The sequence below is a fragment of the Mycobacterium intracellulare ATCC 13950 genome (assembly GCF_000277125.1).
Taxonomy (GTDB): domain Bacteria; phylum Actinomycetota; class Actinomycetes; order Mycobacteriales; family Mycobacteriaceae; genus Mycobacterium; species Mycobacterium intracellulare.
This window is the reverse complement of record NC_016946.1, coordinates 57,672-169,389: the sequence shown is the minus strand read 5'-3', so window position 1 is coordinate 169,389 and position 111,718 is coordinate 57,672. Positions and strand designations below refer to the sequence as shown.

General features: G+C 67.2%; 116 protein-coding genes and 1 pseudogene (1 of these 117 running past the window's edge). 49 read left to right on the top strand and 68 right to left on the bottom strand.

Annotated features, from left to right (window positions below; genetic code table 11):
- Window positions 1-415: the beginning of an RNA polymerase sigma factor SigI gene (sigI, locus tag OCU_RS25845; protein WP_009955998.1), read on the bottom strand. 464 nt of this gene lie to the left of the window's left edge; the window shows 415 of its 879 coding nt (coding positions 1-415); the start codon lies at window positions 413-415; its stop codon lies beyond the left edge, outside the window.
- Between the two features lie 110 nt (window positions 416-525).
- Here sigI and OCU_RS25840 point away from each other — a divergent pair, with 110 nt between their 5' ends.
- Both OCU_RS25840 and OCU_RS25835 read left to right on the top strand, forming a co-directional pair.
- Window positions 526-1,377, top strand: a complete 852-nt coding sequence (locus tag OCU_RS25840) for an NAD(P)H-binding protein (protein ID WP_014378834.1) — start codon at window positions 526-528, stop codon at window positions 1,375-1,377.
- A 1-nt stretch (window position 1,378) separates the two neighbouring features.
- A complete protein-coding gene (locus OCU_RS25835; protein ID WP_014378833.1) occupies window positions 1,379-1,819 on the top strand; it encodes a nitroreductase family deazaflavin-dependent oxidoreductase in 441 nt (146 codons plus the stop codon).
- Window positions 1,820-1,828: 9 nt separating this feature from the next.
- Here OCU_RS25835 and eccA2 read toward each other — a convergent pair whose 3' ends face one another.
- The 11 genes and pseudogenes from eccA2 to OCU_RS25780 all read right to left on the bottom strand — a co-directional run bounded on the left by eccA2 (window position 1,829) and on the right by OCU_RS25780 (window position 14,673).
- Entirely contained in the window at window positions 1,829-3,679 is a 1,851-nt protein-coding gene (gene eccA2 / locus OCU_RS25830; RefSeq protein WP_170320649.1) for a type VII secretion system ESX-2 AAA family ATPase EccA2, read from the bottom strand.
- 112 nt (window positions 3,680-3,791) lie between these two features.
- On the bottom strand, window positions 3,792-5,414 hold the full coding sequence (gene eccE, locus OCU_RS25825; RefSeq protein ID WP_014378832.1) for a type VII secretion protein EccE: 1,623 nt from the start codon (window positions 5,412-5,414) through the stop codon (window positions 3,792-3,794).
- The gene (gene mycP2, locus OCU_RS25820) at window positions 5,411-7,069 is read right to left on the bottom strand and encodes a type VII secretion system ESX-2 serine protease mycosin MycP2 (RefSeq protein ID WP_014378831.1); all 1,659 of its coding nucleotides are present in this window, start codon (window positions 7,067-7,069) and stop codon (window positions 5,411-5,413) included. Before mycP2 ends, eccE begins: the two co-directional genes overlap by 4 nt.
- A complete protein-coding gene (gene eccD / locus OCU_RS25815) occupies window positions 7,054-8,583 on the bottom strand; it encodes a type VII secretion integral membrane protein EccD (RefSeq protein WP_080587905.1) in 1,530 nt (509 codons plus the stop codon). Before eccD ends, mycP2 begins: the two co-directional genes overlap by 16 nt.
- Window positions 8,580-9,605: a MinD/ParA family ATP-binding protein gene (locus tag OCU_RS25810; protein ID WP_008262890.1), complete on the bottom strand. Its 1,026-nt coding sequence runs from the start codon at window positions 9,603-9,605 to the stop codon at window positions 8,580-8,582. Before OCU_RS25810 ends, eccD begins: the two co-directional genes overlap by 4 nt.
- Before the next feature lie 124 nt (window positions 9,606-9,729).
- A complete protein-coding gene (locus OCU_RS25805) occupies window positions 9,730-10,560 on the bottom strand; it encodes an ESX secretion-associated protein EspG (protein WP_009955255.1) in 831 nt (276 codons plus the stop codon).
- A 115-nt stretch (window positions 10,561-10,675) separates the two neighbouring features.
- Window positions 10,676-10,963 carry a WXG100 family type VII secretion target gene (locus OCU_RS25800; protein WP_008262888.1) on the bottom strand — a complete coding sequence of 96 codons (288 nt, stop codon included), beginning with the start codon at window positions 10,961-10,963 and terminating at the stop codon, window positions 10,676-10,678.
- Between the two features lie 51 nt (window positions 10,964-11,014).
- The gene (locus OCU_RS25795) at window positions 11,015-11,305 is read right to left on the bottom strand and encodes a WXG100 family type VII secretion target (protein ID WP_136244239.1); all 291 of its coding nucleotides are present in this window, start codon (window positions 11,303-11,305) and stop codon (window positions 11,015-11,017) included.
- A 126-nt stretch (window positions 11,306-11,431) separates the two neighbouring features.
- Window positions 11,432-12,604, bottom strand: coding sequence for a PPE family protein (locus OCU_RS25790; protein ID WP_014381602.1), 1,173 nt, complete (start codon window positions 12,602-12,604; stop codon window positions 11,432-11,434).
- A 106-nt stretch (window positions 12,605-12,710) separates the two neighbouring features.
- Window positions 12,711-12,941: pseudogene (locus OCU_RS25785) on the bottom strand (PE domain-containing protein); the annotation flags it as partial.
- A gap of 403 nt (window positions 12,942-13,344) precedes the next feature.
- On the bottom strand, window positions 13,345-14,673 hold the full coding sequence (locus OCU_RS25780) for a sensor histidine kinase (protein ID WP_009956853.1): 1,329 nt from the start codon (window positions 14,671-14,673) through the stop codon (window positions 13,345-13,347).
- A gap of 220 nt (window positions 14,674-14,893) precedes the next feature.
- On the opposite strand from OCU_RS25780, the gene OCU_RS25775 reads away from it, so the two are divergent.
- From OCU_RS25775 to OCU_RS25760, 4 genes are all read left to right on the top strand, one after another.
- A complete protein-coding gene (locus tag OCU_RS25775; RefSeq protein ID WP_014378827.1) occupies window positions 14,894-15,544 on the top strand; it encodes a TetR/AcrR family transcriptional regulator in 651 nt (216 codons plus the stop codon).
- Window positions 15,541-16,752, top strand: a complete 1,212-nt coding sequence (locus OCU_RS25770) for an acyl-CoA dehydrogenase family protein (RefSeq protein WP_014378826.1) — start codon at window positions 15,541-15,543, stop codon at window positions 16,750-16,752. Before OCU_RS25775 ends, OCU_RS25770 begins: the two co-directional genes overlap by 4 nt.
- 66 nt (window positions 16,753-16,818) lie before the next feature.
- Complete coding sequence (locus OCU_RS25765; protein WP_014378825.1) at window positions 16,819-18,036, top strand: GNAT family N-acetyltransferase; 1,218 nt, start codon at window positions 16,819-16,821, stop codon at window positions 18,034-18,036.
- A 17-nt stretch (window positions 18,037-18,053) separates the two neighbouring features.
- A complete protein-coding gene (locus tag OCU_RS25760; protein ID WP_026071079.1) occupies window positions 18,054-19,001 on the top strand; it encodes an NAD(P)/FAD-dependent oxidoreductase in 948 nt (315 codons plus the stop codon).
- A 50-nt stretch (window positions 19,002-19,051) separates the two neighbouring features.
- Here OCU_RS25760 and OCU_RS25755 read toward each other — a convergent pair whose 3' ends face one another.
- Window positions 19,052-19,330, bottom strand: a complete 279-nt coding sequence (locus tag OCU_RS25755; RefSeq protein WP_008262877.1) for a hypothetical protein — start codon at window positions 19,328-19,330, stop codon at window positions 19,052-19,054.
- A gap of 178 nt (window positions 19,331-19,508) precedes the next feature.
- Here OCU_RS25755 and OCU_RS25750 point away from each other — a divergent pair, with 178 nt between their 5' ends.
- Entirely contained in the window at window positions 19,509-20,723 is a 1,215-nt protein-coding gene (locus OCU_RS25750; protein WP_014378823.1) for an MFS transporter, read from the top strand.
- Between the two features lie 19 nt (window positions 20,724-20,742).
- Here OCU_RS25750 and OCU_RS25745 read toward each other — a convergent pair whose 3' ends face one another.
- Together OCU_RS25745 and OCU_RS25740 are read right to left on the bottom strand one after the other, a co-directional pair.
- Window positions 20,743-21,780, bottom strand: coding sequence for an LLM class F420-dependent oxidoreductase (locus tag OCU_RS25745; RefSeq protein ID WP_014378822.1), 1,038 nt, complete (start codon window positions 21,778-21,780; stop codon window positions 20,743-20,745).
- 11 nt (window positions 21,781-21,791) lie between these two features.
- Complete coding sequence (locus OCU_RS25740) at window positions 21,792-22,214, bottom strand: nuclear transport factor 2 family protein (protein WP_014378821.1); 423 nt, start codon at window positions 22,212-22,214, stop codon at window positions 21,792-21,794.
- A gap of 120 nt (window positions 22,215-22,334) precedes the next feature.
- Here OCU_RS25740 and OCU_RS25735 point away from each other — a divergent pair, with 120 nt between their 5' ends.
- Window positions 22,335-22,907, top strand: a complete 573-nt coding sequence (locus tag OCU_RS25735; RefSeq protein WP_009956861.1) for a PadR family transcriptional regulator — start codon at window positions 22,335-22,337, stop codon at window positions 22,905-22,907.
- On the opposite strand, the gene OCU_RS25730 is transcribed toward OCU_RS25735, so the two are convergent.
- Window positions 22,867-23,775, bottom strand: coding sequence for an SAM-dependent methyltransferase (locus OCU_RS25730; protein ID WP_014381601.1), 909 nt, complete (start codon window positions 23,773-23,775; stop codon window positions 22,867-22,869). The two genes, OCU_RS25735 and OCU_RS25730, sit on opposite strands and share 41 nt — an antisense overlap.
- Before the next feature lie 119 nt (window positions 23,776-23,894).
- Between OCU_RS25730 and OCU_RS25725 the strand changes: the two genes are divergently transcribed.
- Window positions 23,895-24,650, top strand: a complete 756-nt coding sequence (locus OCU_RS25725) for a haloacid dehalogenase type II (protein ID WP_014378819.1) — start codon at window positions 23,895-23,897, stop codon at window positions 24,648-24,650.
- 32 nt (window positions 24,651-24,682) lie between these two features.
- Here OCU_RS25725 and OCU_RS25720 read toward each other — a convergent pair whose 3' ends face one another.
- Complete coding sequence (locus tag OCU_RS25720; protein WP_014378818.1) at window positions 24,683-25,402, bottom strand: NUDIX hydrolase; 720 nt, start codon at window positions 25,400-25,402, stop codon at window positions 24,683-24,685.
- A gap of 72 nt (window positions 25,403-25,474) precedes the next feature.
- Between OCU_RS25720 and OCU_RS25715 the strand changes: the two genes are divergently transcribed.
- Together OCU_RS25715 and OCU_RS25710 are read left to right on the top strand one after the other, a co-directional pair.
- Window positions 25,475-26,368: an SCO6745 family protein gene (locus OCU_RS25715; RefSeq protein WP_009956865.1), complete on the top strand. Its 894-nt coding sequence runs from the start codon at window positions 25,475-25,477 to the stop codon at window positions 26,366-26,368.
- Window positions 26,365-26,640, top strand: a complete 276-nt coding sequence (locus OCU_RS25710; protein ID WP_041786997.1) for a YdeI/OmpD-associated family protein — start codon at window positions 26,365-26,367, stop codon at window positions 26,638-26,640. Before OCU_RS25715 ends, OCU_RS25710 begins: the two co-directional genes overlap by 4 nt.
- On the opposite strand, the gene OCU_RS25705 is transcribed toward OCU_RS25710, so the two are convergent.
- From OCU_RS25705 to OCU_RS25695, 3 genes are all read right to left on the bottom strand, one after another.
- Window positions 26,637-26,990 carry a VOC family protein gene (locus OCU_RS25705; protein ID WP_014378816.1) on the bottom strand — a complete coding sequence of 118 codons (354 nt, stop codon included), beginning with the start codon at window positions 26,988-26,990 and terminating at the stop codon, window positions 26,637-26,639. The two genes, OCU_RS25710 and OCU_RS25705, sit on opposite strands and share 4 nt — an antisense overlap.
- A 70-nt stretch (window positions 26,991-27,060) precedes the next feature.
- A complete protein-coding gene (locus OCU_RS25700; protein ID WP_009956871.1) occupies window positions 27,061-27,615 on the bottom strand; it encodes a hypothetical protein in 555 nt (184 codons plus the stop codon).
- A gap of 84 nt (window positions 27,616-27,699) precedes the next feature.
- A complete protein-coding gene (locus OCU_RS25695) occupies window positions 27,700-28,584 on the bottom strand; it encodes a cyclopropane mycolic acid synthase family methyltransferase (RefSeq protein ID WP_009956872.1) in 885 nt (294 codons plus the stop codon).
- A 341-nt stretch (window positions 28,585-28,925) separates the two neighbouring features.
- On the opposite strand from OCU_RS25695, the gene OCU_RS25690 reads away from it, so the two are divergent.
- The 3 genes from OCU_RS25690 (at window position 28,926) to OCU_RS25680 (ending at window position 32,581) form a co-directional block, all read left to right on the top strand.
- Window positions 28,926-29,498 (top strand): hemerythrin domain-containing protein, encoded by a 573-nt coding sequence (locus OCU_RS25690; RefSeq protein WP_014378815.1) that lies wholly within the window; start codon window positions 28,926-28,928, stop codon window positions 29,496-29,498.
- Window positions 29,499-29,787: 289 nt separating this feature from the next.
- On the top strand, window positions 29,788-31,116 hold the full coding sequence (locus OCU_RS25685) for an MFS transporter (RefSeq protein ID WP_009956874.1): 1,329 nt from the start codon (window positions 29,788-29,790) through the stop codon (window positions 31,114-31,116).
- Window positions 31,117-31,225: 109 nt separating this feature from the next.
- Window positions 31,226-32,581 carry a WS/DGAT/MGAT family O-acyltransferase gene (locus tag OCU_RS25680; protein WP_009956875.1) on the top strand — a complete coding sequence of 452 codons (1,356 nt, stop codon included), beginning with the start codon at window positions 31,226-31,228 and terminating at the stop codon, window positions 32,579-32,581.
- A gap of 35 nt (window positions 32,582-32,616) precedes the next feature.
- On the opposite strand, the gene OCU_RS25675 is transcribed toward OCU_RS25680, so the two are convergent.
- Window positions 32,617-33,219, bottom strand: coding sequence for a TetR/AcrR family transcriptional regulator (locus OCU_RS25675; RefSeq protein WP_008262849.1), 603 nt, complete (start codon window positions 33,217-33,219; stop codon window positions 32,617-32,619).
- A gap of 104 nt (window positions 33,220-33,323) precedes the next feature.
- Here OCU_RS25675 and OCU_RS25670 point away from each other — a divergent pair, with 104 nt between their 5' ends.
- The 4 genes from OCU_RS25670 (at window position 33,324) to OCU_RS25655 (ending at window position 38,287) form a co-directional block, all read left to right on the top strand.
- Window positions 33,324-34,502 carry a spirocyclase AveC family protein gene (locus tag OCU_RS25670; RefSeq protein ID WP_157742375.1) on the top strand — a complete coding sequence of 393 codons (1,179 nt, stop codon included), beginning with the start codon at window positions 33,324-33,326 and terminating at the stop codon, window positions 34,500-34,502.
- Window positions 34,503-35,321, top strand: coding sequence for a CbbQ/NirQ/NorQ/GpvN family protein (locus OCU_RS25665; RefSeq protein WP_014378812.1), 819 nt, complete (start codon window positions 34,503-34,505; stop codon window positions 35,319-35,321). It abuts the gene before it with no gap.
- Window positions 35,321-36,991, top strand: a complete 1,671-nt coding sequence (locus OCU_RS25660; RefSeq protein WP_036389585.1) for a nitric oxide reductase activation protein NorD — start codon at window positions 35,321-35,323, stop codon at window positions 36,989-36,991. Before OCU_RS25665 ends, OCU_RS25660 begins: the two co-directional genes overlap by 1 nt.
- 78 nt (window positions 36,992-37,069) lie before the next feature.
- Entirely contained in the window at window positions 37,070-38,287 is a 1,218-nt protein-coding gene (locus tag OCU_RS25655; RefSeq protein ID WP_014378810.1) for a cytochrome P450, read from the top strand.
- Between the two features lie 20 nt (window positions 38,288-38,307).
- On the opposite strand, the gene OCU_RS25650 is transcribed toward OCU_RS25655, so the two are convergent.
- Both OCU_RS25650 and OCU_RS25645 read right to left on the bottom strand, forming a co-directional pair.
- Window positions 38,308-38,727 carry an ATP-binding protein gene (locus OCU_RS25650; RefSeq protein WP_026071080.1) on the bottom strand — a complete coding sequence of 140 codons (420 nt, stop codon included), beginning with the start codon at window positions 38,725-38,727 and terminating at the stop codon, window positions 38,308-38,310.
- Window positions 38,728-38,868: 141 nt separating this feature from the next.
- Window positions 38,869-39,840, bottom strand: coding sequence for a 2-hydroxyacid dehydrogenase (locus OCU_RS25645; RefSeq protein ID WP_014378808.1), 972 nt, complete (start codon window positions 39,838-39,840; stop codon window positions 38,869-38,871).
- An 84-nt stretch (window positions 39,841-39,924) separates the two neighbouring features.
- Here OCU_RS25645 and OCU_RS25640 point away from each other — a divergent pair, with 84 nt between their 5' ends.
- Window positions 39,925-40,782: an LLM class F420-dependent oxidoreductase gene (locus OCU_RS25640; protein ID WP_014378807.1), complete on the top strand. Its 858-nt coding sequence runs from the start codon at window positions 39,925-39,927 to the stop codon at window positions 40,780-40,782.
- A gap of 9 nt (window positions 40,783-40,791) precedes the next feature.
- Here OCU_RS25640 and OCU_RS25635 read toward each other — a convergent pair whose 3' ends face one another.
- Window positions 40,792-42,339 (bottom strand): SulP family inorganic anion transporter, encoded by a 1,548-nt coding sequence (locus tag OCU_RS25635; protein WP_014378806.1) that lies wholly within the window; start codon window positions 42,337-42,339, stop codon window positions 40,792-40,794.
- 279 nt (window positions 42,340-42,618) lie between these two features.
- Window positions 42,619-43,041, bottom strand: a complete 423-nt coding sequence (locus OCU_RS25630; RefSeq protein ID WP_014378805.1) for a nitroreductase family deazaflavin-dependent oxidoreductase — start codon at window positions 43,039-43,041, stop codon at window positions 42,619-42,621.
- Window positions 43,042-43,144: 103 nt separating this feature from the next.
- Between OCU_RS25630 and OCU_RS25625 the strand changes: the two genes are divergently transcribed.
- The gene (locus OCU_RS25625; RefSeq protein ID WP_014378804.1) at window positions 43,145-44,044 is read left to right on the top strand and encodes a class I SAM-dependent methyltransferase; all 900 of its coding nucleotides are present in this window, start codon (window positions 43,145-43,147) and stop codon (window positions 44,042-44,044) included.
- 83 nt (window positions 44,045-44,127) lie between these two features.
- Window positions 44,128-44,817, top strand: coding sequence for a class I SAM-dependent methyltransferase (locus OCU_RS25620; RefSeq protein WP_014378803.1), 690 nt, complete (start codon window positions 44,128-44,130; stop codon window positions 44,815-44,817).
- Between the two features lie 9 nt (window positions 44,818-44,826).
- On the opposite strand, the gene OCU_RS25615 is transcribed toward OCU_RS25620, so the two are convergent.
- The 3 genes from OCU_RS25615 to OCU_RS25605 are packed head-to-tail and all read right to left on the bottom strand — an operon-like array spanning window position 44,827 to window position 47,299.
- The gene (locus tag OCU_RS25615) at window positions 44,827-46,446 is read right to left on the bottom strand and encodes a PPE family protein (RefSeq protein WP_225331989.1); all 1,620 of its coding nucleotides are present in this window, start codon (window positions 46,444-46,446) and stop codon (window positions 44,827-44,829) included.
- Between the two features lie 2 nt (window positions 46,447-46,448).
- Window positions 46,449-46,757 carry a PE family protein gene (locus tag OCU_RS25610; RefSeq protein ID WP_009955621.1) on the bottom strand — a complete coding sequence of 103 codons (309 nt, stop codon included), beginning with the start codon at window positions 46,755-46,757 and terminating at the stop codon, window positions 46,449-46,451.
- Window positions 46,754-47,299: a hypothetical protein gene (locus OCU_RS25605; RefSeq protein ID WP_009955622.1), complete on the bottom strand. Its 546-nt coding sequence runs from the start codon at window positions 47,297-47,299 to the stop codon at window positions 46,754-46,756. The genes OCU_RS25610 and OCU_RS25605 overlap by 4 nt, the downstream gene beginning before the upstream one ends.
- A 71-nt stretch (window positions 47,300-47,370) precedes the next feature.
- Between OCU_RS25605 and OCU_RS25600 the strand changes: the two genes are divergently transcribed.
- The 3 genes from OCU_RS25600 to OCU_RS51350 all read left to right on the top strand — a co-directional run bounded on the left by OCU_RS25600 (window position 47,371) and on the right by OCU_RS51350 (window position 48,813).
- Window positions 47,371-47,796: a hypothetical protein gene (locus tag OCU_RS25600; protein ID WP_009955624.1), complete on the top strand. Its 426-nt coding sequence runs from the start codon at window positions 47,371-47,373 to the stop codon at window positions 47,794-47,796.
- Window positions 47,793-48,578, top strand: coding sequence for a hypothetical protein (locus OCU_RS25595; protein WP_009955625.1), 786 nt, complete (start codon window positions 47,793-47,795; stop codon window positions 48,576-48,578). Before OCU_RS25600 ends, OCU_RS25595 begins: the two co-directional genes overlap by 4 nt.
- A 67-nt stretch (window positions 48,579-48,645) precedes the next feature.
- Complete coding sequence (locus OCU_RS51350) at window positions 48,646-48,813, top strand: hypothetical protein (protein ID WP_009955626.1); 168 nt, start codon at window positions 48,646-48,648, stop codon at window positions 48,811-48,813.
- 53 nt (window positions 48,814-48,866) lie between these two features.
- Here the strand turns inward: OCU_RS51350 and OCU_RS25590 are convergent, their stop codons facing one another.
- The 13 genes from OCU_RS25590 to OCU_RS25530 form a co-directional block, all read right to left on the bottom strand.
- Window positions 48,867-49,238 (bottom strand): hypothetical protein, encoded by a 372-nt coding sequence (locus OCU_RS25590; protein ID WP_009955627.1) that lies wholly within the window; start codon window positions 49,236-49,238, stop codon window positions 48,867-48,869.
- A gap of 12 nt (window positions 49,239-49,250) precedes the next feature.
- Window positions 49,251-49,475, bottom strand: coding sequence for a hypothetical protein (locus OCU_RS25585; RefSeq protein ID WP_014710781.1), 225 nt, complete (start codon window positions 49,473-49,475; stop codon window positions 49,251-49,253).
- Between the two features lie 271 nt (window positions 49,476-49,746).
- Window positions 49,747-51,006, bottom strand: coding sequence for a TetR/AcrR family transcriptional regulator (locus tag OCU_RS25580; RefSeq protein WP_009955629.1), 1,260 nt, complete (start codon window positions 51,004-51,006; stop codon window positions 49,747-49,749).
- Between the two features lie 129 nt (window positions 51,007-51,135).
- Entirely contained in the window at window positions 51,136-51,933 is a 798-nt protein-coding gene (locus OCU_RS25575; RefSeq protein WP_014378799.1) for a mannan-binding family protein, read from the bottom strand.
- Between the two features lie 12 nt (window positions 51,934-51,945).
- Entirely contained in the window at window positions 51,946-52,539 is a 594-nt protein-coding gene (locus OCU_RS25570; RefSeq protein WP_014378798.1) for a hypothetical protein, read from the bottom strand.
- A 31-nt stretch (window positions 52,540-52,570) separates the two neighbouring features.
- Complete coding sequence (locus OCU_RS25565; RefSeq protein ID WP_014378797.1) at window positions 52,571-53,821, bottom strand: MlaD family protein; 1,251 nt, start codon at window positions 53,819-53,821, stop codon at window positions 52,571-52,573.
- Window positions 53,818-55,050 (bottom strand): MlaD family protein, encoded by a 1,233-nt coding sequence (locus OCU_RS25560; protein WP_014378796.1) that lies wholly within the window; start codon window positions 55,048-55,050, stop codon window positions 53,818-53,820. Before OCU_RS25560 ends, OCU_RS25565 begins: the two co-directional genes overlap by 4 nt.
- A gap of 2 nt (window positions 55,051-55,052) precedes the next feature.
- A complete protein-coding gene (locus OCU_RS25555) occupies window positions 55,053-56,168 on the bottom strand; it encodes an MCE family protein (RefSeq protein WP_014378795.1) in 1,116 nt (371 codons plus the stop codon).
- The gene (locus OCU_RS25550) at window positions 56,165-57,211 is read right to left on the bottom strand and encodes an MCE family protein (protein WP_009955638.1); all 1,047 of its coding nucleotides are present in this window, start codon (window positions 57,209-57,211) and stop codon (window positions 56,165-56,167) included. Before OCU_RS25550 ends, OCU_RS25555 begins: the two co-directional genes overlap by 4 nt.
- Window positions 57,204-58,283 (bottom strand): MlaD family protein, encoded by a 1,080-nt coding sequence (locus OCU_RS25545; RefSeq protein ID WP_014378794.1) that lies wholly within the window; start codon window positions 58,281-58,283, stop codon window positions 57,204-57,206. The genes OCU_RS25550 and OCU_RS25545 overlap by 8 nt, the downstream gene beginning before the upstream one ends.
- Window positions 58,280-59,851, bottom strand: coding sequence for an MlaD family protein (locus OCU_RS25540; RefSeq protein WP_014378793.1), 1,572 nt, complete (start codon window positions 59,849-59,851; stop codon window positions 58,280-58,282). Before OCU_RS25540 ends, OCU_RS25545 begins: the two co-directional genes overlap by 4 nt.
- Window positions 59,852-60,709, bottom strand: coding sequence for an ABC transporter permease (locus tag OCU_RS25535; RefSeq protein WP_009952080.1), 858 nt, complete (start codon window positions 60,707-60,709; stop codon window positions 59,852-59,854).
- A 1-nt stretch (window position 60,710) separates the two neighbouring features.
- Window positions 60,711-61,580, bottom strand: a complete 870-nt coding sequence (locus tag OCU_RS25530; protein ID WP_008262772.1) for an MlaE family ABC transporter permease — start codon at window positions 61,578-61,580, stop codon at window positions 60,711-60,713.
- Between the two features lie 328 nt (window positions 61,581-61,908).
- Between OCU_RS25530 and OCU_RS25525 the strand changes: the two genes are divergently transcribed.
- Window positions 61,909-62,520, top strand: a complete 612-nt coding sequence (locus tag OCU_RS25525; protein WP_009952082.1) for a hypothetical protein — start codon at window positions 61,909-61,911, stop codon at window positions 62,518-62,520.
- Complete coding sequence (locus OCU_RS25520) at window positions 62,520-63,221, top strand: hypothetical protein (protein ID WP_026071081.1); 702 nt, start codon at window positions 62,520-62,522, stop codon at window positions 63,219-63,221. Before OCU_RS25525 ends, OCU_RS25520 begins: the two co-directional genes overlap by 1 nt.
- Window positions 63,222-63,242: 21 nt before the next feature.
- On the opposite strand, the gene OCU_RS25515 is transcribed toward OCU_RS25520, so the two are convergent.
- The 4 genes from OCU_RS25515 to OCU_RS25500 are packed head-to-tail and all read right to left on the bottom strand — an operon-like array spanning window position 63,243 to window position 66,652.
- Window positions 63,243-64,199: a dipeptidase gene (locus OCU_RS25515; protein ID WP_009952086.1), complete on the bottom strand. Its 957-nt coding sequence runs from the start codon at window positions 64,197-64,199 to the stop codon at window positions 63,243-63,245.
- Window positions 64,196-64,780 carry an arsinothricin resistance N-acetyltransferase ArsN1 family B gene (locus OCU_RS25510; protein ID WP_014378790.1) on the bottom strand — a complete coding sequence of 195 codons (585 nt, stop codon included), beginning with the start codon at window positions 64,778-64,780 and terminating at the stop codon, window positions 64,196-64,198. The genes OCU_RS25515 and OCU_RS25510 overlap by 4 nt, the downstream gene beginning before the upstream one ends.
- Window positions 64,781-64,835: 55 nt before the next feature.
- Complete coding sequence (locus OCU_RS25505; RefSeq protein WP_009952089.1) at window positions 64,836-65,267, bottom strand: SgcJ/EcaC family oxidoreductase; 432 nt, start codon at window positions 65,265-65,267, stop codon at window positions 64,836-64,838.
- The gene (locus OCU_RS25500) at window positions 65,264-66,652 is read right to left on the bottom strand and encodes an FAD-dependent oxidoreductase (protein WP_009952091.1); all 1,389 of its coding nucleotides are present in this window, start codon (window positions 66,650-66,652) and stop codon (window positions 65,264-65,266) included. The genes OCU_RS25505 and OCU_RS25500 overlap by 4 nt, the downstream gene beginning before the upstream one ends.
- A 368-nt stretch (window positions 66,653-67,020) precedes the next feature.
- On the opposite strand from OCU_RS25500, the gene OCU_RS25495 reads away from it, so the two are divergent.
- Entirely contained in the window at window positions 67,021-67,917 is an 897-nt protein-coding gene (locus OCU_RS25495; protein ID WP_162832309.1) for an alpha/beta fold hydrolase, read from the top strand.
- On the opposite strand, the gene OCU_RS25490 is transcribed toward OCU_RS25495, so the two are convergent.
- The 7 genes from OCU_RS25490 to OCU_RS25465 form a co-directional block, all read right to left on the bottom strand.
- Window positions 67,914-68,591, bottom strand: coding sequence for a Crp/Fnr family transcriptional regulator (locus tag OCU_RS25490; protein WP_009952093.1), 678 nt, complete (start codon window positions 68,589-68,591; stop codon window positions 67,914-67,916). The genes OCU_RS25495 and OCU_RS25490 overlap by 4 nt on opposite strands.
- A 128-nt stretch (window positions 68,592-68,719) precedes the next feature.
- Window positions 68,720-68,848 carry a hypothetical protein gene (locus OCU_RS51760; protein ID WP_014378789.1) on the bottom strand — a complete coding sequence of 43 codons (129 nt, stop codon included), beginning with the start codon at window positions 68,846-68,848 and terminating at the stop codon, window positions 68,720-68,722.
- A 126-nt stretch (window positions 68,849-68,974) separates the two neighbouring features.
- Entirely contained in the window at window positions 68,975-70,408 is a 1,434-nt protein-coding gene (locus tag OCU_RS25485; protein ID WP_009952095.1) for an FAD-binding oxidoreductase, read from the bottom strand.
- A 99-nt stretch (window positions 70,409-70,507) separates the two neighbouring features.
- Entirely contained in the window at window positions 70,508-71,248 is a 741-nt protein-coding gene (locus OCU_RS25480; protein WP_014378787.1) for an SDR family NAD(P)-dependent oxidoreductase, read from the bottom strand.
- Window positions 71,249-71,305: 57 nt separating this feature from the next.
- Window positions 71,306-71,581, bottom strand: coding sequence for a hypothetical protein (locus OCU_RS25475; RefSeq protein WP_009952097.1), 276 nt, complete (start codon window positions 71,579-71,581; stop codon window positions 71,306-71,308).
- A gap of 132 nt (window positions 71,582-71,713) precedes the next feature.
- On the bottom strand, window positions 71,714-71,911 hold the full coding sequence (locus OCU_RS25470; protein WP_014378785.1) for a hypothetical protein: 198 nt from the start codon (window positions 71,909-71,911) through the stop codon (window positions 71,714-71,716).
- 572 nt (window positions 71,912-72,483) lie between these two features.
- Complete coding sequence (locus tag OCU_RS25465) at window positions 72,484-72,906, bottom strand: Hsp20/alpha crystallin family protein (protein ID WP_014378784.1); 423 nt, start codon at window positions 72,904-72,906, stop codon at window positions 72,484-72,486.
- Here OCU_RS25465 and OCU_RS50035 point away from each other — a divergent pair.
- Both OCU_RS50035 and OCU_RS25460 read left to right on the top strand, forming a co-directional pair.
- Window positions 72,905-73,087, top strand: a complete 183-nt coding sequence (locus OCU_RS50035) for a hypothetical protein (RefSeq protein ID WP_014378783.1) — start codon at window positions 72,905-72,907, stop codon at window positions 73,085-73,087. The two genes, OCU_RS25465 and OCU_RS50035, sit on opposite strands and share 2 nt — an antisense overlap.
- Before the next feature lie 126 nt (window positions 73,088-73,213).
- The gene (locus OCU_RS25460) at window positions 73,214-73,843 is read left to right on the top strand and encodes a TetR/AcrR family transcriptional regulator (RefSeq protein ID WP_008262744.1); all 630 of its coding nucleotides are present in this window, start codon (window positions 73,214-73,216) and stop codon (window positions 73,841-73,843) included.
- A gap of 83 nt (window positions 73,844-73,926) precedes the next feature.
- Here OCU_RS25460 and OCU_RS25455 read toward each other — a convergent pair whose 3' ends face one another.
- From OCU_RS25455 to OCU_RS25445, 3 genes are read right to left on the bottom strand one after another with little or no spacing between them, the layout of a single operon-like run.
- The gene (locus OCU_RS25455) at window positions 73,927-74,790 is read right to left on the bottom strand and encodes an SDR family NAD(P)-dependent oxidoreductase (RefSeq protein WP_009952103.1); all 864 of its coding nucleotides are present in this window, start codon (window positions 74,788-74,790) and stop codon (window positions 73,927-73,929) included.
- Window positions 74,791-74,812: 22 nt separating this feature from the next.
- Complete coding sequence (locus tag OCU_RS25450) at window positions 74,813-76,000, bottom strand: cytochrome P450 (RefSeq protein WP_014378781.1); 1,188 nt, start codon at window positions 75,998-76,000, stop codon at window positions 74,813-74,815.
- Between the two features lie 51 nt (window positions 76,001-76,051).
- Window positions 76,052-76,795, bottom strand: a complete 744-nt coding sequence (locus OCU_RS25445; RefSeq protein WP_009952105.1) for an SDR family NAD(P)-dependent oxidoreductase — start codon at window positions 76,793-76,795, stop codon at window positions 76,052-76,054.
- Between the two features lie 149 nt (window positions 76,796-76,944).
- Between OCU_RS25445 and OCU_RS25440 the strand changes: the two genes are divergently transcribed.
- On the top strand, window positions 76,945-77,715 hold the full coding sequence (locus OCU_RS25440) for an SDR family NAD(P)-dependent oxidoreductase (RefSeq protein ID WP_009952106.1): 771 nt from the start codon (window positions 76,945-76,947) through the stop codon (window positions 77,713-77,715).
- Between the two features lie 82 nt (window positions 77,716-77,797).
- Here OCU_RS25440 and OCU_RS25435 read toward each other — a convergent pair whose 3' ends face one another.
- Window positions 77,798-78,355 (bottom strand): nuclear transport factor 2 family protein, encoded by a 558-nt coding sequence (locus tag OCU_RS25435; protein ID WP_009952107.1) that lies wholly within the window; start codon window positions 78,353-78,355, stop codon window positions 77,798-77,800.
- A 292-nt stretch (window positions 78,356-78,647) separates the two neighbouring features.
- Here OCU_RS25435 and OCU_RS25430 point away from each other — a divergent pair, with 292 nt between their 5' ends.
- Together OCU_RS25430 and OCU_RS25425 are read left to right on the top strand one after the other, a co-directional pair.
- Window positions 78,648-79,562 carry an MBL fold metallo-hydrolase gene (locus OCU_RS25430; protein ID WP_009952109.1) on the top strand — a complete coding sequence of 305 codons (915 nt, stop codon included), beginning with the start codon at window positions 78,648-78,650 and terminating at the stop codon, window positions 79,560-79,562.
- 84 nt (window positions 79,563-79,646) lie between these two features.
- Window positions 79,647-80,276 carry a hypothetical protein gene (locus tag OCU_RS25425; RefSeq protein WP_008262709.1) on the top strand — a complete coding sequence of 210 codons (630 nt, stop codon included), beginning with the start codon at window positions 79,647-79,649 and terminating at the stop codon, window positions 80,274-80,276.
- A 354-nt stretch (window positions 80,277-80,630) separates the two neighbouring features.
- On the opposite strand, the gene OCU_RS25420 is transcribed toward OCU_RS25425, so the two are convergent.
- Window positions 80,631-80,834, bottom strand: a complete 204-nt coding sequence (locus OCU_RS25420; protein ID WP_009952110.1) for a cold-shock protein — start codon at window positions 80,832-80,834, stop codon at window positions 80,631-80,633.
- Between the two features lie 450 nt (window positions 80,835-81,284).
- Between OCU_RS25420 and OCU_RS25415 the strand changes: the two genes are divergently transcribed.
- Genes OCU_RS25415 through OCU_RS25405 form a run of 3 tightly spaced genes read left to right on the top strand, consistent with a single transcriptional unit; the run spans window position 81,285 to window position 85,284 of the window.
- On the top strand, window positions 81,285-81,707 hold the full coding sequence (locus OCU_RS25415) for an MmpS family transport accessory protein (RefSeq protein WP_009952111.1): 423 nt from the start codon (window positions 81,285-81,287) through the stop codon (window positions 81,705-81,707).
- Window positions 81,704-84,589 carry an MMPL/RND family transporter gene (locus tag OCU_RS25410; protein WP_009952112.1) on the top strand — a complete coding sequence of 962 codons (2,886 nt, stop codon included), beginning with the start codon at window positions 81,704-81,706 and terminating at the stop codon, window positions 84,587-84,589. The genes OCU_RS25415 and OCU_RS25410 overlap by 4 nt, the downstream gene beginning before the upstream one ends.
- Before the next feature lie 5 nt (window positions 84,590-84,594).
- Window positions 84,595-85,284, top strand: coding sequence for a TetR/AcrR family transcriptional regulator (locus tag OCU_RS25405; protein WP_009952113.1), 690 nt, complete (start codon window positions 84,595-84,597; stop codon window positions 85,282-85,284).
- 148 nt (window positions 85,285-85,432) lie between these two features.
- Here OCU_RS25405 and OCU_RS25400 read toward each other — a convergent pair whose 3' ends face one another.
- Window positions 85,433-86,005, bottom strand: coding sequence for a TetR/AcrR family transcriptional regulator (locus tag OCU_RS25400; protein WP_029383922.1), 573 nt, complete (start codon window positions 86,003-86,005; stop codon window positions 85,433-85,435).
- Between the two features lie 85 nt (window positions 86,006-86,090).
- Between OCU_RS25400 and OCU_RS25395 the strand changes: the two genes are divergently transcribed.
- The 3 genes from OCU_RS25395 (at window position 86,091) to OCU_RS25385 (ending at window position 90,531) form a co-directional block, all read left to right on the top strand.
- Window positions 86,091-87,122: an NAD(P)/FAD-dependent oxidoreductase gene (locus tag OCU_RS25395; RefSeq protein WP_009952117.1), complete on the top strand. Its 1,032-nt coding sequence runs from the start codon at window positions 86,091-86,093 to the stop codon at window positions 87,120-87,122.
- A 71-nt stretch (window positions 87,123-87,193) separates the two neighbouring features.
- Window positions 87,194-87,622, top strand: a complete 429-nt coding sequence (locus OCU_RS25390) for an MmpS family transport accessory protein (RefSeq protein WP_009952118.1) — start codon at window positions 87,194-87,196, stop codon at window positions 87,620-87,622.
- Window positions 87,619-90,531: an MMPL/RND family transporter gene (locus OCU_RS25385; protein ID WP_014378778.1), complete on the top strand. Its 2,913-nt coding sequence runs from the start codon at window positions 87,619-87,621 to the stop codon at window positions 90,529-90,531. The genes OCU_RS25390 and OCU_RS25385 overlap by 4 nt, the downstream gene beginning before the upstream one ends.
- A 130-nt stretch (window positions 90,532-90,661) precedes the next feature.
- On the opposite strand, the gene dnaB is transcribed toward OCU_RS25385, so the two are convergent.
- From dnaB to OCU_RS25340, 9 genes are all read right to left on the bottom strand, one after another.
- Complete coding sequence (gene dnaB, locus OCU_RS25380) at window positions 90,662-92,038, bottom strand: replicative DNA helicase (protein ID WP_009952120.1); 1,377 nt, start codon at window positions 92,036-92,038, stop codon at window positions 90,662-90,664.
- 529 nt (window positions 92,039-92,567) lie between these two features.
- Window positions 92,568-93,026, bottom strand: coding sequence for a 50S ribosomal protein L9 (gene rplI, locus OCU_RS25375; RefSeq protein ID WP_008262694.1), 459 nt, complete (start codon window positions 93,024-93,026; stop codon window positions 92,568-92,570).
- 30 nt (window positions 93,027-93,056) lie between these two features.
- Window positions 93,057-93,311: a 30S ribosomal protein S18 gene (gene rpsR, locus OCU_RS25370; RefSeq protein ID WP_003874730.1), complete on the bottom strand. Its 255-nt coding sequence runs from the start codon at window positions 93,309-93,311 to the stop codon at window positions 93,057-93,059.
- Between the two features lie 36 nt (window positions 93,312-93,347).
- Window positions 93,348-93,866 (bottom strand): single-stranded DNA-binding protein, encoded by a 519-nt coding sequence (locus OCU_RS25365; RefSeq protein ID WP_008262692.1) that lies wholly within the window; start codon window positions 93,864-93,866, stop codon window positions 93,348-93,350.
- A 117-nt stretch (window positions 93,867-93,983) separates the two neighbouring features.
- Window positions 93,984-94,274 carry a 30S ribosomal protein S6 gene (rpsF, locus tag OCU_RS25360; protein ID WP_007771721.1) on the bottom strand — a complete coding sequence of 97 codons (291 nt, stop codon included), beginning with the start codon at window positions 94,272-94,274 and terminating at the stop codon, window positions 93,984-93,986.
- A gap of 133 nt (window positions 94,275-94,407) precedes the next feature.
- The gene (locus OCU_RS25355; protein ID WP_009952125.1) at window positions 94,408-95,049 is read right to left on the bottom strand and encodes a DJ-1/PfpI family protein; all 642 of its coding nucleotides are present in this window, start codon (window positions 95,047-95,049) and stop codon (window positions 94,408-94,410) included.
- 1 nt (window position 95,050) lies between these two features.
- A complete protein-coding gene (locus OCU_RS25350; protein ID WP_014378776.1) occupies window positions 95,051-96,697 on the bottom strand; it encodes a glycosyltransferase family 87 protein in 1,647 nt (548 codons plus the stop codon).
- Window positions 96,694-99,285 carry a transglycosylase domain-containing protein gene (locus OCU_RS25345; RefSeq protein WP_136245353.1) on the bottom strand — a complete coding sequence of 864 codons (2,592 nt, stop codon included), beginning with the start codon at window positions 99,283-99,285 and terminating at the stop codon, window positions 96,694-96,696. Before OCU_RS25345 ends, OCU_RS25350 begins: the two co-directional genes overlap by 4 nt.
- Window positions 99,282-99,716, bottom strand: coding sequence for a DUF5318 family protein (locus OCU_RS25340; protein WP_036396835.1), 435 nt, complete (start codon window positions 99,714-99,716; stop codon window positions 99,282-99,284). The genes OCU_RS25345 and OCU_RS25340 overlap by 4 nt, the downstream gene beginning before the upstream one ends.
- A gap of 120 nt (window positions 99,717-99,836) precedes the next feature.
- Between OCU_RS25340 and OCU_RS25335 the strand changes: the two genes are divergently transcribed.
- From OCU_RS25335 to OCU_RS25295, 9 genes are all read left to right on the top strand, one after another.
- A complete protein-coding gene (locus tag OCU_RS25335) occupies window positions 99,837-100,715 on the top strand; it encodes a DUF1707 SHOCT-like domain-containing protein (RefSeq protein WP_009954186.1) in 879 nt (292 codons plus the stop codon).
- Window positions 100,716-100,875: 160 nt separating this feature from the next.
- Complete coding sequence (locus tag OCU_RS25330; protein WP_003874738.1) at window positions 100,876-101,418, top strand: PadR family transcriptional regulator; 543 nt, start codon at window positions 100,876-100,878, stop codon at window positions 101,416-101,418.
- 55 nt (window positions 101,419-101,473) lie between these two features.
- Window positions 101,474-102,568: an inositol-3-phosphate synthase gene (locus OCU_RS25325; protein ID WP_008262662.1), complete on the top strand. Its 1,095-nt coding sequence runs from the start codon at window positions 101,474-101,476 to the stop codon at window positions 102,566-102,568.
- Window positions 102,569-102,758: 190 nt separating this feature from the next.
- Window positions 102,759-103,886 carry an LLM class flavin-dependent oxidoreductase gene (locus tag OCU_RS25320; RefSeq protein WP_009954182.1) on the top strand — a complete coding sequence of 376 codons (1,128 nt, stop codon included), beginning with the start codon at window positions 102,759-102,761 and terminating at the stop codon, window positions 103,884-103,886.
- Complete coding sequence (locus tag OCU_RS25315; RefSeq protein ID WP_014378772.1) at window positions 103,883-105,052, top strand: sulfotransferase family protein; 1,170 nt, start codon at window positions 103,883-103,885, stop codon at window positions 105,050-105,052. Before OCU_RS25320 ends, OCU_RS25315 begins: the two co-directional genes overlap by 4 nt.
- Before the next feature lies 1 nt (window position 105,053).
- Window positions 105,054-105,857, top strand: coding sequence for a sugar phosphate isomerase/epimerase family protein (locus OCU_RS25310; protein ID WP_014378771.1), 804 nt, complete (start codon window positions 105,054-105,056; stop codon window positions 105,855-105,857).
- Between the two features lie 2 nt (window positions 105,858-105,859).
- Window positions 105,860-107,068, top strand: a complete 1,209-nt coding sequence (locus tag OCU_RS25305) for a DUF1214 domain-containing protein (RefSeq protein WP_009954178.1) — start codon at window positions 105,860-105,862, stop codon at window positions 107,066-107,068.
- A gap of 15 nt (window positions 107,069-107,083) precedes the next feature.
- Window positions 107,084-108,004, top strand: coding sequence for an alpha/beta fold hydrolase (locus OCU_RS25300; protein WP_014378770.1), 921 nt, complete (start codon window positions 107,084-107,086; stop codon window positions 108,002-108,004).
- 6 nt (window positions 108,005-108,010) lie between these two features.
- A complete protein-coding gene (locus OCU_RS25295; RefSeq protein ID WP_009954176.1) occupies window positions 108,011-108,616 on the top strand; it encodes a TetR/AcrR family transcriptional regulator in 606 nt (201 codons plus the stop codon).
- Here OCU_RS25295 and OCU_RS25290 read toward each other — a convergent pair.
- Window positions 108,557-109,570, bottom strand: a complete 1,014-nt coding sequence (locus tag OCU_RS25290) for an NAD-dependent epimerase/dehydratase family protein (protein WP_009954175.1) — start codon at window positions 109,568-109,570, stop codon at window positions 108,557-108,559. The genes OCU_RS25295 and OCU_RS25290 overlap by 60 nt on opposite strands.
- A gap of 50 nt (window positions 109,571-109,620) precedes the next feature.
- On the opposite strand from OCU_RS25290, the gene OCU_RS25285 reads away from it, so the two are divergent.
- Entirely contained in the window at window positions 109,621-110,811 is a 1,191-nt protein-coding gene (locus tag OCU_RS25285) for an NADH:flavin oxidoreductase (protein ID WP_036457855.1), read from the top strand.
- A gap of 19 nt (window positions 110,812-110,830) precedes the next feature.
- Window positions 110,831-111,616, top strand: coding sequence for an LLM class F420-dependent oxidoreductase (locus OCU_RS25280; protein WP_014378767.1), 786 nt, complete (start codon window positions 110,831-110,833; stop codon window positions 111,614-111,616).
- Window positions 111,617-111,718 lie beyond the last annotated feature (102 nt).

Here is a 111,718-nt window from a genome sequence, read left to right as displayed (position 1 = left end):
AGTCGAAGGGAACGCCGAACACGTCGTGCAGCACGAAGCTCACCCGCTCACCGGGGCTGAGCCTCCGCAGGACCTCCAACAGCGCGCTGCGGATCTCGTCGTCGAGGGTGATCCGGTCGGCCGGGTCGGACCGGCGTGGTGCCGGCCGCTCCTCGACGTCGCCGGGGCGTTCGTAACGGGCGCGCGCGGAGCGCACCTGGTCGAGGCAGAGCCGGCTCGCGACCACGGTCAGCCAGCCCCGGACATCCTTGATGTCGCCGACCTCGGCGCGTGAGAGCCGCAGGAATGCCTCCTGCGCAACGTCTTCCGCGTCGCCGATGTCGCCCAGCATCTGGTAGGCCAGGTTGACCAGATACGGGCGGTGACGGCGCCAGGCCTCGGCGACCTGGTCGCCCGTTGACTGCGACTGGTTCATGACTCTTCGACGATCCGCCGCCCCGAAAAGTTACAGGTTCTGTCGTGTAACTTTCCCACCTTTTGCCCCGTCCTTGCAGCAGTGCACAAATCCACGAAAGGAACCGTCCCATGACAATCGTCGTCACCGGTGCGACCGGTAACGTCGGGCGCCCACTCGTCGCGGACCTGCTTGCCGCAGGCGCGCGCGTGCGCGCGATCACCCGACAGCCGGGGCCGGCCGGATTTCCCCCCGAGGTCGAGGTGTTCGCTTCGGCCACCGAGGCGCTGCCGGGCGCGTCGGCGGTCTTCCTGAACTCCCGCGCGCTGCGCGGGCAGCTCGAAGAAGTGGTGGTCGAATGCGGGCGCGCCGGCGTCGGGAAACTGGTCGCCCTGTCGGCGATCAACGCTGACGACGACTTGTCCCGCCAGCCGTCCCGATTTCGCGGCGACCGCAACAGGGAGGTCGAACGGCTCGCCGTCGACTCCGGGCTGGCCTGGGTGAGCCTGCGGCCCAGCGTGTTCGCGTCGAACTTCGCCGGCATGTGGTCCGCGCAGCTCCGCGCCGGCGACGTGGTCGCGGGGCCGTACGCCGCGGCGTCGACGGCGCCGATCGTCGAGACGGACATCGCGGCGGTGGGGGCGCGCGCGTTGCTCACCGACGAGCTTGCCGGACAGCGCATTCCGTTGACGGGCCCACAGGCTTTCACCAACTCGGAGCTGGTGCAGGTCATCGGCGCCGTGCTGGGCCGGCCGCTCCAATACCTGGAGGTTCCCACAGACGCTGTGCGGCAACGCTTCCTGGGCTTGGGATTCAGCGCCGGATTCGCCGACGCCTACATCGCCATGCTCGCCGAATCGCTCGACAAGCCCGCGCTGGTCACCCACGACGTCGAGAAGATCCTCGGCCGCCCGGCCCTTCCGTTCGGCCACTGGGTCGCCGAGCACCGCGACGTCTTCACCAACGAGAACCACGGAGCCTGACATGACCGAACCGCGTCCCCCGCGCTACCTCAAGCCCATGAACAAGTTCATGATGGCGGTGCAACGACTGGGCATCCCGACCGGGCCGGCCATGGTGCTCACCGTGCCCGGGCGCAAGACGGGTCAACCGCGCAGCACGCCGATGACGCCGTTCGACTTCCCGGGCGGCCTCTATGTGGTGGCCGGCTATCCCGGGGCCGACTGGGCGGCAAACGCCCGGGCGGCGGGCACCGGCACGTTGCGCCGCGGCCGTCGCTCACGCCGGGTCCGGATCGTCGAACTGTCCGCCGGCGAGGCCCGGCCGGTGCTGCGGGAGTTCCCCGCCAAAGTGCCGGTCGGCGTGGCGTTCGCGAAACGTTCCGGGATGGTGCGCGACGGGACCGCGGACGAATTCGAAGCCCTGGCGGGCCGACTCGCCGTCTTCCGCTTCGAACCGGCGTGACGCGCCGGGTCACCAGACGATGGCGGCCATGTCGCGGTTGTCCGAACACACGCTGCGCACCGCCGCCTCGATATCGTCGGCGGAGATGATCTGCAGGTCCTCGACCGTCACCGGTTGGCCCGCCCGCTTTTGCGCGACCACCCGGGTGTCGCGGAAGCCCTCGGCACGTTCGACGACATTGCGGGCGAACCGGCCGTTCTGCATGGCGTCGATGCCGTGGCGCCCACCGGGAGTGGTGTAGTTACGGATGGTCGTGGCCGCGTCCAGGAACTTCTCGCGCGCGGCGTCGTCGAGCAGGCTGGCGCGCGGCGTCGCGTAACGGTGCGCGATCTCGACGATCTCCGCCGGTGAGTAGGACTCGAAGCGCAGCTTGCGGTTGAACCGGCCGGCCAAACCCGGGTTCACGGTGAGGAATTGGTCCACCTGGTCTTCGTAGCCCGCGCCGATGAAACAGAAATCGAAGCGGTGCGTTTCCAGCGCGACGAGGAGCTGGTTGACGGCCTCCATGCCGATCATGTCGGGCGTGCCGTCCTGGTGGCGCTCGATCAGGGAGTAGAACTCGTCCATGAAAATGATTCGGCCGAGCGACTTTTCGATCAGTTCGTTGGTCTTGGGTCCCGACTCCCCGATGAAGTGACCGCAGAAATCCGAACGGCGCACCTCCCGGATCTCGGGGTGGCGCACGATCCCCATGCCCGCGTAGATCTTGCCCAGCGCTTCGGCGGTGGTCGTCTTACCGGTACCCGGCGGACCGACCAGCAGCATGTGGTTGGTCTGCCCTTCCACCGGCAGGCCGTGCTCGAGACGCATCATCCGAACCTCGAGCTGGTCTTCCAGCGCCGCGACGGCCTGCTTGACGGCGGCCAGCCCCACCTGCTTGGCCAGCAGCTTGCGCCCCTCGGCCAGCAGCTCGGCCCGCCGGTCGGCGGTGGCGTCGTCGTCGAGTTCGTCGCGGCTCTTGGCCGTCGAGGCGTCCCAACGGTCGGTGCGGCTGTCGATGGTCTCTTCGTCGGTGACCACCAGGTGCAGGTTCGGGTCGGCCAGCGCTTCTTTGGCCGCCGCGGTCAGGACCCCGTTGATGGTGGCCTTGGACAGCCAGATCTGGGCCTTGTCCTCCTCACGCAGCTGGCGGTGCACCATCCCGCGCACGTACGCCAGATCCGCCACGAGCAGCGGAATGTCGGCCGGGCCGATCGACGCGGTCAGCACGTCGGCGTCGAAACGGGACGACGACTGGGTGTGCCCGATCACGTCGACGCGGTCCAGCCAGTCGAGGGCGACCCGGCCCTGCCCTAGGTGGGCGGCGGCGTGCGCGGCCAACGCGCAGATCGACGCCGTCACCGCCGACATCACGATCGCCTGCGGGGGCAACTCCTCGGCGGCGGCGAGCAGGACGTCGGGCCAGCGTTGCGTCCGGTACATCAGGAAGGTGCGGGCCAGCTGGTGCCACTGGTAGTTGGTCCATGAGTCCAGCAGGTCGCGGTTGGCCAGCAGCCGGTCGGCCTCGGCGTACTCCCCGGCGATCGTCAACGCGGACGAGAGCGCCAGCCCGACCTGCGATGCGTCGGTGACGGTGATGCCGATGTAGGGGCCCAGCTGGATCTCCGCGGCCAGCGTCTGCCCGATCCGCGTGGTCTCCCGGTGCAGCCATTCGCTGGTGGCATAGAGACGCCGCAACGAGTCCAGGTCGCTGTCGCCGCAGGCGATGCGCCCCAGCCACGCATCGGCCATCGACGCGTCGGCGTCGGTCGCGGCGACGAACTCCGGCAGGGCCGCCGCCCGGCCCTGGCGGCCCATGATCCCCATGGCCCGGTCGAAATGCCTTCGGGCCGTTTGTAAATCACCCATCACATCCCCCATCGCGAGCGCCGCGACCGTGGTCATCGGGGTTGCGGGTAGCCGCCCTTGGCCGGAGCGAGCTGCCGCCGCGTGCGCTCATCAAACTATGCCTCAAACTCGCGTTGCCGAACTTCTACGTGCCGACCGACATGGTGACCGGATCCAGGCTGACGTAGCGGTGCTCGGCGCGGAACATGTCCATCTCGGCAAGCCAATTCTTCCCCGCGGCACTGACATTCACCACCGAGGGCCCTACTTGCTCGATGATCACCTCGAACCCGTGGCGCTGCCCCTCGGAGAGCCTGACGCCCGCGGGCGCGATGGTGATCACCGTCGCCGGCCGGGGGGTGGGCGAGATCGCGGCGTCCCGAATGTCGGTGCCCCCGCCGTCGGGGGCACCGTTGCCGTCCCTACCCCGCCGCGCGGCGTATTCCACCACACTGACGGTGGTGCGCGGTGCCGGGCGCGAGCCGTTGACGACGCTGATCTCCGGCATCCGCACGCTGACCCAGCGCGCCATGTCACGGGTGTGCACGCAGACTCGTTCCCCGGCCCCCGCGGTGCGGATCACGATCCGCTTGGCGATCGGGTCGTCGGCGGCGACGAATACGCGCGACAGTTCACCGGCGTCGGTGACCGGCACCAGCAGCCGGTCGCCGTTGCTGAGTTTCCCGATCAGCACGCCCGAGGGCCCGATCTCGGTGACCAGCTCGGCGGGCAGCGGGCTGCGCCGGATTCCGCGCAGGTGCGGCCGGGGTCCGCACATGTTGGCCGACGCCGCCGCGGCCTGCTCGCCGTTGAGCCGGCGCAGGATCACGCTGGGCGGGGTGGGCGCGGGTGTCGGCGTGCGCACCGTGATGGTCGCGGTGCACTGCCCGTCGGGATACACCGTGATGTTCTGGATGACCTCGTCGGCGCGCAGCGTCCACGCCTGCGACAGGTGGCGCGACGTGATCGCCTCGGGCGGATACGCATAGGTGGTCAGCCAGCCCGCTTCCCCGCGGATGGCTTTCCATCGCTGCGCCGGTCCCGACACCGCGTCCCAGCCGAGCCGGCGATCGAGCTCGATCAAATCGGTGGCGTTGGCCACCTTGGCCCGCAGGCCTTCACAGCGCAGCAGGCCCGCGATGCGCTGCGCGACCGAAATCGCCGCCGCGCCAACGGTCGTGCGCCACACCAACGCGTGCGCGTTGTCGAGCACCGCCAGCCGCATGATCAGCCACGTTTCGCGCCGGCCCGCGTACGGCGGGGTGCCGATCTCGGAGTCGTACACCCGCGGATAGTCGCCGACGGTGCCGTGCCGGGAACCGATGCTGACGACGCTGATCGAGTCGAGCTGCAGGCCGAGGGCCTGGCGCAGCATCGGCACCAGTTCGACGACGTCGAGCACGTTTTCGGTCTCGACGGTCACCGACCCGGTCACCATGGTGGCCCGATGCGCTCTGCCCAGCAGCTGCACCGCGACCACGGCGACGCCGTCCTGCACGCGCACGCCGCCACCGGATCGGTTGTTGGCCACGGTGATTGGGGCCGACCAGTCGATCGGGCGCCGGCCGCGCCGCCACAGCACGGCCCACGACCACGCCGGCTGGCCCCACCAGCGCACGAACACCAGCGCGATGCCCACCACCACGGCGACCGCGGCGCCGATGTAGCCGGCCAGCAGCCAACTCGCGAGCGCGAGCACGAACACCACCCACACCCCGACGACCCGGCGATTGCTGCCGCGGCTGAACCCGGTGAGGTTGGGCCTCATCGCGCCCTCCGCAACCGCGCGGCGATCGCGAACACGAGCACGCCGGCGGCCACCACCCCCAGGAATCCGATGGCGATGTTGCGCGCCCGGTGGTCCGGCGGTGGGGGCGGCGCCGCCGGGGTGATGACCCGGCTCTGCGCGCCCGGCGGCATCCGGTCACCCGGCGGGATGTTGAAGGTCAACGCGGCGACCGGGTCCACCAGCCCGTAGCCGACCTTGTTGTCGACCCCGGCGGGCGGATTGTGGGCCGACTGCACGATCCGGTTGATCACCTGGTGCGCGGACAGGTCGGGGTACTTCGCGCGCACCAGCGCCGCGACGCCGCTGACGTAGGCCGCCGAGAAGCTGGTTCCCCAGAATGGCATGTTCTTCTCGCCCGGCCTCGACGGCGGGTAGGCGTTGACCGGCCCGCCGCCCTGGGGCGAGAGACCCATGATGTGCGTCCCCGGGGCGGCGACGCCGACCCACGGCCCCGACATGCTCTTGTCCAGGGCGGCGCCACTGGCATCGACGGCGCCCACCGACAGGACGTAATCGGAGAACCACGACGGCGCCGAGACGACCTTGACCTGATGCCAGTCCCGCGGATCCGACGGGTCCAGCGGGTCGTACATCGGGTTGTTGTTGCAACCGGCTTCCCCGTCGTTGCCGGCCGCCGCCACGATCACCGCGTCCTTCGCTGTGGCCGCGTACCACAGCGCCGCGCCCAGGGCCCGTTGATCGGCCGGGGCCGCCGCGGGCAGGCACGCAGTGACCGAGATGTTGATCACCTTCGCACCCATGTTGGCGGCATGAACCACCGCGCGCGCAACCGAATTCAGCGTGCCGGCCTTGACCTTCTCGTCGGAGTTGGGATCCCCCGGCGGCGGGTTGACCGGTTCGAAGGCCCGCGAGGATTGCCGGATCGAGATGATCGTCGCGTGCGGGGCCACACCCACCACCCCGTCGGGCGCCCCCGGGGGAAGCGGCGGCACCGCGGGTTCTTCCTCGGTCTGCGGATCGGGTGGCCCGTTCGATGCGGCGGTGGCGCCGCCGCCCTCCGGCGGCGGGGGCGGCGGTGGCGGCGGCGGAAGAACCTGGGTGATCGTCACCGGCGGCGGCGGGGCCGGCGGCGCCATCGGGGGCGGCACCTCGACCGGTGGCGGAGGCGCCCCGGCGACCGGTGGCGGCCCGGCCGGCGGCGGGAACGCGGGAGTGGCCGGCATGGGCCGCGGCATCGGCAAAATCCCTTGCGGCGCAGCGCCGATGATCGAGCTGACAATGGTGCCATGGGCGTCGCAGTCCATCAGGCCGTCCTCGCCCATGATGTAGTCGCCACCGGGCACCACCGGCAGCCGCGGGTTCGGCGTCACCCCGGTGTCGATCACCGCGACGGGCACCCCGTTGCCGGTGCTGTATTGCCACGCCTTGGCGATGTTGAGCAGGTTGAACCCCGGAGCCAGCTGCGCCACGTCGGGGTTTCGCACGACGATCGGCGACGAACAGCTGTTGGCCCGGCGCATCGGCTGTTCGGGCCGCGGCGGTCCGTCGGGGGGCACCATCCCCGGATCCACCGAGGGCGGTGTGATCGCTTGGGCGGCAGGGATATTGGCGGATAACGCGACCAGGGTCAGGGCGGCGGTCAGCGCCGCAACGGTTCTCAGTGGCGAATCCACGTGAAGAGCCCTCCCAGGGCCGCCGCCGCCGGCAGCAGAACGATGAATGCGAGCACTTCCACCCATTCCACGGTCAACCGGATGAACGGTCTGAACCGCATGGCCGGCACCAAAAGCGCTGCGGCCAAACCCAGTCCGGCGAATGTCGCCACCGCCACCACCGGCCACAGCAATCCCGCCATGGCGTCGTGGGCCCCGGCGACGGCGTATTTGACCACCCCCGCGCACACCGCGGCCGACGCCCCGCACACCAGCGCGACGGCCTGGTATTTGGCGGCGAATCCGCGGCCCTGGGTGATGAAGATCCCCACCACCAGGCCGGCGACCACCAGCGCCAACCACGCCCACGGGCGGCCCGGCGTCAAGACCCCCCAGACCGCGGCGGGCAGCACGATCGAGACCCCGACGCACAGTCCCACCTGGACCGCGTTGACCAGGCGCGCCGAGGCGGCGATCGCGGCGCCGCGCGCGGTGATGTCGGTGAGTTCGTTGTCCTCGTCCTCGGATTCGTCCTCGCTGACCGGGGACACGGTGTCGACCGGCATCCCCTCGCGCCGCGCGAACAGGTCCCGTCCGGTGATCGACCCGAAGTGCGGCGGCCTGACCCGGGCCACCCACAACGCGATCAGCGGGGTCATCCGGACGAGGACCAGCAATCCGACCAACACGCACACCGCCAATACCTGCGCCGAGGCGGGGCGGAACATCCGGACGGCGGCAACGACGGCCAGGACGCCGCACACCGTCACCACGGCGGTGACCACCGCGGTCTGCCACCCGTTGCGTGCCGTCACCCCGATGGCGACGGCACCCAGGATCACCACCACGGCGCCGATCAGCCCGTGCGCCGCGCCCAGCACACCCGGCGGCGCGCAGGCGCCGGCGGTGGCCAGCGAGACCACCGCGAGCCAGGCGAACCCGCTGAACAGATCGCGCCGCTCCCGCCATCCGGTTCGCACCACCAGGGTCGCGATGACCAACAGGACGCCGACCCCGCCGGCCACCGCCGCCGGGATCGGGCCGTCGGTGAAGGTCCGTGCCCGCAGCGTCAGGGCCACCACCACCGAGACCGCCATCGCGATGACCGCGACCGCCGTGTGCGCGGCCGTCAGCGGCGTCACCGGCGCGAACATCCGATCCCCGCCGTCGCGGCCCAGCCACTTGCCCATCGCGGCCAGGCCCGTCGACAGGGACTCGTACTGCGGTTCGAACGACTCCCCGTCGACCCTGGGCACCAGCACCAGGGTGTCGCCGTCCTGGACGCCGAGCTCGTCGAGGCTCTTATTGATATCGAGCCGGACCCCATTGATCTTGTGGAGTTCGTAGCTGCCGGCCGGCAACGAAATGCCGTCAAAACCTTTGCGCTTCAGGTCCGCGTCGAACAGCTCGACCATTCCCTCGAAGAATCCCTCCATCGGAATTCCGGCGGGGAAGACTTGGGAACACAGATGCTTCTCGTAAGAAATGTTGACCGCACAACGCGCCGGAAAAGCGACCTTATGCGGCGAGGTCACGGTACCGCCCGCTCGGCGTCTGGAATGTATTTGTCGGCCAACCCCGCGGTGATTTCAAAGAGGCGCAACCGCGTCTTTTTCTTCAACTCGTGAACCGTATCGATGATGCCGCCTTTGGCAAGATGCGGATCAAACGGCAGCGCCTCGACGGTCGCGCCGACCTTGGTGAACCGCTCGGTCAGGTACGCCAGCGCGTCCTTGTCGGTGATCTGGTCGGTGTGGTTCACGATCACGGTGCTGCGCGAGACCAACTCGTGGTAGCCCTGCGACCGCAGGTAATCCACCGCCCGCAGCACCGGACGCGAGCGGTCCGCGGTGATCCCCGAAACGAACACGAGGGTGTCGGTGTTCTCCAATACCGGCTTCATCACTTCGTGTTCGAGATCGGGGGAGGTGTCGACGATCATCACCGTGTGGGTGCGCCGCAGCCGCGACAGCACCCCGGAGAACATCGCCGGCACCAGCGGCCTGGGTTGGTCCGAGGTCCGGTTGCCGGCCAGCACGTCGAGCCCGATTGCGTTCTGCCCCAGATGTTCTCGGATATCAGCGTAGCCCTGGACATCGGTGTCGTTGATGATCGCGGTGTAGTCGCCAGGCGGGGAGTCGTCGATGCGGTCGGCCAGGGTGCCGAATCCGGGGACGGCGTCGATCGCAATCACGTTCTGCGGGCGGCATTCCCGGAACACGCCACCGAGGCAGGCCGTGAGCGTCGTGACCCCGACGCCGCCCTTGCCGGAGACCACGGTGATCACATACTGCCGTCGAATATGCCGGCGGATGCGGTTTTGTAAGTCACGGTAGTGCCGTTCTCGGGGCGATTCACCGAGATTTATTTGTCGAAATGAGATGGCGTAAATGAATTTACGCCATCCGGACCCCGGTGGAATCTTTCGTGGTGCGGCCAGATCGGTAATTCGCATCGTGTCGGATACCGAATCCGGGAAGTTGCTGCCCCCTGACGGATCCCCCCGTCTGAGCGCTCCTTCGTCCGACATATTCGGGTCATTCCAAGGGCTCGTCACGACGAGATGCTAACACGGTTCGCGATACCGCGTTTACCCGTTGAGAAACCACCCATCAAGCGCGACAGGCGTTGTTATTACAAGACTTTGGTTAGCTAAGTTACTTCGGCATCCGATAACACCGTCACACCACCCGCCGATACGAGTGCCACTCGTCGCCGGCGGGCAGCCGACGGATGAGCCGTTGCACCGCTCCGCCGATGTCGCTGCGCGAGCCGGGCGAAAGAATCTGGTAGCGGCGCTGCCCCGAGATGACGCTTTCGATGCACACGCGGCCCCCGGGGGTGTCGACGATCGACACCGTCGCATCGCCGACGGCCACGCGCGCCAGTTCGTCGGGCCCGACGCCCGCCTGCAGCGCGACGATGTTCGCGTGCGCCGAGCGCGCGGGATCGGCGGCGGTGAGAACCACCTGAAGCTGGTCGGCGTCGAGGCGCTGTTCGAGCAGGAATGCGCGCAGGCTGGCGGTGTCGCGCACCGAGTTCAGCAATTGCTCGGTGTCCAGGGTGATCGGCCGCAGCGGCGCCGCCTCGGCCACGCCGCACAGCCGCTCGATCTGACCCACCACGAGCTCGCTGGCCGAGGATTCGTTGCTGGCCGTGCCGGCGGGGTACAGACGCACCATCTCACCGTGCCGCTCCAAGACCACCCACCAGGTGGCGAAGCGGTTGATCGACGCGCGCGTGGGCTCGCGACCCGGCACGCCCATCATCACGACCAGACCCAGGTCGCGCCGCAGCAGGACGGTGAGCCATTCGCGGATCATCGGGTCGACGTTGCCGGCCTCATCGAGGGCGCCGGCGGCGATCAGGTCGGCGGCCGCGGGGTGGCCCAGCGCGCGTTCGGGGGTGTCCAGCCGCGGCAGCATCGGCCGCAACCCCAGCTCAGGGCACGTTTGCTCGACACCGGTGATCGCCTGCAACACCCATAGGCCATCGACCGTCGTCGTCAGCATGTCGCCCCGCCCTTAATCAGCGACTCCCTCGAATCGGCGTAGCAGAGACCGAAGGTGGGGCACATACGCTCGGCGCATCTGCCCCACCTTCGCTGGTCCCGGTGGTCGAGCGGGCTCAGAACAGGCCGGCGATGTGCTGGTCGGTGCTGAGCGCGCTGTCGAGCACGTGCGAGGTCGTCTGGCCGTGCTGGCGGATGGTGTCGATGAGGCCCTGCAACCCCGACAGCATCTGCGCCTGCGCCTCGAAGAAGCCCGACGCGCCGTGGCCGGCGAAGAATTCCTGCAGCGCGTGCGTCCGGTTGGAGGTGTCGTCGAAAATGGACTGCAACTGGCCGGCGCGGGAGGCGACGTCGGTGGCGAAGTCGGCTACGGCACCCGGGTTGTAAGTGATCGGGTCGGACATGGTGAATTTCCTTTCAAAAGACCTTTATGAATTGACGAATGGGTGGGCGGGTCAGGAGCCGTGGCCGCCGAATAGGGCGGTAAAGGCGTGCGAGGAATCCGCCTCGTGGCCTTCCATCAGTGCCGCCGCCTTCGTGAGGCCCTCGGCCAGGCGGGTGCCGCCGGTCAACACTTTGTTCAAGTCGTTTTGAACCTCGATGGCCGTCGCGTGCGACGCGGCGACCGCGTCACCGGACCAGGTGGCCGGGTTCATCACATTTTCCTGATTTGCGACGTATCCCTGACCGATCCCGATCGCATGTTCCATGTTTGCCTGAATCGCGTTTGAAGTATCGCGAAGCATTTGCGGGGTCACCTTGATTGTCACGGAATTCTCCTTCTGCGGTTGGCCGCCCCCCGTAAGGGCATGAAGCGAAGTGTATGGCGGCTATTCGGACCTGTCGATTCACCTTTCACCAGGGGGTGTGCTTCAGACTCTGGCGTCGACAACCCGCACGGTCGCCGGCTGTTCGGCTTTGTCACGGGATCCGCGGTCGCCTCCCGCCGCATGCCCCACGGGCATGCCGCCCATCGGGGCGCCGCCCGTCGTCGTGGTCTGCGGTCGCATGGCCTCGGCGCCCAACGCACCGGCCGGGCGCAACCCCACCGGCCGGCCACTGGTGGCGGGCTCGAATGCGCTGACCGGACGGGTGAAAGTGCTCGCGGGGACGCCCGCACTGCCCAGGGACGCGCCCCCGCCGGCCTCCGCCGCCGAAAGCCCGGTGGCCGAGACCGCGGAAACCGCGGGCGTCGCCCCGCCCATGCCCATGGCGCCGGGATTGGCGAACATGCCCATCAGCGGCTGCATCATCTGCATCGGGGCCTGCATCGCCTGCATGGGAGCCTGCATCATCTGCGGGGCCGCCCCCATCATCTGCTGCACGGGCTGCATGAACGTGCCGGCCTGACCCATGAAGTCCTGGGCGCCCGAGGTCGCCTGCCCCGCGCCCTGCGTACCGGTCTGGGCGCCCTGCATGGCGGCGCGCATGCCGTCGCCCGCGCCCATTTGCGCTGCGGACTCCCCCACCGCCGCCGCGGCCTGCGCCGGCGCCGCCGGCGAGGCGCCCATGGTCGCGATCGGCGGCGGAATGGTCAGGCTCGAGGACAAGGCCGTGAGGATCGATCCGTAGCTGGCCCCGACCGCGGAGTTGTTCGGCCACATCGACCCGAAGTACTCGAGCTCCAGCGACGTGATCCGTGGGGTGAGCGCGCCGAGCACCAGCGGGTTGATGCCGTAGTCGGTGGCGGTCTCGGTGCGGTTTTCGATGCATTCGGGCGCGGGGCGCATCGAGCCGTACGCCATCTGATACGCCGAGACCGCCGTCGAAACCACCGCCGGCTTCACGTCGACCCAGCCGGCGAGCCCGTGCAGCGACGCGTTGAGCGCGGTGGCGTTGGCCGCCGAGGCCAACGAACCGGCGCCGGTCCAGCTGGCCGACGTCGCGACGGTGTTGATCGTCGAGGCGATGCTGGAGCCGTGATGGGTGGCCGCCAGCGCGGTCCAGGCTGCCTGGTTGGCCAGATGAGTGACGACGCCCGCGCCGGCCTTGAGCAGCAGGTCGTTTTCCTCAGGCGTACGCGCAGCCCACCCAGGATCGGCCATGCGCACTTCCCCCTTTAAACGTTGCTAGCGACTAAGCGCCAATAGCCAGCGTCAGGCTGCGCATGAGCTCGGTGACCACATAGGTCCCCGAGGCGAGGGTCTGCGTGCCGGAGAACAAGCCGCGTTGGGCGGCGTGCTCGGAAACCACGCCCAGGTAGCTCGCGCCGCACGCGTTCAGCGCCGCCGCGAACATCGCCGAGTCGGGGTCGCCGCCCATCGGCAGCACTCCCAGCAGGACCGGCGACGCCGCCGAGGCCGCGGCCTCGGTCTCCGCGCTGATCGCCGACTCGGCGGCTGCAGACGCCAGCACCGCCTCCGACTGCACCGAAACAACCATGATTCCCTCCGAACCCTCAACGCCAAAGCCACGTGCTCGGGGCCTTCTTGGGGCCTTAGTGTAGTGCGGATTGGTTGATCTTGTATTCACTGCCTATCGGCCGGATGCGTGGCCCCTGATTTCGGTAATTCAGGCTGGTCCCAAGCGCGAAACTGGTGATTTCCCACAAAGAGTCGTTAATAAACCTCAATCGCCACTCGAGACTCGGCAGTCACAAAATCCCCGTCTTTTCTCGCCGGGGGGTCGAGTTTGATGCCGAATGGCAGGTTCCGAACGGCGGCGTAATGGTGTCGGGGATATTTGCGGGAAATGGCGGGCGGGTGAGTGCGCGCCGGCTGTCAAGGTTATCGGAGGAAACATTTCGCGGCGCGTTAAGAACGGTTCCGTTGGTCCAGGCAGGCGGCTAGGCCGGGCCACGCCCGTCGCCGGCGAGCCGCAACAGAAGTCGCGTGCCACCGAGTGGGCTGGTCTGCAATGCCGCTGTGCCGCCGTGCAATTCGGCCTGCTGGGCGACCAGCGCCAGGCCCAGCCCCGATCCCGAACGTGAGGCCGTCGATCCGCGGGCGAAGCGCTCGAACACCGTGGCACGTTCGGATTCCGGGACGCCGGTGCCGTCGTCGTCGATCGCGATCTCCACGCCCTCGCCGGAACTGCTGACGGTCAGCTGGATCTTGCCGGCGTTGCCGTGCTTGACGGCGTTGGCGATCGCGTTGTCGATCACCAGCCGCAGGCCGGTGGGCAGCCCGACCATCAGCACCGTCGGCGAGGGCACCAGGGAGACCTCGACGGCGGGGTAGCTGCGCAGCGCGTCGTGCGCGGCGCGGTCCAGCAGCTCGGTGATGTCGAAGGGGACGAAATCGTCGACGGTGGTCAGTTCGCCCTGCGCCAGCCGCTCCAGCGCTGTGAGCGTCCCTTCGATGCGGCTCTGGGTGCGGATGACGTCGCCGATGACCTCGTGCCGCTGCTCGGGCGGCAGGTCCAGGGTGGACAACACCTCGAGATTGGTGCGCATGGCCGTCAACGGCGTGCGCAGCTCGTGGGAGGCGACCGCCGCGAAGTCGCGCGCCGACTCGAGCGCCGCCTTGGTGCGCTGCTGTTCCTTGCCGATGCGGGCCAGCATCCCCTCCACCGCCTCGGCGATCTCCACCGCCTCGCGCACGCCGCGCACCTGGACCTCGTCCGGGCTGGACTGGGCGTTGATCGCACGGGCCTGCTGGGCCAGCAGCAGGAAGGGATTGACCATGATCAACGAGATCACCCAGCCCACCACGACCGTGCCGCCGATCACGCTGGCGCAGATCAGCAACACCCGAAGGTGTAGTTCGTTGATCCGGTGCTGGGCCTCGGCCAGCGGCGCGGCCAACGCTATCGAGGCGGGACCCGCGGTGAAGGTGCGAACACGGTACTGCACCCCGTTGATGGTCGTGTTGGCGTAGCCGTCCGGGAGTTGGGGCAACACGATGCTGCTGGGCGCCGACACGGTCACCCCGCCGATGCGCGCGGTGCGCACCAGGTTGCCGTCCGGCATGTGCCGGTCGGGGGTGGCGGGCGGCGCGGTGTTGAGCAGGCTGCTGATGTCGCCCAGGCTGCTGACCGAATCGAGCCGGCGATCGAGCTGGCTGTACTGGTCGTTGGTGACGCCCACCCACACCCAGGTGCCCAGCAGGACGACCAGCGTCATCACCGAGATGGCGGCGACGATGAGGATGGTGCGCAGCGACAGCACCCGCATCGGCAGCTGTACACGCGGGAAGACGCGGATGTCGGGCTCCTTTGTGGGTTCGTGACGACCAGCCTGAGTACAACCCTCACAGCCGCGGGGGTTCGGCACGTTCAAGCGCGATGGCGTTTCGCAAGAATTTACCGTCAACCGCGCCGCACCCGTGCCCGCCGCCGGCCGGGGACCCGGACGCCGTTTGCTCGCCCGCATGGTGAGTGAGTACTCTCTCACCATGCTCACCGGGCCCGGCCGCGGACGTGACCGCCTGCTTTCCGCGGCGTTACGCCTGTTCGCCGCGAAGGGGTACGCGGCCACGTCGGTGGCCGACATCCAGCGCGAATCGGGCCTGGCGCCCGGCTCGGGCGCGCTCTACAAGCACTTCGGTTCCAAACGCGAGTTGCTCGAGGCCGCGGTCGCGCACCGGATCGACAGCATCGTGGCGGCCCGCGAGCAGTACGACGCGGGACAACCGGGCAGCGTCGAGCACGCGGTGCGCACCGCCGGGCAGCTGATCTGGAGCAACCTCAAACACAGCGAGGATCTGCTCAAGGTCATGCTGCGCGAGCCCGACGAGCTCGGCGATCTCGACGAGAAGACGTGGCAGGTCATCACCGACAACGCCTACCAACGCTTCGCCGACGAACTGGCCGCGTCGAATCGCTCCGGGCGCACCAGCATTCCCGACCCCGAAGCGGCCGCGGCGGTCGCGATCGGCTCGCTGTCCTACGCCGCGACCCTGCAAGCGCTCACCGGCCGCCTGCCCGGCAACACCGACGAAGAACGGTATTTCGAGGCGTGGGTCAACCAGACCGTCAGCGTCCTGGCCCAGTACGCGAATCCCCGAAACCCTTTGAACACCAACAATTCAGGAGACCAGCAGTGACGTTTTCACTACAACTGTCCGATGACGTGATCGAAGTCCGCGACTGGGTGCACAAATTCGCGGCCGACGTCGTGCGGCCCGCCGCCGCGGAATGGGACGAGCGCGAGGAAACACCGTGGCCGGTGATCCAGGAGGCCGCGAAGGTGGGGCTGTACTCCCCCGACCTGTTCGCCCAGCAGGCGGCCGAGCCGACGGGCCTGGGCATGCTGACGGTGTTCGAGGAATTGTTCTGGGGCGACGCGGGTATCGCGCTGTCCATCATGGGGACGGGACTCGCCGCGGCGGCGCTGGCGGGCAACGGAACCCCCGAACAGCTGGGCCGCTGGCTGCCCGAGATGTTCGGCACCGCCGACGAACCCAAGCTGGGCGCGTTCTGCTCGTCGGAGCCCGACGCGGGTTCCGACGTCGGCGCCATCCGCACCCGCGCGCGCTGGGACGAGGCGACCTCCGAGTGGGTCCTCAACGGCACCAAGACGTGGGCGACCAACGGCGGCATCGCCAACGTGCACATCGTGGTGGCGTCGGTCTACCCAGAGCTCGGCACGCGCGGCCAGGCGACGTTCGTCATCCCGGCGGGCGTCAAGGGCCTGGCGCAGGGCCAGAAATTCAAAAAGCACGGGATCCGCGCCTCCCACACCGCCGAGGTGGTGCTCGACGACGTCCGGCTGCCCGAGGACCACATCCTCGGGGGCCGGGAGAAGTTCGAGGCGCGCATCGCCCGCGTCAAGTCCGGGGCCTCCGCGCGCGGGCAGGCCGCGATGAAGACCTTCGAGCGCACCCGGCCCACCGTCGGCGCGATGGCCGTCGGCGTGGCCCGGGCCGCCTACGAGTACGCGCTCGACTATGCCTGCCAGCGTGAGCAATTCGGCCGCAAGATCGGCGAATTTCAGGCGGTGGCCTTCAAACTGGCGGACATGAAGTGCCGCATCGACGCCGCCCGCCTGCTGGTGTGGCGCGCGGGATGGATGGCCCGCAACAACCAATCCTTCGACTCCGCGGAGGGGTCGATGGCCAAGCTGGTGGCCAGCGAAACCGCGGTCTATGTCACCGACGAGGCGATCCAGATCCTGGGCGGCAACGGGTACACCCGCGACTACCCCGTCGAGCGGATGCACCGCGACGCGAAGATCTTCACGATCTTCGAGGGCACCAGCGAGATCCAGCGCCTGGTGGTCTCCCGGGCGCTGACGGGTTTGCCTATCCGGTGACGATCGCCGCTTGACGCGTCGCGCGGCCCGCGGCCCGCCGGCCGGGGAACGCGACATGATGGCGGGATGGCTACCGAGATCCGGGTGCTCGACAGCGAGGACGATCTGATCGCCGCCGCGAACGTGTTTCGCACTGCCATGGTCGGGTTTCCGCCGCTTACGGGGCTCGCCCCCGGCCAGATCACGACGCTGCTCGAGCCGGGGCGGACCGTGGGGGCATTCGCCGACGGTCGACTCGTCGGCACCGCCGACGCCGTGACGAGCCGGTTGACGCTGCCCGGCCCCGCGATCGTGGGTCACGCCGCCGTGACCCACATCGGGGTGCTGCCGTCGTTCACCCGGCGAGGCATCGCCACCGAGCTGATCCGTCACCAGCTGCGCGACTTCGCCGCACGCGGTGAGGTGGTGGCGACGCTGCGGGCCTCGGAGGCGACGATCTACGGGCGCTACGGCTACGGCGTCGCGAGCTCGTCGCAATCCGTCGAGGTCCACACCGCGCGGGCGGGGCTGCGGCGCGACGTCGGGACCGGCGGTCGGGTGCGCCTGCTCGACACCGCGCAGGCGTGGGAGTTGCTGCCGCGCATCTATGCCGAGAACCGTCCCGCCCGCCCGGGCACCATCGACCGCCCACAGTCGTGGTGGCAGGGCGTGCGGCTGCGCGCCGAATCCGACCCGGGGGCCGCCTATGTCGCCGTGCACGGCGAGCCGGGATCCGAATCCGGCTTCGTCCGATACCGCCCGATCGACACCGAGCGGTGGTTCGTCAGCGACCAGCGCACCATCGTGGTCGAGGATTTCTTCGCGCCCACCGCCGAGGCCTATCTGGGGTTGCTGCGCTTTCTGCTCGCACTGGATCTTGTTGACCGCGTGCTGTTTTGGATGCTGCCGCTCGACGATCCGCTGCCCTGGCTGGTTGCCGACCGGCGCGCCGTGCGGGTCACCGCCGTGCACGACGAAACCTGGCTGCGCATCATCGATGTGGCGGCGGCGCTGTCCGCCCGCGGCTACGGTGGCGACGGTGCCGTCACCATCGCGGTCAATGACCCTGCGTTGCCGGCCAATTCGGCACGGTTCGCCATCGCGGCCGACGGCGTCACGGTCACCGACCGGCGACCCGACGTCACCGTCGACGTCGAGGGGCTGGGCGCCGTCCTGTTGGGCGGCACCACGTGGCGCGATCTCGCCGTGGCCGGGCTGGCCCGTGCCGACGATCCCGAAGCGCTAACGGCGGCCGATCGATTGTTCGCCGTGCCCGAGGCGCCCCACGCCGGGTTTTACTTCTGAGGGCGGGGGTGATGCGGATGATCGTCGTCATCGGCGCGGGAATATGTGGCCTCGCGGCGGCCTACGAGCTTTCGCGGCGCGGCCACGACGTCGTCGTGCTGGAGCGCGGGCGGCCATTCGGGGAGCAATCCGCCGGGCTGGCGCGGATATTCCGGGTCGCGCATCGGCGCCCGGCGCTGTGCCGGTTGGCGCTGACGGCGCGAACGGGCTGGCAACGGTGGGAATCCGAGTTCGGCGCGGGGCGACTGCTGGGCTCCGAGGGCTTCATCGCCGCCGGCGTCTGCGACGACGTCGCGGCGGCCATGAGCTCCGCCGGCGCGCAGTTCTCCCGGCTCGGGCGTTCCGAAATCGCGGCACGGATTCCGTTCGCGGTCGTGCCTTGGGAGACAGGAGTTTTCGATCCCCTCGGCGGCAGCCTGCGCATCCGCCGCGCCCTGAGCGCGTTGGCGCGCCGCGTCGCCATCCGCAACGCACACGTGCTGTCGGTGGCAGACGACGGCGCGACGACGCTCGCCGACGGCACCGTGCTGCGCGGCGACCGCGTGCTGATCTGTGCGGGTGCGCACACCCCAGACCTGTTCGGTCCGCTCGGGGTTGACTTCGTTCCGCACACCCGCTTCACCTACCGCGGCGCGGACGCGGTCGGCGCGCCGTGCCTGTCCGCGCCCGAGGGCTACGGATTGCCGCTCGGCAGTACCGGCCGGTGGGCGTTCGGCCAGGAGGTGGCGGACCCCGCGACCGTGCGCACGCTGTTCCCAGCACTTTCGCCGGTGGACCAGGTGGACTGCGTCAGTGTCCGCGCCCCGTGGCTCGATCCGGGCGGCGACGGCTGGACGGTGGCGCAGCGTGGGCGCGTGCTGGCGTTCGTCGGTAGCAATCTCATGAAATTCGGGCCGCTGCTCGGTGAACTGCTGGCGCGGGCCGTGCTGGACGACGAGGTGCCCGCGCAGTTGCTCCTGGACTAGGCGCTAAACCGCAAGGGCGGCAACGTAACCCACGTCACCGACCGAGTGCGTCAGCCGTGCGGCGCCTCGGAGATCTTCGTGTCCGGCTTTCCGAGCGTCTGGCAGTACGTCGTCACCGAGAGCCGCGTCGCCGAGATCTCGACGTTGCTCGGGTCTGCGCCGCTCTTGTCCTTGAGCATCTTGCTGACTTCGTCGTTCTGCTTCTTCTCGTCCTGCGTGGTGAAGTCTTTGCACTTTGTGTCGCCGCCGGTGTTGATGACCTGTGAGGCCGAACACGCGCTGGACAACAAGACGGAGATCGCGATCGTGGCTGCCGCAATGTACTTCATCGTGTGCCTTCCTGGGTGCGAGTAGTGGTATCAGTACACCAAATCCGCTGATTTCAAACCCCTTCACACCGCGAAGTCCGCGCCCGCAGCGGCGGCGCGATCACGTCCACGGGAATAACCACCCGGGTGGCGTCGCGTTCTACGATCGTCGGCCGCGCGTTGGAGGGGGAGAAGACCAGTGATCTCGTCGAGCGTGCGCAGCGGCCGCAACCGCCGAGCGCGTAACGGCCGGGCCGCCACCCGGGCCCTGTTCGTCAGCGTGCTGGCGTTGCTGCTGGCGACGGGATGGGTCGCCAACCACTTCGTCGCGTTGATGCCGGTGATCAGCGGCCGCGAACACCTCAGCACCGCGACCCTCGATGGCATCTTCGGCATCTACGCGCTCGGGCTGCTCCCCGGGTTGCTGATCGGCGGCCGCGCGTCGGACGCGTTGGGCCGGCGGCCAATGGCGCTGGCGGGCGCGGCCGCCACCGTGGCGGGGACGGTGGCGATGCTGCTGTCCCAGCACACCGGCGCGCTGCTGGTGGGCCGCCTCGTCGTCGGGGTCGGTGTGGGCCTTGCCATCAGCTCCGGCACCGCGTGGGCGTCCGACCTGAGGGGCCCGGCCGGCGCCGCGACCGCCGGCGCGGTACTCACCGCCGGCTTCGCCATCGGGCCGTTCGCCGGCGGGGGATTCGCGTGGGCCGGGCAGTCCGGCATCCAGGTGTCGTTCGCCGTCGCCGCCGCGATCGTCGTGCTGGCATCGCTTGCCGTCGCCGTCGCGGCCACACCCGGCGCACACGTGGCCCGGCCGGCGCCGCCCCCCGACGCGGGCCCGACGGGACCGGCGGCACAGGGAGTGTCGCGGGCCCTGAGTTGGGCCATGCCGCTCGCACCGTGGGTATACGCCTCGGCGACACTGGGTTTCGTCACCATCCCCACGCGGTTGCACACCGCGCTGGCGGCCCCGATCGCGGCGGGCACGGCCACCCTGATCGTCAACGGGGTCAGCGGTGTCGTTCAGGTCCTGGCCCGCACGCGCCGGTGGGGGCCACAGACCGGGACCGCCGGCGCGGCTTTGGCCGCGGTCGGCTACGTGGTGGCCGCGACGACGCCACCGGCCCTGACGCCCGCGGTCGGGATACCGCTGTTGTTGATCCTGGGCTGCGCTTCGGGCCTGTGCCTGCGGGAGGGCTTGATCGATCTGGAGGCCGCGGCGCCGCAACACCTGCGGGGCGCTCTGACCGGGGTGTTCTACGTCGTCACGTACATCGGCTTCGCGCTGCCACTGTTGTTGGCGACCGCCGAGCCTGGCGTCTCGGCGGCGATCCTGTCGGCCATGGCGGCGCTGGCGTCGGTGAGCGCGGTCGGCAGGGCGATGCGGCTACGACGAGATAGTCACCGCCAGAACTGATTTGGCTCCACAGCGGCCGTCACACCAGTTCGCGCAGCGTTTCGATGAGCTTGATCCGCTCGGCCGTGGTCGACGCGATGGGCGCCACGTTCAGCGTGGTTACCCCCGCCTCGCGGTAGGCCGCCAGACGTTCCTTGACGAACGCTCGGGAGCCGATCAGGTTGACGTCGCGCACCAGATCGTCGGGCACCACCTTGGCGGCGCCGTCCTTGTCGCCGGCAAGGTAGAGCTCCTGGATCCGGTCGGCCTGCGGGCCGTACCCGTACTTGGTGGCCAGGGTGTGGTAGAAGTTCTTGCCCTTGGCGCCCATCCCGCCGATGTAGAGCGCCAGGTGCGGTTTGACGAATTCCCTTAGCGGCTCGACGTTTTCGCCGATGGCCAGGACGGGTCCGGCGTAGACGTCGAGCTCGCCCAGCGCGGGGTCCCGCTTGGCCCGCCCGGTGGCCAGCGCCTCCCCCCAGACGTCCTGCGCCTTTTCGGGCAGGTAGAAGATCGGTTGCCAACCCTCGGCGATCTCGGCCGCCAGTTCGACGTTCTTCGGCCCCAGCGCGGCTACCAGTATCGGGATGCGTTCACGCACTGGGGAATTGATGAGCTTGAGGGGCTTACCCAGCCCGGTCCCCCGGTCGGGCGGCAGCGGGATCGTGTAGTGCTTGCCCTGGTGGCGCACGGTCTCGCGCCGCCACACCTGGCGGCAGATGTCGATGACTTCACGCGTCCGGCCGATCGGGGCGTCGTAGGGCACACCGTGGAAGCCCTCGATGACCTGCGGGCCGGACGCGCCCAGGCCGAGGGTGAACCGGCCGTCGGAGACGTAATCCAGGCCCGCCGCGGTCATCGCGGTCAGGGTGGGCGTGCGGGTGTAGAGCTGCAGGATGCCCGACGCCAGCCCGACCCGCTGTGTGCTTGCCGCCAGGTAGCCGAGCGCGCTCACCGCGTCGAACGAATACGCCTCGGGGACAAAAACAATATCCAACCCGGCGCGTTCCAGGTCGGCCACTTCGGCGGCCACGTCCTTGAAACCGCCCGCATAATTGACGCTCAAACCAATCCGCATGGTCCCTACTTCTACGCGGTGCCGGATTGATTGGCCAACTCCAGCGCCTCCCGCTGGATGCGGTCGAACTGGGCGCCCATCGCCTCCGACAATGCCGTCGCGCCCGACAGCGGCCGCACCATCACCACGAAGTCGTCGATCAGCCCGTCGTCGTCGAAATGCAAGAAGTCGCAGCCGGTGATCTTCAACCCGGGCGCCCCGACGATCCCGGTCTCGAAAACGAAGGCGTGGTCGCGGCCGCCTGCGTCGTGAATCTCCCGGATGTAGCGGAAGTCCTCGAAGACGCGCAACACACCGCGCAGGATGGCCGCGGTGATCGGCTTGCCGACATACGGCTTGAACGCCACCGGGCTGGTGAACACCACCGTGTCGGCCAGCATCGCCTGGATGGCCTGTTCATCGCGCTCTTCGACGGCCGTGCGGAACGGGTGCATCAGCGACCTCGCATAGTCAACTTGTTGAGTAATGAGGTCGACGCTAAGGCCGCCGTCGGGAATTGTCCAGGGTGCGGTTGGTCACTTTGTTGACTAGTCGCATCGCTGTACGATCGGCCGGTGTCGCTGCGTGACGCGGTGTTGGCGGCCCTCCTCGAGGGCGAGTCGTCGGGATACGACCTGGCCAAGGGTTTCGACGCCTCGGTCGCGAACTTCTGGCCGGCCACCCCGCAGCAGCTGTATCGCGAACTGGATCGACTGGCCGAGCAGGGCCTCATCCGGGCACGGGTCGTGCGTCAAGAACGGCGGCCCAACAAGCGGATGTTCTCGCTGACCGAGGCCGGGCGCGAGGCGATCCGGCAGTTCACCGCGAAGGCGCCGAAACCCTCGGTGATCCGCGACGAGCTGTTGGTCAAGGTCCAGGCCGCCGACGCCGGCGACATGCCGGCTGTGCGCGAGTCCATCCTCGAGCGGATGCAATGGGCGCGGGCCAAACTGCAACGCTACGAACGGTTGCGGGCGCGCATGATGGACGGTCGCACCGAGAAGGAGTACCTGGCCCACACCGACCGGGTCGGCCCCTACCTGACGTTGGTCCGCGGAATCTCGTTCGAGGAGGAGAACATTCGATGGGCCGAGCAAGCCCTGGCTGTCATCGAACGACGCCTGTCGGCGATTCGCGGACCGCGGTGAAGAACTTGGTGCGCATCAACCGGTCGAAGACCGCCGGCAATTCGTGGAAGGGCCGACCATACTCGGTGGCCGCCTTGTCGACCAGGTTCACGGCCGTGACACGCCAATGCCGCTGGGCCAGAAACTCTTTGGTGTCGATGCGCGCATCGTCGTACCACAGCTCGGCCACCGGAGGCTGACCGGTGTCTTGGCTGATCGTGGGGACATTGTCGGCGAATTCGCGCACTTCGCCCGGGGCGGGACCGAGTTCGGCGGCAATATGGCTACCGGTCGCCGACAACTCGTGCAGCCTTTCGAACAGCGCATCCTGGGCCGGCCCGGGCAAATACGGCAGCAGTCCCTCGAGCGCCCACGCCGTCGGCCGGTCGGGGTCGAAGCCGGCCGCGATCAGCGCGCCGGCCCAGTCATCCCGTAAATCCGTGGCGACGGTGATGCGCCTCGTCGAGGGCACGGCGCCCTGCCGGTCGAGGACCTGTTGCTTGAACGCGAGCACCCGAGGCTGATCCACTTCGTAAACCGTGTGGCCCGCGGGCCAGTCCAGCCGGTACGCCCGCGAATCCAATCCGGCCGCCAAGATGACCGCCTGGCGCGTCCCCGATCGGGTGGCATCAGCGAAAAACTCGTCGAAGAATCGCGTCCGCACCCCTACCCACTGCGCGTTGAAGGCCGCGGCACTGCTCATGTCGGCGTTGTCCACGGCCGCAATCAGATTCGGTTCACCGGCGGCGGCGACGAAGCCGGCGGCGAAGTCGTCGTTCGCCAACGGCGGCTGCAGACCCGCGTCGAGGGCCCGCGCCGCACACACCGCCAAGGCGGTGAAGCCGACGCTCGTCACGATATCCCAGGTATCGCCGGCGCTTCGGGCCACAACGGCCTCCCTTCGGTCATCAATCGGGAAGTCAAAGATTCGTTCGCACAGCTAACGATAGCGTACGCCGTGCACCGCCGGGCGCATCGCAGGTGACGAGCGCAGCGTTAGCCTGAGGCATGACCGACTACCGCTCACCGTCGACCGGTCGGGTAGTGCGTGCAGTTCTGTTCGATACGTTCGGAACGGTCGTCGACTGGCGCTCGGGGATCGCCGCCTCGGTACGGCGTTTCGCGCAGCGCCAACACATCGACGTCGACCCCGACGCGTTCGCGCTGGAGTGGCGCAGTCGATACCTGCCCTCCATGTCCGAGATTCGCTCGGGCCGACGGGAATTCGTGTCGCTGGACGTTCTGCATCGAGAGAACCTCGTCGCATCGCTCGCGAAGTTCGGCGTCAGTGCCGACGCGCTGCCCTGCGACGAGGTGCAGGCACTCGCCCGGTCGTGGCGCTGGCTGCCACCGTGGCCGGACAGCGTCGACGGCATCGCGGTCATGAAGCGGCACGTCATCGTCGGGCCCTTGTCCAACGGCAACACCGGGCTGCTGGTCGAGATGGCGAAGTACGCGGGCCTGCCCTGGGATGTGGTCCTGGGTTCCGACGTCAGTCAGGCCTACAAGCCCGACCCGCGGGCCTACCAGACTCCCGCGCGATTGCTGGGCCTGGAGCCCGGTGAGGTGATGCTGGTGGCGGCGCACACCGCCGACCTCGAGGCGGCCCGCGATAGCGGCCTGGCGACCGGTTTCGTCGCGCGCCCGCAGGAGTACGGGCCGGACCCGGTGCCCGCCCCCGCGCCCCCGGGCCCCTGGGACGTCTCAGGCACCTCACTGGTCGAACTGGCGGGCTCACTGTTCGGTGCGCAGGGCCGACCTTGAGTGCCCCGACTTTCGAAGAGGTTGCGCGAAAGCTACTTCCAGGCGAAAACGGGTTGTTCCAGCCCGTCGACCGGGTCGTGGCGGCCTTCCAGTCCCAGCCACCGCAGCTGCAGGAGCACCGCCCCGGTGGGCGCGTGGATCAGGTCGCCCCCCAACGGAATCTGGACAACCGGTCGCGGGCTCTCCGGGATGGCGATGAATCGCGGCGAATCGTCACGTTGCAGTTGGTGCAGGCCCACCCGGTACACCGCGACGACCTCGTCGGGCGATGGGCGCGGATCCAGGCGGCCGCCTCCCCAAATCACCACCGGCGTAATGACATATCCGGACCGGGTCGGGTAATCGTCGAGCAGTCCCAGCACGGTCGCCTCGGGGAGTTCGATGCCGACCTCCTCGCGCAATTCCCGCAGCGCGGCCTCGACGGCGGTCTCGCCCGGGTCGAGGCGGCCACCGGGTAACGCCCACTGCGCGGCGTGCGAAGTGAGTCGAGAAGCCCTGCGGCACAGCAGGAAAGCCGCCCCGCCCGACACGTCGACCATGCGCCCGTCGAGGCCGGCCGCGGGCAGCCCTCGATCGACGTTCCAGTCGTCCACCGGCGCCGGATCCACCCGGTCCTCCCCGACATCGGAGTCGACGAGCACCACCGCCACGGCGGCGTGCCGCTTGGCCGGATCGGCCACGCTTCGACGCTCGTGGCCGGCGAGATTGCTCCGGATCCGCTCGTGTAGTACCTGGTCATAGGGGATGGTCACCGCTCGAGCCTAGGCGGGGTCGTCCGGGCCGCGTGCTTGGTCCCCACCCGTCACCGGTGGTTAACTGCCAGCATGCGACGACAACCCGAGTTGGCCCGACGCTTCTTCGATCGCTACGAGCCGGTGCACGCGGTGACGTATTTCGCGCCCGAGGCCCGGGCGGCGTTGGACGCGTTGGGTTACCGGGGTTTCTGGATGGGCTATTTCGCGGCCCGCTCCGCGCCGCTGGGCATGGTGCCGCGGGAGGTCGTGACCTCGGTCTTCTACAACTTCGCGCCCGAACGGGTTGCCAAGGCGTTGCCGGCGGCGTGGGAGATCGCGGGTCCGGAGGCCGCATTGCGGGCGCGCCAGGAGTCCGCGGTGGCGGCGCTGCGCCGCTACGGCCTCGGGTCGGACGAAAACGTCCGCGTGGCAGCCGAACTCGCCGGGAAGGCGGCGCGCCACGCGCCGCTCGATGCCCGCCCGCTGTTCGCCGCTAATCTGGCCCTGCCCTGGCCCGACGATCCCCTGGCCGCGCTGTGGCACGCCACGACGCTGCTGCGCGAACAGCGCGGTGACGGGCACGTGGCGGTGCTGGCGGCGGCGGGCATCTCCGGACGTGAATCCAACGTCTTACACGCCGCGGCGGGCAACGTCGGGCGCGACTACATCGCCCGCACCCGCGATTACGACGAGGCGGCATGGCGCCATCACGAACAGCGCCTCGCCGAGCGCGGGTTGCTACGCGATGACGGGACGCTGACCGCCGCGGGGCGCGAACTGAAGGACCACATCGAGTCGAGCACCGACGCCCTTTCCCTGTCGGCGCTCGACGCGCTCAGCGACGACGAGGTCGAAACGCTGTTTCGGGCGCTGTCCCCCATCACGCGCGCCGTGGTCGCCGCCGGCGATGTCCCCGCCGCGACCCCCATGGCGTTACGCCGCGACGAATTGCAGGATGACAACGCACATTTGGTGGACCGATGAGCGCCCGGCGAGTGCCCGGCGGGGTGGTGCACAAGCTGCCCGCCGACCTGCGCGAGTCGTTGCTCGCCAACCCCACGGCCCTGGCCGCCTGGAACGACATCACGCCGTTGGCCCGAAACGAGTTCATCTGCTGGGTGGAGGATGCCAAGCAGGAGGCCACCCGGGCGCGCCGCATCCGCCGCACCGAGGAGGAGCTGGAGGAAGGCAAACGCAGGCCGTGCTGCTGGCCGGGCTGCAAACACCGCGAACGCACCGGAAGGGAGGCGCCCTAGCGTCCCAGCGGTTTGTAGAAGACCAGGCCGTTGCCCTTGTTGTCATAGACCACGGCGCGTCGTTCGTGGGCGTCGTCGTAGGGGCCCTTGACGATGCCACCACCGCTGGCCTCGACAGCCTTCGCCGCGGCGTCGACGTCCGCGGTCTTGATGCCGACGACGACCTGGCCGGGGATGGGATGGTCCACGGCGGTTGCCAGCGCCAACTTGACCGGGCCGGCATCCAGGGCCGCGAAGTGCGCCCCGTCGCGAAACTTCAACGGCATGCCCAGGGTCTCGCTGTAGAACCGGATCGACTCGTCCAGGTCGTCGGTGGACAGGATGATCATCTTTGCTTCGTGCTCGCTCATGGCGCCTCCGTGTGGCTGGATCGCTATCAGCCTAGGCGGACGGGCATCCCGGGGAGAGCCGGGGAGCGGCTCAGGCGGCGTCGGTCGGAACCGGTTGCCCCTCAAGGTAATCCATCGGCGGCGCCTCCCCATGTCCCGCGCCGCGGTAGGCCACCGCGGTTGCCAGCGCCGAGCCACCTTCGATGGTGCCCACCACAACCACCCGGTCGTTGACGGTGAATTGCGGTGCCGCGACGGCGGGTTGGCTGCCGCGATGGGTGATGACGGTGGTGTCCGGGGTGAAGCGATAGGTCTGGGTGTACCCGTCGGGGCTGCGCATGGTGACCGAGTCCACCGTCACGGCGATCACGGTGCCCTCCTGCTTCACCGGCTGCGAAACGGAAGGCGGACTGACCTCGGCGGTCACGGTTCGTTTGTCGGCGCGAACACCGTTGAGCACCAACGCCGTCAGGCACGCCGCGCATATCAGGGCAGCACAGACGATCTCGCACACCTTCGCCGCACCGGACAGACGCTGACCTCGATCGGTCGGCGTCTGGGTTTGCTCCAGCGACTCCGGCATGCGGTGTTTGGCGGCCACGATCCGTCCTTCCTGCGGCTTGCGCCGAAGGACATCGACACCCACCGAATCAGGTTGTTGCCGTGGAATTACCCGCCGTGTTATGCCGGTAAACCGGGCGCCCCCCGGGATGGGGGCACAGGACGGGCGTCAGCCTTTGGTCAGGGTGAACTGCGCGACGTCGGTGTAGCCCTCACGGAACAGGTCCGCGCAGCCGGTCAGGTACTTCATGTACCGGTCGTAGACCTCTTCGGACTGAATCTCGATGGCCTCGTCGCGGCGCGCCTCGAGTGCGGCCGCCCAGGTGTCGAGGGTGCGCGCGTAGTGCAGGCGCAGCGGCTGCACCAGCTTCACCCCGAATCCGGCACGCTGGGCATGCTCCACGACGCCCTTGGCCTGGGGTAGATCCCCGCCCGGGAAGATCTCGTCCATGATGAATTTCATGAAGCGCAGCTTGGTCATGGTGATGGGCAGCCCGCGCTCGGCGAACTCCTCGTCGCTGGGCTTGATGATCGTGTGCAGCATCATCACGCCGTCCGCCGGAAGAGCCTCATAGGCGGTCTTGAAGAAATCGTCGTAGCGGTCACGCCCGAAGTGCTCGAAGGCGCCGATCGACACGATGCGGTCGACCTTGTCGTCGAACTGCTCCCAGCCCTGCAGCAGCACCCGCTTGGACCGCGCGGACGGATGCGCGTCGAGGCGGCGCTGCACGTGCGCCTGCTGATTGCGGCTCAGCGTGAGCCCGACGACGTTGACGTCATAGCGCTCGAGCGCGCGGACGATCGTGGTGCCCCAGCCGCACCCGACGTCGAGCAACGTCATGCCCGGCTGCAATCCCAGCTTGCCCAGCGAGAGGTCGACCTTGGCGATCTGCGCCTCTTCCAGCGTCATGTCCTCGCGCTCGAAATACGCGCAGCTGTAGGTCCGCGTCGGATCCAGGAAAAGCGCGAAGAACTCGTCGGACAGGTCGTAGTGCGCTTGTACGTCCTCGAAATGCGGTTCCAAGCTGACGGCATCGCCGGGATTTTCGGACAAGGCACAACCTCTGACTTATTCATATCGGGTTCAACGGCGCGATCGAATCGATCGCCGCACGGACGCCCCAGTGTATCCGGCCGGCACACCGTGCCCCTCCGCCGAGTTCCCGACCAGCCTAGTGCCGCCGAAATGGCTCTCAGCCTGCCAGAACACTTACGTCGGCGCAAATTTGCTAATCCCCTGCGGCGCAGAGCAACTCGGGCACGCACATCCAGGCGGTGCCGGCGGGGTCGTTACATCGACCCCGCAAGCGGGTAAGACGAGGCTGGCGTTCGTCAATGATGCCGAACGCGATAACCCAGCCGGCTGACCGGCGTCACAGGGGCGGAGGCGCACCGATGGCCGACATCACCATGTTGATCCTCGCCGACCACGATTGGTTCCGCGAACAGTTCGCCCAGCTGGATTACCTCCAGGCAAAGCAGCCGGCCGACCACACCGGGCTCGGACGGGTGTGGCGGCCGCTCGCCGACAAGCTCGACGTGCACGCCTACATCGAGGAAAAGATCTTCTACCCCCAACTGCTCAAACGGGGTGGCGAGGACGCCGAGGGCGAAACCCTCGACGCCATCGGTGACCACAACGACATCCGCGACGGGGTCCGCGACGCCGACGCGGCCGAACTCGGCAGCGAGCAGTGGTGGGCGGCGGTCGGGCGCACCCGCGAGGCCAACGACGATCACATGGGCGAGGAGGAACGCGAAGGGCTCTCGGACTTCCGCCGCAACGCCCCGATCGGCCTTCGCGAAGCGCTCGGGCGCCAATACAGCGAGTTCATGGCCGAGCACCCCACCACCGAGGGGCTGCCCATCACGGACCGGGACCCGCGTCGCTATGTCGAGCAGGTGGAGGCCCCCCGCCCCGAGCCCGCGGACTTCTCGTTGCGCATCGGCAGCCTGAAAGGCCAGTGACGCGCGCCCGTGACTGGGCGAACGTGACAGGGATAACCGCGCGTCGGCTCCGGTGGCGCAGCGATGCCGCCGACGTCAATGCCGGCGACCCGTTCTAGCTGGCGTTTGTCGCACGCGATCGTGGCCGAGCGGGATCGCGGCGATCGCCGCCGGTCGTCCCACGTCAGGCCCGTGAAGCCCACCCCGCCGGTTGTCCCTGAGAAAGTTGTGGGTAAGTCTTGATTCGATGGTTATTCGACGCCGCCGGAGGAAATGGGCACGTAGAGAAATCAGGGTCGCCGACCCCGCGATGCGCCGAACCATCATGGGCACCGCGATCGGGAACTTCATGGAGTGGTACGACTTCGGGGTCTACGGGTACATCGCGACCACGATCGCCCAGGTGTTCTATCCCGGCAAGAACGTCAGCGGAGTCCACCTCATCGCGACCTTCGGAACGCTCGCGGCGGCGTTCGTCGTGCGTCCGCTCGGCGGGTTCATCTTCGGTCCGCTGGGCGACCGGATCGGGCGCCACCGCGTCCTGGTGGTCACCATCCTGATGATGACGGTGAGCACGACCGTGACCGGCCTGCTGCCCACCTACAGCACCATCGGCATCTGGGCGCCGATCCTGCTCGTCCTCGCGCGAATATTCCAGGGCCTGTCGACCGGTGGTGAATACGTCGGCGCCATGACCTATCTCGTCGAGCAGGCCCCCGATCACAAACGCGGCATGATGGTCGGGTTCCTGCCGATGGGCAATCTAGTGGGGTTCGTCCTGGCGGGGTTGCTGGTGACCGGGCTGCAGACCTGGCTGCCCGAGGACGCCATGCTGACCTACGGCTGGCGGATTCCGCTGCTGTTGGGCTTGCCTTTCGGGCTGGTCGCGCTGTTCCTGCGGCTGCGGCTCGAGGAGTCCTCGGCCTACCAGAGCGCCCACGACGACGCGCACGCGGGCGACCAGGGCCGTCAACAGATTCACCGCACCATCGTCGAGCAGTGGCGACCCATGCTGATCTGCGCGGCGCTGGTGCTGACCTCCCAGGTCGCCGACTTCATGCTCACCGGATACCTGCCGACGTACCTGCGGCTGTTCGTGCGCGTGGGCCACACCGCCGGACTCGTCATGATCGTGACCACGTTGGCGATCCTGATGGGCACGGTGGTGCTAGTCGCGGCCTTGTCCGATCGCATCGGCGTCAAACCCATCATGTGGACGGGGTGCGGCCTGCTGATCGTCGCCTCCATCCCGGCGTTCCTGCTCATCCGCTTCGGCGGCATCTACCCGGTGATCTTCATCGGCGTGCTGCTGATCGGCCTGATGGAGCTGTGCTTCGACAGCACCGGGCCGGCCATGCTGCCGGCGCTGTTCCCCACCAACGTGCGCTACGGCGCGCTGGCCATCTCCTACAACATCTCGATTTCACTCGTCGGCGGCATCACGCCGCTGATCGCCCAGGCTCTGGTTTCGGGCACCGGCAACGTGATGGTGCCGGCCTACATGCTGATCTTCGGGGGCGTGGTGGGCGCGATCACGCTCCTGTTCACCCCCGAGGTCGCCGGCAAGCCGTTGCCGGGCTCCGGGCCCGCGGTCGAAACCGAGCGGGAGGCTCGCGCGCTCGCCGACGACGTCCGCTAGCGACCGTCCCGCGGCGGATGGCCGTTTGGGCCGCCACCCGCTGTGGCTATTAGGAGGTAGGCCGTCCCTCCGGTGGGCGGCGCGACGGCAACAGTTGGGGGCGACACGCATGGAACCGATATCACCGACGGATGCGCTGTTCCTCATCGGCGAATCACGCGAACATCCGATGCACGTGGGCGCGCTACAGCTCTTCGAGCCGCCCGAGGATGCCGGCCCGCATTTCGTCCGCGAGTCCTATCAGGCGATGCTCGAATGCACCGACGTGCAACCGGCCTTCAGCAAGCGTCCGGCCTTCTTCGGCGGCGTCACCAACGTCGCGTGGTCCTTCGACAAGGAGGTCGAGCTCGACTACCACCTTCGCCGTTCCGCGCTTCCGGAACCGGGACGGGTGCGAGACCTCCTGGAGCTGGTTTCCCGGCTGCACGGCAGCCTGCTCGACCGGCACCGCCCGATGTGGGAGGCGCATTTGGTCGAGGGCCTGCAGGACGGGCGGTACGCCGTGTACACGAAGTACCACCACTCCCTGATGGACGGCGTCTCGGCGCTTCGCCTGATGCAGCGGGCCTTCACCTCCGATCCCGACGACGACGAGGTGCGGGTCCCGTGGAGCATGGCGCCGCGCAAGCGCGGCGGACGCAGAAGTCCGTCCCTGTTCGGGCGGGTGGGCCGCACCGCGGGGTCGGCGCTGGCGCTGGCGCCGTCCACGCTGAAGCTCGCGCGGGCCGCGCTGCTCGAACAACAACTCACGCTCCCGTTCCAGGCGCCGCGGTCGATGTTCAACGTCCGGATCGGCGGTGCGCGGCGGGTGGCGGCCCAGTCCTGGGCGTTGGAGCGCATCAACGCGGTCAAGGCGGCCGCCGGCGTCACGGTCAACGACGTCATTCTCGCCATGTCGGCCGGGGCCCTGCGCGCTTACCTGCTGGATCAGAACGCGCTGCCGGACGCCCCACTGACCGCGATGGTCCCGGTGAATCTGCGCAAGGACGACGACGACCGCGGCGGGAACATGGTCGGTACCTTCCTGTGCAACCTCGCCACCGATCTCGACGATTCGGCGAGACGGCTCGAGGTCATCAGCGCATCCATTCGCGACACCAAAGAGGTGTTCTGGCAGCTGCCGCCGGTTCAGCAGTTGGCCCTGTCCGCCTTCAACATCGGGGGCCTGTTCCTCGGGTTGGTCCCCGGCTACCTTTCCGCGGCCTCGCCGCCGTTCAACATCGTCATCTCGAACGTGTCGACGGGTCGCTCGGAGCAGCTGTACTGGCGCGGGGCCCGCCTGGACGGAAACTATCCGCTGTCCATTCCCCTCGACGGCCAGGCGGTCAACATCACGGTGACCAACAACGCCGACAACCTCGACTTCGGCCTGGTCGGCTGCCGGCGCAGCGTCCCGCACCTGCAGCGGATGCTCGGTCATCTAGAGGAGTCGTTGAAGGACCTGGAGATCGCCACGGGTGCCTGAGATGCCGTGCGCCACAGCCCTTTTCGGATCGGCGGTCAGGGCAGCTTGATCACCGACACGTACATCTCGACGATCGGGCGGAAGAGGTCCACGTCATCGAGTTGACTGCCCAACACCACCGAGTCGCTGGTGGCGACGAGGACCTGGGCGAACGTCGACGCGGGGATCAGCAACGTCCCGCCGAGCCGGTCGATGCCCGCCACGATGAACTTGGCCAGCGCCTCGACGGCCTCTGATCGCTTGGCGGCCACGCGTTCCCGCGCCTCGGGGTTGCGCAGCAGGTACAGCATGAACTCGTGACCCAGCGCGGCGTGCTCCGCCCCCCGATCGCGGCTGAGCTGACTCCAGCGCTTGGCGATCTCGTCGAGTTCGCGCGCACCGACCTGCGTCGCCGGCGCCATCACCTCGGTGAAGTTGACGAAGTACCGGCGCCAGTAGCGGTCGCTGACCGCCAGAAACAGGTCTTCCTTCGTCGAGAAGTGTTTGTAGATGGCGCCTTTCGTGTACCCGGCGGCGTGGGCGATATCGTCGAGCGTCGCGGCGACGAACCCCTTTTCGCCGAAGACTTCCTCGGCGGCGTCGACCAATAGCGAGCGAGTGTGCTCGAGGCGGCGCTCTCGCGTCCAACGCTCAACCATGCGCCAGATTCTGCCAGAGCTTGCGAGAAGCTATTCCGTTTCTCAGATACTCGTGAGTATATTGCTCGGAGCGTGGAATGCCGACCCCGGAGGACACCAGCGTCATGAGCGATCTCGCGAACAGGAACCAGCCGTCGTCCGTCACCGAGCCACTGCCCGGCGCGGGCGAACTCGGCGCGCAGGCCGCGTCGCCGGTGCGACCGATCAAGATTTGGGCCGCCGCCGGTGGCGCGCTGCTGGTGCTCCAGCTCTACGTGTGGATCCGGTGGATCACCGGCCCGTATTTCGAACGGGTGCCGTCGGGGCCGAGCGAGCCGCCGATGTACATGAAGGTGCCGCTGATGGCGAACGCGGTGGTGTTGTGGATCGCGCTGCCGGTCGTCGTGTGGTGGTTCTTCATCAGGCCGTGGCGGCGCGAGCGGCGGATCACGTTGGACGGCATGCTCGTGCTGTCGATGGGCCTGATGTTCTTCCAGGATCCGCTGCTGAACTACTTCAACACGTGGTGCACCTACAACACCTGGCTGTTCAACCGCGGCTCCTGGTCGTCGAACATTCCGGGTTGGGTCTCCCCGGAGGAGCCGGGCCGTCAGGTGTCCGAGCCGTTGTTGACCAACGCTCCGGGTTACGCCTACGGCGTCCTGCTGATCACGATCGTCGGGTGTTGGATCATGCGCAAAATCAAGACGCGCTGGCCGAACCTCAGCAATCTTCGCTTGGTCCTCGTCACCTACGCGCTCGCGTTTGTCTTCGATTTCGTCATGGAGGGTCTGGTCCTGCTACCGATCGGCTTCTACACCTACCCCGGCGCCATCAGGTCCGTGTCGATCAATGCCGACACCTACTACCAATGGCCGGTCTACGAAGGCCTGATGTGGGGTGGTGTGCAGGCCGCGCTGTGCTGTCTGCGCTTCTTCACCGACGATCGCGGCCGCACCGTGGTCGAACGCGGATTGGACCACGTGCGAGGCGGATTCGCCAGACAGCAGTTCACGCGCTTCCTGGCGATCTTCGCCGGCGTCAGCTCGTGCTTCTTTTTCTTCTACAACGTGCCCGCGCAATGGATCGGGATGCACTCCGACCCGTGGCCCCAAGACCACCAGAAGCGTTCGTACTTCAACGGCGGCATCTGCGGCGACGGGACGGACACGCCATGCCCGAATCCCGCTCTGCCCATACCCACCAAGCGTTCCGGGTACGTCGACGTGCACGGCCATCTCGTCCTCCCGCCGGGCGGCCAGCTGCCGGAGGTCGTCCCCTTCGAGCGCGCGCGAGGGCGCTAGGTGCTGACGAATTCCCAGACCACCGTGCGCCCGGCGTCGGAGGCGCCGTTCTATCGGCCCGCCGGCGATGAGGTGGAGGTGTTCCGCGCCGCCGCCCGCCGCGGCCTGCCGGTGCTGCTGAAGGGCCCGACGGGATGTGGGAAGACCCGGTTCGTGGAGGCGATGGCCCACGCGCTCGGCCGCAACCTGATCACCGTCGCGGCGCACGAAGACATGACGTCGGCCGACTTGGTCGGGCGTTTCCTTCTCAAAGGGGGAGAAACGGTCTGGGTGGACGGGCCGTTGACGCGGGCCGTTCGCGAGGGCGCGATCTGCTACCTGGACGAGATCGTCGAGGCGCGCCAGGACACCACGGTGGTCATCCATCCGCTCGCCGATCATCGCCGCGAACTTCTGGTCGACCGCCTGGGAACGACGGTGCCCGCGGCACCGGGATTTCAACTGGTCATTTCCTACAATCCCGGCTACCAGAGCGTGCTGAAGAACATCAAAGAGTCGACCCGGCAGCGATTCGTGGCCATCGAACTCGACTTCCCGCCCGTCGAGGCCGAGACGGAAGTCGTTGCCCACGAAGCGGGAATCGACGATGCGACGGCGCGCGCCCTTGTCACCGTGGGCAACGCGATCCGAAAGCTCGATGGCTCACCGCTGCGCGAAGTGTCATCCACCCGCACGCTGATCCTGGCCGGCAGCCTGGTCGCCGAAGGACTCAGCCTGCGCAGCGCCGTCCAGGCGGCGATCGTGCGGATCCTCTCCGATGACCGGGAGGTCGTCACGGCGCTCGGCGAGCTCGTCGATTCCCTGCTGCCGCCAAGGTGATGAAAACCGTTGGCACGCAACGGTATCGGTTCCTCTCCGCCCACCTGGCCGGCCGGGCCGTCGACGTCGCCCAGGCGGCGCCCGGCCAGGACGCCTACACGAACGGCGACGTCATCTTCGTCCCGGCCGCCGACTCCGGGCAGCAGCGCCGGCAGGTGCTGGTCCAGGCCGCGCTGCTCGGCGCGGGCAGCCTGGATCGGCGGCTGGTGAAGCGGCTGCGGGGCCGGCCGGCGATCGCGCGCCGCTACCTCGCGCTGGAAGGCCACCGGGTGCTCGCCGAACTCGCCCCCACCGTTGCGCTGGCGGCGGCACTTCGCCCCGACGGTGACCCCCGCACCACGACCGCGGACGGGTCCCTCGAAATGGCCAGGGGCAGAAGCCGAATCGCGGACCCTCCGGCGTGGTTCGGTGTCATCCGGCCGGCCCAACTCCTGGCGTCGTCCGACAGCGGGGCCGCGCCGGCCACGGATACGAACCTGCGGACGGCGATCGAGCTCGTCGCCGAGCGGGAGCCCGACGACGAGGACGACGCCGCCTCCGAGGAAAGCAAGGTCCTCAAGCTGTTCGAGAACCCGCTGTTCAGTTCGCGGGCACTGATGGACTTTCTGCGAAAGCTGTTGGGCGAGGCGCCGTCGCGCGGCGACGACCCGTCGGGCGGGGAGTTTGAGGCGCGCTCGATTCGGCCGGCACGAGCGGTCGGCGCGTCAGCCCGTCCACTTCCGACGCGCATCAATTTCGTCGGCGACCGGCCCGGCGCTGCGCTGGGAATCGGCGGTGCACTGCATCCGGAATGGGACGTCTTCAACAACCGCTATCGGGCGGACTGGTGCCGCGTCATCGATTTTCCGCTCACCGAGCCCACCCACATCTCGGCCGCGCACGTCTCGCACGACGACGAGCTGCGGCGGCGATTGGCGCGCGTCGGTCTCGGCCCCAAGCTCCTACGCGCGCGCCCCGACGGTGACGAGATCGACATCGAGGCGCTCGTCGATCTCTTCGTCGACCTGCGCTCCGGTTGTTCACCCACGGACGCCATCTACACCCAGCGCCGCAACGTCGTTCGGAACCTCGGCGTCCTCATCCTGCTCGACGCGTCCGGATCGGCCACCGACGCCGACCAGCGGGGGAACAGGGTCCACGACCACCAGCGGCGCGCGGCGGCAACCGTGGCGATGACCCTGGAGGAACTCGGCGACCGCGCGGCCATCTACGCGTTTCGGTCCCACGGGCGGCACGCCGTGCACCTGCCGGCGATCAAAACGTTCGGACAGCGCTTTGGCGCCCCGCAACGCGCGCGGCTCAATCAGCTTGAGCCGTCGGGGTATACGCGCCTGGGTGCGGCGATCCGCGGCGCGGGGGAGATACTCAACACCGAAGCCGGCGCACCCAACCGGCTGCTTCTTGTCCTGTCCGACGGGTGCCCCTACGACGACGGCTACGACGGTCGTTACGCGGAGGCCGACGCGAACAAGGCGCTCGAGGAACTCCGTGGCGACGGCGTGGCCTGCCTGTGCCTGTCCATCGGGAGCGCCACCGCCGCCGAAGAGCTCGAGCGCGTTTTCGGCTCCGCGCGCTACGTCAGCGCCGCGACCCTGGCCGAGGTGAGTCCGCGGATGGACGAGATGTTCCTGGCGGCGCTACGCGAGCGCGCCGCACCGGGGCCGGCGTGAGGGTGGGATCGCTACCACGGCACCTACTGTAAGGTCCACGGTAAGACCGAGCATGCCCGCTTCGGGGAAGGGTGAGCCATGCCAAGCACTGTTGACGCGCGAAATCGGCCACGGCCCGACGTCGATCTGACCGACGGCGCCTTCTACGCGGGCGACTCGCGCCCGGTCTATCGGTGGATGCGCGAGAACGAGCCGGTCTTTCGGGACCGCAACGGGTTGGCCGCCGCGGCGACGTATCAGGCCGTGATCGACGCCGAGCGGGCGCCCGAGCTGTTCTCCAACGCCGGCGGTATCCGGCCGGACCAGGACGCGCCGCCCATGATGATCGCGATGGATGACCCCGCCCACCTGTTGCGGCGCAAACTCGTCAACGCGGGCTTCACCCGGAAACGCGTCAAGGACCGGGAGGCCTCGATCGGCGCGCTGTGCGACGCCCTGATCGACAACGTCTGCGAACGCGGCGAGTGCGACTTCGTCTGGGACCTTGCGGCCCCGCTGCCCATGGCGGTCATCGGCGACATGCTCGGGGTGCTGCCCGAGGAGCGGCAGATGTTTCTGCGCTGGTCTGACGACATGGTCACCATGCTCAGCAGCACGACCGCGCAAGAGGACTTCCAGGTCTCCATCGACGCCTTCGCCGCCTACACCGAATACATGACGAGCATGATCGCGGCGCGCAAGGCCGAGCCGACCGATGACTTGGTCAGCGTGCTGGTGCACGCGGAGGTCGACGGCGAGAAGCTCGCCGACCACGAGATCGTGACCGAGGTGTTGTTGTTGCTCATCGGCGGCGACGAGACCACCCGGCACACGCTGTCCGGCGGCACCGCGCAGATCCTGCGCCACCCGCGACAGCACCGGCAACTGGTCGACGACATGGCGCTGCTGCCCAACGCGATCGAAGAGATGCTCAGGTGGACCGCGCCGGTCAAGAACATGGCCCGCACCATGACCGCCGATCTCGAGTTCCACGGCACCCAGCTCGCGCGGGGCGAGAAGATCATCCTGCTCTTCGAATCGGCGAACTTCGACGAAGCCGTGTTCGGGGATCCCGAGAGCTTCCGGATCGACCGCTACCCCAACAACCATCTGGCGTTCGGCTTCGGAACCCATTTCTGCCTGGGCAACCAGCTGGCGCGTCTGGAGCTCTCGATGATGCTCGAGCGACTACTCAAACGCCTGCCCGACATGGAGCTGGCGTCTCAGGACCCGCTGCCGCTGCGGCCGGCCAACTTCGTCAGCGGCCTCGAGCGCATGCCGGTCACGTTCACGCCCTCGGCGCCCTCGGGCGGCTGAGCTGGAACCCAGCGTGAAAGTTATTGTTGGACAGCGTTATCCGCGTCGGTTGTGTAGTCCAAGTAGACGCTGGTGCCGTTGGGGCGGGCGTGGATCGTGCAGTGATCGGCGAGGCGGTGCATCAGCGTGATGCCACGCGAGGCGCGGGGATCGGTGGTCTGCCTCGACGATGGCTTGCGCCAACTTCCGCGATCGCTGACGCATACCCGGATTGACTCGGCGCCGGGATCGTAGCTGGCCTGCAATTTCATTGCGCCGGCCTCGCGACGGGAGCGGTAGGCGTGCTCGACGCAATTGGCCAACGCCTCGTTCACCCCCAGAACGACGTCCTCACGAATGTCCTCCGGCGCGCGCACCTCGTGCCGCAGCCAGTGTTGCAAAACATGGCGCCACTTCGCCGCCGTATCGGGGCGCGCTGTGCCGGCGAGCGTCAAGCGCACCGGCGCGGCTGTCTCCTGCAGTAGCGGACTCATGAGAGCCGGATACCCAGATGCAGTTGCGGCGATAACCTTCTCGCGGTATCGCTTCGGCCACAGACCGGTTTCCATCCAGGATCGCCTGGTCACGGCGCCGGGAGGCGGTCAGCGCCGACGGCGCGGCGTCAGCACCGGCGTCACGAGTTCGCCGGTGTCGAGGTAGCTGTCGAGGTTGCGGATCGCCAGCAGCGCCATCGCCCGGCGGGTCCGGGCCGTGGCGCTACCGATGTGCGGGAGAAGGACCACGTTGTCCAGGTCGCACAGTTCGGCCGGCACATGCGGCTCGTCGGCGTAGACGTCCAGGCCGGCCCCCGCCAGCCCGCCGCCGACGAGCAGCTCCACCAGCGCGTCCTGATCGACGACGCTGCCCCGGGCGATGTTGATCAGATACCCCTCGGGACCCAAGGCCGCCAGCACGGAGCGGTCGACCAGCTTGTGGGACTCGTGGTCGCCCGTGGTGGCGACGACCAGCACGTCGACCGACTCGGCGAGCTCCACAGCCGACGCGGCGTAGCGGTAGGGCGACCCGTCGATGCGACGCCGGTTGTGATACGCGATGGCGCAATCGAATCCGAGCAGCCGGGTGGCGATCGCCGAACCGATGCGGCCCAGGCCGAGGATGCCCACCTGGAGGCCGCTGACGTCCCTGGCGTACGGGAACCGGCCCTCGCGCGCCCAGCGGCCCGCCCGCACGTAGCGGTCGGCGGCGCCGAAGCGGCGCAGGGTCATCAGCATCAGGCCCAGCGCCGTGTCGGCGACCGTGTCCGACAGCACGTCCGGGGTGTTGCTCACGCCGATGCCGCGGCGCTTCGCCGCCGCCAGGTCGATCAGGTCCACCCCGGCCCCGTCGTTGACGATGGCCTCGAGGTTGGGCAGCGCGGCGATGGTGTCGGCGTCGACGCCCGGCGGTCCCCACGTCAGCAGCACGCGCACGTCGGCTCCGTGCTCGGCCAGGAATCGGGCTCGCGCCGGGCCGTCGGGAAGCTTCGCAATGTCGTAGCGCGCCGCCAGTTCTGCTGCCAGCGTCGGCTCCAGCTCGCCGACCCTCAGCACGCCGCTCAGTTCCTTGGCCGTCACGTCCCCATCATGCGTGAAGCCCGCGCGGTATCCAGCGACGGGCCGCGTGGGAAGCAATCGCGATGCGGGACGGTTGAACCGCGAATGCGCATCGGAGTCGTCTTTCCGCAGACCGAGCTCGGACCGGACCCCGCCGTCCTACGCGCCTACGCCGAGCGCGTCGAAGAACTCGGGTTCGCCCACATCCTGGCCTACGACCATGTCGTCGGCGCCGACACGACCGTGCACCGGGGCTTCGAGGGCCCCTACGACATCGACTCGACGTTTCACGAGCCGTTCGTCATGATGGGCTACCTGGCCGCGGTCACCAGCCTGGAACTCGTCACGGGCGTCATCATTTTGCCGCAGCGGCAGTCGGTGCTGGTGGCCAAGCAGGCCGCCGAGGTCGACCTGCTCACCGGCGGGCGCTTGCGGCTCGGTGTCGGATTGGGCTGGAACGCCGTGGAGTACGAAGCGCTCGGGGAGACGTTCACCAACCGCGGAAAACGTTCCGAAGAACAGGTCGAGCTCATGCGCATGCTGTGGACGCAGCGATCGGTCACCTTCAAGGGCAAGTACCACACCGTGACCGGCGCGGGCCTGGCCCCCCTGCCCACCCAGCGGCCGATCCCGGTGTGGTTCGGGGCGGCCTCCGATCGGGCCTACGAACGCGCCGGTCGCCTCGGCGACGGGTGGTTTCCGATGACCGCGCCGGGCCCCGACCTGGACCACGCGCTCGCGCAGGTGAACCGGGCGGCCGAGGCGGCGGGCCGGGACCCGCGGAGCATCGGCATGGAAGGCCGGGTCAGCTGGACCGGTGACCCCGACAAGCTCGCCGCCGACATCGCCGCGTGGAAAGCCGCCGGGGCCAGCCATCTGTCGGTGAACACCATGAAGGCCGGCTTCGCGCACGTCGACGACCACCTCGCCGCATTGGAACGAGTGGCCGCCGACCTGAGCTAGCGTCCCGCGTCAGGCGCGCGCGTCCGCGGAGAGCTGAGCGACCAGGCTCAGGTGCGCGTTGCGGCGGTGGGGTTTTGACGGCTTGCCCTCGTCCCCAACGGATTCCGTCTCGAACGTTTCGCGGAGATGAACCTCCCCGCCCATGGCGGTATGCCGCCGCTCCCAGTCGCTGATCGCCTGATGGGCCGCATGGTCGAGATAGGTCGTGAGCAGGTGCAGCGTCACCGACGTGCGTTCCGGGATGGACGCCAGGACACCGGTCAGCCTCGGCAACGACAGGAACGTGCACGCCCCCTCGACGACGACGTGCCATCCATCCCCCACGGGCTTGGCCTCGATCCGGGCGCGCACCACCCGCCAACCGGTCACGATGACGGCCAAGGCGAGTCCGATCATGACGCCGTGCAGCAGGTTGAGAAAGACGACGCTGGTGATGGTCACCAGGTAGACGGCGAGATCACCGTTGCGCAAGGCGGTTTCGATGTGCGCCGGTTTGAGCAGTTCGATCCCGATGACGATGAGTAGGCCGGCAAGCGCAGCGGTCGGGATCTTTTCGACCAGCCCGGCGAAGGGCACGGCGAAGAGCAGGATCCAGAACCCGTGCATGATCGTCGAGGCACGCGTTCTCGCACCGACGTTCACGTTGGCCGCACTGCGCACGATGACACCGGCGATGGGCAGCCCACCGATCGCCCCCGATGCGATGTTCGCGGCGCCCTGCCCGATCAGCTCGCGGTTGAAGTCGGTTCGCGGTCCGTTGTGCATGCGATCGATCGATACCGCAGTCAGCAGGCTCTGAACGCTGGTGATCAGGGTGACCGTGATGACGGCGATCACGACGGCGCCCCAATTCCCGTGCGGCAGCGTCGGTAATTGCAGCGCGTCGAGCACCGAGCCGTTCAGCACGATCCGGGATACGTGGAAGGGGAACACCACCGAGATCGCCGTGACCACCACGATGGCGACCAGTGGCCCGGGGATGCCGGCCACCCGCGCCGGAGCCCAGCGCCAGGCGACGAGGATGGCGATCACCAGCAGCCCCAGCACCAGCCCCGGCCGGTGGGCGCCGACGATCTGCGCGGGCAGCCCGGTGACATTGCTCCATGCCGAGCTTTCCGAGGCGCCGCCCAGCAGCACGTGCACTTGCTGTAGCGCAATCGTGATCCCGATGCCGGCCAGCATGGCGTGCACGACGACCGGCGAGATCGCCAGTGCGGCGCGTGCAATTCGGCTGAATCCCAACACAACTTGCAGGATTCCGGCGACGACCGTGATGAAACATGTGATGCCCCAGCCGAACTGATGGACGACATCGGCGACGATGACGGTCAGTCCGGCGGCGGGCCCACTGACCTGCAGCGGCGATCCGCCGATCCATCCTCCGACGATGCCCCCGACGATCGCCGCGATCAAGCCGGCGAGAACGGGCGCATCCGAAGCGATTGCGATCCCGAGGGACAACGGGAGCGCCACCAGGAAAACCACCAGCGATGCGGGCAGGTCGTATTGGGCGATCTCGCGGAACCGGTCAATGCGGGACGATACGCCCTGCTCCACGCCTTGCCGACCCGACGATTCAGCGTGTTGCAAGAGCTTCTCCTGAATTCGTCAATGACGGTGGACTTTTGGGGTATCCATCCGACAACGGCAACCGGAACACTTCGTAAAGCCGTGCGGCCCAGGCGATTCAAATTCACTGAACATCATTGTTCAGCGGGGCGTGCCTGGCCTCTGCGTACGAAAGTAGGTGGGCAACCAAGACCGGTCAACCGGACGGGCCGGGCGCATATCGAATGCAAATGTTTGCGCGGGCCCGTCAGCGGTGCCGCAAATCTCTCATTCCAGAACGAAGACCGGGATCTGTCGTGCCGTCTTGGTTTGGTATTCCGCGTAGGGAGGAAAGGCCTCAACGGCCCGCTGCCACCACTCGTCGCGCTCGGGCCCCTCGAGTTCGCGAGCCGTGAGCGTGGCGACCTTGTCGCCGTCTTGCAGCGTCACCGTCGGGTTCGCCTTGACGTTGGCGTACCACGCGGGATGCTCGGGGGCGCCACCGTGGGACGCGACGATGACGTAGCGGCCGTCCTTCTCGACCCGCATCAGCGGTACATAACGCCGTTTGCCGGACTTCGCCCCCGTGACGGTCAGCAGGACGATGGGCCGGTCGAAGACCTCGACCCCGTCGGTGGTGCCGCGGCCCAGGATTTGTTCGGTCTGCTCGCGGACCCAGCCCCTGGGGCTCAGCTCGATGTGGTCGCCCATAACGACAGTGAACACCACCGCCTGCTCCGGCGGAGCGGGTACAGTCGAGTCGACACTTACATAAGCTAACTAATCAGGCGTTCGTGGCCGAGAGGAGATTGGCGTGGCCCGCACCGAGAACGACACGTGGGATCTGGCGTCCAGCGTCGGAGTCACCGCGACAGCGGTCGCCGCACAGCGCGCGATCGCCTCCCAAGGCCCGGACGCCCTGCTGAACGACCCCTGGGCCGACCCGCTCGTGCGCGCCGTCGGCACCGAGACCTTCATCAAGCTCCTCGACAGCCCGCTCGACCGCAGCGACGATCCGCTGCTGAACCGCCAGGCCGTCAAGGAACAGATCACGGTGCGCACCCGGTTCTTCGACGACTTCTTCCTGCAAGCGACGGGCTCGGGCATCCGGCAAGCCGTCATCCTGGCGTCCGGACTGGACACCAGGGCCTACCGGCTGGCCTGGCCCGCGGGCACGATCGTCTACGAGATCGACCAACCCGAGGTCATCGAGTTCAAGACGCGGACGCTGGCCGGCCTGGGTGCCGCGCCGGGCGCGGAGCGGCGGACGGTTCCGATCGACCTGCGAGACGATTGGCCGGCGGCGCTCGCGGATGCCGGATTCGACGCCGCACAACCGACCGCCTGGAGCGCCGAGGGCCTGCTCGTCTACTTGCCGCCCGAGGCGCAAGACCGCCTGTTCGACAACATCGCCGCCGCGTCGGCGACCGGCAGCCGGATCGCCACAGAACACTTGGACCTGCGCAAGATTCCGTCGGATTGGGCACAGAAGCTGACCGAGCGGTCACGGCGCATCGGGTCCAGCATCAATCTGGCCGAGCTTTTCTACACCGGCGAGCGCAACACCGCGGCCGAATACCTCGCCGCGCGCGGGTGGCAGACCGACATCTGGACCACCGAGCAGGCCTTCGCCGCCCAGGGGTTCGGCGTGCCCAACGATGAGCTGGCCTCGTTCGGCGACGCGTCGGGCTACCTGACCGCGACACTTCGGTAGCGGCCACCACGGGCATCGCCGGGCCGATCCCCGCTATATCAACTTTGTTGACACATATCAGGTTGGTTGATATCAATGGTGGTATGACTCAGCCAACGCAAGAGATGTTCGAAGCTGCTTACCGGGGCGAGGCCCCCGAGATGGGCGAGGGCAACCGGCCGCCATGGAGCATCGGTGAGCCGCAGCCCGAGATCGCGGCCCTCATCGAGGCCGGCAAGTTCCACGGCGACGTGCTCGACGCCGGTTGCGGTGAGGCGGCGGTGTCGCTGTACCTCGCCGAACGCGGTTTCACCACGGTGGGCCTGGACCAGTCGCCCACCGCCATCGAGTTGGCGCGCGAGAAGGCCGCCCGGCGCGGCCTGACCAGCGCCAGCTTCGACGTCGCGGACATCAGTGCCTTCACCGGGTACGACGGCCGCTTCGGAACCATCGTCGACAGCACCCTGTTCCACTCGATGCCCGTCGAGCTGCGCGACGGCTATCAGCAGTCGATCGTGCGGGCCGCCGCGCCCGGAGCGTCGTACTTCGTGCTGGTCTTTGACCGCGCCGCCATGCCGGCCGATGGCCCGGTCAACGCGGTCACCGAAGACGAACTGCGCGACGCGGTCTCCAAGTACTGGGTGATCGACGAGATCCGCCCGGCACGTATCCACGCCAACGTGCCGGAGAGCTTTCTGGAAGGCTTCCAGGCCTTCGCCGGTGCCGACATCCGTGACGAGGGCAACGGCCGCAAGTCCGTAGGGGCCTGGTTACTGTCCGCGCATCTCGGTTAGCGGCGCGACCTACGGGCCGTCCCAGCTCTCCGGCAGCATCGGCAGACGGGCGCCGTCGCCGGGCTGATCGCCGGCCAACGTGATCAGGCCTCCCGCCCGCACGCCGGGCTTGGGCAGCGTCCCGGTGAAACCCTCGATCGCACCAGGGGAGTCCGACGCCAGGGCGCGGACGGGCTGGGACGGGCTCACCGCGCCGGAATCGTCGTCGGCCTCGATGAATTCGTACCGGTAGCCGGGGTCGATGACCGAACGCGGGCGGCGCCGCGACCGTGCCTGCTCCCGTTCCGGTGCGCTCACGCGCGCCGGCGCCGCGGCGCCCTGCGCGGCCGGTAGCTCGGTTCTGGTGCGGCTCTGCGCTTTCGAACCCATGCCGAGGCCGAGGCCGCCCACCATGTAGCCGAAGCCCTCGGCGCCGGTCACCGGAGCGGGGGGCGTGGGGGGCGCCGCGGGCGGCGCGACGGTGGAGACCGTGGTCGCCGGGGCCGACGCCACCGACGTGACCGGCGCCGCCGGTGAGGCCGGGGCCATCGGAGCCATCGCCGGCGCAACCGACACCAGCGGCGGCTGCATCCCCACCACGGCGGGTTGCGGGGCGGCGACGGGCGCCGGGGCCGGCGCAGCCACCCCGGCCAGCCCCGCCAGACCCGCCAGTCCGGCGAGTCCTCCCAGGCTGGTGATGGACAGGCTCAAGCCGACCTGCAACAGCAGCGGCAGCTCCTGGAGGATGAACCGCAGCGTCCTGATCGTCCAGTTGATGATCCGGAAGGTCTGCCAGGCGATGAAATAATTCATCAGCGCCGGGAATGTGGACGGGTTGAGCAGACCTGACGCGTTCTGCTGAAGCCACGCCAGCGCCTGGGCGTTTCCGTTGAAGAAGTTCCCCAGATTCTGCAGATACTCCGACGGGCTCCAGTTCGGCTGTCCCTGGCCGGGGATCTTTTCGCCGTCGGGCCCGAAGAGCATCTCCCAGATCTCTTCGGGTGTGGGCAATTGGAACGACCCCTGCCCGCCGCCGCCGCCTGACCCAGTTCCGGTCCCGCCGCCCGCCCCAGTTCCGGTCCCGGTGCCGGTCCCCGCGCCGGCCCCGGTTCCAGTGCCGGTCCCCTTGCCACCGCCCGACCCGGCGCCGCTGGTCAATTGCACGGCTTCGGTCGTGACCTGATAGGTGCTCATCGTGGTGGCCGCCTGGGTCCACATCCGCGCGTAGTCGGCCTCGTTGAGCGCAATCGGAATCGTATTGACCCCAAAGAAATTCGTTGCCACCAAGGCGGCGTGCATGGCATGGTTGGCGGCCAACTCGGGCAGCGTCGGCATCGCGGCCAGGGCGGCCGTGTAAGCGGTGGCCACCCCCTGATGTTGGGCGGCCGCCTCGGCGCTCAGCGTGCCGGCCAGCTCCAGCCAGGCCAGGTACGGCATGTGCGCGGCGACATAAGTTTCCGCGGTCGGGCCATCCCACACCCCGGCCGATCCGGTCAGTACCGCCGTCAATTCCGTTGCCGCCGACTGGTATTGGGAGCTCAGGGCGGCCCAGGTGCCCGCCGCGGCGAGCAGCGGGCCCGGCCCGGGACCACTGCTCAGCAACGTCGAATGCACCTCGGGGGGCAGCGCCATCCATACCGGAGCGGTCATCGTCAGCCGCCTGCCCCCAGGTACGTCGCCGCGTCCGCCGCGTCCTGGGCGGCGTAACCGACGCCCGCGAGGCTCACACCCAGCCCGGCCCGGCCCAACACCTCGACGCCCTTGGCCGCCGCGGCCGTATGCTGGCTGCCCCTGCCGCTGAAAACCGCGGCGGCTCCGAGCGATACCGGATCGGCCGCCGGTGGAACCACCGCCGAGACCACCGGGGCGGCGGCCGCGTGTGCGGCCGCGAGCTGGGCGGTGATGGCCTCCACCGCCGCGCTCGTCGCGGCCAGGCCCTCGGGAAGGACTCGTAGCGTCATAGCGGCCACTCCTCACATCGGTTTCTGCCCATGAACATCGCCGCCACCCAGGCGAGCAGACCGGCTGACAATCCGAAAACCAGATGCCAGCCGGCCTTTTCGAGCAGCCCGCTCGACACCCAGGTCGACACATGACCGCCGGCGCGCAGGCCGAACACCGAACTGGCCAGTGCGACAAGATGAATCGGGGCGGCGGCTGGCGCCAACAACCATCGCCGCACCCGCACCGCCGGCAGCGCGGCGGCGGTGTACAGCAACGCCGCCGCGGCCACATAGCGACTACTCCACAACGGGTCGCCCCACCCGTGCATCGGCAACGTCGCCACCGTGGAGGCCGCCCCGACCACGAGTACCGTCTCGCGCCGGACGGTTACCAGCGCCACCGCCACCAAGAGGGTCAGCCAGACCAATCCACGGTGCCCGGGCAGGCCCAGCGGGATCCGGACATCGGTGGAGGCGACGATCGTGGCGGCGGCAAGCAGGGGGAACACCGCCTCGCGGGCGGCCATGAAGCCGGCCGCGGGGCGTTGCATCACGGTCATCCGGAAAGCATAAATTGCGAGCAGCTACCCTGACCCTCATTTGCGGCGTATTCACAGGATAGGATCCGAAAATGCGCAGCTATACGCCGTCGCTTCGGGCAGTCGCGGTCCTGGCCGTCAGCGCTGGGATCGCGGCGTGCGGCCCCTCCGGGACCGACAACCGGCTCGTCGTCCAGGACAACCACCGCGTCCTCGACCAGTTCACCATCGCGCAGCTGCAGCAGCTCCCCCAGGTGGAGATCACCACGCCGCAATCGCACGGAGCACAGGCCCAGAAGGGGCCCAGCGTGCGCTCGATTCTCAACGCGGCGGGCGCGGCCGACGCCACCCGGGTCCGGGTCGAGGGGCGTGACCCGGCCCAGACGCTGATCGCCGCCGCGCTCGACGATCAGACCATCCTCAGCTTCACCAAACGCAACACGCTCAAGCTGACGGGCGCGCGGCTCAGCCGCGATCAATGGGTTCGCGATGTCACCGCCCTGGTGGTCAACCCATGACCGAAGCTGTCGCGCTCGCCGGTGTGGACCTGCTCGTCGGCATCGACGACACCGACAACGCCTACACACCCGGCACCGGTCGGCGCGCCCGCGCGCTGCTTCGCGAGTTGGCGGCGGCGGGCCTCGGCGCCCCCGCCGGCGCCACCCGTCACCAGCTGCTCGTCGACGACCGGATCCCCTATACGTCCCACAATTCGAGCGCCTGCCTGGCCTGGCGCAGCGCCGACGGCGACCCCCACGGGGCACGAGGCGAAATCATCGAACTCGCCGGGCGATTCCTGGAACGGGTCTGCCCACCCGACGCCGACCCCGGCCTCGCCGTCGTCATTCCGGGGGATCTCGACGACGCAGCGCCACTCATCGAGTTCGGTCGCCGCGCCAAACGAGAGGTGTTGCATCCCAGCGAAGCCCGCGAACTCGGCCCGGCGCTCGGGGTGCATCTGTCGGGACACGGCGGCACCCATGAGGGCATGACCGGCGCGCTGGCGGCGATCGGACTGCACCTGTCCGGCAACGACGGCCTGTTCATCACCCTGCCCGGCATCCGCAAGCTGCCCCATCACGCCACGCTCGACACCGTCCGCACCCTGACACCGATCGATCTCGCCCGCGACGACCTGCACCGCCAGCCGACACCCGGCGAGGTGATCGAACTGGGCGACTGGGTGCGCCCGGTGCTGCTCGACGGACTGGCCGTCCTGCTTCTCGAGCCGCCGCGCGGTCGGGACGGGGGCGGCAGAACCTGGCGAACCGCCCCGCGCGCCGTGGTCAAACGGTATTGAGTGTTTCGACGCGTGCGATTCGGGCGACCCTGACAGGAGCCATCGCAGACGTTCGGAGGAGATCCCGGTGGATCAGGAAGTCAACGCCGACTCGCCCGCTGCGCCCCAGGACGCGCGGAAGACAACCGAGGAACAACGCAAACTGCAGGAACAGCTCGAGCACCAGCACGAAGACCCCAACGCGCCGGGTTTGCACCAGTCGCGGCATGACACCCCCGACGAGAGCACGCGATAGGCTCACCGACAACTGTTGATTACCAAGCGTTTTCGGATCCCGATTATTGTCGATCAGCCTTCGCTGTGCTCGATGCGGGCTCGACGATCGTGGGCGAGCGCCGCGGCCGCCACCCAGGTCAGGGTCAGGCCCCCGAGGGCGGCCGCGGGGATCGCCCACGCGCGCCGGGCCATCAGCGCGTTATTGCACTGGCGCACGTAGTTGTTGCCCGCCGCGTGCGGCGCACCGGCGCTTGCCTTTTGGCCGGGCGGCTTCTTCTCCGCATTGGAGGCCTGGGTCAGATCGGTGGTAAAACCGCTGCCGCATTTGACTTGCCAACCGAACTGGTCGTAGGCCTCGATGAAAACCGGGAACCGGAGCGCGAAAAGTCCGCCGGCCAAGAACACCACCGCCGCGAAGACAATGAGCGGTCCGCGGGTGACCATCCCCCTGAGCCCCTAGGTCATGCACACGTTGGCGAAAAGCAGCACCGGCCAGGACACGATCGAGCCGAGGAACGACACCACCAAATCGACGCCGTGCATGTCGTGCAGATGCGCCGTGTGGGTGCTCGACCAGATCACGCCGACGATCAGGTACGGCGTACCCAGCAGGATGCCCAGTCCCAGCAGTTCGGCGATGCTCAACTGATACTCGAGGAGCTTGCGGAGTCTGGCGAGCATGAGCGTCCCTTTCGCGCGGGCGCCGCCGGAATTGCCGCCGGCCCACACCAAGCGATGAGGACCACCACATTCCGGCGCGCGGACTAGACGCTGAATATGTTAATCCCTATTCGCACGTTTTGGTAGTGCAGGGGAACGGCCGGCGGTGATCGGCATGGCGACTTTACGCGGAGATATGCTGCTGCAACAGCACGTTCAGTACCACCGACTCGTCGGTCGCTGCGCACGCATCACAGCAAGTGCAGCGCGGTTCTTCGGAGTGAATTGTCTTTCAGCGACGTTGTCGGATCTCGCCGACCGCGTCGGGCGACGCGGCCGGCCGCCCCAGCACCGTCACTTCCATCAGGCGACGAACCGTGAGTGTGGCGGACTGACTGGTGTCGGGGTACACGAGTCGCCCGATGTCCACCGCGAGCGCGAACGCGGCGTGCACGGCGTACCGCGCGCGTCCCAGGGTGAGTTCCGGTCTTGCCGCGACGGCCAACCGGGCCCAGGATTCGACGGTCGAGCGCTGAATGTTGTAGAGCAGCACCGCATCTGACTCGGGCAGGTTGTGACGCTCGGTGTAATAGACGCACGCGAGCTCGGGGTTGGCGAAGGACCGGGTCACATAGGCGTCGATGAGCCGGGCGAGTGCCTGCTCCGGATCGTCGCTGGTGGCCAGGATGCTGGACAGGTCGCCGGAGAGTTGGTCGGCGGCGCGCCGGTAGTAGACCGCCAAGATGGCGGCCTTCCCCGGAAAGTATTGGTAGATGCTGGCAACCGGTATGCCCACCGCGGCGGCGATGTCCTCCATCCCGGTCTCGCGGTAACCGCGCTCGTTGAACAGGCGCATCGACTCATGGAGCAGCAGCTCGTAGCTGCCCGCGGCGCTGGTCAGCGTCGACGTCCGCAGCGGTTCGGAGCCGCGTGGGTGCTGCGCCGGCAACTCGGCGTGCAACACCGCGGTCGCGATATCGGTGAGCGCTGCCCGGATCTCCGCGTTGCCGAGGCGGGACCGATGGTCGGTGATACTGCCGATGACGCTCAACGTGGCCGCCGACAGCAACCAGCGTTGCCGCGATGTGAGTTTGGGGCGCAGCCTGACCAACGGCCGCTGCAGGCGCCGGTTGATCCGCTTGATCTGCTCCGCCGAAGCGCGTTGGTCGTCCCCGCGCAGATAGCGGCCTTCCCACCGATACAGCCCGCCGGTGGTGCGGTTGACGATGGTGGTGTCGATCAGCGCACGGGTGAGCGCGCTGAGGACCTTTTCGGGATCGGCGTCGGCGGGCACGTCGTCGGCGAACGCCGTCGCGTCGACCAGTTGCTGGCCCAGCGCCAAGACGACATCGCGGAACAGGTCGTATTTGCCTTGCGAATGCCGGTACAGCGCGGCCGCGGAAATCCCGACCCTCGCCGCGATGTTCTCCATGCTGACGGCGTGGTAGCCGAGCTCGCTGAAGGCATCGGTGGCGGCGCGGGCGATCTGGATCTTGCGGTCCTTCGGGCGCCGCTTGACGTGATCCGCAGACGAGCGGCTAGCCGATGGCATACAGATCACCGTAGCCGCAGCGGCGGCTGATCGGGCGATCGGTGGACCGCCGGTTTTGTGGGGACGGCAAGGTGGGGCCGCCCGGCCGGGCGCAGCGTCGTACGCGAGGTCATTGGACGTCTAACCCCGTTACGCCCCGCCGAATTCCGGCCGCAGCACCGGGCTGAGCGCGCTGAGCGGGATGTGTGGCTCAACGGTGCCTCCGTCCATAAACCATTGCTGGGACTGCCCGTACTGGATCGGGGAGTCGTGCCCGACCGGGTAGTCCGGCATGTAGAGAATCAGCTCGTCGGGCGTGAGCGCCCACGCCTTGTAGCCCCCGGAGAACACGTTGTCCGGTGTCCAGCGGTCGACGGTGAACGGATATGTCCCCGGGGTGTGTTGCCACGCGGCGCGGTCGAGCGCCTCCTGAATGAAGGGTTCGGCCAACGGAGGGATAGCGGTCAGCGGGGCGACACCGGGTTTGGTGATGTCAGCCAGCTGCAGCGGCCGTCCGGACGCCATGTCGAAGGTGAACGTGCGATAGGCGTTGTTGAACGACGGCCCGTCGGCGTGGTAGTCCTCGTGGAAGGCCACGCTGAGCGCGCGCCCATGCGAGAAGACTTGGAAGTTCTCCTCGCCCCAGCTGTCTTGGACCATCGAGGCGCCCTTCGCGCGCCAGTTGTTCATCAGGGTGTGCAGGTACTCGCGGATCGCGGGGCCGCTGGTCGGGTTTTCGACCAGATCGCCCGGCAGGGCCATCTTGATGTCGCGCACGGCTTTTCGCTCGGATGTCACCGAGGCGTGGCAGTACTGTCCGTCCCAGTCGCCGCCGAGGTCGCCGCAAAACGACTGCGCCGACGCCGACGCCGGCGGCGCGGTCAACACCGCCGTGGCCACCGCCGCGGCCACCGCCGCGACACTGGCCGAGAGCCGGATAATCCGCATGACCGAAACGCCCTAGGGGAGTTCGACTTTGCTGGCCAGCCAATGGCCGCCGACATTGTCCATCGTGATCTTCATCCGACTCCGGTCGACGCGGCCGTCGGGACGCACGGCATTGCTGACCGTCTGGTCGACCATCAACAACACCACCACCCTGGTTTTGCTCAGGGATTCGATCGCGGAGTCGACGACCGTGCCGTGCGCGGTGGCCTTGTTGTCGACCAGCAGCTGCCGAAGCTGCACGCTGGCCTTGGTGTAGGTGTCCTTGAATTCCCCTGTGGCGCCGTCGAGTACGGCGGAGAAGTTCTGGTCGACCTGGTTGGAGTCGATGCTGGTCAGCACCTGGGCATAATCGATCGCGGTTCGCTGGGCCGCCTGCCCGGCCTGAGTCACCGTGTGCTCATCCCACAGCTTCCAGCCCAGCCCGCCCGCAAGGCCGAATGCGCCCAGGTAGACGGCGGCCACCACGGCGACGCCGGCGTACCTTTTCCACTGGCGCGCCGCGGTTTTCGGGCCCTTCTCCCCGGCATCCGACGCGTCTTCGCCGTCGTCGGGCGGCTTCTCGATGTCCTCGGTGGTGTCGCATTCTTGGTCGGCGGTCACGGTCACGGTTTCTCCTCGAGGTCTGGGCGTCGGTAGGTCAGTGGGGTGGTTCGATCGGCAGCACCGGTCCGCCGTACGGCGTGGGAATGGTGAACCGGCCCTTGGGCGTTGGATCCGCGGTTTGGCCGAGGTCGGCGCCGGCCGGGGGGCCCGCGGTGTCGTCGCCGCCCGGCCGGGGGGCGTTCTTGGCGCCGCGGATCAACACCTGGGGATCGTCGTCGCGGCAATAGGTGTACAGGAACGGTTCGGGGTAGTCCGCCGACGACGACGGCCGGCGCGGGGTGCCGTAGTCACAGGTGTAGCGCGGGTAGATGTCGGCGGTCGCCCACAGCCCGTGCTCGTGCATGGTCGTCATCAGGGCCTCGAGCGTGGACCCCCGGTAGTTCGGGAAGACCGCGTTCAAGGCAGGAACCCGGACATAGATGATCCGCGCGGTGGTCACCAGGTTGGCCAGCAGCCCGACCATGGTGTCGGAGTTGTCGTCGAACAGGTTGTCCACCGACGACATCGCGTGCGGTGTCTGGTCGACGAATTTGCGATAGCCGCGGTCCATTTTGTTCACACCGGTCATGAGGTCGCCGACATTGCGTGCGGCGACCGCGAGCCCGGCATTCTTGTCGGAGAGGGTGGTCAGGACGACGCGACTGGTCTTGAGCATGCTGACGGTCTGCGGCAGCACCGGGTCCATCGTGGAGAGCAGGAACGTCGAACCGTCGATGATGTCGGTGAGCTTTTGCGGGCCCTCCTTGCTCAAACTCAGTTCGCGCTTCACGATTTCGAGCTTCTTCGGGTCGGCTTGGGCGAGCATCCCATCGGCGTCGGCCAGCACCTGGGACAGCGGGATGGGAGTCGTGGTCCGCTGTGGGCCGATCACGCTGCCGTTCGACAGGAACGGTCCGCTGTTGGAGGCGGGCTCGAAATCGATGTACTGTTCGCCGGCGGGCGAGAGTCCGGACACCCGCACCGGGCTGACAGCGGGAATCTTGTTGTTCGCGTTGATGTTTGCGATCACCTCGACACCGGTGGGTGTGGGTCGCAGCGACTGAATCCGCCCGACCCGGATCCCGCGGACGGAGACGTCCTGGTTGGCCAGCAACCCGCCGGATTCGGGCAGCCGGATCGTGACCTGGAAGGTGGAGTCCAGCGGATTGATGCGCAGTGCGCCGATCGCCAGGTAGGCCAGGCCGACCACGAGGGTGAGCACCAAGGCGAGGCCGGACAGCCAGGCGCGCTGGCGGTGGCCGGCTCGGACCGCGGCGACGATGATTCGAGCGAGGGTGTCGATCATCGCGGTGGCTCCGGGTTGATGGGATCGGGCGGCGCTTCTCCCCCGGGCGCCGGGGGGAGGGGCGGACCGCTCGGCGTCCACGGGGTCTGGCCCATCGGCGTTTGCGGCCCGCGACCCACGACGCGTTCCTGCAGGCGCCACAGCACGTACTTGATGGAGCCGATCATGTAGTTCCAGTCGCGGCGCATGGGTCCGTGAAATGCCGGGTCGCCCTTGAACCCCCCGGTCTCCGCCCCGGTACCGGGTCGCGATCCCATGACCAGCCGGTCGAAGCTTCCGCGTACCGAAATGGCGTCGCTGGACGTGGTTTTCACGAACGGCGGGATCAGCCGGTTCAGCGCGGCGAGGCTGGTATCGGGGCTCAGCACCACGTCGTTCCAGGCGGCGGCGATGGTGTTGGCGTCCTTGATGACGCTGCGGCCTGTCTTGTCGGTGCCGGCGATGGAGGGGAATTTGGAGAGCTGCCGGGTCGTGGCGCCGAGTTCGTCGACCACGTCGGCGATTTCATCGGCGTTGCTGGACAACACGTTCGTGGCCGGGCCGACGGCCTGCAAGACCTCGGTGATCGCCTGGTTCTTCTCATCCAGGCGATCGGCCAGGCCCGCCGTCTCGGTCACCGCCGCGTCGATCTGCTCCGATCGGGCGTTGAGCTTGCCCAGCAATAGATTGGTCCGGTTGATCAGGTCGCCGAACGCGCGTCCCTGGTCGCCTGTCGCCTTCCCGGCGCCGTTGACGATGTTGGTGAAGTTGCGGACCGCACCGCCGTTGACGAGCAGCGCGGCCGAGCTGAGCACGCTCTCGACGGTGGCGGCGGCGCGGGTGGCCGGCAGCCCGATGGTTTCGCCGCCCTTGAGCAGCGGCGCATTCGGGTCCACCGGGGTCGGTGGCTTGATGGCGACGAACACGTCGCCGAGCGGTGTCGCGGATCGCAGCTCCGCGGTGCTGCCGACGGGGATGCGCACGCCGTCCATGATGCGCAGGGTGGTCACCGCGGTGTAGTTGCGCGCGACCATCTTCTCGAGTTGCCCGACGTCGGCTCCGGCGAGTTTGACCTTGGCATGGGCGGGCAGATTCAGGGCGTTGGAGAACACGGCGTTGAGCAAATATCCACCGCCGCCGATTCCCGGTGCCGGCAGCGGCAAACTGGCCAGGCCGTTGGTGGCACAGCCCGCACTGACCATCACCGCGCTCAGCGCCGCCGCCGCTGCCTTGTGCTTGCCCCAGGTCATCGCTACTGCCCCATCGCCGAGAGGCCGTCGAGGATGTAGGTCAGCCCGAAGTCCGGGCCGTAATCCTGGAGCGTCCCTGTGCTGCAGCCCAATTGGCGCAGGTGCATCAGATTGCACAGCTCCTTGGCCGACTGGCTGTCGGTGAGCGCCTTGTCGAGCAGGCCGTGCACACGGATCGCGCCATTGGTGCGGTCGACGGTGTTGTACAGGTTTTCCAGTGTCAGCGGGAGCACGTCCAGCATCTCGGCCACGACGCGCTGATCCGCGACAACCGTCTTGGCGACCGTGTCCCCGTTGCGGACGGCCTGCTTGAGGTTGTCGCGATTGTTCTCGATCAGCGTGGTGACTTCTTCGAGTATCCGGTTGATGGTCCGCCCGGTGGCGCCGGTGCCGAACTTCTCGTCCGCCAGGATCTGGCTGAGCTGCCGTGTGGTGGAACCGAACTCGCGTACCTTGGCGTCGTTGCGCGCGGCCGCCTCGGTGATCGAGCTGAGGTCGGTGATGATGGTGGTCAGTTGCTCGCGGGTGGTGACGCCACGCTCGGAGCTGAGGCGCAGCGCTTTGGAAAGCTCGTCGAGGGCGGCCAGGATCTTCTTGCCGTTCCCATCGGTGATGGCGACCGCCGCGTCGCTCAGGTCGGCGACCGGGCCGCCGCCTTTCCCGTCGCCCTTGAGCGATTTGGAGACTTTGTCGAGCATGTCGAGCACGCGGTCGAACGCCACGGGCGTCTTCGTCCTGGTCAGTCCGATGGTGTCGTGGTTCTTGAGCACCGGTCCGCTCCGGTATGGCGGGGTCAATTCAACCTGGCGGTCGGTGAGTATCGAGGTGGTGATCGTGACGGCACGGACCGCGGCGGGGATCTTGACCTTCTTGTCCAGCGTCAGCTCGGCCTCGACGTAACTGCCTTTGGACGTGACCTTGCTGACCTTCCCCACCGGCATGCCGAGCACCGCTACCACGTTTCCCTCGTAAAGGCCGGCGGCGCTGTCGAATTGAGCGATCACGGTCATCGTGTCTAGTCGGGATTTGACATAGTGCCCTACCAAGCCGATGGCGACGGCCGCCGCCGCGGCTGCCACGGCCGCGACGGCGATGAGCCTGCGCCGACCGGAAATCATTTGCAGTCCTTGAAGTACTGGATCATCTTGAATTCCTTCGCGCGCCCACTGATGGCGCACATCCACGAGTCGATGGCGAGCCCGTTGGGCAGGTTGAATTCGACGACCGGACCGTAGCCGGTGGCGTTCGTCAAGCCCCGCAGCGCCACCGGGGCGACCTGCAGCGTGTTGCGCACCAAGTCGTCGTGCTGGCCGATCATGTTCGTCAGGTCATGCAGGTTGACGAACAATTCGTCGAGCATGGGGCGGTTGGTGACGACGACCTTGTCGAGCTGATCGACCAGCTCGGTCAGCGCCGCGAACATGGCGTGGAAGGTGGCCTGGCGGGCCACCAGGTGGCCGAGCAGGTCCTGCCCTTGATCCATCAGATGCCCGATGTTGGTCTGCTGGCGCCGCAGCGTATTGACCACTCGCTGAGTGCTTTTCAGCAGCGTGCCGAGCTGTCCCCGGCGGTCGGCGGTGATCGTCGACAACGTCTGCAGGTTCGCGACCGCCTGCGGAACCAGCGGGGGCACCCCGCCCAGTTGCTTGCCCAGCACGGCGAGCGACTGCGCGAACTGGTCGGAATCGACCTGCTCGAATGTGGTGGTGGCGTCTTCGAGCAGAGACTGCAGGTCGTAGGGCACCGCCGTGTGGGACAGGGTGATCGTCTTGCCCGGAATCGATCCCGGGCCGTCGGGCACCAGCTCCAGATAGCGCGATCCAAGGATGGTCATCACCTTGATGACCGCCCGGGTGTCCTTGCCCAGCGCGACGTTGTCCCGCACGCTCAAGCCCGCTTCGACGTGATCGCCGTCGAGTTTCATGCTGGTGACGTGCCCGACCTCGATCCCGGCGATGGTGATGGGGTTTCCGGGCCGCAGCGTGGCGGCTTGCAGGAATTCGGCGGTGTAATGGGTGTAACCGACGCCGAGAAGCTTGATCCCCAGCGACACCGCGACGAGGACCGCGACCACCGCCAGCCCGCCCAGCCCGAGCCAGGTCCTGTTGTAGGACTCGAGCGGTCGCCAGCGCAGCCATCGGGTTCTCAGTGCGTCAGCCATTGGCCATGTTCCTGCATCGCGGGGTGTGCCACCCCATGTTCTTCGTGGTGATCGGATACGCGTTTCCGGGCGTGGCCGCGTTGACGATGAACGTGGTGATGTCGTTGAGCCCGGGGAAGAAGCCCGTCGCGTTCAGGTCACACGCGTAGGCGTTGCCGTAGGAACCCTCGCTGAGCGCCCGCGCGAAACCCTTGAGCAATAGGGGGAGGTTGTCACCGGTGAACGCCAGCTGGGGCTCGATTCCGGCCAGGTGCTTGCTGAATCCCGGCTCCCGGGTGATCAGCTGGTTCAATGACGGGTCGACGTCGTCGGCGATCGCCGCGAGGCGGCGGGTAACCCGGGCGATCGAACCCACCGAGTCCTGCAGCGCCGGGCGGCGGGCATCGAAATTGGCTACCGCGGAGCGGGTTTGATCGAGGGCGTGGTCGAGGTCGTCGTTTTGCCGCGCGACGGTGTCGGTGACCTTGGTGAGATTGCTGATGAGGTCGCCCAACGACTGGTCGCGCGCCGACAGCGTCCGCGTGATCGTCGAGGTCTGCTGCACCAGCAGCGGAATGGACGCCTGGTCGCCTTGCAGCGACTGCAGGACCCCCTTGGTCAGGTCGTCGGCGTCTTTGGGGTTGAGCAGGGTGAACAGCGGCTCGAAACCGTTGAGCAGCTTGCCGACGTCAAAGGAGGGGTCGGTCTGCTGCACCGGTATCACGCTGCCCGCCGAAAGCGTTCCCCTGCTGCCGGTTTCGCCGAGCGACAACCCCAGATACCGCTGCCCGATGATGTTCTGGTAGGTCACCGATGCGACCGTGTTGCCGTACAGGTGCTGGTCGTTCTCGACGATGAACGAGGCCTTCGCCAATTTGCCGGCCAGTTCGATGTTTTCGACGCGGCCCACCCGCACGCCGGCCATGCGGACGTCGTCACCGATGCGTAGTCCATACACGTCGGTGAACATCGCCGCGTACCGCGTGGTCGGCCCAGCCACGTCGCGCCGCAGGGTGGCGTACACCATCCACGTCACGGCGATGGCGATCGCCATGAACAGCGACAGCCCGATCAGCGGTCCGCGTACCTTCATTTCGGCTCACCACCCGGCGCCGGCTGCGGTTGCCGTGGTTTCAGGGAGACCGTGGCGCCGCGCGCCACCGGGCCCAGCAGCAGTTGCGTCGCCACCGACGCCGGACGACCCTGGCCGGTGATCGCGCCGAGTTGGTCACGTTCGTGTTGGCTGCCCACCGGGCCGACGTTGCCGCCGTAGGCCGCCGGCGCGGCCGCGTCGGGCGGGCCCGGACTCGGGGGAGGCGGTCCCGGCGCCGGTGCCGGCGGCGCGTCGTCGGGGTCGGCGGTCCCCGGGACGCGGGGTGTCGGGCCGATCTGCCACGGCCACCACGGCAACGGCGGGTTGGGGTCTTCCAGGCTGGGATTCGGGTTGAACAGGGGCGGGCCCACCGCGGTGAGGTTGCCATCGGGTCCGATCTGCGTGCCCGGGGGCGGCGCCAAATCCGCTGGCGCGTGGTAGTTCTGCGGCAACAACACCTCGGGCAGGTCCGGGCGCACCGCGATGGTCGGGGCGGTGTAGCAGCTCGGCCCGAGCAACTGACCATACCGCGGGCAATCGGCGCGGGTGTAGGTGTAGGTCGGGGTGAGCGCCAGATTGACTCGCATGTTCCCGGTGTCCATTTCCGGGTCCCACACCTCTTCGAAGAACTTGTCGGACAGCCGGTTCAGCCGAGTGAAGATGGGGACGAATTTGTCGCTGTTCAGGGCGAACACGCCGAGGGCGGGCGTGAGGTTCTGGCTCATCTCGATCAGCTGGTCGGTGTGGTTGTCGAACGCTTGCCGGTTCACGCCGAAGGTGTGGCGCGAGCCGGTGACCAGAGACCGGAATTGCTCGTGCTTTTCGGCCAGGGTTTGCATCGGTTTGACCGCGTCGTGCAAGACGTCGACGAGGTCGGGCGCGGTGGCCTGCAGGCCGCGGGTGGCGTCCAGCAGCGCGGAGACCGTGGACGGGCCGGGGTAGGTGGTCACGATGGCATTGAGCTCGTCGAGCACCCGGGTCAGCTGCGCGCCGGCGTTGAGCAAGGTGCCGCGCCGGTTGTTGGTGGCGGCCGCGACGGCGGCCAGGATGCCGACACTGTGGTCTTCGCGGCCCCGGCCGGTCGCGGCCAGGATGTCGCGTAGCTTGCTGATCGTGGTCTGGAAGATCACCGTCGACAGCTGCAGGTCCTCGGGGATGCGCGTCCCGTTGCGGATGCTCGGGCTCGGGGCGCCGTCGACGAGTTGCACCGACGAGACCGCGAACACGTTGCTGGGCACCACGCGCGCGGTCACCGCGCTCGGGATGTCCTTGGCGTATTCGGGTTTGAGGTTGATGTGCACGTAGTTCGGCTTGCCGTAGGCCGCCGGGACGACGTTGTCGACGGCGCCGACGAGCAGCCCGTGGTATTTGACATCGGACCGCGCCGGCAGCCCATCGCCCACGTTCGTCAGCTCGGCGACCACGCGGATGTAGTCGTTGAGCCGGCCGGTGGACTTCAGCAGCAGGCTTCCCGTGATCAGTCCCGCGATCAGCAGCACCGTCGCGCCCAGGGCCACCAGCTGTTGGTCGGTGGGGCCCCGCCCGTCGAAATCTAGCGAATTGGCCATTCAGCCACCGAATCTCGCGCCGGCGTCGATGCTCCACAGCGCCATCGTGAGCAACATGTTGACCATGATCACGACGGTGATGCTCGCCCGCATGGCATGGCCGGCCGCGACGCCCACGCCCTCGGGTCCGCCCGCGGCGTAGAACCCGTAGTAACACTGCACGGTGGAGGAAAGCCACACGAAGACAACGCATTTGAGTACCGAGTAGGCGATGTCCTTGGTGCTGAGCATCATGGTGAAGTAGTGCAGGTACGGGCCGATCGATCCGCCGCTGATGATGTTGGCGACCACCTGGCACGTGAGGTAGGTGACGGCGAGGCAGGCGATGTAGAGCGGGATGACGGCGATGACGGAGGCCATCAGCCTCGTCGTGACCAGGAACGGGATGGGGCGTATCGCCAGGGATTCCAGGGCGTCGATCTCTTCGGCGATGCGCATGGCGCCGAGTTGGGCGGTGAACCGGCAGCCGGCCTGCATCGCGAACGCCAGGGAGGCCATGATGGGCGCCAGTTCGCGGGTGTTGACCAGTGACGAGATGATCCCGGTGGCGGGGCCGAGGCCGAGCAGGTTGAGAAAGTTGTATCCCTCCACGGCCACCAGTGCGCCGGCGGTGAAGCCGAGGACCACCGCGACGCCGGCGGTGCCGCCGCCGACCACGATCGAGCCGTTGCCCCAGGCGATGTTCGACAGCAATCGTAGGAATTCCGTGCGGTATTGCCGAAGCACGATCGGCACCGCGAGCACGGCACGGACGAAGAAGACCAGCATGTGTCCCAGCCGCATGGTAGGTGCGGCCGCGACCCGGTACGCGCCGATGAACGGTCGTGCGAGTCCGGGAACGTATGCGGAGGCCGTCATTTCACAGTCCCGTCCTGGGGAACAGCGTGTTGTACAACTGGCTGATCCCGACGTTGACGATCATCAGCACCAAAATCGACTCCACCACGGCCGCGTTCACCGAGTTGGCCACGCCCGCCGGCCCGCCCTTGGTGAAAAGCCCTTTTTGGCAGGCGATTACCGCCACGATGGCTCCGTAGATCACGGCCTTGAGCAGCGCGACGATCATGTCCTCCGTGGTGGCGAACGACGAAAACGTCGCCACGAAACTTCCCGGTGCGCCGCGTTGGAAGTAGACGTTGAACAGATAACTGGCCAAAAAGCCGACGAAGCAGGTGATTCCGGTCAGCGCCACGCCGACCATGATGGCGGCGGCGAAGCGAGGGACGACCAGGCGGCGGATTACCGAGACCCCCATGACCTCCATGGCGTCGGTTTCTTCGCGCATGGTCCGAGACCCGAGGTCCGCGGTGATGGCGGACCCGACGGCCGATGCCATCAGCACCGCGGCCACCAGCGAGGCGGCCTGACGGATCACGGCGAGCCCACTGGCGGCGCCCGCCAGCGAGGTCGCGCCGACCTGGTTGGCCAGCAGGGCGAACTGGATGGACAGCGTCACCCCGATGGGCAGCGCCACCAGGACCGTGGGCAGCACGGCGGTCGCCGCCATGAAGGCCCCCTGCCGCACGAACTCCGCCCACTGGAAGCGGCCGGTGAACAGGTCGACCATGCAGTACTCGACCGTGCGGACCGCGAGGATGTACTGCTCGCCCAGTGTGTTCAGCGAGGCGAGGGGGTGCCGCACCACATAGCCCGCGGACCACTCCTGGATGGTGGCCACACTGTCGGGCGCCCGATCCTCGGTGAGCGGGCGATCGTCCTGGGCGGTCATCGCCGGATGCGCCTCGGCGCGGTCACTCGCCGGTACGGCTGTTCATCGGTGAACCTTTGCTGTGCCCCCACGGGCGGCTATGTTAACCGCTATTCAGGCTATGCGAAAGATCTCACTTTGCACTTTGTGCAGATTTGGCGCTAAATTGCCCCGCCTGGTGCCGCTATGACCCGTGGTCACTTCGCATCTTCGCCTGCCAGCGGGTCCTTGACGCGACGCCGACTTCGCGAGAAGATCCCGTTCCAGGCCACAGATGTTACTGGACATTTGTCGACTAAATGGTTGGTTAGAGCGGTCGCGAGTTATCGTGTTCTCGGGGAAGGCGCGGATGATTCTGGCGAGGTTGCGACAGGCGGGCGGAGGCATCGTGTGTGCCGGCCAGGCGCTGCTCGCGACCGCCGTCGTGCTTTCCGGCACCGCCTACGCCGATCCGGGTGAACCTCCCCCACCGCAGCCGGCGTTCACGCCCGCGCCCAGCGATTGGTCACCGAACTTCGACGTCTGGCCCTACAACACGTTCACCTCTCGGGTGACCCCCGAGATGATCGGCGGAATGTCCGACTCCTGCCAATGGTTCAAGTCCCAATTCGATCCGTTGATGGGCCAGATCAACGACTTCAATCGCCACCTCGGTGACCACCATGACGACTACACGACCGGCGGCATGCAGCGGAACGCCGATGCCGTTGTCGCCAACATCGATCGGTCGACGGCCTTTCTGGGCCCGCGGGTGAAGCCACTGATCATCACCAACGAACCCGACAACTTCGGCCCCTATTCGCCGTTATACGGCGGGGAATCCATGGTCCACTTGGCATTTCAGTTGTCCCGGATCAGCGACAGCATCAAGAGAAAGGATCCGTCGGGCGTCACCCACGCGAATATCGTCTCGGCCATCGGCTGGGCGAACGCGCTGCGTGACTCCGGCGCATGTAACTGATGAACCATCGCCCATCGCTACGAACAGTCGGCAACCCACGGACGTGGTTGGTGAGTCGCTTCCGCATCGCCGCAGAAGGCACAGAAGTTGCCGAAGACACGGAAGCGGCGGAGGCCGAGGACGACGACGTCAGCCGTCCACCGGCCGACGCCTCCCCGGACACGGACCCCGGTGAGGGCTCCGCCGACGGGGAAGACGATCAGCGTCCGAGCAAGCGAAAGGGCCGGCGCGTCAACGTCGCTCGTTGGGCGGCCGCTCTGATTCTGGCGGTCGTACTCGCCGGCGCCGGATACGAGGGCTGGTTGCTGTTCCAGCATCACCAGAAGGACGTGGCGGCGGCCCAAGCACTCACTGCGGCAAAGAAATACATCCTCGCGCTGACCAGCGTGGACACCAACGCGATCGACAAGAACTTCGCCGAAGTCCTCGACGGCTCGACCGGCGAGTTCAAGGACATGTACACGAAATCCAGCGCCCAGCTGCGCCAAACGCTCATCGACAACAAGGCGGCGGCGCACGGCAACGTCGTCGACGCGGCGGTCCAGTCGGCGACCGAGGACAAGGTGGACGTCGTGCTGTTCGTGGATCAGTCGGTGAGCAACGGTGCGGCGCCGGCACCTCAGCTGGACCGCAGCAGGGTAAAGATGACGATGGAAAAGGTGGACGGCCGATGGCTGGCCAGCAAGGTCGAACTGCCGTGAAGTGATGCGCCGGTGGCCTGTTCAGGCGCGCCAGGCTTGTTTGGCCACCCGATAGAAGTTGCCACCGAGGACCGCGTGGATGTCACGACCGTTCCATCCCCTTCCCCGCAGGTGCTCACCGAGTGTCACAAAGGTTTCCGGCGGCACCCACTGGATCGGGCCCCAGCGGGTGTAGCTGGCGTCGAACAGGTGGGGATTGCGGCGCAGCTCGTTGGCGAAATCGGCGGCGTCGAAACAGAAGTCGGTGCTGATACCGACGTGCTCGATGCCGACGAGGTCGACGGCGTATTCGAGGTGCCGTGTCATCGCTTCCAGCGTGGGCGTGTTGGGTCCGAGGAAGATGCCGACGCCGGTGATGCCGATGACACCGCCCGTCTGCGCGCAGGCCCTGGCCTGATCGTCGGTGATGTTGCGGGGATGGTCCCACAACGCGCGCATGCATGAGTGGCTGTAAATGACCGGGCCGGTCGATACCTCGCACATGTCGAGACCGGTGCGCGCACTGCAGTGAGACCCGTCGGGAACGATGCCGACCGTGTTCAGTTCCGCGACGATCGCACGGCCCCAGGCGGTGAGGCCGCCGTCGGTGCGGTCGAGGCAGCCGCTGCCCGCGCGGTTGGCGTTGTTATAGGTCGGCAACAGGGTGCGCACTCCCAGGTTCGCCAGCCTCCGCAGATTCTCCAGGTCGTCGTCAAGCGGGCGTGAATCTTCCAGGTCGAAGACGACCGCGATGCGCCCGGCTTGGGTCGCCGCGTCTACCTCACCGAGGGTGGCCGCCAATTCCAGGCCGGGGTGGTCGTCGATCGCGGCACGATAGTGATCCAGCAGCGCCACGGCGTCGCCGAAGCTGTGTGGTGAATATCCCGCGTTGACCGAAAGCACCGTGCCACCGGCGAATTGGTAACGATTCAACGGCCCGATGTCGGCGTCGGTGGCGAGCGGCAGGCACGTGTGCTGGTCCCACAACAGGGCGGTCATGGTGGTGAACTCTCCTGAGGCGAGCCGTTACCCTCGAGCGCGGAGTCGACGGCCCGATCGGCCAGTTCGGGCCAGGGCCTCGGTTCGCGCGGGGACGCGGGCGGGTCGGCCAAGCGACGATGCCACCAGCCGACATCCCACCATCTTTGTCGCTTGAAGCCCACGTCGCGAAAGACGCCGACCGGGGTGAAGCCCAAGGCTTCGTGCAGACCGACACTGGCAGCGTTGGGAAGCGTGATGCCGGCATAGGCATTGATGTGCCCCTGTGCGGCAAGCACATTCAGCAGCGCCGTGTAAATTCGGCGGCCATGTCCCCGGCCCTGAACGGATGTGTCGAGGTACACCGAAACATCGACGCACCAACGGTAGGCGTCCCGTGCCCGGTGTGGGCTTGCGTAGGCGTATCCCTTGGGGCCTCGACTGTCCGCGACGACCAGCCAGGGCAGCGTTGCCAGCGTGGTGGTCATCCTCGACCGCATCTCCTGAACGCTCGGGGCGACCGTCTCGAAGGACACGGCCGTGTCCCGCACATACGGCAGATAGATGTCCACGATGGCGCCCGCGTCCTCGGGCGTGGCCATTCTTAGCCTCACGACCACAGAAGGCTAGCCGCACGACGGCCGATGGTCGCGGCCTTCAGGAAAAGAACCTGGCCATAAGGGCTTCTGCGAACGGGCGATGCGTGGTGTTTTGCGAAGACGCGAGCAACCAGCGCCCGTCGGTCCGCACGGCGACACTGGTGTTCACCCGGGCATTGCGCCGGTTGCGTCGCCGCCTCACCACCGTCGCGTTCGCGTGAATCAGCGCCACGTCGGGTGTGAGAAACCGGAGCTGGGCGACGTCGATCCGTAGCCGGGTGCCCTTGAGGAGCTTGCGGAACAGCGGGGCGTACGACGCCGCAATCGCGTCGCGGCCCGTATGGTGGGCGCCCAGAAAGGTGACGTAGTCCGCATCCGCGGTGAAGACACTGGCGTAGGCGTCGGGATCGCCTGCCGCCCAACCCCTTACCTGCTGATCGATCAGCCCGCGGATCGCGTCTTCGTCGGCCCGCCGCTCACCGGTCGTCACAATGCCTCCCGCAATCGATGGTGTCGATGCTGCTGCGCCCGTCGGAATCGTTGCCGCAAGTTGGCTCGAAGGACGCGAAGCAACAACGTGGGGTCCTGCAGCCGCACCGGTGGGTCGACGAGGTGAGTGACCCGCAGCAGGCGTTCGGTGACCGCGGTGTCGTCGCCGGCGGCGTTCAGCATCGCCCCGACCAGACGGCCCCGCAGCCACCGTTGCAGGGAAGGCTTGCGGTTCGACGACCGGTTGCGGTCGTTGGCCTGATTCATCGCCCATGTCGGCCGGATGCCGCGTGCCGCCATGAGGAAGAAGCGCTGGGCCAAGTCGGCGTCGCCGCCGCGTAGGCAGTCACGCAGTGCCAGCGCTTGCTGCGCCGCCATTGTCATGCCTTGCCCGTACACCGGGTTAGGGCTGCAGAGCGCATCGCCGATGACGAGCAGTCCGCGGGGGAGTCTCGTCATGTGGTCGTAGCGCCGCCAAACCGCCGCGGGATTGCGGAAGGTGGCAATGTCCGCGAGCGGGTGCGCGCGGTGTAGCCCGTCCATGATTTCCGGGGGCAATGCACCCTCGGCCAGCGCAAGCATGGTGGCGAAATCGGGTGGCGCCCCGCCCGTGTCGATGGTGCGGGCGACCGCGAACATCCAGGTGTCGTTCTCGCAGGCCAGCAGCAGCCCGCCGGGCTTGCCACGGAGCCCGAGGTTGAACACGACCATCTGCTCGTTGATGCATCCGTTAGGGATGCTCAGCAGTTGGCTGGAATAGCCCAGCATGGCGGTGGAGCGCGTCTCGGGCGGGCGTCCGTAGCCCATCCCCTCTAAAAACGCCGGGGTGCGGGCGGACCGGCCCATCGCGTCGACGACCAGATCGGCGGCCAGGTCCCCCGGCGTGCCGTTGTCGTGCTGCACTATTCGCACGCCGGCAATGGCATTTGCCTCGGTGAGCGGCTCGATCACCTCATGGCCCTCGAGAAACCGCACGTTGGGCAGATTCGCGACGCGTCGATGCACATGGGACTCCACAAAAGGTCGCGTCGCCAGGCACAACGTCACCGCCGTGGGATCGGTCAACGTGCCCGCACGTTGGAGCTCGTAGCGGCCCGCCCGCACATAAAGCCGCGACAAGTCGCCGTCGTCGATGACAACCGCACCGGCGGCGCCCAGCTCGTCAATCAGCCCGGGAAACAGTTCGGCGAGCACCTGCGTGCCGCGGCTCAGGAAATTGTGGATGTGACGCCCTTGTGGCACACCCTTCCGGTGAATGGGAAGGCCGAGAGTCTTGTCACGCTCGATGACGCACACCGAGTCGTAGACATCCGAAAGTACCCGCGCGGCAAGCAGACCCGCGATCCCCGCACCTAGCACAACGGCGTGCTCACGCGAGGCGTTCACGGCACAGGCCTGTGAACAGAGGAGCCCACACGGTTTGTGGTGTGACCCATGCCGCAGCAGCATACCGCAAATCTAAGGTTATGGTAAGAATATTAAGGCGATGATAATACGGCTTCCGCCACGGCCGACCGGCGGGATCCGTGGAGATCGCAGTCCCTCCCGGACAACGGCACGCACCTCAACACGGTGAAAGTTGGATCTATGCACAGCTTTTGGGACATGGGTGGCCCTCCTGGCGTCCATTCCGATGATTCGCTGCCACCCACAGGGCCGCCGTGGATGCGCGAGCATGCTTTCGAAATTGTTCCGCTGCAGTTAAAGTGGGGCGTCGGCGCGGCTGACCTGCATCACGAATAGGGAGGGTCAAACTGTTCTCCCGTTCGCGCCAGCTACCCGTTACACCGGCGTGGTTCACTGCCGCACTCGATCAACAGCCCGAGCACGGCGAGGTCGATGTCGACGGCTGCCGTATCCACCTACGCATTTGGGGTGCCGCCGACCAGCCGCCGGTGGTGCTGATCCACGGCGGCGGAGCCCACTCCGGTTGGTGGGACCACATCGCGCCGTTCATTTCCCGTACCCACCGGGTGATTGCGCTGGATCTGTCCGGCCATGGCGACAGCGGGTCGCGCGCCAACTATGACCTGCGGATCTGGGCGAGCGAAGTGATGGCCGCCGCGTCCGCCGCGGGCCCCGCCGGGAGGCCGACCATCGTCGGCCACAGCATGGGCGGTTGGGTCGCATCCACAACGGCGATGCACCACAGCCGGCAGATCAACAGCATGTTGGTGATCGATTCGCCGCTGTGGGAGCGTGCGCCGGAGGAAGAACGCCTACGCCGGCACAAACACACCGAATATCGGACGAAAGACGAGATCCTGGCCCGGTTTACGGCCGTGCCGTCGCAGGAGTTGATCCTCCCCTATGTCCGCCGGCATATCGCGGCGGAGTCGGTACGCAAGTCCGACGGGGGCTGGGTTTGGAAATTCGATCCGGCGATTTACGGCGGTGAGTATCTCGATCCGACGCCCGCTGACGAGGAATCGCTGGAGAGCATGCTCGCCGCGATGCGCTGCCGCGTAGGGTATTTGCGTTGCGAGGCCGGATTGGTGCCGCCCGCCATGGCCGAACGGATTCGCTCCCTCCTGCAGCTGAGGGGCCCGTTTGTCGAGCTGGCCGAAGCCGGTCATCACCCGATGCTGGACCAGCCGCTTCCCCTGGTCGCGACGCTACGGACGCTGCTGGAATTCTGGTCGATCACCTAGGCCCGTGCGCGGCGGGCCAGCTTCGCGGGCTGGTCGATGATCAGGGCCTTGCCCTGCTGCCGGATCCAGCCGCGCTGGGTGAAATCCGATAGCGCCTTGTTGACCGTTTCGCGCGAGGAACCGACGAGTTGAGCGAGCTCTTTTTGCGTGAGGTGATGCTCGACGCGCACCGGTCCCCCGCTGTTGGTACCGAAACGCATTGCCAGATCGAGGATTTGCTTGGCGACCCGGGCGGGCACATCGGTGAAGATCAAGTCGCACAGCGTGTTGTTGGTGTGCCGGAGCCGACGCGCCAGCACCCGTAGCAGCTGCTCCGCGATTTCGGGGCGTTCGGCCATCCATGTTCGCAGGGCGTGGCGGTCCATCCTGACGGTCTCCACCTCGGTCAGCGTGATCACCGTCGAGGTTCGCGGGCCCGGATCGAACAGTGCGAGCTCGCCGAACACGTCGCCGGGGCCCAGCACCGCGAAGACGGTTTCACGGCCGTCGGCGGTCTGATGACGGATCTTCACCGAACCCGCCAAGATCACGAAGAGGTCGTCGCCCGCCTCGCCCTCGACGAAGACGGTGCGCCTGCGCGGGAAGGAGACGTGCTGCAGGTGGCGGGCCAACGCGGCGACCGCGTCGGGTGCAATGCCCTGGAAGATGCCGGCTCGCGCCAAAATGTCGTCCACGCCGCCCCTTTCAACGCGTTCCGCACGGCGTTTGCGCGCACTAGGCGCTACTCCGGGTTGGGGGCGTCTTGGCTCGCGTCCTCGACTTTACACGAGGGTTAAATTCCGTAACGCAGCAGGTCGGGCGGCTAGGCGGCCGGCGTCGTGGCGGTCGACGCGGTCGTGACTTCGGAGTAGAGGTTGCCGCACGCATCGCAACGGACCTGATACTCGAGCTTGTCGTCGCGCTCTAGAAAGCTGTACTGCGCCCATGCCATGCATCGTGGGCACCGTGCGCGACCGTGTTCCACTGCCATTCACCAAACCCCTCATTCGCACAGATGCAGTGGAAGTACCCCGTGCAAAGCTGGTCTAATCACCGACTTGCGGGCCCTGCCCGCCGCCTAGTAATTCAGCCCGGAGAACATCACCCGGCCGGGATCATACTTTTGCCGCACCGCGCTCAGCCGGGACAGGTTCGGGCCGAAATAGCGCGCCGGCGACTGGCCGGCCTCGATGTAGTTCACGTAGCCGCCGACCGAATACTGTTGCACCGCTTGGTGTGCCGTGCCGAGCCAATTCGTCGCGGCCGCGGGATCGCCGGTTTCGACGTACCACTGCACCAGCGCCGACTGCCGGCGCCAGGGAAAGGCCGTCGCCCCCGGCGCCACGGTGGCAAGGGCGCCGTCGAGCGCGTGCATGATCGCCAACATGCGCCCGGCGCCGCGGGGAAAGGCGTTGACCGCCGCGGCGATCCCCTGCGCGACGCCCGCGTTGACGGTGGCGAAGACGTCGGATCCGCCGACGTAGCCGAGCGGTGACGGGTTGAGGTTCCCGACCGCCAGGTAGTTCACCAGGTCCATGTAGTTGAAGGTGTGGTTCTCGGTGCCGGAGGGCTGCATTCCGACCGCCTGGGTGATGGCCGCCGCCGTGCTGTTGCCGGATCCGGCCGGGGAGGTCGCCATGATTCGGCAATGCGTGCCCGTCGCGTCGACGGTGGCGTCGGCCAGCGCCCAGCTGTTTCGGTCCGCGGTGCGCAGCCAGTTCTGCCATCCGACGAGGACCTGGGCGAACGACTCCGGCGGGAAGTTGAGGTTGACGACGTCGACGTCCTTGGTGGGGAACGTCGCGAAGGTCAGCGAGGTCGTCACACCGAAGTTGCCGCCACCGCCGCCGCGCAGCGCCCAGAACAGGTCGGGGTTGCTGGCCGCGGATGCGGTGACCGCCTGGCCGTTGGGCAGCACGACCGACGCCGATGTCAGCTGGTCGCAGAGCAGACCCGCGTGCCGGGACTGGGCACCCAGGCCGCCGCCCAGCGCGTGCCCCGCGGCGCCGACCGATGGGCAGGTGCCCGTCGGGACGCCCCGGCCGGCCGCGGCAAGCGTCCGGTGCATCGTGTAGAGGCTGGTGGCCGGCGTCACCGTGACCTGCCCCGTGGCCGCGTCGTAGTTGGCGTCCCCGGGCAGTTGGCGCAGATCGAGCACCATGGTCCCGTTGGCGGTCGACGCTCCGATGTAGGAGTGCCCGCCACTGCGCGGAGCGACCTTGAGGTTGTGGGCGGCGGCGAACGCCATCGCCTTCTGCACGTCGGCCGCCGACGTGGGGGTGACGACGGCCGCCGGCGTGGACCCGTTGTAGTTGGTGTTGAAAACCTGTTTGGCACTGGCGAATTGGGGGCTGTCCGGGAGCAGCACCTTGCCGCCGAGCGCGGTGGAAAGGCCTTCCCACCCGGACGGCCTGGGATCGGCGAAAGCACGGGGTGAGCCGAGCACCGCCCCCGCGGCTAGCGCCCCGACGGCGCCCCGCAGAAACGTCTGCCGTGAGATCTCACGCGCCAACGTCGGGCTCCCGCGACTGCCTCATGTCCCGAATTGTCGGCCACGAGAACCGTGGCGGCGCATGACATGTCGACGGTTGACCGAAACGTGCCCCAACCGTTATCCGGCGCCCTTGCCGTTGTCGACGCGATAGACGGCGCCGTGGATGGCCGCGGCGGCGTCGCTGGCAAGGAAGGCGATCACGTTGGCGACGTCGAGCGGCTGCATCATGCCGCGTGGGGAGGCCGTGCGCATGATCAGGTCGTAGTTCGGATTGTCCGGGGCGCTGAACTGTTCGATTTGGGGTGTGAGCATCCCGCCCGGGCACACGGCGTTGACGCGCAGGCGATCCGCCGTGTATTCGACGGCCAGCGCGCGGGTAAGGCCGATCAGCCCATGCTTGGCGGCGCAGTAGCCGGCCGAGTACGCCTGGCCCTCGACACCGGCGATCGAGCTGACGTTGACGATGTTTCCGCCTCGCTCCAGCAGGTGGGGCAGCGCGGCCCGGCAGAGAAAGAAGGGGCCGTTCAGGTTGACGGCGACATCCTGCTCCCAGTCGGCGTCGGACATCGACTCCGTGCGGCGCATCTGGTGTTTGCCGGCGACGTTGACGAGAATGTCTAAGCCGCCGAATTCGCTGACGCACTGCTCGACCGCGTCCCTGCAGGCCCGGGGCGAAGCGATGTCCACCGATGCGTGGCGGCCGCGTTCCACGTCGGCGAAGACGCCGGCCAGGCGTCCGGCGTCGCGACCGATGCCGAAAACCGTTGCGCCCTGCCGCGAGAACAGTTTGGCGGTTTCCGCGCCCAGTCCCGACGACGCGCCCGTCACCAATGCCACCTTGTCCTGCAGCGCAGCCATGCCAGCTCTCTTCCTTCGTCGTGGCGAGTTCGATGCGGCGTGCATGCTTCGGGCAGGCTAGTAGGACCGCATCCGCACGACGCTACCCCGCAGAAGGTCAAGTGGGGCAACCGGTCTCGATCTTCGCCCACTCGCGAACATCCGCTCGAGCTGCAGGCTCTGCTGAAGTCGGCGTGCCGTGACCACCGCGACCAGGTTGATCGCCAGCTTGCCCAGCGCGATCCTGCTGGTGCGCTTCTTCCAGCTCGGCCGCGTGGGGCGCGCACGGCGGCCGACGTAGTAGCCGATGCACGTCGCTGTCGTGAGCGCGCAGATCGCCGCGATTACCGTCACGTGATGAGCGTCCTTCGTCACGGTCGCGGGAGGGTCACACGCCGGCCACACTCCGGACAACAAGTCTCAGGCCAGGTCGTGAGGCACGGAACCTGCCGATTCAAACAAGCTGGACCTCAACGCAATGCGATATCAGTCGATGTCGGCCCCGCCCGACATCGAGATCAGGACGCGGCGGTCACCACCGAGATGGGGATATTCGTCGTCGGGCAGGGGTACCGACAGTTGCTGTTCTGCCCAGTCGGCGGGGTCGGCCTCCACCGGCAAAAAGCTGTCCCACGCACCGAAGTATCTGCGCGCACGGCTGTTGAGCATGGCTTGTTCGATCACGGTTACCCTCTCCTTCGCGACTGATGAATAACCCCGACTGTCAACATGTTTGGCTTTGTGAGGGTGGGCCGCCCGCCCCCGGACGAGTCGCCTGGCTATGGCAGTGGCCGAACCTCATCCGTGCAGGATCGAGGTAGTGCCCACGGAATTGCCCGGGCCGGCGGACTGGCCCATTCATCCTCGTTGTGATCTCATCACCTGCCTTTCTCCATCCTGGTGTTACCGGGCTTGGCCGACGGTCGCCGCGGAGGGCTGCGCTGCACGGCGCGCACATTGGGCGCGGGCGCGCGCCATGGCGGTGCGCATACCTCCCAGGACCGACCAGGTGACCGGGGCCCAAGCAGGGCGCACCCGGCCACTGGTGGCGCCGGTGGCCGACGAAGCAGGGTGACTGACGCCGCGCACAAGATGGCGTCGACCTCGGCAATCAGGACCGCCACCTCCGGATCATCGGCCGGCAAGAGCCCCGTCTGCCGGCCTGGTGATCCCTCGGCGTCGGTGCCGGGCGCCGCTGTCCCGGTGCCGCAGTGCGTCATCACCAACTCACGTTCTGTCAGCATGGCACCGGCCCATCAGGCGCTGATTGCGGTCTGCTGCCTATCCCCGCGGTCGACCGCGATCTTGCGTGGCTTGGCCTTCTCGGCCACAGGGATACGTAACCGCAGTACCCCGGCGTCGTAACACGCGTCGATATGTTCGGTGTCGAGATTGTCGCCGAGCACCAGTTGCCGACTGAACACCCCACGCGCCCGTTCGGTTGCCAGCATCTCCCGGCTTGGATCGACGTCGGGGCGCTCGGCGCGCACCGTCACCACATTGCGCTCGATGTCGAGGTCCAGCGACTGCTCATCGATTCCCGGCAGATCGAATTCGACCACGAACTGCTCGCCGTCGCGCCAGGCATCCATCGGCATCGCGGCCGGACGTGCCGCGGTGCCCGATAGCTGCTGAGTGAAGCGGTCGAGGTCACGAAACGGATCGCTACGAACCAACATGGTCGTCACCTCCAACACTCCCATCTGGTGTCTGTTCGCATCGGTTATCTATGCCTTGCGGCATAGTTTTTATATAGCTCGGGTCGGCGATCTTGGCAAGGGTCTGGCGAAGATTTTCGGCGGCCAGTTGCCGAGAGATGTTGCCGGCCACCGCATGCAGCGGGAGATCGGGTTGACGTGACCGGGCGACGGCGCCCCCCTTCGGCGCAAGACCCCCGCGCCGCAATCGCAGAATCGCCCGGCACTGTACGCCTGTACAGCGTGCCACCGGTGTCACAATACAACGAACCGGCTGAACGAGGAGAACATGGCAGCATCCGCGCGGCGTGTGGGCGCCGAGACGTCCAAGACCCGCGACACCCTGCTCGACCATGTCGAGAAAATGATGCTCGACGAGGGATACGCGAGCGTGACCTACCGCGCCCTGGCCTCGGCCGCCGGGGTCACGCCCAGCCTGGTCCAGTACTACTTCCCGACACTCGACGACATTTTTCTCTCGGCGATCCGCCGCTATTCCGAACGCAGCCGGCGGCTCCTCGACAAAGTGCTCGAATCGCGCCCCGATGATCCACTCCGCGCATTGTGGGAGTTCAGCCGTACCGAGGCATCGGGCGCGTTGATGACGGAATTCATGGCTCTGGGCAACCACCGCAAATCCATCCAGGCCGAGATCGCCGCGGTGACCCAGGCCAACCGCAAACGTCAGGTCGATGCGCTCGTCGCCAAATTCGGCAAGAGCGCACGCCCGGGTGGACACTTCTCGCTACCCGCCCTGCAACTGCTGATCTCCGGGCTGCCCAAGTTCCTTAACCTCGAAGAGGGCATCGGCGTCAAGACCGCCCACAAGGAAGTCACCAACGCCTTCGAGAAGTACCTGGACTCGATCGAACCGGCCCCAGCGCCGAAACGTAAGACCGCCCAACGGCGTTCACCGTAGCGTTCAGGGCGGACTTCTCCAGGGAAGCCGGATCGAATCAGGGCGCAGCGCAACTGCATAGCGACACCGCGGTGCCGCTTGGGCTAGCGCATCACGTGCGCACACTGGGTGTGTGGATGGACGTCAAACAGGTCGCGGTAGGAGGGTGGTTGCCGGCCGTCTTCATCGTGGATGCCGTACTTGACGGCCAGTTCCGCGCCGATGAGCGTCTGGCCGCTGAGTTCGATGCATTGGTGGTCGTTGTAGAGCGCCCAGATCACATGTCCGGTGAGCTCGGGTGTTTCGGCGCTGTCGAGGATGTGCCCGAATTTCTCGGGGTTGTTGGCGATGATGGCGCGGACGCGGTCGGTGAGCAGCGATCCCATCCAGATCGATACCGTCGTGATCCCAGTGTCTTTGAAGTCGACGGCCATGTCGGCGGCCATCTTGTCGACGGCGGCTTTCGGCACTCCGTAGGCGGGTCCGAAGGCATAGTGCACCGAGCCCGACGAGGAGGTGAAGGCCACCAGGCCGCGTCGCTGCGGGAGCATCAGGGGTGCGGCATAGACGGTGGCGACGTAGCTGCTGCGCACGCCGACATCCAGGGTGTCGATGACATTGAGCGGCTCTTCCCAGAACTTGGTGCGCCCCATCATTTCGTCGCGGATGAGGGCGGCGTTGTTCACCAGGATGTCGATGCGGCCCTGTTCCTGCTCGATCCGGGTGAACAACGCCTTGACCTGTTCGTCGTCGCCGTGATCGACACGCACGGCGATGCCCTGTCCCCCTGCGGCGCTGACCATTTCGGCCGTCCGGTGGATCGTGCCGGGCAGGGCGGCGTCGCCGGCGTTCTCGCTGCGGCCGGTGACGTACACGGTGGCGCCGTGCTGTCCGAGGGCGTGGGCTATGCCGGCTCCGGCGCCGCGGCTGGCTCCGGTCACGACGGCCACGCACGGTGCGGACGACATGAGAGTTCTCCTGTCTGTCGGGTCAGCCGACGATCGCGGGCATGGAGTCCCAGCCCCGGACGGTCGAAGTGCGCGAACGACGCGCGTTGTCCATGTCGATGGTCCACTCGGGAAATCGCTTGAGCACCTCCTCGAGCGCGACGCGGCCCTCGAGGCGGGCCAGTGGTGAGCCGACGCAGAAGTGGGCGCCGCGACCGAAGGTGAGGTGTCCGCCAGGCTTACGGCGGATGTCGAACCGGTCGGGGTCCTCGAAGCGCCGTTCGTCGCGATTGGCCGAGGCGAGCATCAGCAGTATCGCGCTGCCGGCCGGCACGATCTGCTCCTGGAACGCGACATCCTCGGTCGCGACGTAGCGCGCGACGTGCGGCCCGGGCGGCTCGAAGCGCAGCAGTTCCTCGATCGCCGTCGGGATCAGGGAGTGGTCTTCGGCGAGTTCCTTGCGTTGGTCGGGGTGCTCGGCGAGGACCTTGCCCATCCACCCGAACAGCCGACCGGTGGTCTCGACGCCGGCGCCGGCGACGACGGCGAGGAAGATGACCAGCTCTTGCTTGGTCAACTTGCGCGTAGTTCCGGTTTCGTCGTCGAATTCGACGTTCAGCAGCTCGGTGATCAGGTCCTCGGACGGGTGCTTCTCGCGCCACTCGACGTATTCGCCGAACATCTCGCCGGTGAAGTAGTGCTCCTTGTCGACGTGCATAGGCTTGCCGGCTTCGTTGCGCAGCACCGCGTTGGCGTGGGCGCGCACCGCGGGCTGCTCGGAATCCGGGATGCCGGCGAGCATCCCGATCGTTTTCATCGGGAGTTCGGCCCCGAGGTCCTGGACGAAGTCGAAGCGTTCACCGCCAACCAGCGGATCGAGGCAGGCGGTGCAGAACGCGCGCACCTTGTCCTCGATGGCGCGCATCTTCTTCGGTGTGAATGCGCGCGACACGATGGCGCGGTGGATGGTGTGCACCGGGGGATCTTCATTGATGAAGACGCCTGCCGGGATCACCGGATCGGTGAGCACGACTTCGAGGATGTCGCCCTTGGCCGAGCTCAGGCGAGTGGTGTCCTTGAGCGCCGCGTCGACGTCGGCGTAGCGGCTGATGCCCCAGAAGTTGTGCCGCTCGTTGTAATAGAGCGGGGATTCGTCGCGAAGCCGGCGATACGTCGGGTAGGGGTCGAGGTCGATCTCGACATCCCAGGGATCGTAGTACAGGTCGTCCATCTGCTGCCTCCAAAGTTATTGCCGAGCGGCGCGATTCGTTTGGCATTCGGCCTAGATGACGGCACCGCCGTTGACGCCGATCACCTGGCCGGTGATGTAGCCCGCGGCGTCGGTGCACAGGTAGGAGCACAATCCGGCGACGTCCTCGGGCGAGCCCAGGTGGCCGGCGGGAATCGCCCGCGTCAGGTACTCGGTCGGCGGCAGCTTTTCCAGCCGCTGTTGTTCGCGCAGCATCGGGGTGTCGATCGCGAATGGCGGAATGGTGTTGGCGGTGACGCCTTTTCCGGCGTAGTCCCGCGCGACGGTCTTCGTCAACGCGATCACCCCGCCCTTGGTGGCCGAGTAATGGCCCTGACGTGGCGCGCCCTGTTGGCCGGCCGCCGACGAGATGGTGACGATGCGCCCCCATCCGGCGGGGACCATGTCCGCGAGGCCGGCCTGCAGGCTCAGGAAGGTGCCGGTCAGGTTCACCGCGAGGAACCGATTCCACTCCGCCAGGGTGATCTGGTCGAACCGCGTGAACCCGCCGATGGCCGCGCTGGTCACCAGGATCTCGACGGGGCCGAACTGTGCTCGCACCGTGTCGAACGCGGCGTGAACCGACGCTTCCTCCGATACGTCGACACCGGCCGCGACGGCTTTGCCTCCCGCCTCGTGGATTTCGGCGACGACCTGGGTGGCTGCCTCCTCGTTCAGATCAAGGACGGCCACCCGGTGCCCGTCGGCAGCGAGCATCGTGCAGATCGACCGACCCAAGCCCGATCCGCCGCCGGTCACCACCGCCACTCGGCTCATCTCAGACACGCTCCTTGCCGCACCGACATTGGGTGGGTGCTGTACGAATGTACAGCGATACGTACGCCGTAGACAAGGCGGCCGCATTTCGCTGATGTTGTACAGTCGTATTGCGTCTGTTGCCGGTCGCGACGATGGGAAGTGGTGTTGTGGACGACAGGTTCTCGATGCAGGGGCGGGTTGCCGTCATCACCGGCGGCGGCACTGGGATCGGCCGGGCTTCGGCACTGGTCCTGGCCGAATACGGCGCCGACGTCGTGCTCGCCGGACGGCGGGAGGAGCCGCTGAAGGCCACGGCCGCCGAGATCGAGGTACTGGGACGGCGGGCACTGGCCGTGCCGACCGACGTGACCGATGCCGCGGCGTGCCAGTCCCTCGTCGATACGACGCTGGCCGAATTTGGCCACCTGGATGTGCTTTTGAACAATGCCGGTGGCGGTGAGACCAAATCCCTGATGAAGTGGACCGACGACGAGTGGCATCGGGTGCTGGACCTGAACCTGTCCAGTGCGTGGTATCTGTCGCGCGCGGCCGCCAAGCCGATGATCGCCGCGGGCAAGGGCGCCGTCGTCAACATCTCGTCCGGCGCCGGCCTGTTGGCCATGCCCCAGGCGCCGGTGTATGCCGCCGCGAAGGCCGGGCTGAACAACCTCACCGGCTCGATGGCCGCGGCCTGGACCCGCAAGGGCGTGCGGGTCAACTGCATCGCCTGCGGCGCCATCCGCACGCCCGGCCTAGAAGCCGACGCAGAGCGTCAGGGCTTCGACGTCAACGTGATCGGACAGACCAACGCCTCGGGTCGCGTTGCCGAGCCGGATGAGATTGGTTACGGGGTACTGTTTTTCGCTTCCGATGCGTCCAGTTACTGCTCGGGCCAGACGCTGTACATGCACGGCGGGCCCGGCCCCGCAGGTGTCTGAGACACAGGCGAGACGCGAGGTCTGCTGGGGTTGTAACCACAGACCGGATTCCAACCGAGGCGATCTACCTCGTCGCTGAGGTTCACCACCGTTCGGCGGGGACGTCTTCGATCGTCAGCGGACGGGCGTAGGAGGGATCGGTGCGGTCCCACTTGCCCTTGATGAAGCCCTTGACGGCGCCCGATGCAATCACCGAGGAATCGCCGCTCATCATCCACTCGAGGGTGCAGCGGCGCAGCGCGATCTTCCAGACCCCGTCGCGGCGCTCGAGGCGATCGAGGTAACGGCCGCCCATCAGCGACACGATCTTGCCGCCCTTGGCCCGCATCGCCCCGATGACATAGCTCTCCGCATGGGCTTCGTCGCCATTGATCTCACAGGTGTGGGTGGTGATGTTGTGCAGGTGGTCCTCGAAGACCATGCTGTGCGCGTTGTTGGCCCAATCCCCGTATTCGGGGCCGAGTTTCACGGTCGGGCCGTGTTCGTCCACGCCGTCCTCGAAATAGACGCTGCCCATCAGTTCCGTGTCGTGGCGGTCATGCCCACGGGACTGGTTCATCACGCAGTCGAGGATGGCGGTGCGATCCTCGAGGTACTGCACCCGCTGCTGCAGTTGCTTGAGCTCGTCGCCGTTGGTCATGACGGTCCTTCCGCTGAAGTAATGGCTTCGCTGTACATCTGTATAGCACACCGTGGGGTCGACCTCATCAAGGCGGGCGTGTTCGTTCAGGACGGCTGGCCTCGTTGTGATCAACCTGCGAGAGGCCGCGTGTTCGACTACGCACGCCGGGACACGGACTACGCACTTTCAAGGGCGCGAAGGACTGCCTGGACACGCGAAGCTCATGCCGTGCGACCCGGACCGGCATGAATTTTCCACCATTCCTCGCCGGCCCGTTCGGGTCCGCCCTTCAACTATCGAGGAGACGAAGATGAGCCTGGCGCACGCCTCAGACGCCCGGATGGCCCCGGCGGACGAGTTGGTGCCGTCGCGCTACGCGGTGCGGGTCGGCGAGATTGACGTGCTGGTGATCAGCGATGGGGTGCTACCGATAACCACCTCGACGTTGGCCACCAACGCCGCCCCCGCCGAGCTGGCAGGCTGGCTGGGCGATAACTTCCTGCCGCCTGAGGTGGTCGACTGGCCGCTGAACGTGGTCGTGGTGCGTAGTGGTGACCGGACCATCCTGGTCGACGCCGGGCTGGGGCTGGAGTTCCCGGACTTCCCGCGGGCGGGGCAAACGGCGAAGCGACTGGAGGCCGCGGGTGTCGATCTGGCATCCGTGACCGACGTGGTGCTCACCCACCTGCACATGGATCACGTGGGCGGGCTGCTCACCGAAGGGCTGAAGGACCGGTTGCGTCCGGACCTGCGGATCCACGTGGCGGCCGCAGAAGCCGATTTCTGGGAGGCACCCGACTTCTCCCACACCACCATGCCGGAGCCGATACCGGACGTGCTTCGCTCGGTCGCCTCGCGATTCCTGGACGAGTACCGCGACCGGCTCCGGACGTTCGAGACGGACTACGAGGTGGCGGCGGGCGTGTTCGTCACCCGCACCGGTGGTCACACCCCCGGGCACAGTGTGGTCCGCCTGGCTTCGGGCGGCGACCGGCTGACATTCGCGGGTGACGCCGTGTTTCAGGTCGGATTCGAAAACCCCGAGTGGCACAACGGATTCGAGCACGACCCCGAGGAGGCGGCCCGCGTTCGGGTGCGTCTCCTGCGGGAGTTGGCCTCGACAGGCGAGTCGCTGGTGGCCACCCACTTGCCGTTCCCGTCAGTGTGCCGGGTCGCGGTCGCCGGCAACGTCTTTCGGTGCGTACCGACCGTCTGGGATTACTGACCGCTCCCGGGTGGTCGCGCCATTGTCGCTGCCGGACTAGGCTATCGCGGTAGCGTCGGCCGACACACGAAGGAGGCGCTCGCATTGACCGACATCATCAACGACGCTTTCTCCCGCCGGGTGTTCATGCGGGGCGCCGCGTTATCGGTGCCCGTCGTGGGCGCCGCGCTCGTCGTACCCGCCGCGTTGGCCGAGCCTTCGGAGTGCAGCGATCCATCCGGCATGGTCGGCAACTGCGCGGTGCAGCTACCCCAGGAATTCACCTCGACGAGTTTCAGCACAACGGCCATCGCCGGAGGTACGAACTACTCGATTCTGTTCAGCACCAAGATCCCGAGAGGCCCGCTCGTACCTTCGGGCGCCACCGGTTACCGCATCCGCAGCGGCAGTGTGTCGGGCACGAAGCAGGACGGAACCCCGTTCCGCCTGACACCAGGGATCGGCGAGGTGGGACCACGGGTCCTCGGAGCACGTTCGGCGTCATCCCTCGGCTTCGCGCTGGATGTGCCGTGGAATGCCGACCAGCTCGTGCGTTCGTTCCTGTACGCCTACGAAGTCGAGTTCTTGACCGGGCTGACTGGAATTCAGACCTGCCCGTACACGACCACCATGACGCTCGCGGACAACGGGATGACCCTCGGCGGTGTCGGCTCGGTGACGTTTTCCCAGCCGAGGCTTACCGATTGCGGCGAGGCACCACCGCCTCCAGAGTGAACCAGTCGCACAGCTTCCGTCGCTATCCCGCTGCTCGGGTTTCGGAATCAGGGATGGTCCTACCCTTGACGAACTTCCACCGCTCAACCAGTGCGTCGCCGAAAACATCGTTCTGCCAATAGAATTCGATGGACATTAGTACTTCGAGTATGATACGACCCGGCTGTTCGCGATTGAGGCCAGGATTGGGGCCGGCACCTATGGGGTGCAATTGGTCGGCGCGCCCCACCGCGGCATGGGCCGCAAATACGTCGCGCAGCTTCTCGACCGAGCCGCGGGGCCCGCGGCACCGGCCGTAAACGATCTGTGGGCCGACAAGGGTAATCCCTTGCCGGCCCACAGATTACGTAAAGATCAGACCGCGGTCACTCCGGTGGCCTGGGGGCCCTTGGCGCCCTGTCCTACCTCGAACTGAACCCGCTGATTCTCCTCCAGTGAGCGGTAGCCACCGCCCTGGATCTCGGAGTAGTGGACGAAGACGTCCGCACTGCCGTCATCGGGGGCGATGAAGCCGAAGCCCTTTTCGCCGTTGAACCATTTCACGGTTCCTTGCGTCATATCTCTTGTACTTCTTTCGTTTACTTTCGCGAATGCAGAACACATTCGCCCTTCAGCCTACCCCACAATTGGAGTCCCTGAATCCGTCTTCTACGGCGGCGCCGCGCCGGGGGCACCCACCGGACGAGATTTACGCGGCGATCATCACCGTAGGTTGCCAACCTGCGTGGCGGTGGACGACTCCTTTACGCGCCGCTCGACGCGATGCCAATCGACCGGCTACGGCGTGAAGGCCATGCGATCACGGCTCCGTTGCGCACACAGCTCGCCACCCCGTCAACGCCCCCCGGGTCGGTTGGCGTGGTTGACGCGACGGTGTTAGCGTAGCCACCGTCGCTGACTCGGAACCCGAGTTTCGCTTCGGTTGGCAGCCATCTTCTCGCGTCAACCGGGCTGTCCGGCGTCTGACTGAACGCAACGAAAGCTGGGGGAACGCACGCGGTGTTTCGAGTGTTGAGACGGTTCTGGATCCCGCTGCTGCTGGTGGTGGTCGTGGCACTAGGCGCGTACGCGATCACCCGCATCCGCGAGTCCACCGGGCATCACGGCCCGAATCTGGCGGAGGGATCCGGAATTACCGCGAACTTCAATCCGAAGCACATCCGGTACGAGGTCACCGGGGCGGGCGGGACCGCGAATCTGAACTACCTCGACGAGAACGGACAACCCCATCTCATCGAAAACGCCCCGCTGCCCTGGTCTTTCACGATCGTGACGACGCTGCCGTCGATGTCGGCCAACATCTTGGCCCAGGGCGATCGGGACACCCACGATCTTCGGTGTCAGGTGACCGTCGACGGTCAGGTGCGTGACAGCAGGGCGAGCACCGACGCCATCAAACCGTTCATCTACTGCTTGGTGAAATCCGTATGAGCAACATGCACACGAAGCCGCACCGCCCGTTCGTTGGTCGGATGGTCCGGATCTTCTCGTTACCGATCATCGTGTTCTGGGTGCTCGTCGCGGTGGGCCTGGGCATCTTGACCCCGTCGCTCGATGCCGTCGCGGCGACGCGTTCAGTGCCTATCAGCCCCACCAATTCGGATTCGTATCGGGCGATGCTGCACATCGGCAAGGTGTTTCAGCAGTACGATTCCGACTCCACAGCGATGGTCGTGCTGGAGGGCAAGGACAAGCTCGGCGACGCGGCGCACAAGTTCTACGACAAGATCGTCGCCAAGCTGGAAGCCGATCATCAGCACGTGCAGAACGTCCAGGACTTCTGGAGTGATCCGCTGACCGCGGCGGGCTCTCAGAGCGTGGACGGCAAATCCGCCTACGTGCAGATCTTCCTCAATGGCCCCCAGGGCACGACGCCCAGCCACGAGTCGGTGGCAGCGGTGCGTGACATCGTTGCGTCGGTACCAGCGCCGCCGGGTATCAAGGCCCATGTCGCCGGTAATACCGTGCTCAATGCCGACACCAGCGTGGCAGGGCACCAAAGCATGGCGATCATGGAGCTGGTGTCGGTCGGCGTCATCATTGTGATGCTTCTGATCGTCTACCGCTCCGTCGTGACGATGCTGGTGTCCATGGTCATCATCGGCCTGGAACTATTTGCCGCACAGGGCATTACGGCCACGGCGGGCAACCTGAACATCATCGGCTTGACCCCGTACGCGGTGAGCATGGTGACCATGCTGGCCTTGGCCGCCGGGACAGATTATGTGATCTTCCTACTCGGGCGATATCACGAGGAGAGATCGAAAGGCCTCGATTCCGAAGAGGCGTTCTATGTCGCCTACAGCGGTGTCTCGCATGTCATCCTGGGTTCCGGGCTGACCATCGTCGGTGCCTGCTTGTGCCTCACCATGACCACGCTGCCCTACTTCCAGACCATGGGTCTGCCCTGCGCGATCGCGGTTGGGGTGATCATCGCCGCAGCGCTGACGCTGGCGCCGGCGATCCTGACGGTCGCCTCGAAGTTCGGTCTGCTCGACCCCAAGCACAACGTGGTTTCCTCGCCGGGTTGGCGCAAGGTCGGTACCTCCGTGGTGCGCTGGCCTATCCCGATCGTCCTGGTGACCTGCGTGATCGCCGTCGTGGGTTTCGTCGCCCTGATGACGTATGTGCCGCAGTACAACGACCAGAAGTTCACCCCCGCCGATATGCCCGCCAACCAGGCCATGGGCGTCGCGGACCGGCATTTCTCCCAGGCCCGCATGAACCCCGAGCTGTTGATGCTCGAGGCCGATCACGATCTGCGTACCCCCGCCGACATGCTCGTGATCGAAAAGGTCGCCAAGAATGTCTTTCGCATGCGGGGCATCGATCGGGTGCAGACCATCACCCGCCCGCTGGGCGCACCGATCGAGCACAGCTCGATCCCCTTCCTGCTCGGCGCGCAAAACGCCGGCACCCTGCAGGCCGCGAAGTTCAACAACGACAACTCGGCGCAGATGCTCGAACAGGCCGACGAGATGAGCCGGACCATCGCCAACATGCAACGCATGTACACCATCACCAAGGAGATGACCGAAACCACGCACAGCATGGTGGGCAGGACCCACGAGATGGTGGACACCACCAACGAATTGCGGCAAAGCCTCGCCGATTTCGAGGATTTCTTCAGACCCATTCGCAGCTACTTCTACTGGGAAAAGCACTGCTACGACATCCCGATCTGCTTTTCACTGCGGTCAGTCTTCGACACCCTGGACGGAATCGACGCCCTCGCCGACCAAATACAAGGCCTCACCACCGATTTGGATCGGTTGGATCATTTGCTGCCGCAGATGTTGCCGGTGCTGCAGAACACCATCACCTCGATGACAAAGATGCGCGACTTCATGATCGCGACCCATAGCACCCAGGCCGGCACCCAGGCTCAGCAGCAGGAGCTGGCCAAAGGCGCGACGGAGATCGGCCTGTACTTCGACCAGGCCAAGAATGACGACTTGTTCTATCTGCCACCGGACGTGTTCGACAATCCCGACTTCAAACGTGGCATGAAGATGTTCATGTCGCCCGATGGCAAGGCAGTCCGGATGATCATCACCCACCAGGGCGACCCGGCGTCGGTGGAGGGTATCGACCATGTGCGGGGCCTCAAAGGTGTTGTCGCAGATGCCCTCAAGGGCACCCCGCTGAGTAATGCCAAGGTCTCACTCGCCGGCACGGCATCGCTGTATGCCGACATGCAGGACGGCGTCGTCACCGACCTCATGATTGCGATCATCGCGGCGATGATCCTGATTTTCGCGATCATGCTGTTGATCACGCGCAGTGTGGTGGCCGCCCTGGTGATCGTCTGCACCGTCGCCGCATCCTTGGGTACCGCGTGTGGTTTGTCGGTGCTGCTCTGGCAGGACATCCTCGGGCTGGGCGTGCAGTGGATCGTGATCCCGTTGTCGATGGTGATCCTGCTGGCAGTGGGTTCGGACTACAATCTCCTCGTGGTCTCGCGCTTCAGGGAAGAGATACACGCCGGGCTCAACACGGGCATCATCCGTGGCATCGGGGCGACCGGACGCGTCGTCACCGCGGCCGGCCTGGTGTTCGCCTTCACCATGATGGCGATGATCGTGTCCGACCTGCGCGTGGTCGGTCAGCTCGGCATGACCATCGGCATCGGCCTGGTGGTCGATACGTTGATCGTGCGGGCGTTCATGACCCCCTCGATTGCCGCCGCGCTGGGCCGCTGGTTCTGGTGGCCGCTCAACACCTTTGAGATCACCAGGCATGGCCGTGGCGGACCCGAGCCAACTCCGGTCGACGACGACAACACTGCGCCCCTTGCGACAGCGAGGGCGTGAGAGCCGTGACCGAGTCTGGCAAGCTGGCGGCGGGGTTGGTCGCCGCGGCGGAATGCTTGTCAGACACGGAATCAAAACTGCGCCAACGCACCCAAGGCCGGCTCGATCGATCCCGCGATCCCGCGATCCTCGACGCCGCGCTGGCCGCATTAGCCGAAAACGGTTACAACGACACCAATATGAACGATATCGCCGCGCGAGCGGGTGTTGGTAAAGCGGCGATATACCGCCGCTGGGCGTCGAAGGCCGCGTTGATGACCGATGCGCTTGTGTATTGGCGGCCCGACCTCATCGACGACGATGCCCCGGACACAGGCAGCCTTGCCGGTGACTTCGACGCGGTGGTTGAACGTGTAGCGCGCGCCGATGACGACCTGATCTCCAGCGATCTGGTGCTGCGAGTGGCGATGGAGGCGATGCACGATCAGCAGCTCGCATCGGCCCTCGACGAGTTGATGCTGCTCAAGGGCAGGCGCGTGGTGACGGCCATCCTCCGACAGGCCGCCGCCCGCGGCGAGGTCGCACCCGACGGGGACTGGACCCTTATCGCCGACACCTTGACGGGAATGGGGCTGATGCGGGTCATCAGCGGTCAAACCGTCGACGCGAAGTTCGTCCGCAGAGTCATCGACACGCTCATCCTGCCTGCCGTCTGCGCGGCGAACACCAAGGATGGTGGCGGGAGCGCAAAGTAGCGCCGGTTCGACCAACGACAACTGTCGAGATGCAGAGAAGATTGACAGGACACGCCGGGCTACTTTGACAAGAGCACGTATGGCTTTGAAGTCATTCGGCGCGACGCGATCCCCGGAAATGAGTGCGGTCCTGATCGCACCTGTTGTGCTAGGGAACCGGGCAGATGCCGCGCTCGAAGGTCCGGATAATCAGTGGCGCGACGGTGTGCCGAGGCAGTGCACCGGCCATGGCTTGCTCACAGCCTTGCAGGATCAATCCGTAGAGCGCGTGCCAAATCCAGGTCGGATTGAGGTCAGAGTCGAACACGCCTTCGTCCTGTCCCCGCGTGATCAGTTTGATCACCAACTCCTCATTCGGGGACTGGGCCGGGGGGATATCGCGGAGCACCGCCGGGTCACCGAAGAGGAAGACCAGCCGTTCACCTATTGAGACGCCTGCGGTGATGAATCGCCGCATCGCGTCGATTGCGGGTCCGTCGTCAAGGGCGGCCTCGTCCACCGCTTCACTGAGCACGCGGATCGAGTCCAGGGTCGCCTCGTAGATCAGCGTCTCGCGGTCGGCGAAGTACCGGTGCAGCGTGGTGCGACCGACCCCGGCCACGGTGGCGATCTCCGGCATGGTGGCCGTCCGGTTCGCTGCCAGCGCAGAGGCCGTAGCAGCGAGGATCGCGGCTCTGGTGCGCGCTTGCACACCCGAGAGTTGCTTCGTCGAGACGGACACGATGTGATCGTAGCCTGCCCCGGAATAGAACGTTGACGTTCCGATATTGAATGGTTATGTTCTGACTAAGGAAAGGCAGGAGGCCATGGATGTGACGACTTCTCCGTACGCGAGCGACGCACTGGACGACGGGACGGTCGACGCGGTGGTGATCGGCGGGGGCGCCGCGGGGCTGAACGGTGCGCTGATCCTCGCCCGCTCCCGCCGCTCGGTCGTCGTGATCGACAGCGGCTCCCCGCGCAACGCGCCCGCGAAGGCCGTGCACGGCTTCATCGTCTTGGACGGCACCCCGCCGCCCGAGATCCTTCGGCGGGGCCGGGAGCAGGTGCGCCAGTACGGCGGACGCGTCGTCCACGGCGAGGTGGTCTCGGCCGAGTCTGCCGCCCCGTCGGCGGACGGGGACCTGCGGTTCACCGTCACCCTGGCCGACGGCCGCAGCATCACCGCTCGCCGCATCCTGGTAGCCACCGGCCTTACGGATGTGCTGCCGGAGGTGCCCGGGCTCGCCGAGCACTGGGGGCACACTGTGGTGCACTGCCCGTACTGCCACGGCTGGGAGGTGCGCGATGAGCCCATCGGCATCCTCGCCACCGGCCCGGTTTCCATCGGCCACGCGTTTCTGTTCCGTCAGCTGACCGAGGACCTGATCTACTTCACCCACGGCACTGACCTGGACGAGGACAGCCGCGCCCGCTTTGCCGCCCGCGGCATCCGCGTCATCAACACCCCGGTCACCGAGGTCGTCAACGACGAGGACGGTGCCCTCGCCGGGGTGCGCCTGGCCGACGGCCAGGTCGTGGCCCGGCGCGTCCTCGCGGTCGCCCCGCAGATGCAGGCCCGCACCCAGGGCCTGGAAGGTCTGGGCCTGCCGGTGCAGGACCTGCCGAACATGGGCCGCGGTTTTGCCTCCGGCATGGCCGGCACCACCGAGGTGCCGGGTGTGTGGGTGGCCGGCAACGCCACCGATCTGGTCGCCCAGGTCGGGGCCTCCGCGGCGGCCGGCGCACTGGCCGGCGCAGACATCAACAGGATGCTGGCCATCGCGGACACCGACGCGGCCCTCCAGGGGAAGCGCGCGACTACGGGTTCAGGACCGTCGGCGACTGCGTCCGCATGATGGAGCTCTATGTCTCCAGCCGGCCGCTGCTCAGAAAAGGTACGTCGACAACGGTTCCAGTTGGGAGCGCGATGGCTCTGGTGAAGCGGGCGTGGGTTCCGCTGGTGATGGTCTTGGTGATCGCGATTGCATCGTTTGCTGTGGTGCGGCTGCACGGTGTTTTTGGCAGACAGTCGGTTTCGGCCGGCGGAGCCAACGGTGTGGACACGCTCGTGCAGTTCAATCCCAAGCACGTGCTTTACGACGTCTGGGGGCCCGCCGGCACCGTCGTCCAGGTCGACTACCTCGACGAGCACGCCCAACCGCAGAGGGTTGCAACGGCTACGGTGCCATGGAGCTACGAGATCGTCACCACCGACACCGCGGTGATCGCGACGGTGGTCGCCCAGGGCGAGGCCGACAGTATCGGGTGCCGCATCACCGTCAACGGTGAAGTTCGTGACCAACGGGTCTTCGACGGCCACCGTGCCCAGACCCACTGCATCATGAAGTCGGCATGACCGGCGCACACTCCGCTGAGATCGATCCGGCGGCAAAGCACGGCCGCTTCGCGCATGCCACGCGAATTCTGGCTATCCCGATCTTGATCGGATGGCTGTTGATCACGGCCGCGCTCAACGTCATTGCGCCCCAGCTCGATGTGGTCGGGGCGGCGCACTCGGTGCAGCTGATACCCGAAGACGCACCGTCGTTGATCGCGATGAAGCGTATTGGCAAGGACTTTCAGCAGTACGACTCGGACACCACAGCGATGGTCGTGATCGAGGCACAAGACAAACTCGGTGACGCGGCACATCGGTATTACGACCAGATCGTGGCCAAGCTGTCGCACGACACCGAGCATGTCGAGCACGTCGAGAACTTCTGGGGAGATCGGCTGACCGCGGCGGGGGCGCAGAGCAGCGATGCCAAGGGCGCCTACGTTCAGCTGAATCTGCGTGGTAATCAAGGCGATACCGAGTCCAACAACTCGGTCGCCGCGGTCAACAAGATCGTGGCAAGCGTGCCCGCGCCACCGGGGATCAAGGCCTACGTGACCGGTCCCGGACCGTTGGCCACAGAGCGCATGGAATACACCAATCGCAGCATGCAGACGATCACCGTCGTCACCGTCGTGATCATCGGGGCCATGCTGCTCATTGTCTACCGCTCCGTAGCGACCATGCTGGGCATGCTGCTCACGGTTCTTACCGAGCTCGCCGCCGCTCGCGGTGCTGTGGCCGTACTCGGTCACCACGGCGTTATCGGCCTGTCCACGTTCGCGGTGAATCTCGTTGTGAGCCTGGTGCTCGCCGCGGCGGCCGACTACACCATTTTCCTGGTCGGTCGATATCAGGAGGCCCGCTCGCACGGGCAAGACCGGATCGACGCCTTCTACACCATGTACAAGGGAACCGCCCACGTCGTCTTGGGGTCGGGTCTAACGGTCGCGGGCGCGATGTTCTGCATGAGCTTCACCCACCTGCCGTACTTCCACAGCCTCGGTGCGCCGTGTTCGATCGCCCTGCTGGTGACGATCGCCGCCTCCCTAACGCTGGCGCCCGCGGTGATCACCATAGCTACCCGGTTCGGGGTCTTCGATCCCAAACGCAAGGTCAAGACCCGCGGTTGGCGGCGGGTGGGGGTGGCCGTGGTGCGATGGCCGGGACCGATCCTGGTCGGTGCCGTGCTGGTAACGGTGATCGGTCTGGTGGCCCTGCCCGCTTACGTTCCCAACTACAACGACCGCTACTACCTACCCACCGACGCACCGTCTTCCGTGGGCTACCGCGCCTCGGACCGGCATTTCCCCGAGGCGCGGATGGGGCCCGAGATCCTCATGGTCGAAGCCGACCACGACATGCGTAACCCCACCGACATGCTGGTGTTGGACCGGGTCGCCAAGCTCACCTTCCATCTGCCGGGAATCGCTCGGGTACAGGGTATTACGCGTCCACTGGGCTCGACGGTCGATCACAGCTCGGTGCCATTTCAGATCAGCGCCCAAAACGCAATCACGATCCAGAATCTGCACCACCTCAAGGACCGCATGGGTGACCTGCTGAAAACCAGTGATCAGCTGAGCGTGGTCATCAACCTCACCCAGACCATCTACGGGTTGACGACTCAGCTCAGCGATGTCACCCACGACTTGGATGGCAGGGGTCACCAAATCCTGGACACCACCCAGGAGCTGCGCGATCACCTCGCCGATTTCGACGACTTCTGGCGACCGCTTCGCAGCTATTTCTACTGGGAGCAGCACTGTTTCGACATCCCGATCTGCTGGTCGCTGCGCTCGCTGTTCGACGCCACCGACGGTGTCGACAAGCTCAGCGACGACCTGCAGGGCATCACCAACGTCGACCTGGACCGCCTCGACACACTGGTACCGAAGTTGGCGGCGCAACTGCCCCCGCTGATCGCGACCCTGAAAACGGTGCAGGGCTTGCTGCTGACGATCTACAGCTCGTTTAGCGACCTGACCGATCAGCTCGATGAGATGTCGCAGAACTCAACCATCATGGGCCGGGCGTTCGACGACTCCAAAAACGACGACATGTTCTACCTGCCGCCAGAAGCATTCGATAATGCGGACTTCCAGCGCGGGCTCAACCTGTTCGTGTCCCCCGACGGCAAGGCGGCGAAATACGTGATCACCCACAAAGGCGATCCGGCGAGCCCGCAAGGCATTTCGCACATTGACCAGATCAAGCAGGCCGCCACCGAGGCCACCAAGGGAACACCGCTGGAGAGCGCCAACATCTATCTCGGCGGCACCGCGGCCACATATAAAGACGTCCACGAGGCGTCGACGCTGGATCTGACGGTCTCGGTGACCGCGGCAATGGGCCTGATCTTCATAGTCATGCTCGGTATCACCCGTGCCCTGGCCGCCTCGGCCGTGATCGTCGGAACCGTGGCGGGTTCCATCGCTTCCGCGATGGGCCTGTCCGTGCTGATTTGGCAGCACCTGCTGCACATGCCACTGAACTGGATCGTGGTTCCCATGGCGGTGATCGTCATGTTGGCCGTCGGATCCGACTACAACCTGCTGCTGGTCTCGCGGATGCAGGAGGAGATCCACGCCGGCTTGAAGACCGGGATCATCCGGTCGATGGGCGGTACCGGCGGAGTCGTGACCACCGCAGGGCTGGTGTTCGCATTCACCATGGGCGGCATGCTGGTCAGCGATCTGCGCACTATCGGACAGGTCGGCAGCACGATCATGATCGGCCTACTGCTCGACACCCTGGTGGTCCGGTCCTTCTTGGTGCCCTCGATCGCCGCGCTGCTCGGACGCTGGTTCTGGTGGCCGCGCAGGGTCTACTCGAGGCCCGTGAATACGGCGCCGTCTTCGCCGCGAACACCAGCCGCGGTGAGCGCCGACCCGGACGCCACCGGGCCCATCCTCAGCGGTGTCACCTAACCAGGCACCGCCGTTCGCGGCCGCTGGTTTTGGTGGCCACTACGAGTACGAAAAAGATTGGCGGCCCGACAATGTCGGCAAACAATCAGTACACGGTCGTCAATCACCACTGCATCGCGACAGTCGGACGTCACCGCGCCATGTTGGCGAAGCGCGACAGATGCAGCTGGTGCGCGACGGTCACCGTCTTGGTCGGGCCGTTACGGTGTTTGGCGAGAATGAAATCCGCCTCTCCCCCGCGCGGATCGTCCCTTTCGAATGCGTCCGGGCGGTTCAACAGAATCACCATGTCCGCATCCTGTTCCAGCGATCCCGACTCACGAAGGTCGGACAGCATCGGCTTCTTGTCGGTGCGCTGCTCGGGTCCGCGGTTGAGCTGGCTGATTGCGACCACGGGAACCTCGAGCTCCTTGGCCAAAAGCTTCAGCTGACGGGAGAATTCGGACACCTCGAGCTGCCGCGACTCCACCTTCTTACCCGACGACATCAGCTGCAGGTAGTCGACCACCACCAGGCGCAGGTCGGCCTTCTGCCGCAACCGGCGCGCCTTGGCGCGGATCTCCATCATCGTCAGGTTCGGCGAATCGTCGATATACAGTGGCGCCTCACTGATTTCGCTCATCCGCCGCGCCAGCCGCGTCCAGTCTTCGTCACTCATCCGGCCCGAACGCATGTCGGCGAGTTTGATTTTCGCCTCCGCCGACAGCAACCGCATGACGATCTCGGACTTGCTCATCTCCAGCGAGAAGATGACGCTGGCCATGCGGTGCTTAATTGAACACGAGCGTAAAAAATCTAGTCCTAGCGTCGATTTCCCGACTCCAGGCCTGGCCGCCACGATGATCATCTGCCCGGCGTGCAGACCGTTGGTCACCTCGTCGAGTTCGGTGAAACCCGTTGGCACGCCGCGCGCCACGCCGCCGTTGGACGCGATGGCGTCGATCTCGTCCATCGTCGGCTGCAGCAGATCCTCGAGCGGAACGAAATCCTCCGTCGTCCGCCGGTCGGCCACCTCGTAGATCTCGGCCTGCGCGCGGTCGACCACCTCGGCCACATCGGCACCCTCGGCGCCCGCGTAGCCGTACTGCACCACGCGGGTGCCGGCCTCGACCAGGCGCCGCAGTAGCGCCTTCTCGGCGACGATGGTCGCGTAGTAGCCCGCGTTGGCCGCGGTGGGCACCGTCGAGATCAGCGTGTGCAGATACGGCGCGCCGCCGATCCGGCGCAGCAGGTTGCGGCGGTCCAATTCCGCGGCGACCGTGACGGCGTCGGCCGGCTCACCGCGCCCGTACAGGTCCAGGATCGCGTCGTAGACGTTCTGGTGCGCGGGGCGGTAGAAGTCGCCGGGCCGCAGCCGCTCGAGCACGTCGGCGATGGCGTCCTTGCTCAGCAGCATGCCGCCCAACACCGCCTGCTCCGCCGCCATGTCCTGCGGTGGCTGACGCCCGAAGTCCTCGCTCGGCGACGACGCATCCATGCCCGACGTCAGATCATCGACGACCGCCATGGATTCCCTTCTCCCGCGCTCCACTCATCCGAACATACATTCGACAACCGACATTGAGGGTAGGTCAAGGTCCTGACACCTTCGCCTCAGAGCGCCCACACGCTCGGCGCCGGGACGACGTTAGACGTTGCTGGCTACTAGGTAAAAGGGGTGCTGTTCATGAAGCTGTGCATCGTGTGTGCATATACATCGACACCTGTGTTGAGCGGGGTGTGGAGAACCTGTGGATTAAAGCAAAGGGCCAGGACATAGGTGCAGATACCGGCCATACAACGCCATGAAAACCATGTGGACAAGAATCTCTACGGCGTGTCGGGCCGGGTTACGGTCCCGGGCGTGTTGGCTTTCCGCCATATTTTCCCAGCGTTACGGGCCGGTAACGCGGACCGTTCGGATGCGGCCCAGAAATCGTTCGCTACGGAGCACGTCCGCGACCACCCGTGGCAAACAACGGCCGCAAGCCCGCAGCGCAAAAAGCCCGGCGGCGGCCGATCAAGGCCACCGCCGGGAATGAGCAAATGTCGGGTGCTTAGCTCTGCGCGACCACTTCGAGCGCGACCTCGACGTCGACCTCGGGGTGCAGGTGCACCGCCACCGGGTGAGTACCGAGGGCTTTGATGTGCGACTTCGGCAGCCGGACGATCCGTTTGTCCAGGTTGGGACCGCCGGCCTTCTTGATCGCGGCGACGACGTCGCCGGCGGTCACCGAGCCGAACAGCTTCCCGGAATCCGCCGCGGTCTTCACCGGCAGCGAGACCGGTCCCAGCGCCTCGATCGCCGTCTTGAGTTCGTTGGCGTGGCCGAGGTCGCGCACCGCCTTGGTTTCGCGGGCCCGGCGGATGTCGTCGGCCTGCTTCTGCGCGCCGCGCGAGGCCACGATCGCCAGTCCGCGCGGGAGCAGGTAGTTGCGGCCGTAGCCATCCTTGACCTCGACAGTGTCGCCGACGGTACCGAGGTGGTCGACGTCAGCCGTCAGAATCAGCTTCATCGTTCGTAACTTTCAGTTGGCCTTCGACGCCTACCGCGCCGAGGAGGTGAAGGGCAGCAGCGCCACTTCGCGGGCATTCTTCACCGCGATGGCGATGTCGCGTTGGTGCTGCACACAGTTGCCGGTGACGCGACGCGCACGGATCTTGCCGCGCTCACTGATGTAGGTGCGCAGCAGCGCGGTGTCCTTGTAGTCGATCGCTTGATCCTTCTTGGCGCAGAAGACACACTTCCGCGCCTTGACCGGCTTTTCCGGAGCCGGGCGCCGCTTGTTGGACTTGGCCATGTCTGTCTTTCTTTCCCTTTTCTACTGCTGAAGTTCTTAGAAGGGCGGTTCGTCGTCGCCGCCGCCGAACGAGCCCGATGCCGGCGCGCTGCCCCACGGGTCGTCGGCCGGTGCGCTGGTCGCGGGCGCCGCCTGCTGGCGGGATCCACCGCCGCCACCACCGCCGAAGCCGCCGCCGCCACCGCCACTGCGCGAGGCCTTGTTGACCTTGGCCGTGGCATAGCGCAGCGAGGGGCCGATCTCGTCGACCTCGACCTCGACGACGGTGCGCTTCTCACCTTCGCGGGTCTCGAACGAACGCTGCTTGAGCCGGCCCGTGACGATCACACGGGAGCCGCGGGTGAGGCTTTCGGCGACGTTCTCGGCGGCTTCCCGCCAGATGTTGCATCGCAGGAACAGCGCCTCGCCGTCCTTCCACTCCCCGCTCTGGCGGTCATAGATCCGAGGCGTCGACGCCACCGTGAAATTCGCGACGGCGGCACCCGACGGAGTGAACCGCAGTTCTGGGTCTGCGGTCAGGTTTCCGACGACGGTGATAGTGGTGTCACCAGCCACAGTTTCCTCCTCGTTCCACGCTGTTGCTCGCCGCTCCGGTAGTGGATGTCATGAGCGTGTCCTCGCTGAGCCTACGCAGGTGCGCCCCGCCGTGGGTCCACGGCGCGGCCACGATTGTTAGTGCTTGTCGGTGCGCATCACCTTGGTGCGCAGTACCGACTCGTTGAGGCTCAGCTGGCGGTCGAGCTCGGACACCGTCGCGGGCTCGGCTTTCAGGTCGACGACGACGTAGATGCCTTCGGCGTGCTTGGCGATCTCGTAGGCCAGCCGGCGCCGGCCCCAGATGTCGACCTTGTCGACGGATCCGCCATCCTTGCGGACGACGTTCAGGAACGTCTCCAAGGACGGGGCAACGGTGCGCTCGTCGAGCGTGGGGTCAAGAATGACCATGATTTCGTATGGACGCATGGAAACCTCACCACCTCCTCTGGTCTCAAGCGGCCACGGTCGATCCGTGGCAGGAGGGTCGCCTGCGTCGGCAACCGCCCCAGGCTACCGGATACCGGGCTGACCAGAAAATCCGCGCGACGGCGCAACCCCGCTACCGCCGGGCGGCCATGTATTCCTTGACCCTGGCCAGCGTCGCCGGATCGGCCTTGGCGAGCGCACCGGAATCGAATGGCGGCTGCGGGTCGTATTCGATGAGCAGCTGAGCGGCCTGCGCGGCCTGGCGGTCGACGAGCAACTCCACCAGCCGCAACGCCATGTCGATGCCGCTGGACACCCCGGCCGCGGTGATGATCCGCTGCGGCAGGTGCTCGACGACCCGCTCGGGCACGTAGCGCGCGCCCAAATTGTTGAGCAGGTCGGCGGCGCCCCAGTGGGTGGTGGCGGTCAGCCCCTCGAGCAGTCCGGCCGCAGCCAACAGCAATGAGCCGGTGCAGACCGAGGTGGTGAACCTGGTGTTCGGATGCACCGCCCGCAGCCAGTCCCGGATGGCCTCGTCGTGGATCAGTTGGCGGGTACCGATGCCGCCGGGAAACACCACCACTTCCGGGGCGCTCACCTCATCGAAAGTGGCGTCGCAGGTGACGCCGAGCATTCCGTTGTCGGTCCGCACCTCACCGCGGCGGTGCCCGACGAACACGACCTCGATCGACGGAATGCGTTGCAGCACGTCGTAGGGCCCCACCGCGTCCAGAGCGGTGAAGCGCGGAAAGATCGGGATGGCGACCTGGGTCATGTCATGGCGCCAGTGCCGGTTGTTCGTCGGCGTCCTCGGGCACGGGGGCGCTCGCGCGGCGTGAGCCCACCGGCCGCAGCCAGTCCGGCAGCCAGCCCGGCGGGGCGTCGGGTGCGCGGTCGAACGGCCCGCCCGCCGGGTCGTCCACCCGTCCGCCCCAGCGCACCAAATCCTCGTCGGGCCGGTAGATCTGGCGGATCACCAGCGCGCACAACGCGATGACCGCGACGTCACGCAACAGCACCGTGGTGGTGAAGAACTGCTCGGGCAGCGAACGATTGGGATTGCCGTACAGGTAATACATCCGCGGCACCCACACCAGCGCGTCGATGGTCATCCACGCCAGCAGCACCCGTCGATGCGGCAGAGCCAGCACCGCCAGCGGCACCAGCCACAGCGAGAACTGCGGACTCCACACCTTGTTGGTCAGCAGGAAAGCAGCCACCACCAAGAACACGACCTGCGCCACCCGCGGTCGCCGCGGAGCGGTCAGGATGATGAATGCGATTGCCGCACAACACGTCACGAACAACACCGCGACGACCGTGTTCAACACCGTCGGCGGTTGCCAGAAACCCAGCTTGGGATCGAAACCCCGCCAGCCGGTGAACGACTTCACGACGTTGTACAACGAGTCCATGTCGTCGCCGCGTCGCGTATTGAGCCGGAAGAACTCCGACCATCCGCGCGGAAAGAACACCAGCACGGGCAGGTTCACCAGCAGCCAGGTCACCACGGCCGCCGCCGCGGTGCGGCCCCACGCCCGCAGCCGCCCGGTCCGGATTCCCAGCAGCAGCATGGGACCCAGGAACAGCAACGGGTACAGCTTTGCCGCCGCCCCCAACCCGATCAGCACACCGGCCAGCATCGGCCTGCGCCGCGCCCAGGCCAGCAATCCGGCCATCGCGAAACCCGTTGCCAGCGCGTCGAAGTTGGTGAAGATCTGAAAGATCAGCACCGGCGACGCCGCCACCAGGGCCGCATCCCAGACCCGCCGCCCGGCCAGGCCCGCGGACGCCCAGACGGTGGCCAGCCAGGCCAGCGCGAGTCCGAACGCCGAGACGTTGAAGAACATCACGACCTCGGCGACCACCGGAAGCGGGACCAGCTTGCTCAGCGCCGTGTAGGTCTTGGCCAGCGCCATCGACACGTACTGGTACATCCCCGTCAGCACGGGATACTCCATGTACCGCACCGCGGGCCGGCCGTCGTAGCGGATCTGCTGGGCGCCGGTGGAGTCGGTCTCGATCCAGCTCGACTTGTACGGAAATTTGCCCTGGCTCAACAACTCCGCGCCGTAGAGCGGCACCGTGTCGGAATAGCACAGCTCGTAGTAGGCGCGCTGGTTGTCCCAATTGGCCACGCGCTGATCGCCGGTGCCGGTGCCGGTGCTTTGCAGGCAGGCCGCCTTGGTCGACCAGCCGAGCGCCAAAAAGACCAACCCGATCAGGAACATCACCCGCAGCGGCGTCATCAACCGAGCGCGGCCGATCAGCGCGTGCCGGCCGACGGGACCCCCGACGACGTCGGCGAGCGCGGCGCCCAGAAAGTCGGTGCGGCTCGGGCAGTCTCGGTTGTCGGCGCTGCGTAGGTCCGCGGCCAACGGCCGCGGTGAAATGGTGGCTCCGTGTTCCGCGTCCCCGGTCACGGCGGCGGGGGCGGCGCTTGGGGCCCACCCGGCGGGACACCGCCGCCCGGCTCCGGAGCGCCCGGCGGGCCGCCGCCGGGCGGCGGTGGCGCGAGCGTGATCGTGGTGGGCGGGCCGACCGGGATGGTGATGCCCGGCGCCACTTCGATGGTGGGCTGAATGACGGTTTCGGCCGGCGGCTTCGGCGGGGGCGGCGGCGCCGGCACGCCCGCGTAGCCGCCGATCTCGGTCGGCTTGGGGAAGGATTCGTTGGAGGTGCCCTTGAGCGCGCCGTCCATGGTGGCCTTCCAGATATCCGATGGCAGCCCCGACCCGTAAACCGGTGCGCCCGAGGCCGTTACGAGCGGTTCGTCGCCTTTGGCGGTGCCCAGCCACACGGCCGTCGACAGCGACGGCGTGTAGCCGACCATCCAGGCGTCCTTGTCCGAGTTGGTGTCACCCAGCTGCGTGGTGCCGGTCTTGGCCGCCGATGGCCTGCCGCCGGCGAGGGCGTGGCCGCGCGAGTAGCTGGCGATCGGTGCCATGGCGGCGGTGACGTTGTCGGCGACGGCCTTGGGGATGCGCTGCTCGCCGTTGTCCTCGGACTTGCTCGCATCGAACAGCACCTGGCCGTCGGAATTGACCACCTTCTGCACGAAATGCGGCCGATGATAGACGCCGGAGGCGGCCAGCGTGGCATACGCCGAGGCCATGTCGATCACCCGGGTTTGATACTGGCCCAGCACGATTCCGTTGTTCGGTGGTCCACCCTTGCCGTCCTCGGACAGGGTGTGGGGGACGCCGGGGAAGCTGGTCGCGACGCCGGCCCGGTGCGCGGCGTCGGCCACGGCCTGCGGTCCGCCCTTGAGCTTGAGCATCAGCCGGTAGTACGAGGTGTTCAACGATTGCTTGAGCGCCTGGGCGATGTTGCACGTCCCGCAGCTTTCGCCCTCGACGTTCGTGATCTTGATGCCGTCGACGGTCAACGGCGAACTGTCCACCTGATAACCCAGGCCGATCCCCTGCTCGAGCGCGGCGATCAGGCAGAACACCTTGAACGAGGAACCGGTCTGCAATCCGGCCTGAGCGAAGTCGAAGCCGTTGGCGTCGCTGCCGCCGTAGTAGGCGCGGATGGAGCCGTCGTGCGGATCGACCGACACCACCGCCGTGCGCATGTCGGGGTCTTGGCCGTCGAGGTATTTCGACACGGCCTTCTCGGCGGCCTGCTGGGCCTTGGGGTCGATGGTGGTGGTGACCTGAAGCCCCTGGGTGTTCAGCGTCCGTTCGTCGATGTTGAACAGATCCATCAGTTCTCGGGTCACCTGGCGCTCGATGAGCCCGTTGGGCCCGGTCGTCTGGTTCTGTGCGCGCGCCTGATCGGGCGGCACGGTCTGCGGGAACACCTGCGCGGCACGGTCGTTCGACGACAGCGCCTTGGTCTCCACCATGCCGTCGAGCACCCAGTTCCACCGCGCCAGGGCGCCCTTGGGGTCGACGGCCGGGTCCAGGGTGGAGGGCCGCCGAATGAGGGCCGCCAGCAGTGCCCCCTCCGATACGGTGAGCTGCTCGACCGGCTTGTCGAAGTAGGCCTTCGATGCCGCGGAGATGCCGTACGCGCCGCGCCCGAAGTAGATGATGTTCAGATAGGACTGCAGCACTTCGTCTTTGGACCACTCCCCCGACATCTTGGTGGCGATGACCAATTCCTTGGCCTTGCGCATCAGGCCGCTGATGCCGTGCTGCGCCGACCCGACGAGGGCGTTCTTCACGTATTGCTGGGTGATCGTCGATCCACCCTGTAGGTCCCCGCTGCCGAAGAGGTTGTTGTTCACCGCCCGCGCGAAGCCGCTGAAGTCGAAGCCGGGGTTGGAATAGAAGTTGCGGTCTTCGGCGGCGATCACCGCCTGGCGGACGTGCACGGGCACTTGGTTGAGGTTGACGTCGACTCGATTGCCTTCCGGCGGAATGATTTTGGCGATCTCCGAGCCGTCGCTGGCCAGGATGGTCGACACCTGGTTGGTGCGAAGGTCCCCCGGCTTGGGAATGTCGACGATGAAGTACGCCATCGCGAAGGTGACGATCGGTAACAGCACCAGCACGGCCGCACACAGGTAGGCGGCGCGGCGCACCCACAGCCAGTTGATCTGCTGGGTCCAGGCCCAGTCGCGCCACGGCCCGGCCGCCCGCCTGCCGGGTCCGTCGGATCCGCCGGGCCGGCCAGGCCGCGGCGGCGGTCCGCCGGGTGGGCGACCTCCGGAGCCGGCGCGCTGCTGCCGGCCCGACGCCGGCCCGCGGCCGTCCAAGGCGGCCTTGACCTCGTCGATCGCGTCACGGCGCAACGGCGTCGACGGCGGGCCGGCCAAGGCGGCTTTGACTTCGTCGATCGGGTCGGAGCGCCGCGGCGCCTGGTCGTCTCTGACCGCCGGCAGGATCGTGGTCAGGCGATCGTCGGGCGGCCCCTGCCGGCGGCGGTTGGACGGTCGCGGCGCATTGCGCTGTCCGGGATCCTGCGGACGGTCGTCGTTGTCGCGGTTGCCCACCCGCTCGGCCCCTGGCCCACGTTGGTCACCGGACGACTGGCTGTGCCGTCCTTCGTCATTCGAGCTCATTCAGTGGCCGTGCGGGCGCCGTTGCGCGCCGCCCGCGAGCGCCCGCTGCCCCTGGGAGGAGATGCCGGGCGCGCGGCGCCGAGCACGTATGACTTGACGAGGTGGTTCCAGCTGCACGTGCGGCACACCTCCACCACGTGGACCGCGAACTCCTCGAAGCGGGTGGCCAGCATCACCAACTCCTCGGCGGTCCGCGCCGAGCCCGAGACCGGGCCCAGGTGTTCGCCGAACACCCACGAGACCAGGGTCAGCTGCTCCTTGCGGCAGATCGGGCACATGACCTGGCTCGTTTTCCCGTGAAACTTGGCGGCGCGCAGCAGATACGGGTTCGCGTCACACACCTCGGACACGCCCGTCCGGCCCGAATACACCTGGGCCAGCAGTGAGCGCCGCCGAAGCGCGTAATCCACCACTTGTCGCTGCAGTCGCACGCCCACCAGAGTACGACGCCATCCCGACCAGTGATACGCAACCAAAACTGTGGCGGCCCTGCCGCGGTGCTCGGTGTCGGTTTCTGCGCCCAACGCGAGCCGGACTTCTACGATCATCCCGTGGCGAAATGGCTCGGGACACCGCTGGCCGGCGGGTTAACGGCGACCACCCGCGCCAGGGACAGCGACCGTCAGGACACCTGCACGATCCTCGACAACGCGCTGAGCGACGGCGAAGTCTCCGCCGAGGAGCATCGGGAAAGGGTCAGCGCGGCCACCAAGGCGGTGACGCTGGGCGACCTGCAGGCTCTGGTGCGCGATCTGCAGTCCAACACCGGGCGGGAACTGACCGCCCTCGACTCGCGGCCCCGGCGGCCGCGGCTGGCCGGGTGGGGCGCACCGGCCGCCGCCTTCGTCGTCTCGGTCCTGCTGGGCATGGGCATCGGATGGGGCCTCTACGGCAACACCCGCTCGCCGCTGGACTTCACCACGGACCCGGGAGCGAAGCCCGACGGCGTCGCCGCCGTGGTCCTGACGCCGCCGACGCAACTGCACTCGGTCGGCGGGCTCACGGGATTGCTCGAGCAGATGCGCAAACGGTTCGGCGACACCATGGGCTACCGGCTGGTGATCTACCCGACGTATGCGGCGTTGGACCGCCCGGACCCCTCCGACGACCGGCGAATCCTTGCTTACACCTACCGGGGCGGATGGGGCGATCCGACCAGCTCGGCCAAGAGTTCCTCGGACGGTCCGGCGCCGGTCGACCTGAGCAAATTCGACGTCAACGCGGCGGTGGGCATCATGCGCGGCGCCCCGCAGACCCTGCGCATGAAGCCGTCCGACGTGAAATCGACGTACCTGATCGTCGAGCCGGCAAAAGACCCGACCACACCCGGGGCGCTGACACTGTCGCTCTATGTCTCCAGTGACTACGGCGGCGGCTACATCGCATTCGGCGGTGACGGCACCGTCAAACAGATGAGTTTGCCCACGTAACGCCCCGTCCCCCCGGCGTAACTCGACCCCCGGTGGGCTGTGACGAACTGCAAACCAACACCGCGTGGTGTTGTGGCTAATATATCGGGACGATACGATTGCGCGAGGCGTCGGACCGTCGTAACTAGCCATGCAAACCGTCTTGTGAGGGGGTGAATCGATGCTGGAGCTTGCCATCCTGGGTCTCCTCATCGAGTCGCCCATGCACGGCTACGAGTTGCGCAAACGGTTGACCGGTTTACTCGGCGCGTTCCGGGCGTTTTCGTACGGTTCGCTCTACCCGGCCCTGCGTCGCATGCAGGCCGAAGGGTTGATCGCCGAGGACGCCGCGCCGGCCGGGACGCCTGTCCGGCGGGCCCGGCGCGTTTACCAGTTGACCGACGAGGGCCGTCGGCGTTTCGGTGAGCTGGTGGCCGACACCGGTCCGCACAACTACACCGACGACGGCTTCGGGGTACACCTGGCCTTCTTCAACCGGACTCCGGCAGAGGCGCGGATGCGCATTCTGGAAGGCCGCCGCCGTCAGGTCGAGGAACGGCGGGAGGGTCTGCGTGAAGCCGTGGCGCGGGCCAGTAGCTCGTTCGACCGCTACACCCGCCAGCTTCATCAATTGGGGCTCGAGTCCAGTGAGCGCGAAGTCAAGTGGCTCAACGAGCTCATTGCTGCGGAGCGGGCTATGCCCGGCCTCTCCGAGCAAACATAATCCCCCGCACGAACCCAGCATCCAGTCAGAGGTCAGAGGTTAGGAGAACGCCCATATGAGTGAGCAGAACGCGCCGCTTGCGTCGACGGAGGTACGAGTCGCCATTGTCGGCGTCGGTAACTGCGCGTCTTCGCTGGTTCAGGGCGTGCAGTACTACTACGACGCCGACGAGAACAGTACCGTGCCCGGCTTGATGCACGTGAAGTTCGGCCAGTACCACGTGCGCGACGTGAAGTTCGTCGCCGCGTTCGACGTGGACGCCAAGAAGGTCGGGTTCGACCTGTCCGAGGCCATCTTCGCCTCGGAGAACAACACCATCAAGATCGCCGACGTGCCGCCCACCAACGTGACGGTGCAGCGCGGCCCGACGCTCGACGGCATCGGCAAGTACTACGCCGACACCATCGAGGTGTCCGATGCCGACCCCGTCGACGTGGTCAAGGCGCTGCGCGAGGCCAACGTCGACGTGCTGGTGTCCTACCTGCCGGTGGGCTCGGAGGAGGCCGACAAGTTCTACGCCCAGTGCGCCATCGACGCCGGCGTGGCATTCGTCAACGCGCTGCCGGTGTTCATCGCGTCGGACCCGGTGTGGGCCAAGAAGTTCGCCGACGCGGGTGTGCCGATCGTGGGCGACGACATCAAGAGCCAGGTCGGCGCGACCATCACCCACCGCGTGATGGCCAAGCTGTTCGAGGACCGCGGCGTGCAGCTGGACCGCACCATGCAGCTCAACGTCGGCGGCAACATGGACTTCCTCAACATGCTCGAGCGCGAGCGGCTGGAGTCCAAGAAGATCTCCAAGACGCAGGCCGTGACCTCCAACCTGCAGCGCGAGTTCAAGACCAAGGACGTGCACATCGGCCCGTCCGATCACGTCGGCTGGCTCGACGACCGCAAGTGGGCCTACGTCCGGCTCGAGGGCCGGGCCTTCGGTGACGTGCCGCTGAACCTGGAGTACAAGCTCGAGGTCTGGGACTCGCCGAACTCCGCCGGCGTCATCATCGACGCGGTGCGCGCCGCCAAGATCGCCAAGGACCGCGGCATCGGCGGCCCGGTGATCCCGGCGTCGGCCTACCTGATGAAGAGCCCGCCGCAGCAGCTGCCCGACGACATCGCGCGCACCCAGCTCGAAGAGTTCATCTCGGGCTAACGCTCCCTTCTTGCTCCGCGAACGTCGAGTTGTTGCGGCGACACGCCGCGCAGGCGCCCAACAACTCGACGTTCGGCCGGGGTTGAGGGCGTACTTCGGCCGGGGTTGAGGGCGTACCTCGGCCGGGGTTGAGGGCGCAATAGCCGATTCATCGACACAACGCTGTGCGGGTGCTTAGCATCATCTCTCGATGACCGTTCAACCCGCGGCGTTCCTCCGCACGACGCTGCCCCTCGACCTGTCGCGGCTCGGCGAACTCGACAGCGGCCGCTACCACTCGATTTGGCTGCCCGACCATATGGTCAGCTTCTGGCCCGACTCGATCTGGACTCCCGAGTTCACCGACCTGGCTACCGCGTCCCCATCGCCGCACCGTCACCTCGACGGGCTCGCGGTCGCGGCCGCGGCGGCCGTGCTGACCGAGCGGGTGCCGATCGTCAGCGCCGTGGTCGACACCGTGCGCCGCCATCCCGTGATGCTCGCGCAGACGGCGCTGACCATCGATCACCTCGCCAAGGGGCGCTTCATCCTCGGCCTGGGCAGTGGCGAGAGCGAAAACACGCTGCCCTACGGTTTCGACTTCTCCCGTCCGGTCAGCCGATTCGAGGAGGCTTTGACGGTGATCCGGCTGCTCTGGCGCAGCGACGGCCCGGTCGATTTCGACGGCCAGTTCTACTCGCTGCACCACGCCCGACTGGACACCGAACCCTACGAAGGCCGGCCTCCGCAGATCTGGATCGGCGCCAGCGGCCCGCGGATGCTCGACATCGCCGGCAGGCACGCCGACGGGTGGTGGCCGGCGGGCGCCTGGACTCCCGGGCACTACGCCGAGATGCTCACCGCGGTGAGGACATCCGCGGAACGCGCCGGCCGCGACCCGATGGCGATCACACCGTCGTTCATCCAGGTGTGCCTGATCGGCGAGGACGACGCGGCCCTCGCCGAGATCCTGCAGGCTCCCCTGGTCAAGGCGTTTCTGCTGCAGGTGTCCGCGAAGACGTTGCGCGACTTCGGTTTCGAACACCCCATGGGCGACGGTTGGCGTGGCTTTCAGGACATCGACCCCGCGGTGCTCACCCGGGACCGCATCGTCGAGTTCCTGGGCAAGGTGCGGCCCGAGATGGTGCTGTCCGTCGTGCCCCACGGGACACCGAAAGAGGTCGCCAGAATCGTCAAGACCTATGTGGACGCCGGCCTGCGCGTACCCAAGATCCTCGACTACGGCGCCATGGCCGGATTGGCCTACGCGCAGACCTCGGCGGCGAACGTCCGTGCCGCCGAGGACGAACTCATGCGGCTCTGCGGAGACCCGTCGTGACAACGCTTTTGGACGCCGCAGAGTTGCTCGCCGCCGCCGAGGCCGAAACCGGACTGCACGACTACGGCGACCCGACATTGCCGGAGCGCTTCGCCGTCGCCGTCGACCATCTCAACGGCCTCGGCCTGGACGCCGACGGCAGATTCGAAGCCGCGCAGGTATGTCGATGGCTGCTGACCTCGCGGCTCGAACTCATCGAAGACCGCAACCGATACCCGATCGCCGAGGAAGTGATCGATTCGCCGATGTTCGTCACGGGCGAACCACGCTCGGGGACAACGCTGATGCACGCCCTGATGTCGGTCGACCCGGGCGCTCGGGCGCTACGGTTCTGGGAGGTGATGTATCCGTCCCCGCCGCCGGGACTCGCGGGACCCGGCGACGAGCGCCGGGCACGCGCCGACGCCGACTGGCGCGAGATCAACGCGAAGATGCCCAAATGGCTGCGCAGCCATCCCTACAACGACATGCTGGGCGACGGCCTGCCCGAGGACGAACGCACCTGGGCGTTCGACTTCCGCGTCATGACACCCACCGCGTGGTGGCGGGTGCCCATGCAGTCACTGGTCGGCGGCCTGGCCACCGACCCGGCCGCACAGTACCGGCTACACAAGGCCATGCTGCAACAGCTGCAATACCGCAGGCCGCGAAAGTATTGGGTGCTGAAGGGCTTTCACGGATTCCGGCTCAAGGAGCTGTTCGACACCTATCCCGACGCGCGGATGGTCTGGTTGCACCGCGACCCCGTGCAGGTCGCCGCCTCACGCACCATGATGATGGCCGACATCGCCGAAGGCATGGTCGGCACCGTCGACCTGCACGCCTTGGCCAAGATGCATCTGGAGTTGACGCGCGCCGGCGTCGCCAACACCATGAGCAACCCGCTGGTCGATGATCCCCGCATCCTGCACCTCCGCTACGCCGACTTCATCACCGATCACGTTGGCGCCGTGCGGCGTTACTACACGTTCTGCGGTCGCGAACTGACCGCCGAGGCGGAGGCGGCGATGCGCGCGTACCTGGCCGACAATCGCGGCGACCGCTACGGCAAATTCCACTACTCCACGCAACTGCTCACCGACATCGGAGAAGACCTCGACGCCCTGCACGCCGAATTCAAGCCCTTCCGCGACCGGTTCGGCGTCGCGATCGAAAACCGTGGCTGACATGACAGGCGCACACCAACGGCTGTCCGTCCACAACGTCACCTTCTACGGCGCTTCGCTGGCCGAGCTGCACGAGCACTGGGCGACGCTCGGCGTATCCCGGTTGAGCATCCTGGACGGCCAGCTGCTCGACCCGGAGTTGTCAAACCTGGTGCGGCACAACGACTATACCGTGGAGGCGGTGTACCACCTCTTCGCCGAGGGCAGCCTGACCTCCGACGCCCACGCCGCCCGGGATGCGCTGTCCGCCGTCATCGACGCGGCGGCCGAGGTGGGCGCGCACACGGTCTACATGCTCACCGGCGGACGCGGAGACCTGACCTGGAACCAGGGTGCCGAGCGCTTCTGCGAGATGGTCGCGCCGTGCGCCGCGCGCGCGAAGGCCGCCGGAGTGGCGCTGGCGATCGAGAACGCGTCCAGCCTGTACGCCGACATCCACCTCGCCCACACCCTGCGAGACACCGTCGCCCTGGCGGAGATGTGCGACCTACAGGTGTGCATCGACGTGTTTCACTGCTGGGCCGAAGGCGATTTCGATGCCCAGGTGCAACGGGCGCTACCGCGCACGGCGCTCATCCAGCTGAGCGACTACGTGCTCGGCGACCGGGCGCTGCCGAACCGTGCGGTCCCCGGCGACGGCGCCATCCCCATCGAAACGTTCGTGGCCCGGGTGCTCGCCGGCGGTTACAACCACGGCTTCGACCTGGAGCTCATCGGGCCCCGCATCGACCGCGAGGGCAGGCTCGAATCGTCCCGGCGCGCATGCGATGTCGTCGGCGCGATGCTGGCCAGGCTGGGGGCGTGAGCATGGCCTTCGGTGACGGTCCGGACGACGCGGCCCTCCAGGAAGCCTGGACCGAATTCTGCGAGCGGCTGCGGCGCGCCGGCGAGCGCGTCTTCAAGGACCCCAACCCCACGTCGGGCAGTCATCGCGTCGACGCCTACCGGTTCCTCACCCAAAACCTCGGCCAGGCCTTCGACCTGGCCCTCGAAACTCGCGACACCGGCTACCCCGCGCTGCACACCTTCAGCGGCCCCACCCGCAAGCTCGGCGGTGACTGCGCCGACTTCACCTATCAACAGGCCTGGATCGACGGGCACTCGACCTACCGGCTCACCGGCACCCGCGGCACCGCGCGATTCTTCAACGTCACCGTGCAGGGCCGACGCACCCCCGGGCCCAGCGTGCTGCACGAACCCTTCGGTGACACACCGGAAGCCAACCTGCTCGGCCATCAGCTCCGCACCGGCGAAGACGGGGCGTTCGAGCTCTACATCGGCGGTCCGGAGCGCGGGCCGAACTGGCTGCCCACCACGCCCGACTCACGAAAGCTGTTCATCCGCCAAGGGTTTGACCGCTGGGACGAGCTCCCCGCGCAGCTACGCATCGAGCGCGTCGACATGGCCGGCCCCAAACCGCTGCCCACGCCCGCCGACATGGTCGAGGCGATGCGGTGGGCCGGCGATTTCGTCACCGGCCTGATGTCGGATTGGCCCGAGTTCCCGTCCCAATACGGCGGCGTCGACGCCGACCACCCGAACAGGTTTCCCGGCGTCGGGGCGACCGACGCCGACACCAAGCGCGGCCGAGCCGCCACCAACATGTATTGGGAGCTGGCCGCCGACGAGGCGCTGATCGTCGAGTTCGACGCCCACGACGGGTTGTGGATGTTCACCAACATGGGCGTCTTCTTCAACAGCATGGACTACGTGTACCGCCCGGTGAGCTACACGCCGAGCCGCACCAGGGTCGACCGCGACGGACGCATCCGGCTGGTGATGGCTCACCGTGATCCCGGCGTGCACAACTGGCTGGACACCCAGGGCTTCGAACGCGGCAACCTGACCTATCGGCACATGCTCGAGGGCCAACCCGCCGCGCTGGACACCCGGGTGGTCAAGTATGACGCGCTGCCTGGCGCGCTCCCCGAAGGAACCGCCATGGTGAGCGCCGAAGAACGCGCCGCCCAGATGTGGGAACGCTTCCGCGGCATTCGCCGCCGCTATGTCCTCTAGAGCGGTCTAGGGTCAATGATCGTGACCGACGTATCTGAGGACGAGCTGGCGGAGCTACCTGAATTCGCGCTGTTGCATGAAAACGCCGAGCAGGCCGGGGTGTCCGGCCCGCTGCCCGACGTCGAGCGCGTCGAATCGGGCACCGGTGAGGGCAAGATCAGCGCGCTGCGCTGGGGCGGCGCTCCGCCGCGCATCGTGTTCATCCACGGCGGCGGACAGAACGCGCACACCTGGGACACGGTCATCGTCGGCCTCGGTGAGCCCGCGCTGGCGGTCGACCTTCCCGGCCACGGCCACTCCGCCTGGCGCGAGGACGGCGACTATTCGCCGCGGCTCAACGCCGACACCTTACTGCCGCTCCTGCGCCAGCACGCACCGTCGGCCGACCTCGTCGTGGGCATGTCGCTCGGCGGGCTGACCGCGATCCGGCTGGGCGCGGTGGCACCCGAGCTGGTCAAGGAACTCGTGCTGATCGACGTCACCCCCTCGGCGCTGCAACGCCATTCCGAGATGACCAAGGAGCAGCAGGGCACGGTCGCGCTGATGCACGGCGAACGGGAGTTCCCCAGCTTCCAGGCCATGCTGGACCTGACGATCGCCGCCGCGCCGCACCGCGAGGTGAAGGCGCTGCGCCGCGGGGTGTTCCACAACTCCCGCAAGCTCGACAACGGCAGCTGGACGTGGCGCTACGACGCCATCCGCACCTTCCCCGACTTCTCCGGCCTGTGGGACGACGTCGACGCGTTGTCCGCACCCGTGACGCTCGTGCGCGGTGGCAGTTCGGGCTTCGTCAGCGACGATGACGCGGCCGAACTCGCCCGTCGCGCAAGGCATTTCCGCGGCGCCCACGTGGTCGAGAACTCGGGGCACTCCGTGCAGAGCGACCAACCTCTCGCGCTGATCGACCTGCTGCGCGGGGTGCTCGACGCACCCTGAGCCGTCATGACCGACCACGACCGCAGCGCCAGGGCCTCCGGGCGGCCGCGTGACACCTCGATCGACGAGCGCGTGCTGTCGGTGACCCGTGACCTGTTGGTCGAGGTCGGGTGGGACGGGTTGAGCATGCGCCTCGTCGCGGTGCGGACCGGCGTCGGGCGATCCAGTCTGAACCGTCGCTGGTCGTCTAAGGCGGAACTGGTGCTGCACGCGATCCTCGGTGAAACCCCTGATCTGGCACCGTTTTCCGGTACCGATCTGACCGGCTGGATCGACTGGGTGGTGCGCGGAAGTCACGAGCTGTTCGCCAGGCCCGACGTGCGGGCCGCGGTTCCGGGTCTGCTGTTGGCCCTCGGCGAAAACGACGACTTACGCCGGGATCTGTGGGCAAGGTTCAGCGGGCCGGCCGTGCAGCTTTTCGCCGACGACGTGCAGGCGACGACGTCCGCCAAGCGCCGCCGAGCCGACGTCGACGCCCGGGCAACCCTGGCGATGGCGGCGGGGGCCGCGCTGTTCGTCACGACGGTCGCCGTCGAGGACGACTCCGAGACCCTACGAAACCGGATCGCGCAGCTGTTGATCACGGCCGTCGCCGCGTCGCACCCGCAATGATTCGACGATCGCGGCTTTCGGGGATCGCCACGCGATTCCGAGGTCGCCCACGGTCTTGCTGTCGTCGGTGGGGGTGGCGGCGGTCAGCAGCAGCGCGGCTTCGTAACTGAGGCCGTCGCCGAGCGCGATGTATCGGCCGGCGACGTCGGCCAGGCGGCCGATGCCGCGCAACGCGCCCGGCGATAGCCGCACGCGCCGCACCCGCCGGCCCAGCCCCTCTTCGAGCGCGTCGATCATCTCGTCGAAGGTGAGCAGCTGCCCCCCGCACACGTAGCGGCGCGGGCCGCGGCCGGCCCGCATGATCCGCGCATGCACGTCGGCGACGTCTCGCACGTCGACCATCTGCATGCCGCCGCGCACCTTCGGTGCCACCGCCCACCGCACGATCGGCGCCCACCCTTGTTCGGTGACGCCGGGGGCGGTGCCGAAGGCCGGTCCCACGACGCTCGAGGGGTATGTCACCACGACGGGCGCGCCGGTCTCCTGCAACCGCCGGGCGACCCGGTCGGCGTAACCCTTGGTCTTCGCGTACGCGCTGCGGCCGCACGCCGTGGGCGAGTCGGGCGAAATGACGCCGTCGGGCGGCGGGAACAGCGCGCTGTAGCTGCTGACCAACACCACCGGGTCGAGCGCGAGGGCGACCGCGCGGGTCAGGATCGCCTCCGTCGCATAGGCATTGACGTCCCACATCAACTGCGCGCGGCGTTCGTCGGTGCCCACGACGCCGGCGGCGTGCAATAGGGCGTCGGCTCCGGCGAGAAGTTCCTCGACGGTCGCGGCGGACCTCACGTCACCGGTCAATACCGTCACGGGACCGAGCGCTCGTAGCCGGTCGAGGACGGCGGTGGGGTCGGTGGGGGCGGCCAACAGCTTCACCTCGTGACCGGCCTGGATCAATGCGCGCACCGTATGCGCGCCGAGATATCCGGTTCCGCCCGTCACGGCTACGAGCATGCGTGGTTCTCCGATCTGTGATCAGCCCGTCGTGCTATATTTCGGTGCCAATGGTATCGAAACTGGCATTCAGCCCGCTGCGGCTGGGTCCCCTCACCCTGAAGAACCGCTTCATCAAGGCGGCGACGTTCGAGGGCGTGATGGCGCGCGGCACGGTCAGCGACGCGCTGATCGACTTCCACACCGAGGTCGCGCGCGGCGGGGCCGCGATGACGACCGTGGCCTACTGCGCGATCTCCCCGGGCGGCCGCGTTCACCGCGACACCGTCGTGCTGGACCGCGACCGCGTGCCCCAGCTGCGCCGACTGACCGAGGCCGTGCATGCCGCGGGTGCGCTCGTGTGCGCCCAAATCGGCCACGCCGGGCTGGTCGCCAACACGCTGTCGAACCGGACGCCGACCCTGGCGCCGTCCACCCGGGTGAGCGCGCCGGCCATGGGACTGGTTCGCGCGGCCACCGCCGAACAACTCGACGCGGTCGTCGACGGCTTCGGGACAGCGGCCCAAAACGCGGTCGACGCCGGATTCGACGCCCTCGAAATCCACATGGGCCATGGCTATTTGCTCAGTTCGTTCTTCAGCCCGAATCTGAACAGGCGCACCGACCGCTTCGGCGGCGACACCGTGCGCCGCGCCGAACTGGCCCGTCGCGTCGCCGAACGGGTCCGGGCCACCGTCGGCGACTCCGTTGCCGTCACCGCCAAGTTCAACATGGACGACGGGGTGCGGGGTGGCTTCTGGCTCGACGACAGCATCCCCACGGCGCGGCTGCTGGAGTCCGACGGGCACCTCGACGCGTTGCAGTTGACCGGCGGCAGCTCGCTACTCAACCCGATGTACTACTTCCGCGGCGATGTCCCCATGGACGAATTCATCGCCTCCCAACCCCGGCCGGTCGGCGTGGGTCTGCGCGTGATGGGCCGGCGGCTGTTCCGGGCCTATCCGTTCGAAGAGGCGTTCTTCTCAGCACTCGCGCGCCAGTTCCGCGCGGCGATGTCGATGCCCTTGATCCTTCTCGGCGGCATCAACCGGCTCGACACGGTCGAAGGCGCCCTGGCCGAGGGGTTCGAGTTCGTCGCCATGGCCCGCGCGCTGCTACGAGATCCCTTCCTGGTCAACCGTTTTCGAGAGGATTCCGCCACCGAAGGGTTGTGCATCCACTGCATGAAATGCATGCCCACCGTCTACAGCGGAACGCATTGCGTGGTGCGCGAACGGATCGAGGCGGCGCCGGTGGCCTGACGGGGCTTACGGTGGAGCCATGACTTCTGAGCTTCCTGTTCGTATCGGTGTGCAGCTACAACCCCAACACGCTCCGCAGTACGGTCAGATCCGCGACGCCGTGCGCCGGTGCGAGGACATCGGCGTGGACATCGCCTTCAACTGGGACCATTTCTTCCCGCTCTACGGCGATCCGGACGGCGCGCATTTCGAATGCTGGACCATGCTCGGGGCCTGGGCCGAGCAGACGTCGCGCATTCAGATCGGTGCGCTGGTGACGTGTAACTCCTACCGCAACCCGGAACTGCTCGCCGATATGGCCCGCACCGTCGACCACATCTCCGACGGGCGACTGATCCTGGGCATCGGTTCGGGGTGGAAGCAAAAGGACTACGACGAGTACGGCTACGAATTCGGCACCGCCGGCAGTCGCCTCGACGACCTGGCGACCGCGCTCCCCCGGATCAAAAGCCGGCTGGCCAAGCTGAACCCGGCGCCCACCCGGGAGATCCCGATCCTGATCGGCGGCGGGGGCGAACGTAAGACGCTGCGACTGGTCGCCGAACACGCGCACATCTGGCACAGCTTCACCGCCGCCGACGAGTTCCCGGCCAAGTCGGAGGTCCTGGCGCGCCACTGCGCCGACGTCGGTCGCGATCCGGCCGGCATCGAACGCTCGGCGGCCGTGAAAAACGGCGGCGAACTGCTGGCCAACGCCGAAACGCTGGTCGGCCTCGGCGTCACACTGCTGACCGTGGGATGCGACGGCCCGGGTTACGACCTGAGCGACGCCGAAGCGTTATGCAAGTGGCGCAATAACCGCTGAATGGGCGGCCGCCGGCTTTGCTCCGGGTTCATTCGCCAAACACGTGAACGCGCGCGTCAATTCGTGAGAAACTCTCAGCGCCAGATGGCCGAACCGGCGCGA

Excerpts from the sequence above, each read along its gene's own strand:
- dnaB (WP_009952120.1), bottom strand. The coding sequence starts at position 92,038 with ATGGCGGTCGTCGATGATCTGACGTCGGGCATGGATGCGTCGTCGCCG.
- OCU_RS25580 (WP_009955629.1), bottom strand. The coding sequence starts at position 51,006 with ATGCCATCGGCTAGCCGCTCGTCTGCGGATCACGTCAAGCGGCGCCCG.
- OCU_RS50035 (WP_014378783.1), top strand. The coding sequence starts at position 72,905 with ATGGTCGTCACCTCCAACACTCCCATCTGGTGTCTGTTCGCATCGGTT.
- OCU_RS25615 (WP_225331989.1), bottom strand. The coding sequence starts at position 46,446 with ATGACCGCTCCGGTATGGATGGCGCTGCCCCCCGAGGTGCATTCGACG.
- rplI (WP_008262694.1), bottom strand. The coding sequence starts at position 93,026 with ATGAAGCTGATTCTGACGGCTGACGTCGACCACCTCGGTACCGTCGGC.
- OCU_RS25515 (WP_009952086.1), bottom strand. The coding sequence starts at position 64,199 with ATGACCGCCCTGTTGTGGGACCAGCACACGTGCCTGCCGCTCGCCACC.
- OCU_RS25510 (WP_014378790.1), bottom strand. The coding sequence starts at position 64,780 with ATGGCCACGCCCGAGGACGCGGGCGCCATCGTGGACATCTATCTGCCG.
- OCU_RS25395 (WP_009952117.1), top strand. The coding sequence starts at position 86,091 with ATGGATGTGACGACTTCTCCGTACGCGAGCGACGCACTGGACGACGGG.
- OCU_RS25725 (WP_014378819.1), top strand. The coding sequence starts at position 23,895 with ATGACCGACTACCGCTCACCGTCGACCGGTCGGGTAGTGCGTGCAGTT.
- OCU_RS25410 (WP_009952112.1), top strand. The coding sequence starts at position 81,704 with ATGAGCAACATGCACACGAAGCCGCACCGCCCGTTCGTTGGTCGGATG.
- OCU_RS25660 (WP_036389585.1), top strand. The coding sequence starts at position 35,321 with ATGAAAACCGTTGGCACGCAACGGTATCGGTTCCTCTCCGCCCACCTG.
- OCU_RS25640 (WP_014378807.1), top strand. The coding sequence starts at position 39,925 with ATGCGCATCGGAGTCGTCTTTCCGCAGACCGAGCTCGGACCGGACCCC.
- OCU_RS25620 (WP_014378803.1), top strand. The coding sequence starts at position 44,128 with ATGACTCAGCCAACGCAAGAGATGTTCGAAGCTGCTTACCGGGGCGAG.
- OCU_RS25590 (WP_009955627.1), bottom strand. The coding sequence starts at position 49,238 with ATGGTCACCCGCGGACCGCTCATTGTCTTCGCGGCGGTGGTGTTCTTG.
- OCU_RS25690 (WP_014378815.1), top strand. The coding sequence starts at position 28,926 with ATGGCCGACATCACCATGTTGATCCTCGCCGACCACGATTGGTTCCGC.
- OCU_RS25605 (WP_009955622.1), bottom strand. The coding sequence starts at position 47,299 with ATGACCGTGATGCAACGCCCCGCGGCCGGCTTCATGGCCGCCCGCGAG.
- OCU_RS25310 (WP_014378771.1), top strand. The coding sequence starts at position 105,054 with ATGACAGGCGCACACCAACGGCTGTCCGTCCACAACGTCACCTTCTAC.
- OCU_RS25715 (WP_009956865.1), top strand. The coding sequence starts at position 25,475 with ATGCGACGACAACCCGAGTTGGCCCGACGCTTCTTCGATCGCTACGAG.
- OCU_RS25455 (WP_009952103.1), bottom strand. The coding sequence starts at position 74,790 with ATGTCGTCCGCACCGTGCGTGGCCGTCGTGACCGGAGCCAGCCGCGGC.
- OCU_RS25560 (WP_014378796.1), bottom strand. The coding sequence starts at position 55,050 with ATGACCTGGGGCAAGCACAAGGCAGCGGCGGCGGCGCTGAGCGCGGTG.
- OCU_RS25300 (WP_014378770.1), top strand. The coding sequence starts at position 107,084 with ATGATCGTGACCGACGTATCTGAGGACGAGCTGGCGGAGCTACCTGAA.
- OCU_RS25760 (WP_026071079.1), top strand. The coding sequence starts at position 18,054 with ATGATCGTCGTCATCGGCGCGGGAATATGTGGCCTCGCGGCGGCCTAC.
- OCU_RS25330 (WP_003874738.1), top strand. The coding sequence starts at position 100,876 with ATGCTGGAGCTTGCCATCCTGGGTCTCCTCATCGAGTCGCCCATGCAC.
- OCU_RS25670 (WP_157742375.1), top strand. The coding sequence starts at position 33,324 with ATGAGCGATCTCGCGAACAGGAACCAGCCGTCGTCCGTCACCGAGCCA.
- OCU_RS25305 (WP_009954178.1), top strand. The coding sequence starts at position 105,860 with ATGGCCTTCGGTGACGGTCCGGACGACGCGGCCCTCCAGGAAGCCTGG.
- OCU_RS25355 (WP_009952125.1), bottom strand. The coding sequence starts at position 95,049 with ATGACCCAGGTCGCCATCCCGATCTTTCCGCGCTTCACCGCTCTGGAC.
- OCU_RS25800 (WP_008262888.1), bottom strand. The coding sequence starts at position 10,963 with ATGTCCGACCCGATCACTTACAACCCGGGTGCCGTAGCCGACTTCGCC.
- OCU_RS25740 (WP_014378821.1), bottom strand. The coding sequence starts at position 22,214 with ATGCACCCGTTCCGCACGGCCGTCGAAGAGCGCGATGAACAGGCCATC.
- OCU_RS25705 (WP_014378816.1), bottom strand. The coding sequence starts at position 26,990 with ATGAGCGAGCACGAAGCAAAGATGATCATCCTGTCCACCGACGACCTG.
- OCU_RS25550 (WP_009955638.1), bottom strand. The coding sequence starts at position 57,211 with ATGGCTGACGCACTGAGAACCCGATGGCTGCGCTGGCGACCGCTCGAG.
- OCU_RS25675 (WP_008262849.1), bottom strand. The coding sequence starts at position 33,219 with ATGGTTGAGCGTTGGACGCGAGAGCGCCGCCTCGAGCACACTCGCTCG.
- OCU_RS25680 (WP_009956875.1), top strand. The coding sequence starts at position 31,226 with ATGGAACCGATATCACCGACGGATGCGCTGTTCCTCATCGGCGAATCA.
- OCU_RS25430 (WP_009952109.1), top strand. The coding sequence starts at position 78,648 with ATGAGCCTGGCGCACGCCTCAGACGCCCGGATGGCCCCGGCGGACGAG.
- OCU_RS25465 (WP_014378784.1), bottom strand. The coding sequence starts at position 72,906 with ATGTTGGTTCGTAGCGATCCGTTTCGTGACCTCGACCGCTTCACTCAG.
- OCU_RS25555 (WP_014378795.1), bottom strand. The coding sequence starts at position 56,168 with ATGATTTCCGGTCGGCGCAGGCTCATCGCCGTCGCGGCCGTGGCAGCC.
- OCU_RS25535 (WP_009952080.1), bottom strand. The coding sequence starts at position 60,709 with ATGACGGCCTCCGCATACGTTCCCGGACTCGCACGACCGTTCATCGGC.
- OCU_RS25285 (WP_036457855.1), top strand. The coding sequence starts at position 109,621 with ATGGTATCGAAACTGGCATTCAGCCCGCTGCGGCTGGGTCCCCTCACC.
- OCU_RS25585 (WP_014710781.1), bottom strand. The coding sequence starts at position 49,475 with ATGCTCGCCAGACTCCGCAAGCTCCTCGAGTATCAGTTGAGCATCGCC.
- OCU_RS25460 (WP_008262744.1), top strand. The coding sequence starts at position 73,214 with ATGGCAGCATCCGCGCGGCGTGTGGGCGCCGAGACGTCCAAGACCCGC.
- OCU_RS25600 (WP_009955624.1), top strand. The coding sequence starts at position 47,371 with ATGCGCAGCTATACGCCGTCGCTTCGGGCAGTCGCGGTCCTGGCCGTC.
- OCU_RS25290 (WP_009954175.1), bottom strand. The coding sequence starts at position 109,570 with ATGCTCGTAGCCGTGACGGGCGGAACCGGATATCTCGGCGCGCATACG.
- rpsF (WP_007771721.1), bottom strand. The coding sequence starts at position 94,274 with ATGCGTCCATACGAAATCATGGTCATTCTTGACCCCACGCTCGACGAG.
- OCU_RS25795 (WP_136244239.1), bottom strand. The coding sequence starts at position 11,305 with ATGCTTCGCGATACTTCAAACGCGATTCAGGCAAACATGGAACATGCG.
- OCU_RS25450 (WP_014378781.1), bottom strand. The coding sequence starts at position 76,000 with ATGGACGACCTGTACTACGATCCCTGGGATGTCGAGATCGACCTCGAC.
- OCU_RS25575 (WP_014378799.1), bottom strand. The coding sequence starts at position 51,933 with ATGCGGATTATCCGGCTCTCGGCCAGTGTCGCGGCGGTGGCCGCGGCG.
- OCU_RS25790 (WP_014381602.1), bottom strand. The coding sequence starts at position 12,604 with ATGGCCGATCCTGGGTGGGCTGCGCGTACGCCTGAGGAAAACGACCTG.
- OCU_RS25835 (WP_014378833.1), top strand. The coding sequence starts at position 1,379 with ATGACCGAACCGCGTCCCCCGCGCTACCTCAAGCCCATGAACAAGTTC.
- eccA2 (WP_170320649.1), bottom strand. The coding sequence starts at position 3,679 with ATGGGGGATGTGATGGGTGATTTACAAACGGCCCGAAGGCATTTCGAC.
- OCU_RS25420 (WP_009952110.1), bottom strand. The coding sequence starts at position 80,834 with ATGACGCAAGGAACCGTGAAATGGTTCAACGGCGAAAAGGGCTTCGGC.
- OCU_RS25595 (WP_009955625.1), top strand. The coding sequence starts at position 47,793 with ATGACCGAAGCTGTCGCGCTCGCCGGTGTGGACCTGCTCGTCGGCATC.
- OCU_RS25520 (WP_026071081.1), top strand. The coding sequence starts at position 62,520 with ATGAACCATCGCCCATCGCTACGAACAGTCGGCAACCCACGGACGTGG.
- OCU_RS25280 (WP_014378767.1), top strand. The coding sequence starts at position 110,831 with ATGACTTCTGAGCTTCCTGTTCGTATCGGTGTGCAGCTACAACCCCAA.
- OCU_RS25540 (WP_014378793.1), bottom strand. The coding sequence starts at position 59,851 with ATGGCCAATTCGCTAGATTTCGACGGGCGGGGCCCCACCGACCAACAG.
- OCU_RS25610 (WP_009955621.1), bottom strand. The coding sequence starts at position 46,757 with ATGACGCTACGAGTCCTTCCCGAGGGCCTGGCCGCGACGAGCGCGGCG.
- OCU_RS25755 (WP_008262877.1), bottom strand. The coding sequence starts at position 19,330 with ATGAAGTACATTGCGGCAGCCACGATCGCGATCTCCGTCTTGTTGTCC.
- OCU_RS25385 (WP_014378778.1), top strand. The coding sequence starts at position 87,619 with ATGACCGGCGCACACTCCGCTGAGATCGATCCGGCGGCAAAGCACGGC.
- OCU_RS25530 (WP_008262772.1), bottom strand. The coding sequence starts at position 61,580 with ATGACCGCCCAGGACGATCGCCCGCTCACCGAGGATCGGGCGCCCGAC.
- OCU_RS25320 (WP_009954182.1), top strand. The coding sequence starts at position 102,759 with ATGACCGTTCAACCCGCGGCGTTCCTCCGCACGACGCTGCCCCTCGAC.
- OCU_RS25710 (WP_041786997.1), top strand. The coding sequence starts at position 26,365 with ATGAGCGCCCGGCGAGTGCCCGGCGGGGTGGTGCACAAGCTGCCCGCC.
- OCU_RS25545 (WP_014378794.1), bottom strand. The coding sequence starts at position 58,283 with ATGAAGGTACGCGGACCGCTGATCGGGCTGTCGCTGTTCATGGCGATC.
- OCU_RS25630 (WP_014378805.1), bottom strand. The coding sequence starts at position 43,041 with ATGGGCGACCACATCGAGCTGAGCCCCAGGGGCTGGGTCCGCGAGCAG.
- OCU_RS25775 (WP_014378827.1), top strand. The coding sequence starts at position 14,894 with ATGCTCACCGGGCCCGGCCGCGGACGTGACCGCCTGCTTTCCGCGGCG.
- OCU_RS25765 (WP_014378825.1), top strand. The coding sequence starts at position 16,819 with ATGGCTACCGAGATCCGGGTGCTCGACAGCGAGGACGATCTGATCGCC.
- rpsR (WP_003874730.1), bottom strand. The coding sequence starts at position 93,311 with ATGGCCAAGTCCAACAAGCGGCGCCCGGCTCCGGAAAAGCCGGTCAAG.
- OCU_RS25655 (WP_014378810.1), top strand. The coding sequence starts at position 37,070 with ATGCCAAGCACTGTTGACGCGCGAAATCGGCCACGGCCCGACGTCGAT.
- OCU_RS25685 (WP_009956874.1), top strand. The coding sequence starts at position 29,788 with ATGCGCCGAACCATCATGGGCACCGCGATCGGGAACTTCATGGAGTGG.
- OCU_RS25295 (WP_009954176.1), top strand. The coding sequence starts at position 108,011 with ATGACCGACCACGACCGCAGCGCCAGGGCCTCCGGGCGGCCGCGTGAC.
- OCU_RS25840 (WP_014378834.1), top strand. The coding sequence starts at position 526 with ATGACAATCGTCGTCACCGGTGCGACCGGTAACGTCGGGCGCCCACTC.
- OCU_RS25325 (WP_008262662.1), top strand. The coding sequence starts at position 101,474 with ATGAGTGAGCAGAACGCGCCGCTTGCGTCGACGGAGGTACGAGTCGCC.
- OCU_RS25480 (WP_014378787.1), bottom strand. The coding sequence starts at position 71,248 with ATGGCTGCGCTGCAGGACAAGGTGGCATTGGTGACGGGCGCGTCGTCG.
- OCU_RS25745 (WP_014378822.1), bottom strand. The coding sequence starts at position 21,780 with ATGCGGATTGGTTTGAGCGTCAATTATGCGGGCGGTTTCAAGGACGTG.
- eccE (WP_014378832.1), bottom strand. The coding sequence starts at position 5,414 with ATGAGGCCCAACCTCACCGGGTTCAGCCGCGGCAGCAATCGCCGGGTC.
- OCU_RS25445 (WP_009952105.1), bottom strand. The coding sequence starts at position 76,795 with ATGAGCCGAGTGGCGGTGGTGACCGGCGGCGGATCGGGCTTGGGTCGG.
- OCU_RS25435 (WP_009952107.1), bottom strand. The coding sequence starts at position 78,355 with ATGACCAACGGCGACGAGCTCAAGCAACTGCAGCAGCGGGTGCAGTAC.
- OCU_RS25805 (WP_009955255.1), bottom strand. The coding sequence starts at position 10,560 with ATGCTGACGACGACGGTCGATGGCCTATGGGTGTTGCAGGCGATCACC.
- OCU_RS51760 (WP_014378789.1), bottom strand. The coding sequence starts at position 68,848 with ATGGCATGGGCGCAGTACAGCTTTCTAGAGCGCGACGACAAGCTCGAG.
- OCU_RS25780 (WP_009956853.1), bottom strand. The coding sequence starts at position 14,673 with ATGCGGGTGCTGTCGCTGCGCACCATCCTCATCGTCGCCGCCATCTCG.
- OCU_RS25345 (WP_136245353.1), bottom strand. The coding sequence starts at position 99,285 with ATGAGCTCGAATGACGAAGGACGGCACAGCCAGTCGTCCGGTGACCAA.
- OCU_RS25565 (WP_014378797.1), bottom strand. The coding sequence starts at position 53,821 with ATGATCGACACCCTCGCTCGAATCATCGTCGCCGCGGTCCGAGCCGGC.
- OCU_RS25525 (WP_009952082.1), top strand. The coding sequence starts at position 61,909 with ATGATTCTGGCGAGGTTGCGACAGGCGGGCGGAGGCATCGTGTGTGCC.
- OCU_RS25390 (WP_009952118.1), top strand. The coding sequence starts at position 87,194 with ATGGCTCTGGTGAAGCGGGCGTGGGTTCCGCTGGTGATGGTCTTGGTG.